The sequence below is a fragment of the Micromonospora sp. B006 genome (assembly GCF_003408515.1).
GTDB classification, from domain to species: Bacteria; Actinomycetota; Actinomycetes; order Mycobacteriales; family Micromonosporaceae; genus Micromonospora; species Micromonospora echinospora_A.
The window spans coordinates 6378515-6493857 of the sequence record NZ_CP030865.1; the positions used below are offsets into that span (position 1 = coordinate 6378515).

The 115343-nt window shown below is 73.5% G+C and carries 80 protein-coding genes (2 of these 80 running past the window's edge); 50 read left to right on the top strand and 30 right to left on the bottom strand.

Features of this window, described 5'->3' with window-relative positions; all coding sequences use genetic code 11:
* The 3 genes in view from MicB006_RS28595 to MicB006_RS28630 are tightly spaced (at most 27 nt apart) and all read right to left on the bottom strand, a layout consistent with a single transcriptional unit that may run on beyond the window.
* A protein-coding gene (locus MicB006_RS28595) for a DUF6531 domain-containing protein (RefSeq protein WP_161565973.1) crosses the window boundary here: on the bottom strand, positions 1–17639 show its 5' portion. 3727 nt of this gene lie to the left of the window's left edge; only the first 17639 of its 21366 coding nucleotides appear in the window; it begins with the start codon at positions 17637–17639; its stop codon lies beyond the left edge, outside the window.
* 27 nt (positions 17640–17666) lie between these two features.
* The gene (locus tag MicB006_RS28625; protein WP_116510283.1) at positions 17667–18551 is read right to left on the bottom strand and encodes a WXG100 family type VII secretion target; all 885 of its coding nucleotides are present in this window, start codon (positions 18549–18551) and stop codon (positions 17667–17669) included.
* On the bottom strand, positions 18548–18958 hold the full coding sequence (locus tag MicB006_RS28630) for a YbaB/EbfC family nucleoid-associated protein (RefSeq protein ID WP_073829924.1): 411 nt from the start codon (positions 18956–18958) through the stop codon (positions 18548–18550). The genes MicB006_RS28625 and MicB006_RS28630 overlap by 4 nt, the downstream gene beginning before the upstream one ends.
* Before the next feature lie 254 nt (positions 18959–19212).
* Between MicB006_RS28630 and MicB006_RS28635 the strand changes: the two genes are divergently transcribed.
* The 13 genes from MicB006_RS28635 (at position 19213) to MicB006_RS28700 (ending at position 41096) form a co-directional block, all read left to right on the top strand.
* Positions 19213–19533: a WXG100 family type VII secretion target gene (locus MicB006_RS28635; RefSeq protein WP_073829923.1), complete on the top strand. Its 321-nt coding sequence runs from the start codon at positions 19213–19215 to the stop codon at positions 19531–19533.
* A 39-nt stretch (positions 19534–19572) separates the two neighbouring features.
* On the top strand, positions 19573–19875 hold the full coding sequence (locus MicB006_RS28640) for a WXG100 family type VII secretion target (protein WP_116510285.1): 303 nt from the start codon (positions 19573–19575) through the stop codon (positions 19873–19875).
* Positions 19876–19997: 122 nt separating this feature from the next.
* Positions 19998–20846: a hypothetical protein gene (locus tag MicB006_RS28645; protein ID WP_225980552.1), complete on the top strand. Its 849-nt coding sequence runs from the start codon at positions 19998–20000 to the stop codon at positions 20844–20846.
* 42 nt (positions 20847–20888) lie between these two features.
* Entirely contained in the window at positions 20889–24149 is a 3261-nt protein-coding gene (locus MicB006_RS31900) for a hypothetical protein (protein ID WP_161565974.1), read from the top strand.
* A 2-nt stretch (positions 24150–24151) separates the two neighbouring features.
* A complete protein-coding gene (locus MicB006_RS28660; protein WP_116510291.1) occupies positions 24152–24550 on the top strand; it encodes a hypothetical protein in 399 nt (132 codons plus the stop codon).
* On the top strand, positions 24547–28506 hold the full coding sequence (eccCa, locus tag MicB006_RS28665) for a type VII secretion protein EccCa (protein ID WP_116510293.1): 3960 nt from the start codon (positions 24547–24549) through the stop codon (positions 28504–28506). Before MicB006_RS28660 ends, eccCa begins: the two co-directional genes overlap by 4 nt.
* A gap of 13 nt (positions 28507–28519) precedes the next feature.
* The gene (gene eccD / locus MicB006_RS28670) at positions 28520–29929 is read left to right on the top strand and encodes a type VII secretion integral membrane protein EccD (protein ID WP_116510295.1); all 1410 of its coding nucleotides are present in this window, start codon (positions 28520–28522) and stop codon (positions 29927–29929) included.
* 6 nt (positions 29930–29935) lie between these two features.
* Positions 29936–31291, top strand: coding sequence for a type VII secretion protein EccB (eccB, locus tag MicB006_RS28675; RefSeq protein WP_116510297.1), 1356 nt, complete (start codon positions 29936–29938; stop codon positions 31289–31291).
* A 7-nt stretch (positions 31292–31298) separates the two neighbouring features.
* Positions 31299–34424, top strand: a complete 3126-nt coding sequence (locus tag MicB006_RS28680) for a hypothetical protein (protein WP_116510298.1) — start codon at positions 31299–31301, stop codon at positions 34422–34424.
* A gap of 4 nt (positions 34425–34428) precedes the next feature.
* A complete protein-coding gene (locus MicB006_RS28685) occupies positions 34429–37710 on the top strand; it encodes a right-handed parallel beta-helix repeat-containing protein (protein WP_225980553.1) in 3282 nt (1093 codons plus the stop codon).
* A gap of 53 nt (positions 37711–37763) precedes the next feature.
* Entirely contained in the window at positions 37764–38063 is a 300-nt protein-coding gene (locus MicB006_RS28690; protein WP_370013514.1) for a YbaB/EbfC family nucleoid-associated protein, read from the top strand.
* Positions 38064–38182: 119 nt separating this feature from the next.
* Positions 38183–38818, top strand: a complete 636-nt coding sequence (locus MicB006_RS28695; protein ID WP_184685237.1) for a response regulator transcription factor — start codon at positions 38183–38185, stop codon at positions 38816–38818.
* 1 nt (position 38819) lies between these two features.
* Positions 38820–41096 (top strand): hypothetical protein, encoded by a 2277-nt coding sequence (locus tag MicB006_RS28700; RefSeq protein ID WP_116510300.1) that lies wholly within the window; start codon positions 38820–38822, stop codon positions 41094–41096.
* 115 nt (positions 41097–41211) lie between these two features.
* Here MicB006_RS28700 and MicB006_RS28705 read toward each other — a convergent pair whose 3' ends face one another.
* From MicB006_RS28705 to MicB006_RS28715, 3 genes are all read right to left on the bottom strand, one after another.
* Positions 41212–43239, bottom strand: a complete 2028-nt coding sequence (locus tag MicB006_RS28705) for a BTAD domain-containing putative transcriptional regulator (RefSeq protein WP_116510302.1) — start codon at positions 43237–43239, stop codon at positions 41212–41214.
* Positions 43236–45422, bottom strand: a complete 2187-nt coding sequence (locus MicB006_RS28710; RefSeq protein ID WP_116510304.1) for a BTAD domain-containing putative transcriptional regulator — start codon at positions 45420–45422, stop codon at positions 43236–43238. Before MicB006_RS28710 ends, MicB006_RS28705 begins: the two co-directional genes overlap by 4 nt.
* A gap of 286 nt (positions 45423–45708) precedes the next feature.
* Positions 45709–46944: a cellulose binding domain-containing protein gene (locus MicB006_RS28715; RefSeq protein WP_073829911.1), complete on the bottom strand. Its 1236-nt coding sequence runs from the start codon at positions 46942–46944 to the stop codon at positions 45709–45711.
* Positions 46945–47576: 632 nt separating this feature from the next.
* Here MicB006_RS28715 and MicB006_RS28720 point away from each other — a divergent pair.
* The gene (locus tag MicB006_RS28720; RefSeq protein WP_225980554.1) at positions 47577–53723 is read left to right on the top strand and encodes an RHS repeat-associated core domain-containing protein; all 6147 of its coding nucleotides are present in this window, start codon (positions 47577–47579) and stop codon (positions 53721–53723) included.
* 104 nt (positions 53724–53827) lie between these two features.
* Positions 53828–54160 carry a hypothetical protein gene (locus MicB006_RS28725; protein WP_124778824.1) on the top strand — a complete coding sequence of 111 codons (333 nt, stop codon included), beginning with the start codon at positions 53828–53830 and terminating at the stop codon, positions 54158–54160.
* Between the two features lie 103 nt (positions 54161–54263).
* On the opposite strand, the gene MicB006_RS28730 is transcribed toward MicB006_RS28725, so the two are convergent.
* Positions 54264–54977 carry a Clp protease N-terminal domain-containing protein gene (locus tag MicB006_RS28730; protein ID WP_116510307.1) on the bottom strand — a complete coding sequence of 238 codons (714 nt, stop codon included), beginning with the start codon at positions 54975–54977 and terminating at the stop codon, positions 54264–54266.
* Positions 54978–55202: 225 nt separating this feature from the next.
* Between MicB006_RS28730 and MicB006_RS28735 the strand changes: the two genes are divergently transcribed.
* The 7 genes from MicB006_RS28735 to MicB006_RS28765 are packed head-to-tail and all read left to right on the top strand — an operon-like array spanning position 55203 to position 61067.
* Complete coding sequence (locus MicB006_RS28735; protein WP_116510309.1) at positions 55203–55922, top strand: class II aldolase/adducin family protein; 720 nt, start codon at positions 55203–55205, stop codon at positions 55920–55922.
* On the top strand, positions 55919–56893 hold the full coding sequence (locus MicB006_RS28740) for an ABC transporter substrate-binding protein (RefSeq protein ID WP_116510311.1): 975 nt from the start codon (positions 55919–55921) through the stop codon (positions 56891–56893). The genes MicB006_RS28735 and MicB006_RS28740 overlap by 4 nt, the downstream gene beginning before the upstream one ends.
* Positions 56890–57651, top strand: a complete 762-nt coding sequence (locus MicB006_RS28745) for an ABC transporter permease (RefSeq protein ID WP_116510317.1) — start codon at positions 56890–56892, stop codon at positions 57649–57651. Before MicB006_RS28740 ends, MicB006_RS28745 begins: the two co-directional genes overlap by 4 nt.
* Positions 57648–58412, top strand: coding sequence for an ABC transporter permease (locus MicB006_RS28750; RefSeq protein ID WP_073829906.1), 765 nt, complete (start codon positions 57648–57650; stop codon positions 58410–58412). The genes MicB006_RS28745 and MicB006_RS28750 overlap by 4 nt, the downstream gene beginning before the upstream one ends.
* Positions 58409–59224, top strand: a complete 816-nt coding sequence (locus MicB006_RS28755) for an ABC transporter ATP-binding protein (RefSeq protein ID WP_116510319.1) — start codon at positions 58409–58411, stop codon at positions 59222–59224. The genes MicB006_RS28750 and MicB006_RS28755 overlap by 4 nt, the downstream gene beginning before the upstream one ends.
* Entirely contained in the window at positions 59221–60138 is a 918-nt protein-coding gene (locus MicB006_RS28760) for an MBL fold metallo-hydrolase (protein WP_116510320.1), read from the top strand. Before MicB006_RS28755 ends, MicB006_RS28760 begins: the two co-directional genes overlap by 4 nt.
* Positions 60138–61067, top strand: a complete 930-nt coding sequence (locus MicB006_RS28765; protein ID WP_116510321.1) for an amidohydrolase family protein — start codon at positions 60138–60140, stop codon at positions 61065–61067. The genes MicB006_RS28760 and MicB006_RS28765 overlap by 1 nt, the downstream gene beginning before the upstream one ends.
* 8 nt (positions 61068–61075) lie before the next feature.
* Here MicB006_RS28765 and MicB006_RS28770 read toward each other — a convergent pair whose 3' ends face one another.
* Positions 61076–61639, bottom strand: coding sequence for a DM13 domain-containing protein (locus tag MicB006_RS28770; RefSeq protein ID WP_116510323.1), 564 nt, complete (start codon positions 61637–61639; stop codon positions 61076–61078).
* A gap of 102 nt (positions 61640–61741) precedes the next feature.
* On the opposite strand from MicB006_RS28770, the gene MicB006_RS28775 reads away from it, so the two are divergent.
* On the top strand, positions 61742–62437 hold the full coding sequence (locus tag MicB006_RS28775; protein ID WP_116510324.1) for a response regulator transcription factor: 696 nt from the start codon (positions 61742–61744) through the stop codon (positions 62435–62437).
* Positions 62434–63456: a sensor histidine kinase KdpD gene (locus MicB006_RS28780; protein ID WP_073829900.1), complete on the top strand. Its 1023-nt coding sequence runs from the start codon at positions 62434–62436 to the stop codon at positions 63454–63456. The genes MicB006_RS28775 and MicB006_RS28780 overlap by 4 nt, the downstream gene beginning before the upstream one ends.
* A gap of 16 nt (positions 63457–63472) precedes the next feature.
* Here the strand turns inward: MicB006_RS28780 and abc-f are convergent, their stop codons facing one another.
* A complete protein-coding gene (gene abc-f, locus MicB006_RS28785; RefSeq protein WP_116511933.1) occupies positions 63473–65110 on the bottom strand; it encodes a ribosomal protection-like ABC-F family protein in 1638 nt (545 codons plus the stop codon).
* A gap of 431 nt (positions 65111–65541) precedes the next feature.
* Here abc-f and MicB006_RS28790 point away from each other — a divergent pair, with 431 nt between their 5' ends.
* Together MicB006_RS28790 and MicB006_RS28795 are read left to right on the top strand one after the other, a co-directional pair.
* On the top strand, positions 65542–66765 hold the full coding sequence (locus tag MicB006_RS28790) for a multidrug effflux MFS transporter (RefSeq protein WP_116510326.1): 1224 nt from the start codon (positions 65542–65544) through the stop codon (positions 66763–66765).
* 46 nt (positions 66766–66811) lie between these two features.
* Complete coding sequence (locus MicB006_RS28795) at positions 66812–67360, top strand: AAA family ATPase (protein ID WP_116510332.1); 549 nt, start codon at positions 66812–66814, stop codon at positions 67358–67360.
* Here MicB006_RS28795 and MicB006_RS28800 read toward each other — a convergent pair whose 3' ends face one another.
* Genes MicB006_RS28800 through MicB006_RS28810 form a run of 3 tightly spaced genes read right to left on the bottom strand, consistent with a single transcriptional unit; the run spans position 67361 to position 69513 of the window.
* On the bottom strand, positions 67361–68308 hold the full coding sequence (locus MicB006_RS28800; RefSeq protein WP_116510333.1) for an acyltransferase domain-containing protein: 948 nt from the start codon (positions 68306–68308) through the stop codon (positions 67361–67363).
* A 48-nt stretch (positions 68309–68356) separates the two neighbouring features.
* Positions 68357–68671, bottom strand: a complete 315-nt coding sequence (locus tag MicB006_RS28805; protein ID WP_116510334.1) for a TraR/DksA family transcriptional regulator — start codon at positions 68669–68671, stop codon at positions 68357–68359.
* 2 nt (positions 68672–68673) lie between these two features.
* Positions 68674–69513, bottom strand: coding sequence for a rod shape-determining protein (locus MicB006_RS28810; RefSeq protein WP_116510335.1), 840 nt, complete (start codon positions 69511–69513; stop codon positions 68674–68676).
* Between the two features lie 368 nt (positions 69514–69881).
* On the opposite strand from MicB006_RS28810, the gene MicB006_RS28815 reads away from it, so the two are divergent.
* Positions 69882–70112: a potassium transporter TrkA gene (locus MicB006_RS28815; protein ID WP_073829894.1), complete on the top strand. Its 231-nt coding sequence runs from the start codon at positions 69882–69884 to the stop codon at positions 70110–70112.
* A 26-nt stretch (positions 70113–70138) separates the two neighbouring features.
* Here the strand turns inward: MicB006_RS28815 and MicB006_RS28820 are convergent, their stop codons facing one another.
* Together MicB006_RS28820 and MicB006_RS28825 are read right to left on the bottom strand one after the other, a co-directional pair.
* Positions 70139–71359 carry a CdaR family transcriptional regulator gene (locus MicB006_RS28820; protein ID WP_073830067.1) on the bottom strand — a complete coding sequence of 407 codons (1221 nt, stop codon included), beginning with the start codon at positions 71357–71359 and terminating at the stop codon, positions 70139–70141.
* A gap of 118 nt (positions 71360–71477) precedes the next feature.
* Positions 71478–72461 (bottom strand): SpoIIE family protein phosphatase, encoded by a 984-nt coding sequence (locus tag MicB006_RS28825; RefSeq protein ID WP_116511935.1) that lies wholly within the window; start codon positions 72459–72461, stop codon positions 71478–71480.
* 192 nt (positions 72462–72653) lie between these two features.
* Between MicB006_RS28825 and MicB006_RS28830 the strand changes: the two genes are divergently transcribed.
* The 7 genes from MicB006_RS28830 to MicB006_RS28860 are packed head-to-tail and all read left to right on the top strand — an operon-like array spanning position 72654 to position 80399.
* The gene (locus tag MicB006_RS28830; RefSeq protein WP_116510337.1) at positions 72654–75488 is read left to right on the top strand and encodes a Na+/H+ antiporter subunit A; all 2835 of its coding nucleotides are present in this window, start codon (positions 72654–72656) and stop codon (positions 75486–75488) included.
* Positions 75485–75952 carry a Na(+)/H(+) antiporter subunit C gene (locus tag MicB006_RS28835; RefSeq protein WP_073829892.1) on the top strand — a complete coding sequence of 156 codons (468 nt, stop codon included), beginning with the start codon at positions 75485–75487 and terminating at the stop codon, positions 75950–75952. The genes MicB006_RS28830 and MicB006_RS28835 overlap by 4 nt, the downstream gene beginning before the upstream one ends.
* The gene (locus MicB006_RS28840) at positions 75949–77520 is read left to right on the top strand and encodes a Na+/H+ antiporter subunit D (protein WP_116510338.1); all 1572 of its coding nucleotides are present in this window, start codon (positions 75949–75951) and stop codon (positions 77518–77520) included. The genes MicB006_RS28835 and MicB006_RS28840 overlap by 4 nt, the downstream gene beginning before the upstream one ends.
* Positions 77517–78119, top strand: a complete 603-nt coding sequence (locus MicB006_RS28845; protein WP_073829890.1) for a Na+/H+ antiporter subunit E — start codon at positions 77517–77519, stop codon at positions 78117–78119. The genes MicB006_RS28840 and MicB006_RS28845 overlap by 4 nt, the downstream gene beginning before the upstream one ends.
* A complete protein-coding gene (locus tag MicB006_RS28850) occupies positions 78116–78379 on the top strand; it encodes a monovalent cation/H+ antiporter complex subunit F (protein WP_073829889.1) in 264 nt (87 codons plus the stop codon). Before MicB006_RS28845 ends, MicB006_RS28850 begins: the two co-directional genes overlap by 4 nt.
* Positions 78376–78774: a monovalent cation/H(+) antiporter subunit G gene (gene mnhG / locus MicB006_RS28855; protein WP_116510340.1), complete on the top strand. Its 399-nt coding sequence runs from the start codon at positions 78376–78378 to the stop codon at positions 78772–78774. Before MicB006_RS28850 ends, mnhG begins: the two co-directional genes overlap by 4 nt.
* Positions 78775–78806: 32 nt before the next feature.
* Positions 78807–80399, top strand: a complete 1593-nt coding sequence (locus MicB006_RS28860; RefSeq protein WP_116510341.1) for an amidohydrolase — start codon at positions 78807–78809, stop codon at positions 80397–80399.
* A gap of 43 nt (positions 80400–80442) precedes the next feature.
* On the opposite strand, the gene MicB006_RS28865 is transcribed toward MicB006_RS28860, so the two are convergent.
* From MicB006_RS28865 to MicB006_RS28895, 7 genes are all read right to left on the bottom strand, one after another.
* The gene (locus tag MicB006_RS28865; RefSeq protein ID WP_152037913.1) at positions 80443–82194 is read right to left on the bottom strand and encodes an exo-alpha-sialidase; all 1752 of its coding nucleotides are present in this window, start codon (positions 82192–82194) and stop codon (positions 80443–80445) included.
* Between the two features lie 127 nt (positions 82195–82321).
* Complete coding sequence (locus MicB006_RS28870) at positions 82322–82747, bottom strand: helix-turn-helix transcriptional regulator (RefSeq protein WP_225980555.1); 426 nt, start codon at positions 82745–82747, stop codon at positions 82322–82324.
* Positions 82748–82792: 45 nt separating this feature from the next.
* Positions 82793–83677 (bottom strand): IS5 family transposase, encoded by an 885-nt coding sequence (locus MicB006_RS28875; RefSeq protein WP_116507727.1) that lies wholly within the window; start codon positions 83675–83677, stop codon positions 82793–82795.
* A 44-nt stretch (positions 83678–83721) separates the two neighbouring features.
* A complete protein-coding gene (locus MicB006_RS28880) occupies positions 83722–84285 on the bottom strand; it encodes a hypothetical protein (protein WP_225980556.1) in 564 nt (187 codons plus the stop codon).
* 133 nt (positions 84286–84418) lie between these two features.
* Positions 84419–84910: a hypothetical protein gene (locus MicB006_RS28885; protein ID WP_116510344.1), complete on the bottom strand. Its 492-nt coding sequence runs from the start codon at positions 84908–84910 to the stop codon at positions 84419–84421.
* Between the two features lie 59 nt (positions 84911–84969).
* Positions 84970–85923: a hypothetical protein gene (locus MicB006_RS28890; RefSeq protein ID WP_116510346.1), complete on the bottom strand. Its 954-nt coding sequence runs from the start codon at positions 85921–85923 to the stop codon at positions 84970–84972.
* A 117-nt stretch (positions 85924–86040) separates the two neighbouring features.
* Positions 86041–86772 (bottom strand): FadR/GntR family transcriptional regulator, encoded by a 732-nt coding sequence (locus MicB006_RS28895; RefSeq protein WP_116510348.1) that lies wholly within the window; start codon positions 86770–86772, stop codon positions 86041–86043.
* 138 nt (positions 86773–86910) lie between these two features.
* Between MicB006_RS28895 and MicB006_RS28900 the strand changes: the two genes are divergently transcribed.
* The 8 genes from MicB006_RS28900 to MicB006_RS28935 all read left to right on the top strand — a co-directional run bounded on the left by MicB006_RS28900 (position 86911) and on the right by MicB006_RS28935 (position 96129).
* Positions 86911–88533, top strand: a complete 1623-nt coding sequence (locus MicB006_RS28900; RefSeq protein WP_116510350.1) for an ABC transporter substrate-binding protein — start codon at positions 86911–86913, stop codon at positions 88531–88533.
* Between the two features lie 102 nt (positions 88534–88635).
* The gene (locus MicB006_RS28905) at positions 88636–89592 is read left to right on the top strand and encodes an ABC transporter permease (RefSeq protein WP_116510352.1); all 957 of its coding nucleotides are present in this window, start codon (positions 88636–88638) and stop codon (positions 89590–89592) included.
* Complete coding sequence (locus tag MicB006_RS28910; RefSeq protein WP_116510353.1) at positions 89592–91550, top strand: dipeptide/oligopeptide/nickel ABC transporter permease/ATP-binding protein; 1959 nt, start codon at positions 89592–89594, stop codon at positions 91548–91550. Before MicB006_RS28905 ends, MicB006_RS28910 begins: the two co-directional genes overlap by 1 nt.
* Positions 91547–92614: an ABC transporter ATP-binding protein gene (locus tag MicB006_RS28915; RefSeq protein WP_116510355.1), complete on the top strand. Its 1068-nt coding sequence runs from the start codon at positions 91547–91549 to the stop codon at positions 92612–92614. Before MicB006_RS28910 ends, MicB006_RS28915 begins: the two co-directional genes overlap by 4 nt.
* Positions 92611–93549: a dihydrodipicolinate synthase family protein gene (locus tag MicB006_RS28920; RefSeq protein WP_116510356.1), complete on the top strand. Its 939-nt coding sequence runs from the start codon at positions 92611–92613 to the stop codon at positions 93547–93549. Before MicB006_RS28915 ends, MicB006_RS28920 begins: the two co-directional genes overlap by 4 nt.
* A gap of 2 nt (positions 93550–93551) precedes the next feature.
* Positions 93552–94481 carry an ROK family protein gene (locus tag MicB006_RS28925; protein WP_116510359.1) on the top strand — a complete coding sequence of 310 codons (930 nt, stop codon included), beginning with the start codon at positions 93552–93554 and terminating at the stop codon, positions 94479–94481.
* The gene (locus MicB006_RS28930) at positions 94478–95167 is read left to right on the top strand and encodes an N-acetylmannosamine-6-phosphate 2-epimerase (RefSeq protein WP_116510361.1); all 690 of its coding nucleotides are present in this window, start codon (positions 94478–94480) and stop codon (positions 95165–95167) included. The genes MicB006_RS28925 and MicB006_RS28930 overlap by 4 nt, the downstream gene beginning before the upstream one ends.
* Entirely contained in the window at positions 95158–96129 is a 972-nt protein-coding gene (locus tag MicB006_RS28935) for an acetylxylan esterase (protein WP_116510363.1), read from the top strand. The genes MicB006_RS28930 and MicB006_RS28935 overlap by 10 nt, the downstream gene beginning before the upstream one ends.
* Here the strand turns inward: MicB006_RS28935 and MicB006_RS28940 are convergent.
* Together MicB006_RS28940 and MicB006_RS28945 are read right to left on the bottom strand one after the other, a co-directional pair.
* Positions 96126–97169, bottom strand: coding sequence for a polyprenyl synthetase family protein (locus tag MicB006_RS28940; RefSeq protein WP_116510365.1), 1044 nt, complete (start codon positions 97167–97169; stop codon positions 96126–96128). The genes MicB006_RS28935 and MicB006_RS28940 overlap by 4 nt on opposite strands.
* 7 nt (positions 97170–97176) lie before the next feature.
* Complete coding sequence (locus tag MicB006_RS28945) at positions 97177–97587, bottom strand: hypothetical protein (RefSeq protein ID WP_116510367.1); 411 nt, start codon at positions 97585–97587, stop codon at positions 97177–97179.
* Positions 97588–97811: 224 nt separating this feature from the next.
* On the opposite strand from MicB006_RS28945, the gene MicB006_RS28950 reads away from it, so the two are divergent.
* The 5 genes from MicB006_RS28950 to MicB006_RS28970 all read left to right on the top strand — a co-directional run bounded on the left by MicB006_RS28950 (position 97812) and on the right by MicB006_RS28970 (position 104886).
* On the top strand, positions 97812–99374 hold the full coding sequence (locus tag MicB006_RS28950; protein WP_116510369.1) for a phenylacetate--CoA ligase family protein: 1563 nt from the start codon (positions 97812–97814) through the stop codon (positions 99372–99374).
* Between the two features lie 3 nt (positions 99375–99377).
* Positions 99378–99818 (top strand): hypothetical protein, encoded by a 441-nt coding sequence (locus MicB006_RS28955; RefSeq protein ID WP_030501956.1) that lies wholly within the window; start codon positions 99378–99380, stop codon positions 99816–99818.
* Positions 99815–100897 carry a hypothetical protein gene (locus MicB006_RS28960; RefSeq protein WP_116510371.1) on the top strand — a complete coding sequence of 361 codons (1083 nt, stop codon included), beginning with the start codon at positions 99815–99817 and terminating at the stop codon, positions 100895–100897. Before MicB006_RS28955 ends, MicB006_RS28960 begins: the two co-directional genes overlap by 4 nt.
* Before the next feature lie 2 nt (positions 100898–100899).
* On the top strand, positions 100900–101913 hold the full coding sequence (locus tag MicB006_RS28965) for a nitroreductase (RefSeq protein ID WP_116510372.1): 1014 nt from the start codon (positions 100900–100902) through the stop codon (positions 101911–101913).
* A 156-nt stretch (positions 101914–102069) separates the two neighbouring features.
* On the top strand, positions 102070–104886 hold the full coding sequence (locus tag MicB006_RS28970) for a glycoside hydrolase N-terminal domain-containing protein (protein WP_116510374.1): 2817 nt from the start codon (positions 102070–102072) through the stop codon (positions 104884–104886).
* A gap of 57 nt (positions 104887–104943) precedes the next feature.
* Here the strand turns inward: MicB006_RS28970 and MicB006_RS28975 are convergent, their stop codons facing one another.
* On the bottom strand, positions 104944–105657 hold the full coding sequence (locus MicB006_RS28975; RefSeq protein WP_116510375.1) for a hypothetical protein: 714 nt from the start codon (positions 105655–105657) through the stop codon (positions 104944–104946).
* A 73-nt stretch (positions 105658–105730) separates the two neighbouring features.
* On the opposite strand from MicB006_RS28975, the gene MicB006_RS28980 reads away from it, so the two are divergent.
* Complete coding sequence (locus MicB006_RS28980) at positions 105731–106558, top strand: PIG-L family deacetylase (RefSeq protein ID WP_116510377.1); 828 nt, start codon at positions 105731–105733, stop codon at positions 106556–106558.
* Between the two features lie 46 nt (positions 106559–106604).
* On the opposite strand, the gene MicB006_RS28985 is transcribed toward MicB006_RS28980, so the two are convergent.
* Both MicB006_RS28985 and glnA read right to left on the bottom strand, forming a co-directional pair.
* Positions 106605–107750, bottom strand: a complete 1146-nt coding sequence (locus MicB006_RS28985; RefSeq protein WP_116511937.1) for a glutamate--cysteine ligase — start codon at positions 107748–107750, stop codon at positions 106605–106607.
* A 161-nt stretch (positions 107751–107911) separates the two neighbouring features.
* Entirely contained in the window at positions 107912–109336 is a 1425-nt protein-coding gene (glnA, locus tag MicB006_RS28990; protein WP_116510379.1) for a type I glutamate--ammonia ligase, read from the bottom strand.
* A gap of 235 nt (positions 109337–109571) precedes the next feature.
* On the opposite strand from glnA, the gene MicB006_RS28995 reads away from it, so the two are divergent.
* Entirely contained in the window at positions 109572–111356 is a 1785-nt protein-coding gene (locus MicB006_RS28995) for an N-acetylglutaminylglutamine amidotransferase (protein WP_116510381.1), read from the top strand.
* A 32-nt stretch (positions 111357–111388) separates the two neighbouring features.
* Complete coding sequence (locus MicB006_RS29000) at positions 111389–111652, top strand: hypothetical protein (protein ID WP_225980557.1); 264 nt, start codon at positions 111389–111391, stop codon at positions 111650–111652.
* Positions 111653–111704: 52 nt separating this feature from the next.
* Here MicB006_RS29000 and MicB006_RS32110 read toward each other — a convergent pair whose 3' ends face one another.
* From MicB006_RS32110 to MicB006_RS29015, 4 genes are all read right to left on the bottom strand, one after another.
* A complete protein-coding gene (locus MicB006_RS32110) occupies positions 111705–111875 on the bottom strand; it encodes a hypothetical protein (RefSeq protein WP_162959107.1) in 171 nt (56 codons plus the stop codon).
* Between the two features lie 536 nt (positions 111876–112411).
* Positions 112412–113146 carry a serine/threonine protein kinase gene (locus tag MicB006_RS29005; protein WP_116510383.1) on the bottom strand — a complete coding sequence of 245 codons (735 nt, stop codon included), beginning with the start codon at positions 113144–113146 and terminating at the stop codon, positions 112412–112414.
* Between the two features lie 47 nt (positions 113147–113193).
* Entirely contained in the window at positions 113194–114198 is a 1005-nt protein-coding gene (locus tag MicB006_RS29010; protein WP_116510385.1) for a nitroreductase, read from the bottom strand.
* A gap of 107 nt (positions 114199–114305) precedes the next feature.
* Positions 114306–115343, bottom strand: the 3' portion of a protein-coding gene (locus MicB006_RS29015) for a CdaR family transcriptional regulator (protein ID WP_116510387.1). The gene runs 186 nt beyond the window's last position; 1038 of the gene's 1224 nt are visible here — the last part of the coding sequence; the start codon falls outside the window, past its right edge — the gene reads right to left on this strand; the stop codon is at positions 114306–114308.

Below are 115343 nucleotides of genomic sequence, written 5' to 3' on the forward strand. Positions count from 1 at the left end.
AGCGCCGGTTCCACGGTGGCCAGCGGGTGCGGCGTCGTCGGGGCGGGCGTGCAACTGGTCAGGCCCAGCGGGTCGGCGACGGTGAGCGGGTCGGCGACGTACGCGGTCGGGTTCGGGCCGCCGGTCAGGCCGAGCGGGTCGGGGCTGACGTACCGGCCGGTCGCCGGGTCGTAGTAGCGGAACCGGTTGTAGTGCAGGCCGGTCTCGGCGTCGACGTACTGGCCGGGGAAGGCCAGCGGCGTCGCGGTGCGGTCGGCGCCGCGTCCCCACAGGTCGCCCCGCGACCACCAGCGCAGCCCGCCGCCCGGCTCGACCAGGTGGGTCGGGGTGCCGATGGTGTCGGTGATCACCGCGCGGAGCGTGCCGTCGTCGGTCTGCGCGACCGGCACCGGCGCGTCCGGGCGGTAGTCCCACGTGGTCGTGGTGGTCACGCCGGTGGCGTCGCGGTGCGTCTGCTCCAGCATCAGGTCGCCTGACCAGGCGAAGGACACCTCCTCCAGCACCCGGTCGCCGTCGCCGAGGCGCTGCTTGGCGATGCGCCGGCCGAAGCCGTCGTAGCGGTAGCGCCAGCGGTCGCCGCCGGGCGTCACGGCCAGCACCAGCCGGTCCTCGGCGTCCCACTCGAAGCGCCACGCGCCCGCGGCGTCGACCCGGCCGGTGAGGCGGCCCTTCGCGTCGTAGGAGAACGTCGCGTCGTCGGAGCGCACCAGCATCGTGCCGGTGAACTCCCAGCGTCCGCCGCCGGCGCCAACCAGGTTGCCGGCCTCGTCGTAGTCGTACCGCTGCGGGACGTCCCCGTCGACGGCCCGGATGCGGCCGGTGTCGTCGGCGGTGAAGGACTGGTCACCGGCGAGCGAGTCGGCGATCGCGGTGACCCGGTCGGCGGCGTCGTAGCTGTAGCGGCGCTCGGCGGTGCCGGCGATGTGCTGCCCGGTGAGCCGGCCCGCCGCGTCGAAGGTCTGCCGCAGCGCGACCAGGCCGCCGATGGTCCGGCCGATCTCGCGGCCCGCGTCGTCGTGCGTGAAACCGAGCAGGTGCTCCCCGGCGGTCAGGCGCTCCGGGCGTCCGTCGGCGTCGAACGTCCACCGGCTCGACCGGCCCGACGGCGTGGTGCGCGTCGCGACCGCCCCGGAGTCGGTGTACGAGGTGTGCACCGTCCGGCCGTTGATCGTCTCGGACAGCACCCGGCCCTCGGCGTCGCGGGTGAACCGCACCTGCGCGTCCGGGCTGGTCACGGTTGCGACGTGGCCGTCGGCGTCGTACTCGACGCGGGTGACGGCGTCACCGACGCGGCGTTCGACGACCCGGCCCAGCGCGTCCCACAGGTAGTGGGTGACGGTGCCGGCGGCGTCGGTGTGCGCGATCAGCTGTCCCGCGTCGTCGTGCTCGTAGCGCTGGGTACGGCCGTCGAAGTCGGTCTGCCCGCACAGGCGGCCGGCCGCGTCGTACTCGTAGCGCCACGTCCGGCCCGCCGGGTTCGTCACGGCGGTCAGCCGCAGTTCCGTGTCGTACGTGAACTCGGTGCGGTTCCCCGCCTGATCCACCCGTGCCGTGGGCAGATCGAAGGGGCCGTACTCGAAGCTCACCGCCCTTCCTGATGCGTCGATGACGTCCACCAGATTCCCTTCACCGTCGTAGAACCACCGTTGCGTGGAGCCGTCCGGGCGGACCCGCCACGCGAGGTCCCCCTCGGCGGTCCAGCCGTACGTCGTGACCGCCCCGTCCGGGGTCCGGGTCGCCCGGACCTGTCCGAGCGCGTCGAACTCGATGCCGCTCGCGGGCGCGGGCCGGCGCGGCGGGACCCGGTGGGTCGAGCCGTCCGGCAGGGTGAGCGTGCGCGCGTCGTGGTCGAACCGGGTGACGCGCCCGAGCGGGTCGGTACGCGACAGCAGCCGGTTCGCCGTGTCCCACTCCTGCCGGGTGGTCGCGCCCAGCGGATCGACGATCGCGGTGACCTGGCGGCGTTCGTTGATCTCGTACCGGGTCACCTGGCCCAGCGAGTTCGTCACGGACGTGACGCCGTCGTCGTACCGCAGGCGGTAGCGCAGCCAGTCACCGGCGCCGCCGGCCCGGACGCAGCGGCCCGCGTCGTCGTAGTCGTAGCCGAACCACTCGCCGTTGCGGTCCTGCCAGCGCACCAGCCGGCCCGCCTCGTCGTAGCGCAGCCGCGTGGCGTGGCCGGAGGAGTTGCGTACCTCGACCAGGTGCCGCCTGTCGTCGTAGGTGAAGGTGGGCAGGTGGACCGCCTCGGCGGTGGTGTCGCCGGGTGCCCGTACGTGCGCGCCGACGACCAGGCCGCCGGCCAGGTGCGGGACCACGACCACGCCGGAGGTCGAGGTCAGCAGCTCGGGCGTGCCGTCGGCGGCGCGCTCGATGTGCCAGCCGACGTCGTCGGTGACCACGTCGCTGAGCCAGGAGTCGTCGTGCCCGGCGGCCGGGGCGAACAGCAGCCGCCGGTCCGGCCCGGTGAGCAGCCAGCCGCCGCCGGTCAGCCGGCGCAGCGGCCCGCCGGGGCCCAGGACGGGCCGGGCCTCGTCGCCCTCGGCGGGCAGCGGGTACGTGTGGACGGAGCCGTCGGCGGCCAGGAACCGCGCGTGCGTGGCGTCGGTGACGACGCGCTGGTCCAGCGTGGAGGCCCAGGCCGGGCCGAAGCAGCGGCCCCAGCGGTAGTCGGAGCGGTGGGTCCGCTCCAGGGTGAGCCCGGGGAGCCGGGCGTCCACCTCGGTGTAGATCACCCGGCCGGTGGCGACGTCGACCGGGTCGCCGACGAGCGGGGTCTGCGCGGTCGGGGTGGCGACGGCGGCGGCCGGCACGGCAGCGGGCGGGACCGGGACCGGCGGCCGGGTCACCTCGGTCTCGTGCGCGTGGTAAGCGTCCCACCAGGTCTTCTCGGCGTCCGCCACGGCCCGTTCGGCCCCGGCTACCTCCTCCGGGTCCGCGTCCGCCCGGGACGTCAGGCCGTCCAGGCGGGCCGTCGCCTCGGACAGCGTCTTCGCCGCGTCGGCGACGGCGAGCGCGGACGCGCGCAGCCCCGGGGAGAGGTCCCGGCCGGTGACGGCCCGGGCCGCCTCCTCGTCCAGCCGGACCACGTAGCCGCCCGGCACCCGGACCTCGGCGCCGCCCCGGTGCTTGCCGGCGGTGTCGCGGGAACGCGCGACGAAGCGGAACTCGACGTCGTACTCCACCGCGGCGGTGAGCTTGTCGTCCGGATCGGTGCGCCGGGTCGGCTTGCCGGTCGTGCTGACGGCGACCTTGCCCTCGTCCTTCACCTGGGCGGCCGGGTCGGTGCGGTAGAGCTGATGCTCGACGAGGGTCGCGGCGTTCACCGCGTTGAAGGCCTCCCGCTCGCCCACCCGGCTCGCGCCGCCCGGATGACCGACGCCGCCGACGACCAGCGGCCCGGCCGTCCTCAGCGCGAACGAATGGCCGCTGGTCTGCTCGAACTCGGTGTCGGCGTTCCGCTTCGCCGAGCCGCCGATCTTCACTGTGGCGTCCGCGCGCAGCAGCTTCGGGCGGGCCACCAGGCGGGCGTCGAGGTACAGGTCGCGGCCCAGCCGGGCCGGCATCGGCAGCGGGAACGCGCCGGCCAGCATGGCCGGCAGCGCCTTCATCCGGGTGACGGTCAGTGTGTCGCGCAGCGCCGCGGTGACGTCGCGGCCGGGTTCGACGCCCGACGCGACAAGCGCCTGCCGGGCCGCCTCGTGCAGGTCGGGCAGGTGGACCAGGACGTCCTCGACGGCGAAGCGGCCCGGCTCGGGCAGCGGATCGAAGCCGGTGGCGCCGCGCCACAGTTGCCGCCCCGCATCGGTGGTCTGCGCGGCGGGCACCGGAGTGACCGGCCCGGAGACGGCCTGCGGCCGGCCCTGTGTGGCCGAGTACGTGGTGACGTCGCGGACGGCCTGGATCGACACGCCGTCCTCGGGCAGCCCCTTGCCGGTGACGGTCATGGTCAGGCGGACCGCCCCGCGGTACGTCGGCACCGGCCCGGAGACGGTGAGCGTCTGCTCGTACGTGCGGCCGGTGCGTTCGGTCGCCTTGGTGGCCCGGTTGTCGAGGGCGGCGGTGCCGGTGAGGCCGGCGGCGACGGTGCCGGAGGCCGGGCCGTGCCCGGTGGTCCGGGTGGCGTCGTCCTCGACCCGTTCGGTCTCGGTGCCCTGCGCCCGCGCGGTCAGCGTCACCTGTGCCGCCGTCCGGGAGGTGGTGCGGGTGTGCGCCTCGCCGACGACCGAGCGGTCGGTGACCGACATCTCGTCGACCAGCTCGATGCCGGTGAAGCTCGGCTCGCCGACCGGCTCGGCGGTCAGCGTGACGTGGTAGGTGGAGCCCCGGAAGCGCCGCTCCACGCGGATCGGCTCGCTCCGGCCGCCGTTGAGCGCGTCCGCCAGGTGCAGGTGGGCGGCGCCGAGGAAACCGGAGCTGCCGAGCCCGCGTACCGGGTCGAAGGGGCTGCGGTCCTGGTCGGACGGCAGGATCGCCTGGGCGAGTTCCTCGCTCGACGCCCGGGCCAGGGCCCGCCGCAGGTGCGGGATGCGATCGGTGAGGTCGACGTGGGTGGTGACGCCGCCGATGCCGAACGACCGCTGCGGTCCGGGCCGGAACGCGGGTTGTTCCCTGTCGTCCGGGGTGCCGGGGTCGGCCGCGGCCTCGTCCTGCCGCTGCTGTTCCTGCCGGACGATGTCGCGTTCGCGCTGCTGGTGCTCGGCCTGCGCGGCCCGCTGGCGTTCCTGCGCCTGAAGCAGCGCCCGGGTGGCCTCGTCGTGCGTCGCGGTCAGCTCCGCGAGCTCGCGCCGGTGCCGCTCCTCCTGCGCGGCGAAGGACTGGTCGACGAGCCGCCGCTCCGCCTCGCCGACGGCGCGGCGGCGGCGTACCCGGTCGACGTAGTCGGAGGCGTCGCGGCGCTCGGTGTGCTGCCGCCGCAGCAGTTCCCCACGCTCAGCGGCCTGTGCCCGCGCCATGCGGGCGCGCTGCTCGCGCTGGTCGGCGCGTACCGTCTCGGCGTTCTCGGCGTGTCGCAGCTGCAGCCGTACGTCGGCGCTCTGGTGCCGGCGGGCCCGGTCGCGGTCCTGGAGCCGCTTCAGCTCCGTCGGCGTCATCCGCATGACCACAGCGCCCGGCAGGGTGAGCCGCCGGCCGGCGCGGCGGGCCGGGGAGGCGGGCCAGAGGCCCAGCGGAAGCAGGTTGGTGTCGTGCCGTGCCTCGGCGACCACCTCCGCCTCCACGTCGACCCGCACCAGCAGCTCGCGTTCGGGCCGGCCGCCGACGCGCAGCTTGGAGATGCCCGAGACGCTGCGCTCGCTGATCCGGCCCCAGGCGCGCCGCCACGGCGTGACGGACAGGACGACGGCGCCCGCCGGCCGGCCGGTGCTGCCGCCGTGGTCGGCGGCCGGGCCGCTCACCGTGGCGACACCGGTCGCGGAGAGGCTCAGCTCGATCGAGCGTCCGTGCGCGGTCTTGCGCGCGGTGCCGCTGGCGAAGGTCCGCTTGATCCGGGCGAACTCGTCCGCGTCGTCGAGCACCACCGGGTTCGTCGGCCGCAGCCGTACCCGCACGTCGGCGCGGGCGTCGGCGGCCCGGCGGCCGTGCCACAGGTTGCTCAGCGCCAGCGGGCGGCTGAACAGCTCGGCGTCACCGGTGAGGCGCTCCGGCGACAGCTCGTCGGCGACGACAGTGGAGATCCGGCCGTCCTCGACGGTGTAGATGTCGTCGCCGCCGGCCTCGTGGAGCGTGTCGACCACGGCTTCCTGCAGCCGGCCGGCGCCGACGAAGGACTCCACCCGGCGCCCGTCGAGGTCGTGCGGGCCGCCGGTCATCCGGCTCAGCGGGGGCGGGTACGCGATGGTCTGCTCGTCCCGTGCGGCGGGGCCGGGATCGGGAGCGGGGCGCTGCCGGGAGACCCGCGTCTCGGGGACGAGCATGCGCACGTCGAGGCGGTGGGTGCGGGGGCGCTGCTCGGACGTCGCGACGACGGTGGGCACGTCCCGGCCGTACGCGCCGACGGACAGCTGCCGGCCCGCCTGGTTGACCCGCACGCTCGACCGGGCCGTGACGGTGAGGTCGAGGGTGGCGGCGAACTCGCGCAGCCGTACGCCGGTGGGCTTGCCCTCGTCGTCGAGCGCCGGTCCGTGGCTGCTCTCGGCGGCCTGCCGGCCGGTGATCGCGCTCTCGTCGGTGGCGCTCCAGGTGACGGCGGCGCGGGGGCCGCCGAGCATCGCCGAGGCGGCCTGGCCGAGCGGGCCGAGGATGCGGGGCTCCAGGCTGATCTCGGCCGATGTGCTGCGGTCACGCCCGCTGGTCACTGTGGACCGGGCGTCCCGTTTGGCGTCGGTGCCGATCTTCTCGCGGTCGAGCAGGTCGCCGTCGGACACGTCGCGCAGGGTGCCCCGGATGGTCACCACTGTGACGTGGTCGTGGAACGTGCCGGTGCGGATCAGCGGGATCTTCAGCCCGGGCCCGACGATCCGGTCCGCCAGGTGGCGCAGCTGGTCGGGGGAGAGCTGGGTACGCAGGTCCGCGTCGCGGCTCAGCGCCGCCTGCAGTTGCGGGGTCAGCCCGTCGGCGAGCCGCGGGTCGTCGAAGTGCCGCAGCATCTCGTCCCGGGTGGCCAGGCGGAACCGGTCGTGACCGGGCACCGACCGCACCGCCTCGGCGACCGTCTCGTAGAGCCCCCGGTCGCCGAACCGGGTCAGGTGCGCGCCGCCGAACGACTCGCCCCGCTCGATGCGGGCCGGCGCGAAGTGGGTCCGGGCGGCGCCGCGCCGTCCGTGCCATTCCCGGCCGCCCGGGTCGAGGGCGGTGCCCGGCAGCCGGTCCCGGGTGGTCCACTGGAGAGCCTCGACGGAACCGGCCAGCATCCGCGGCTCGCGGCCCAGGACGCGCACCTGGACGCCGTACTCGACGCGGTACCGGATGCCGGGGGCGGTGCCCGTCACGGTCTGCTTGGCGCCGGTCCGCTCGGTGACCGTCCGGCTGACGCCGGCCTCCCGGCTGCCGCCGACCCGGGGCGCGACGACCAGGCTGAGCGGCCCAGCGTCCACGCCGGGGCCGGCGGTGGCCCAGCCGCCCCACAGCCGCTTGGCGGTGGCGCCGCCGCTGCTCTCGGCCGCGAGCGCGGACGTGTCGACGTGGGCGGTCCCGTCGACGCTCTCCACCTGCTCGATGCGGCGGGCGACCAGGCGGACCTCGACCTGCTGGCTGCGGCCCGGGAAGAAGCGCCGCCAGCCCGTGCGCGCGCCGCGCGGCAGCGAACCGGACCGGACCCAGCCGTCGTGCCGGTTCGCCGGGTCGGTGACGACCGTCGTCGGCAACGTGCCGGCGAACGCCGCGTCGCTGAGCAGCTTCTGCACGGCCGGCCGGCCGGGCGCGCCGATGCGGACCACGTCAGCCATGCCGTCCTCGGCGAGGATTGCCTCGACCTGCTCGAAAAACGTGGCGCCCGGATCGGCCGGGCGGCTGCGTACGCTCTCCACCGCGAACCGGGCCGGGACCGGTCCGTCGAGCGCCGGGTCCGCGGCGGACGTCGCGGTCGTACCGACCGGACGCAACCCGGTCGGTACGGCGAGAGCGACGGTGCCGGCGGCCTGGACCGGTCCGGTGTCGGGACGGCCGGGCCGGACGAGCCGGGCGACGAAGCGGACCGGCACGCTCACCTCGGCCATGTCGGTGACCTTGACAGTGGTGGTGGACGTGTAGGTGCCCTTGTGGGCGGTGGAGTGTTCGGTGGTGGGCGCCGTCGGCACCGAGCCGCCCACGCCGACGACGACGCCCGGCAGCGCGGTCACAGTCACCTTCGGCTCGACGTGCCGGTCACGGTTGTGCCGCAACGTGTGGGTGAGGTTCTCCCGGGTCCTGGTGGTGACCTTGCGCGGATCGTCGTGGAGCCGGTCGACTGTCAGCCGGTCCCAGTCGAGGACGGCGGTCACCACCAGTTCGGCGGGGCGGCCGCCGACGGTGACCGGGTAGGGGCGGCCCGCGCCGAGGAACTGGTCGATGTCGTCGCGGCTGTCGGCCTCCACCGCGGCGACGACGTCGGCCGGCAGGCGGGGGTCGAGGGTCCGCAGCGCCGCGCCGAGCGCCGCGTCCCGGGTGGCCCGTAGCTGCTCGGCGATGCCGAGCGTGTGGCTGTCCCGCAGGTAGGTGGGCAGGCGACGGCGTACCGCCTCGGGTGACGGCAGCGCCACCTCGCCCTCGGTGGTCAGCGCCGTGCCGATCTCCTCGGCGGCGGCCTCGCCCGGGGCCGCCTCGCCCGCTGTGGTCTCGTCGCTGCGGGTCTCGGGCGGCGAGAACGGCGCCAGGCCCGCCGGTCCGGTCTCCACCAGCAGGTCGGCCGGCGGCTCCAGGTCGGAGTCGGCGTCGTCCTGCGGCGTCGTCGCATCCGGCGCGTCGGCCGGCGCGGGCGACGGGGCCCGGGGCGGCACGCCGAGCCGCTCGGCCAGGTCGTAGACGTCGTTCAGTCGTTCCTCCGACTCGGTCAGCGAGTCGTGGGCGTCGTCCATGTGCGACAACGCGGCCGTGTGCGCGGCGTACGCGCTGGACGCCCGGGACGTCACGTCGGCGACCAGGCGGTCGGCGTGGGCGGCGGCGTCGCGCCGGTCCCGCACCGCGGTCGGCAGGTCACCGAGCGGGGCCAGCTCGGCGGTGAGCCGGTCGAGGTCGGCCCGCCGTCGCGCGGTCGCGTTCACCGCCGGGTACGCCCGCAGCAGCGCGTCCGCGAGCGCCAGGTCCCGCTGCGGGCCGGGCGGCAGGCCGAGCGCCGCGGTGGCGTCGGTAGCCGCCCGGGCGGCCTGGTCCGCCCAGTGCCGGGTCTCCGCCCGCAGGGCGGCGAGCCGGTCGTGCCGCTCCCGCAGGAACCGCAGGTCCTCGTCCGCGCGCGCCGCCGTCGTCTCGGCCCACGCGGCGTCGTCGCGCAGGTCGCGTACGGTGGCCACCTCGGCGGCCGAGGCGGCGAGCGACGCGCGTACCCCGTCGTCCCGGTCGCGGATGTGCTCCTCGGTCCGTCCGGCGATCTCGCGCAGCCGCCGCGCGTCGGCCGTGTCCCCGGCGCGGGCCGCCGCGTCGACGCCGGCCCGCGCCAGCTTCGGCGCCTCGTCGGCGCGCTGATCGAGCTGGAGCCGGCTCGCCGACAGGTCGGCCAGCCGGTTCGCCGCGTCGCGGTGCAGCCCGGCGGCGCGCCGGTGCGTGGCGTCGGCCCGGGTGGCGTCGCCGAGCGCGGGCGTGAGAGCGTCGAGCGCCGGCCCGGTCCGGGCCTCGACCTCGGTGACGTCGGACTGCGCCCAGGCGGAGAGCTGCGCGACGGACCGGGCCGTCCGGTCGGCGTCGACCTGACCGACCGGGGTGTACGCGTCGAGGACGTGGGAGAGCTCGGTGACGGTGAGCCGGCCGGGGTCGGTGGGCGACGCCTCGAACTCGACGAACCGGGTGTCCCCGGTCGGTGGGGTGAGAGCCTCGCCGTCCGGGCCGCGCCTGTCGCTCCCGGTGACGATCGCGTGTCCGGTCGGCCCGGCCCACACCACGCCGCCGGGCGCGATGATCCTCGTGCCCGGCAGCTCCCGGGCGAGCTGCGCGGCGAAGCCGTTGCTGCGGTCGGTGCCGCTGTCGCAGACGATCAGGACGATCGGGCGTCCCTGCCAGCGGTCGCGGTCCTCGCGGATCCGCGCGGCGAGCTGAGCCGGGGTGATCCGGGTGTCGCCGACCCGGATCGCGTCCGTCTCGCCGTGTCCGAACACGTGGTAGCGGTCGGGCCGGTCCGGGAAGTCCCGGGCGGTGGACCTGGTGGCGCGGTCGCCGGGCGCGGCGAACACCAGGCCGGAGTCGACGGCGCCGGCCACCGGCGGCGAGGCGGCGCCGCTTGTCGTGGCGCTCGTGGTCGCGGTGCCGGCCGGCTCGGTGGCGGTCGGCGCGAACGTGGCGAGCCCGTCGTCGCCGAACATCCCGAAGTCACCGGACTCGCTGTCGCTGCCGTCGCTGTCGCCGGTGTCACTCGCCGGGGGCGGCGGTGGCACGTACGGCGCGTAGGTGACCCGGCCCCACTCATCGATCGTGCGGACCAGCGCCAGCCGGCCCTGCGGCCTGGCGCCGCGCACCGGGTACTCCCGGACCGGGCCGCCCGCACCGTCGTGCACGGTGAGGTGCACCCGGCTGCCCCGGGCGGCGGCGAACTCGACCACGTCGTGCGCGTTGCCGGTCCGCTGCCGTTCGGCGTCGTCGATCGGGGTGCCGCGGCGCCGCGTGCCGGGGTCGGGTGCGAGGGCCGCCTTCACGAAGTGCCCGTTGTCGTACGGGCGCTGCTGCCGCATCGCGGCGGCGTCGTCCAGCACGATCGTGTCCCGGCCGGCCCGCAGGGTGTCGATCCGCAGGGTGTTCGCGTCGGCGCCCGGCAGCCCGGCGGCGATCGCGTCGTAGAGGGAGTCCGGCTGCCGGCTGAGCCCGCCACGATCGGCGATGGCGGTGGCGGCGGCGAACTCCTGCTGGATGGTCCCGGAGTCGTTGGACGTGGCGACCAGGTGCGCTGCGACGAGGCGCTGGCTGGTCGGCAGGCCCATGGTCCGGGCCGGCTTCGACGGGTCCAGGTCGGGGTCGACCGTGACCTCGCCGCTGGGCTCCGGCGCGGGACCCGCCCCGGGCGGCGGCAGCGAGACGGTGGTGACGAGCCGGTTGTGCGGCTGCGCGCCGAGCTGCTGGAGCTGCTCCGGCGTCAGCGACTCCTGCCACGTCCTCGGCGGCTCGCCCGGGGCGCGCGTCACCCCCGCGCGGCGGGGCACCACGTCGGTGGGGGCGGCGAACGGCTTGCCGGCGGCGATGCCGGGCTTGCGCAGCTCGGCCCGGTACTCCTTGAAGCCGGTGCCCTCGGTGTAGAACAGCTGCCGGTTGGCGTTCGTGGGCACGGCGTGCGACTGGGGCAGGAAGTTGCCGGCGGCGAAGTCGGCCGCCAGCCGGGACAGGTCGGTGGGCGTGGCGGCGCCCACGAAGTCCGTCATGAACCCCAGGTCGCGGTCGGGGTGCCTGTTGTTCTGCGACTCGACCTGGACGTCTGTGGTGAGGACGTCCGGGGGCAGGTCGGCCGGCGTCGCCGCGCCGTGGGCGACGGCCAGCTCGTCGCCGTACGCCTGGTGCAGGCTCTCGGCCAGCAGGAGGAACTCGGCGCCCGCGTCACCGAACCGGACCTCGGGCCGGCCGAGGACGAGCAGGCCGTCGACGAAGAGGTTCGGCTCCGGCGAGTACGGCAGCATGGGGTGGACGGTGGCCTGCCGGTCCCGGGAGCGCATGTCCTCGTCCACGGCCGTGGCGAAGTCCCGGACGAACGTGTCCTGCCCGGTTCGGGTGGCGAGCTTGCCGAGCCCGCCGTGGACGGCGGCCAGCTTCTGTCGCTCGATCCCGAGTTCCCTGCGCGCGTCCTTGTCGTCGCGCGTGGCGAGTTCGGCGATCCTCGCCTCGTGGTCGCGGGCGCGTCGTTCCAGCCGCTCCCGGGTACGCCGGACCAGGTCCGCGGCGTCGCCGACGCGGTAGCCGCCGGAGATCATCAAGGGCCGGGCCGGGGAGTCGGTCTGCGGCCCGGTCGCCTCCGGATCGAACCGGGTCGCCCGGTTGATGCGGTCGAAGACGTGGGTGCCGTCGGCGATCGTACGGGCGCCCCGGTCGAAGTCCTGGATCGAGACGTACGGGTAGCGGCGGTCCGCGCCGTCCGGACCGCCCTGCGCGAGGCCCTGGATCGCGGCCACCGTGTCGCTGTCGCGCAGCACCTGGTTGCGGGTGCGGCCGTACGGGAACTTGTCGTTCTTCGTGCCGACCGCGTAGCCGTTCACCGCCACCGGCACGTCGAGGCTCTCGGCGAGCCGGGCGGCCCGGGCGACCGCGTCCCGGAACGCCAGGTCCGGCACCTCGGCGGTGGTGTTGACGCCGAAGACGAACGCGACCCGGGTGCCCGGGGCGAGGCCTTCGGTGACGGCCCGGACCACCTCGGGGATCTGGTCGACGTCGGCGGCCGGGAGCATCGAGTTGACGACGAACCCGATCGGCGCCGCCTCGTTCTTGAGGTCGATCGTCGCCTGCCGGTAGGTGCCCGGGTTGACGTCGCGGGTGTGCCCGGTCAGCTCGTCGAACCGCGCGTTGCGGCCGCCGGCCACCCGTACCGGCTCGAACCGGGACGGCCGCGTCCGTGGCGGCAACGCGCCGCGATCGGGCGAGAGCACGTCGTGCCGCAGGCCGGCGATCTGCTCGACGCCACGGGCCAGCAGCCGCGGCTCGTTGCCGGGCTGCGGGGTGGTGGTCGCCATCAGCGAGTTGTCGTCGCGGACCAGCGCGCGCTCCAGGGCCCGGCCCGGTACCGCGTACTCGTCGCGCAGGCCCAGGAAGTGCCCGATCTCGTGCGCCAGGTCAAGGTCGGACGAATGCGTCGACCAGGCGGTCTGCGTGGCCGGCGACGGGGTGCCGTGCAGCGCGACGACGGCGTGCGCCTCGCCGGGGCGGGTCACGAACTCGACGGTGACGTTCAGTTGGTCGCGGTCTCCGATGCGGAAGCCCTGGTTGTAGATCCGGTCGACCGCCTCGGTCACCCGGGCCTCGACGTCGCCCCGGGCGGCCTCGGCCGTGGCGTCGCGCGGGTCCAGGAAGACCTTGACCGTGAAGTCCTGCACGTTCCGGTCGCCGAGGTCGAGCACCCGGTGGTCGTACGCGATCCGGTTGTCGACCGCGTCGAGGCGCAGGCGGGGCCGGCCGGCCGGCGGGAGGGCCAGGCCGGCCCGCTCGTAGGAGCGCGCGACCACGTCCGGAACCCGGGTGTCCGGACTCGGGTCGCGGACGATGACGTCGTACGCGCTGGTGTTCGCGATCCGGCGCGGCGCGGTGTCGCGCTGCTCGTGGCGCGCCCGGGTGATCTCGTCGCGGGTCTTGGGTACGTCGAGCCGGGTCGGCGGGGTCCCGGCCGTGCGCTCGGTGGTGTCCATCGGGGGCGCGCCCGGCGCGGCCTCGGCACGCTGGCGGGCCTCCGGGTCCAACGGCAGGCCGGTGACCGTGGCGAGAGCCTGGTCGACCTGGTCGGAGCCGACATGATCGAGAGCCTGCTGCCACCGGTCGAAGTACGCGCGGACGCTGCCGTCGTCGTCCCGCACGAAGCCTCGCACCGTGTCGGGGTCACCGCCGAGCCGTAGGTACTCCGACGCCGCCAACAGCCGGTCGCGGCCTGCGGTGGAGCCGGAGGCCGCGACCGACGCGGGCTCGTGCTTCCACGGCTGGGTGTCACCCGCGGACGCCGTCACCGAGAGCGTGGGCCTGCCCGCCGCGAGGGACTCCTGCCAGGTGTTGGCGCCCTCGGTGACCACGAGCGTGGCGCGGTCGCGGAGCCCGGCCATCTGCTCCGGCGAGATGCGGGGCAGCGGCGCGACGTGGACGTCGGGGTTGCTTGTCGTGAAGCTCCGGTCGGCGTCGCCGACCACCAGGACGACAGTCGGCCGCTCGGGCCGGGCGGCGGCGGCCAGCCGGCCGACCACGTCGCTGTGCTCAGGAGTGACCTCGGTCCTGCCGTAGTAGACGAGCACCACGTCGGTGTCCGGGTCGTCGACCAGATTCGCGAGAGCGTCGGCCTCGGGAACGCGGTTGGCCCTGATGACCTCGGCGGCGGTCGGCGGCGGGGTGGCCGGTGGCCGGCCACGGTAGGACGGAACACCGGTCAGGATCTCGTCCAGATTCTTGACCGTCCCGTTTGTGCTGCGGAACTGGCGGGGGAACTTGTCCCACAGGAACGGCTGGAGCGTGAGCACGTCATGGTTGCCGTTGTGGGCGGCGCGCAGCCAGCGCTCCCAGTTCTTCTGGAACCACTCCTCCTTCTTCTCCCCGGGCACCTCCGAGCCGTCGTCGTTCTTCGCGTCGACGGCCGGCAGGACGATCAGGGCAGCGCCCGGAGGTGGAGTTTCGGTGCGGACCAGGTCGATGCGCAGACCCTGGCCAACTTCCTGAGCGCTGGTCTCCGCCTCTTTCCGGAACGACGGCTGCAGCTTCCGTCGCCAGTCGGGCAGATCGCTGCCGCCGGCACCGGGCCACTGCCTCTCCTTCCAGTCCCGCTCCTTGCGTTGGTCGTCGGCGGGCGTCTGTTTCCGCCCCTCGCCCGGGTCGACGGGCTTCTGCTGCGGTCGCATGACGACGTCCATCCCGCCCCGGCGCCCGGTCCACTCGCTGTGGAACAGGTCGTACGAGCCCACCGGGCTGTCGAAGTCGGCCTGCCGGCCGAGCTGCCCGGCGTAGTACGGCGTCTTGTTGCTGGGATAGGTCAGGACCACGGTGCCCTGGTAGCCGGTCGCGGCCAGCCCGTCGAGCATGGCGACCGTCGCCGCCTGGTGGCCCAGGCCCGGGGAGCCCTGGTCGATGACGTGCACCATCTCGTACTTGTCGGTGAGCGCTCGCCCGATCGCCGTCGGCACGGGCTGCTGCCGGGGCGGCAGCGTGGCAGCGGAGAGGTCCGCCCGCTGCGGGACGCTATTCCGGATCGGCGCCCCGGCCGGCCCCGGCGGGCGACCGGGCGCGGCCGGTGGTGGTGGCGGCGGAGGGCCGGGCACCCCGGGGGGAGGCGGCGGGGCCGGCGCACGCGACGGGACCTGCGGGTTCGGGTACGGGTCCGGCGCCTGCTCGCGCGTCGCCGGCGGGATCGGAAGCTCGCGCACCGGTCCCGCGGTCAGCGCGGCGTCGTGGATCGTCGCCAGATCCACAGCCGTGAGATAGTCGACCGGCCCGGTCGAGGACGCAGCCTGCTTCGACGACGTCGGCAGGGTGTCGACCTCGAGGCCCATCACCCCCGGACGCTCGCGGGTGGTGAACAGGTGATCGACGGCCTGGTGACCCTCCTTGGCGCCGAGGTAGTGCATCACCTCGTGCACCATCACCGAGAGGCGGTCGCCGGTGTTCCACCGGTGCTGGTCGGTTCTCACCCCGGTCTCCGAGGTCACCTCGACCGGCGGGTTGCGGCGCGGATCAGCCTGCCAGTCGCGGGTCATGCCGTCGCGCCACGGCGACGTGTCGACGACCAGGTCGATGTGGAGCAGCCGGCCGTCGGGCAGCGTGTACCTGTCGTTGACCATCTCGTCGACGGTGCGCTGCACCGCGTCGGCGAAGTCCCGCAGCTCATGCGGGGACATCTGGTCGTTCTTCGAGACCAGATCCAGGTGTACGTCGAACGACCGGTAGTCGCGCCCGTCGGCGGTGAACTCCCGCGTGGTGAAGTCGATGGTCGTGATCTCGCCGCGCAGCAGGTGCGTGCCGGGGACGACGGTGTCCTTCCACGGGACGTACCGCTCGGTGCGCAGCCGTTTCGGTTCCGCGTCCGACTTCGCCCGCTGGAACTGCGGGCTCGGCGCGGCCCGGACGGGTGTTCCGGCGGCCGGGGTGACGGGTTGAGTCGTTCCCGGGTCGCCGGACCGGTCCGGGCCGGGGTGGGCACCGGCCTGCGCGAGGTCGTTCCGGGGGCCGGTGCCGTCCGCGTCCACCGGGGCGTGGGCGGTCCTCGCACCGTCCACGGGGACGGCCGGCCCGGGGGTCGGGCCGTCAGCGGTGACGACCGGGCCGGTCGGTGTGGACGCCGCAGTCGCCGGTGCCGGGGTGACCGGCGCGTCGATGCCCACTGCGGGACCGGCCGCCGGCGGCACGCCGACCGCAGCGACCTCCACCGAGACGCCGCCCGCCTGCTCCCGTGCCGGTGGCAGCACAGGCGTGGCACCGGTGCTGTCGGCTCGCCCTGCCGCGGGCGTGGCCGCCGACGGCGAGTTCGGCGAGGACGTACCGGTGGCGGGTGCGGCTGCTGCGGGCGTAGCCGGGGAGGGCGCCGAGGCGGACGGCGTGCCGATCGACGGCGCGGCCGGTGCGGGCGTGGCGGCCGACGGCGCGGCCGGGGAGGGCGTAGCGGGGGACGGCGCGGTCGTGGACGGCGCCGCCGGTCCGGCCTGGGCGCCCGGTGGTGAGCCGGAGGCGGTGGGCGGCTGCGTCGCCGACGCCAACGGCGTGGTGGTGTCGAACCCCGGCAGCCCACCACCCGACGTCGAGCCGTCCGGTCCGGCCAGGGCGCCGCCGCGCGTCGTCGTGGCGTCGGTGACCACTGTCGCGGAGGCGGCCGAGGGCGCGCCGGTGGCGATCGGCGGGCTTCCGGCCGCAGTACCCGTCGAGTCCCCGCGCGCGGACCCGTCCCCGGTGGAGACCGGGGCGTCCGTCCCGACGGCCGTGTTGCCGGCCCCGGCCATGTTGCCGCTCCCGGCGGGGTTGCCGGCGCCCTGGCTCCCGGTGCCGTCGCGACCCGCGCCTTGGCCACTAGAGACCGGGCCGTCGGCGCCGTTCTGTCCACCGGCCGTCGCGCTTCCAGCGCCGGTCTGCCCGCCGGTCGTGGAACCCCCGCCCGCCTGGACGCCCGGGCTTCCCGCGCCCTGCTGCCCGGCGCCCTGGCCCGGTGGAACCTGGCCTCCCGCGCCCTGCTGCCCCGGCCCCTGACTGCCTGGACCCTGACCGGCACTGCCCTGGCCGGCACTGCCCTGACTCCCGGAGTCCTGGCTGCCGGAGCCCGACCGGCCCGGGCCCGGGCCGCCGACGGCGCCACCCGCGGTGCCGGAGCCGTCCGAAGGCCGGCCACCGGCGCCCTGGTTCCCGGCATCGCCGTGACCTGCGGGGCCGCCCGTCCCGGTGGGGGAGCCGACGGGCGGGGGAACCGGTGGTCCGTCCACGCTCGTCGTCGGCGGCGGCGCGGACGGCGTGGTGGTGAGGCTGTTCGTCTCGATCTTCGGCGGCGCCTTGGCGCCGGCGCCGGGACCGTAGCTGTTGCCGACCACTGTGGCGTAGTGGTGCGCCATCCCGCCGATCAGCGAGGAGGACATGGTGGCCCACGGGTTGAATCCGCCGCCGCCGACCATCATGGTGAACAGGCCCTCGAACAGCGTCTCGGCGAGCGCCGACAACCCTTCCCGGGACAGGACGCTGTCGTTGATCTTCGGGAAGAACTTGCCGCCGATCATCTGCACGCCGCTGACGCCCGCGCCGATGAAGGCGCCACCGGCGAACGCGATCGCCAGGTCCTTGTAGTCCAGGGACTTGCGGTTGCCCTCGATGATCTGGGTCACCTGGGCGGCGGCGCTCTGCCAGAGTTCCTCCAGGCCCTCCTGGAACGCCTCCCAGGCCAGCCGCATCAGCATGTGCCGCAGGCGCTGCCGGAACAGGTCGATCAGGGCCTTGACGATTTCCTGACCGATCTTGATCAGCGCGGGAACCGCTGCGGCGCCGAAGCCGGAGGCCAGCGCGATGGCGATCTCGACGACCTGGGTGAAGGCCGCGATGACGATGTTGTACTGGGTGTTCTCCGAGTCCAGCGCGAAGTTGTAGGCCGAGCCGCCCAGCGCCAGCGCGATGTTGCCGCCGGCCGGCACGTTCCTGGTGATGCCGACCTGGTACTGCTGGAACGCGTCCATCGCCGGGCCGGACAGGCTCCCGGCCAGCCCGTAGCCGAGGTTGGCGGTGGCGCCCATCCCGTTGAGAATGGTGCTGCTGAGCGCGTACAACTCGTCGCCCATGGCCCGCAGGGCGGTGGGGTCGGCCTTCGGGTACTCCTCGCCGACGGCGACGAGGATGAGGTCGTACGCCCACTGCCACTGCGGGTCGTTGGGGATGTGGAAGTCGGGCATGTCCTACCGGCGGCGGGTGGTGGTGGCTCAGACGCCGGGGATGATCGGTGTCGGCGTGCCGTCCGGCGCGTAGCTCAGGTACAGCGGCTGGTAGCCGGGGACGGTGGGGTCGGCGGCCGGGTTCTCCTTGACGACGAAGAACCGGCCCTGTCCGGGATTGATCGCCCTGCCGTCCGGGGTGGTGACGGGCGTGCCGGCCAGCGGGGTGATCGAGTCGTAGAGGTTCGCGTCCACCCGGGTGCTGCCGTCCTCGAACGGGTTGAGCGCGATCAGCCGGTACCCGTCGGGCAGCGGCCGGCCGCCGACGTGCGCGGTCGCGTACTCCGGCCTGGAGAAGTAGGACGAGATGGCCGGCTGGGCGGCGGTGAGCGGGATCAGCGGCTCGGCGGGCTCCACCGGCAGCAGCGGCGTGCCCTGCTGCCGCGGAAGGAGCCTGGCCTGCTCGGCGACCGGCTCGCCGACCGCCCGGCGGCGGGACAGCAGATGAGGCCGGCGCGGCTCACCCTCCGCGGCAGGCTCCGGCCCGTCGCCGGAGACCGTCGCCCGGGTCGGGTACGCGGGGCGCCGCAGGCCGTCGAAGTCCTTGGCCAGCATCCGGCTGACGTCGGCGGCGTCCTCGTCGGCCTCGCGGTACGCCCGGCCGCTCTCCTTCAGGCCCTCGGCGGTGTAGTGCAGGGTGCCCTTGACGCCGCCGATGATCGCTTCGAGGTTGTCCATGCCCTGCAGGAACTTCTCCGAGAACTCCTTGCCCATGTCGTCGTCGCCCCAGGCGTTGGAGTACCGGGCGCGCAGCGCGGTCACCTGGGCGAGGTAGCTCTCGTAGAGCCGGACGTGCGACTCGTACGCCTTGCCGAGCCCTTCCACACCGTCCGGGTCGACCCACAGCCGGCCGCCGGGATTGTTGCTGGTCATTCGGGTCCCCGGGTCAGGAGTTCCCGCACGCTCGTCACCATGCGCGGCTCCTTCGGCAGGAACGCCTCGGCGCCGGCCTGGCCCCGGACCAGCTTGTGGGCGTCGAGACCGTCCGGGAGCATCGGCGCCAGCAGGTCGGCCGCCTGGTTCATGACCTGTTCCTTGGCGTCGGCGTAGGTGTCGAGGATGAGGCGGGTCAGGTCGGCGGTGGTGAGCCGCTTGTGGGCGCCCGAGGGGAACTGGATGTCGGTGAGCACGCCGTTCTGGCCCACTGTGACGCTCACCTCGCGCCGCGGCGACGACGCGGTGGCCGAGAGCGCGCTCATCCGGGCCTGCATCTCCGTGAGGCTGTTGCGCTGCCGCTCGTACTCCTGGAACAGGCCTTCGATGCGCTCGCTGTAGTTCAAGCCGGACCACTCCCTCGACGTCGCGCGCTCCAGTGAAGACGCGCCGGTCCGGCGGCCGGAACTCGGATCGGGGATCAGTGCATGAAAGTGCAACCACTTTTCCCGGCCTCCCGGCCGTGGCCGCCGGGCGCGGGGGCGCTGCCGTGCAATGTTGGGTGACGTTCGGACATGGCGGCGCGACGGAGTTGCGCCCGCACGGGGCGGCGGATCAACACTCTTCCCTGCCACCTTTCCCTGACACGAGGAGTCCGGCCGTGACGATGCCGACCGTCAGCACCACCGAAGCGGGTATGCAGCGGGCTGCCCAGGAGTTCTCCGACAAGGCCACCGAATTCACCGGCCAGCTGCGCGCGGTCAACGGGCAGATGGCCGTCCTGATCTCCTCCTGGACCGGCCAGGCGTCGCAGGGCTTCAACCAGGCCATGGACAACTGGGAGAACGCGTTCCAGCGGGTGATCAACGAGCTGCTGAACATGCTGGAGGTCATGGGCGTGACCACCAAGGGCTACCAGGCGGCCGAGGACGAGGCGTCGAGCGTGGCCAACTCCTTCGGCGCGGCCCTGCCGGGCATCTGAGCCGTACCCCCGAACCCCTGATCTCCCGAGAGGACTGACGTGTCCAACTACACCTTCGACTTCGTGCAGGCAGACGCCGTGCTGACCGACATGCACCGCATCAACGGCCAGATCCAGACGTCGCTGGAGGAGATGGAGCGCACGGTCGAGGCGAGCCTCGCCGAGTGGACCGGCGCCGCCCAGCAGCAGTACCACGTCTCGAAGGCGGCCTGGAACCAGGCGGCCGACTCGATGGTGGGCTACCTGGAGCAGGCCCGGCAAACGCTGCTGCGCATCTCGGACAACTACGGCACCACCGAGCAGCGCCACGCCATGATCTGGAACGACGTCCGCGGCGGTTGATCCGCCGGGCGGCTGCCGCGGACGCGGTGCGGCAGTCCCGTCGTCCGTCCCCGGCCCGGTGAGCTAGACGACCCGGGCCGTTGGGGTCTGCGCCTTCGTCCCGCCGTCGACAACCGAGTGGAGTGAGTTCCTTGGCCCGCATTGACTGGGGATACGCCAGCCCCGAAGCCATCGCCGCGATGAACGCCTACGGCATGGGCGACGCCGCCATCGGGAAGCCGGAAGGCACCACTCAGGCGGCGTACGACTCCTGGATGGCCTTCTACAACAAGCACCAGAACCGGCGTACCGGTGTCGATTTCGACAGGTGGAAGGACGAGGTCCGCGCCGAGCACCCGGAGTGGATCGAGGCCCGCGAGTGGTACGACAAGAACGTCCTCGACATCGACGGCTGGCGGAACCTCGTCAAGGAGTACAAGGCCAACATCACCGACCCGTCGAACGTGAAGCCGCCCGCGTTCACGGACAAGCCCGACTGGATCGACGAGACGAAGACGCCGACGAACTCGGGCTTCACCCCGCCGGGCATCAATCCGACGTTCAAGGGCGACACCGCCTCGACCAGTGGCGTGGCCGTGAACACCGCCGCGCTGGAGTGGTTCGCCAACGAGGTGCTGGGCCGGATCACCGGTCCCGGGAACGTCCTTCTCACCACTGTGGACCAGTTGAACGCGGTCGACCCGCGGCCCGGCGCATTCGCCCGCGCGGAGGTGCTGCGGCAGGCGGTGGTCGGGGCGACCGCCCAGGACGGCGGCGTCAAGGGCGACACGAAGGACATGCTCGTCGACATGAACACGGCCCTCCTCGCCGTGCAGCACGCCCTGCTGAAGATGGCCGCCCAGTACAAGAACCTCGAAGAGCTGAACTCGCTGACCACGGAGAAGCTCACCGAGGTCATGGGTGACTCCTTCAAGGGCCTCGACAACCTGAGCACGTACGGCCAGAAGATCATCAAGACCGACGGCAACTAGCGCGGGCGAGCGGCTCTCGCCGCTCGCGAAGAGGGACGGGGCATGGGCAACGGTCTCGGTGAGAGCAAACTCGACGGGTGGAACGACCCGGCGGAGGAGGCAGGAACCTTCCCGCCGAAGGTGATTCCCGTCGGTGACCTGTACGACTACCGGACCTGGGCGACCGAGACCCGGGGCTGGCGCAAGCTCGAGGCCGCGGTCAACGGCGGCGCCGCGGTGTTCAGCGAGGCGGGACTGCAGTACGCCGCCTCGCGCGTCAACGTCGCGTCGGTGGTCGAGGCGGCCCGGGCCTTCCAGGCGACGCAGGACCTGCTGATCTGGCTGGAACAGACCCTCCGTACCGCTGTCGCCTCCATGGTCGGCGACGAGAAGGCGTGGAAGGGACCCGCCGCCAGCGCGTTCCGCGACAAGATGAACTTCTACGCGGACCTGCTCGGCAAGCAGGCCGAGCACCTCGCCGGCGGCAAGGTTCCGGACTCCACCACCGCGGCGAACGCCATCAACTCCTCGCCGAACCTCACGTCGCTGCCGTCGCAGCTCTACGACGCCGCCAACCACCTCTCCTGGGCCCAGCAGACGATCGCCTACCTCGACGGCGCCTGGGCGACGATCGCCTCCCAGAACGGCGTCGGCAGCGGCAGCGGCCCGGTGCCGATCAGTGGCACCGAGTACGAGAAGCCGATGGCGCAGCAGATGGCCGAGGTCGTCCACACGGTCGCCGAGCAGTACCGGATCACCACCGACAAGGCGAAGACGGCCGGGGTCACCATGCCGACGACCGGCATCAGCATGCCGACGACGTCGCCGTTCCCGACGCAGAACATCACCACGATGAACCTGTCGGCGCCCCCGACGCTCACCCCGCCGGTGTTCACCACGCCCCCCATCGGCGGCATCACCACCGCGCCCTTCACCGCGCCGCCGAACATCACGGTTCCCACGATCACGCCGCCGAACCTCAGCGGCATCGGCGGCCCGGGCCCCGGCCAGGGTCCGGGGAACCTCACCCCACCGTCGTTCTCGGGCCCGGGTGAGATCGGTGGCCCCACCCCGGGCGGAGGTGGCGCCGGCGGCGGGCTGCCCGGATTCGACGCCCCGGTGTTCAACGGCCCGGGCGGCATCGGCGCGGGCGGCGGTGGTCTCGGCGGTGGCGGCGTCCCGGGCGGGTTGCCCGCGGTCGTGCCGCCGGGCATCAAGCCACCCGGCTCGGCCAACCTCGGCGGCGGCTCGGCCGGCGGCGGTTCGGTGAAGCCGCCGTCGTTCTCCGGTCCGGGCGAGGTCGGCGGTCCGAAGCTCGGGGGCGGAGTCGGCGGGGGCACCGCCGGCGGTGGGTTCACCTCGCCCGGCGTGCCGGGACTCGGCTCACCCGGCGGCGTCGGCAACGGCGCCGGCGGCAGCCCTGGCCTGCCGGAGAAACCGGACGCGAACGGGCTGCTGGGCAACGGCAAGGACTTCACTCCCGGCGCGATCAGCGGCGTGGACATCCCGGCCGCCCCCGGTGGCGCGGTGCCCGGTGGTGGCGGTTTCCAGTCGCCGATGATGCCGGGCATGCCCGGCGCCGGTGCTCCCGGCGCCGGTGGCGGTGGCGCCCCCGGTGCTCCCGAGGCGCCGGACGCCAAGGGCCTGGTGCAAGGGGACGCGGCCGACTGGCAGTCGCCCGGGTTCGACGGCGTGCAGGTTCCCGGCGCCCCGGCCGGTGTGTCGTCCGGCGGCGCCGGGCTGGGCGCGCCGATGCCGGCCATGCCCGGCATGCCGGGCCCGGCGGGAGGCGCGAACGGTTCCGGCGCGACCGAGTCGCCCGACGCCCGAGGGCTGGTCAGCGGCGACGCCGACGACTGGCGGCCCGCCGTCGACGCCGGTGTGCCGGACGGGTCCGGCGGCGCGCCGGCCGGTGGCGACGGGCTCGGCGGCGTCGACGGGCCTCAGCTTCCCCCGGGCGTCGGCATCGACTCGCCGGTGGCGACGACGCCGGCGGGCATGCCGATGATGCCCGGAGCGCCAGGCGCTCCCGGTGCGGGTACTCCCGGTGGCGGCGCGCCGGACGCGCCGGACGCCTCCGGGTTGATCGAGGCGGATCCCGGCGACTGGAGCCCGCCGGCCCCGGACACCGGAGCGCCGTACGCGCCGTCGGGCGCGGGAGCGGGCGGCACGGGACTGGAGACGCCGGTGCGGTCCGCGCCGGATGTGCCGCCGCCGGTCGCCGGTGACTCGTCCACCGGCGGGGTCGCCGTACCCGAGGCGGCGGTTCTGCCCGGTGGGACGGAGACGACGCCGGTGGGCATCGGGGCGCTGCCGCCGCTGCCCGGCCCGCCGGGCGGCCAGGCGACCGCACCGCCGGCCAGGCCCGATACGTCCGGCCCGGTCCGCCCGGACGGGGTCGACCGGACCCCGTCCGGACCCGGGGACGGCTCGCCGGACGCGGACGGCGCAGCGGCGGACTGTGGCACGGCCCCCGGCGGCTCCACGCCGGACGGCGACGTGTCCGGCCCGGCACCGGAGCCCACGCCTGTCGTCCGTCCGGACGCGGATGTCCCGGATGCCGTCGCCGAGAACCCGGCCGCGCCCGCCGGCCCTCCGGCCGTGCCGGACGTCGCGGTGGGGGAGCCGCGCGACACCGACGGCGTCGAGCCGCCCGGCGCGTCCGTACCCGAGGTGGTCGCGCCGCCGACGGCGGCGGAGCTGCCGACTGTGGTCGACCTGTCCCCGGCGGCTCCGGTGATCGTCGGCCGGCCAGCGCCGGCCGGATCGGGGCCGCTGACGGGACCGGGGAACGCGCCCAGCCCGGCGACGCCGGGCAGCCCACCCACCCCTACCACCCAGCCGGTCCCGCCGAACCCGCCCGGCCAGGCGGGGCAGCCCGGCCAGGCGGGTGCCGCGGGTCCGGACGAGGCGCGCCGGAGGACCGGCGTCGCCGTACCCGTGGTGGACGTCGAGACCGTCGTGCTCCCCGGCGCGCTCGGGCTGGCCGCCGTCGGCGTCGGTGTCGCCGGCCGGAACCCTCAGGCGGGCGGCGCCGCGACGCCGTCCACCGACCCCGACGACCCGGCCCGGGCCGGTGCGCTGCGGCGCCGCTCCGGACGCGACGGTGACCGGGAGCCCGCGGACGGCGCCGACAGCACCGTCGAGCTGCGTGAGGACGACGCCGTCTGGGGCGGCGACGGCGACACCCGCCACCGCCCCGCCGACGACCACGTCCCGCTGGTCCGGCCGGACGAGGACCCGGACGACAAGGCCGGGTGGGACGACCTCAGCGACGCCGACTGGCTGACCGGCGCGCCCGCCGACCAGGGCCCGGAAAGGTGACCATGTCCGAGACACCGGGGCCGCGGCGTGCCGTGTGGCGGCGGGTCGCGCCCGCGAAGGCGCCCCGGCCGGCCGACGGCACGTTCGACTTCTTCGGCGCCGACCTGGACAAGATGCGCCGGTGCGGCGAGCCCGGGGCCGGCGACGCGGAGTTCATGGAGGCGCTCGCCACGGCGGAGAAGGAGGAGGCCGAACGCGCCGAGGCGTTCTGGGCCGAGCAGGACCGCCGCCGCAAGGAGGAGCAGGAGCGGGCGGAGAAGGAGAAGAAGCGCCAGGCCGACGAGGACGACGACGTCAAGGTGGCCGAGCGTTACCGCAACGACCGGTACGCCGTGAAGCTGCTGCGCCAGGAGAACGCCGCCTGGGGCGGCGACGATACCGGGGTGGGGAGGCTCGGATGAGTACGGTCACCGTCAAGCGCCCGCCCCGCGCCACCGGTCCGGAGGCTCCGGAGGGCTCGATCGAGCTCCAGGAGCCGCCGCTGATGGCCGAGGAGGCCCCGCTCGACTTCCGCTCCTTCGCGATGGTCGTGCCGATGGGCCTCGGCATGGGCGCGATGCTCGCCATGTTCGGCCTCTACAACCGCGCCCCGATCATGTACGTGATGGGCGGCGCGATGGCCGGCGGCATGCTGCTCATGGGCGTCATGCAGATCGGCCGGGCGGCCTCCGAGCGCAAGCGCAAGATGCGCGGCGAGCGGCGCGACTTCCTGCGCTACATCGGGCAGCTGCGCAAGCAGGCCCGCGACGCGGCCGACCAGCAGCGCCGGCACGTCCTGTGGAACAACCCGCAGCCGGGCTGGCTCTGGTCGATCGCGATGGGCAGCCGGCTGTGGGAGCGGCGGCCCAGCCACGACGACTTCGGCCGGGTCCGCATCGGTCTCGGCCGGCAGGCCGCGATGCTCAAGTTCAACCCGCCGTCCACCAAGCCGATCGAGGATCTGGAACCGCTGTCGTCGATCTCGCTGCGGCGCTTCTCCGAGGCGTACCGGACGGTGTCGGGCATCCCGACCTCCGTCGGCCTGCCGAGCTTCACCAGCGTCGAGTTCGAGGGGGCCATCGACCCGGCCATCGACCTGGCCCGCGCCATGGTGGCGCAGCTCGCCACCTTCCACGCCCCGGACGAACTGCGGATCGCCGTGCTCGCAGCCGAGGTGCACCGGGGCCCCTGGGAGTGGGTCAAGTGGCTGCCGCACAACGCGCACCCGACGGCGTACGACGCGGCGGGCCCGGTCCGGATGTTCGCCGGCAGCCACGACGCGCTGATGGACATGCTCGGCCCCGAGATCACCGACCGGGGCGACCACGACCGGGCCGTGAAGCCGACCACGAGCGAGCCGTTCCTGGTGATCGTCGCGCACCTGGTGGACCTGCCGGACAGCTCCCGCCTGCTCGGCGCGGGCATCCGCAACGTGGTGCTGCTGGACCTGACCGGCGCGATGCCCGGCGGCCCCAAGGTGCTGCGGCTCACCGTCACCGACGACGTGGTGGAGTTCCCGGCCGGCGCGACGACCGGCACGGCCAAGCGCGACGGGCTCGACGAGACCCAGTGCGAGGCGCTCGCGCGGATCATCGCGCCGAAGCGGACCAGCGGCACCCTGGACGTCTCCGACGAGCCGCTGGACACCAGCTTCGAGCTGACCACGCTGCTCGGCATCCGCGACGCGATGACCTTCGACGTGCAGGCGCTGTGGCGCACCCGGACCCCGCAGCGCAACCGCCTCATGGTGCCGATCGGCGTCACCGAGGAGGGCGAGGTCATCGAGCTGGACCTGAAGGAGTCCGCGCAGGGCGGCATGGGACCGCACGGGCTGCTCATCGGCGCCACCGGCTCGGGCAAGTCGGAGCTGCTGCGTACCCTCGTCTGCGGCCTGGCCGCGACGCACAGCTCGGAGATCCTCAACCTGGTGCTCGTCGACTTCAAGGGCGGCGCCACGTTCCTCGGCATGGACAAGCTGCCGCACACCTCGGCGGTGATCACCAACCTGGCCGACGAGCTGCCGCTTGTCGACCGGATGCAGGACGCGCTCAACGGCGAGATGACCCGGCGGCAGGAGATGCTGCGCGCCAGCGGCTACGCCTCGCTGTTCGACTACGAGAAGGCGCGCGGCAACGGCGCGCAGCTCGTGCCGTTCCCGGTGCTGCTGATCATCGTGGACGAGTTCAGCGAGCTGCTGTCCAGCAAGAGCGAGTTCATGGACCTGTTCGTCTCCATCGGCCGCCTCGGCCGGTCGCTCGGCGTGCACCTGCTGCTCGCCTCGCAGCGCCTGGACGAGGGGCGGATCAACCGGGTCGAGGGACACCTGTCGTACCGACTGGCACTGCGCACGTTCTCCTCGATGGAGTCCCGGTCGGTCATCGGCGTGGGCGCGGCGTACGAGCTGCCGCCCGAGCCCGGCAACGGCTACCTGAAGGTCGACACCACGAACCTGGTGCGCTTCAAGGCGGCGTACGTGTCCGGCGCGTACACCGGAAGCGGCCGCCTCAGTGGCGTCGTCGACGCCGACGACGAGCTGACCGCCGACGTGGTGCCGTTCACCACCCGGCAGGTCGCCGCGCGCCACGACCCCGGCCGGGACCGCCCGGTCGAGCAGGCCGAGGAGCCCGCCGTGGACGCGGGCGGGCCGAGCCTGGTCGAGGTGCTGCTGGACCGGCTCGCCGGCTCCGGCCCGCCGGCCCGCCAGGTCTGGTTGCCGCCGTTGTCCAGCGCGCCCAGCCTGGACTCGCTGATGCCGAGCGTGCTGCCCGACCCGGTCCGCGGCATGACCATCGACGACCTGCAGGTCCAGGGCGGTCTGCGGGTGCCGGTCGGCGTGGTGGACCGGCCTGCCGAGCAGTTGCGCGAGCTGCTGGTGGTGGACCTCAACGGCGCGGACGGCCATGTCGGCATCGCCGGCGCGCCGCAGAGCGGCAAGTCGACGCTGCTGCGCAGCCTGATCCTCGCGCTGTCGCTGGCGAACACGCCCCGGGAGGTGCAGTTCTACGGCCTCGACTTCGGCGGTGGCGGTCTCGCCTCGATCTCCGGCCTGCCGCACGTCGGCTCAATCGCGACGCGGATGGAACGCGACCGCGTCGTCCGGACCGTCGAAGAGGTCCTCCAGGTCATGGAGAAGCGGGAGGCCGAGTTCGCCCGGCACGGGCTCGACTCCATGTCCAGCTACCTCGCGAAGGTCACCGAGGGAGCGATCGAGGACAGCTTCGGGCACGTCTTCCTGGTCATCGACGGCTGGTACACGATGAAGCAGGACTTCCAGGAACTGGAGCAGAAGTTCCAGGAGCTCGCCTCGCGCGGCCTGTCGTTCGGCGTGCACGTGATCGTCACCGCGACCCGCTGGTCGGAGCTGCGCACCTGGATGCGGGACCTGCTCGGCACCAAGCTGGAGCTGCGGCTCGGCGACGCGATGGAGTCCGAGCACGGCTCCCGCAAGGCGGCCACGGTGCCGAACCAGGTCGGCCGCGGCCTGACCGAGGGCGCGCTGCACTTCCTGGCCGCGCTGCCCCGGATGGACGGCAGCTCCGCGGTGGGCGACCTGGCCGAGGCGACCAAGTCGGTGGTCGAGGAGATCAGCACGTTCTGGCCCGGTCCGACCGCCCCGCCGGTACGGATGCTCCCGGCGCACCTGATGGTCGAGACGCTGCCGCCGCCCGAGTCCGAGTTCAAGGTGGTCATCGGCCAGGACGAGCAGCGTCTCGCCCCGGTCTGGCACGACTTCATGGCCACCCCGCACATGCTGGTGTTCGGCGACAGCGAGACCGGCAAGACCAACATGCTCCGGCTCGTGCTGCGGGCCATCCAGCAGCACTACCCGCCGGAGCGGGCGAAGGTCGTGCTCGGCGACTCCCGCCGCGACCTGGACACCGCGATCGGCGCCGCGTACCAGGTGGGCTTCGCGTTCACCGGCGACAAGATGTTCGAGCTGGCCGGCCAGACGTCGGTCTCGATGAACCGGCGGCTGCCGGGGGCGGACGTCTCGTCGGAGCGGATGCGCAAGCGCGACTGGTGGGAGGGGCCGGAGCTGTTCGTCATCGTGGACGACTACGACCTGATGACAAAGGGCACCGGGATGGGCTCGACGCTCGACCCGCTCCTGCCGTTGCTGGCCCAGGGCACCTTCATCGGCCTGCACGTGATCGTGGCCCGGAGCACCTCCGGCGCGATGCGGGCCATGATGGACCCGGTGATCCGGCGGATGTGGGAGCTGGGTACGCCCGCGACGCTCTTCTCCTACCCGAAGGAGGAGGGCAAGTTCCTCGGTGAGGCGAAGGCCCGCCAACTGCCGCCCGGGCGCGCCCAGCTCGTCACCCGGCGCGGCGTACGTCTGATGCAGACCGGTTTCGTGTCGGACACGGCCCGATGAGAGAGGCTCGCTGGTGAGCGCAGCGCTTGACGACCAACTGTGCCGGATCACCGTGGTCGGACCGGCCCGCCGGGCCGACCTGGCCGTGCCGGCCCGGATGCCGGTGGCGAACCTGATGCCGCTGCTCGTGCGGCACACCACCGACCTGGCCCGGGTACCGGACGGCGACGTGCCGGACGAGTCGTGGGTGCTGCAACGTCTCGGCCAGGCGCCGTTCGAGCTGTCCGGCACGCCGGAGAGCCTGGACTGGCTGGAGGGCGAGGAGCTGCACCTGCGCCCGGCCGAGGATCCGCTGCCCGAACTCGACTTCGACGATCTCGCCGAGGGTGTCGCCACCGTGGTGAACCGGCGCGCGGACCGGTGGCAGCCGGAGTACCGCCGGGTGCTGTTCCTGGTGCTCTCCCTGGTGGCGATGGGGCTGCTCGCCGCCGTACTCGTCGATCGTGGTCCGGTGCTGCCCCAGGTGATCGGCGGCGCGGTGCTCGCGGCCGGTCTGTTCACCGCCGCGATGGTCAGCGCGCGCCAGCAGACCGACGGCGCGTTCCCGCTGCTGTTCGGCGGCGGCGCGGCGTTCTTCGCGGCGGTCGCCGCGTCCAGCGCCGTGGACGGCGACCCCGACGGCGTCGCCTGGAACGCCGACGCCGCGCTGGCCTCGGCCGTCGCGATCGTCGCGGTCACCGCGATCCTGCTCGTCGCGCAGCGTACGGTCACGCCGGTCATGCCGTTCGCCCCGCTGCTGATCGTCGCGCTGACCGCCGCGATGGTGGTGCTCGTGCTGCTGTCCGGCGCCGGCTTCCAGCTCACCGCGCCGGAGGTCTCCGCCGTCGCCGTCTCGGTGATCCTCGTGCTGATCGTGATCGCGCCCCGGGCGGCGGTGAAGCTGGCCCGGCTGCGCGGACCGCAGTTGCCCAAGACCGGCGCCGACATGTCCTACGACATCGAGCCGGAGGACTCCGACCTGGTCAAGGCGCGGGCCGACGAGGCGGACACCTACCTGACCGCCTGCATGACCGCTTCCGCGCTGGTCCTGCCGGTGTTGCTGCACCACACCATGCAGGTCCCGGGCTGGTCCGGCTGGACGCTGGTGCTCGTGACATCGAGTGCAATCCTGTTGCGCTCGCGTACCTTCTTCGGTTTCTGGCAGCGGATCGCCCTGGTGGCGGCCGGTACCGTCGGCTACCTCATGGTGGCCCTGATGTTCTCCGACACGCTCGCCCCGGCCGGCCGGTACGTCCTGCTCGGCGGGCTCGTCGCCCTCCTGGTCCCGCTGGTGATGGCCGCGCTGCGGCCGTGGCCGCGGCGCATGCTGCCGTTCTGGGAGTACACCGCGGGCGGGCTGGACGTCGCCACCGGGCTGGCCGTGCTGCCGGTGCTGGCCCAGGTGCTGGGGCTCTACGCCTGGGCCCGCGGACTGTTCGGGTAGCCGACCGTGCAGACCCAGCGCGACCATGTGCACGCCCACCAGTTCATGATGGGCCGGCTGAGTTCCGCCCTGGTGCAGGGCGACCCGTCGACGGCGGAGATCCCCGGCCGGCGTGCCGTCACCGGCCTGGCCTTCGGCGTGCTCATCAGCGTGCTGGTCGTGGCCGGGTTCGCCGTCTACGGCTGGATCGTGCCCGGCGGCAGCAAGGCGTACACCAAGGCCGGCGTGATCCTGGTGGAGAAGGAGAGCGGCACCAGGTACGTCTACCTCGACGGGATGCTGCGGCCGACGCCGAACCTCACCTCGGCCATGCTGATCCAGGGCGGCGCGGCCACCGTGAAGCTGATCTCCCAGGAGTCGATCAAGGACGTGCCGCGCGGACCGTCGATCGGCATCGACGGCGCGCCGCAGTCGATCGCCACCGGCTCGATGGTCGCCGGGCCGTGGCTGGCCTGCCTGCCCGGCTCGGTCGCCGACACCCCCGGCGACCGGCTCGGCCTCAATCTCGACCCGCGCGCGGAAGCCACTGCGGTACCCGCCGACCGGTTCGTGGTGGTGCGCGGCGCCGACGGGCCGACCTACCTGGTGACCGCCGAGCGCAAGTACCGGGTCGGCGACCCGGCAGTGCTCGTCGCGCTCGGCGCCACCACGACCCGCCGGGTGCCCGCGCCGGAGAACTGGCTCGCCTTCCTGCCCGACGGGCCGGCCCTGGAGCCGGCCACGATCCCCGGCGAAGGCCAGTCCGGCCGCGTCGGCGACCGCACGTACCCGGTCGGCACGCTGTTCCGCCAGCAGCCCGACACCGGCGCGGAGCAGCTGCTGGTGCTGCGCCGCGACGGCCTGGCGCCGCTGAGCCGCACCGAGTTCCTGCTCGCCACGGCCACCACCGGCGCGAAGGCGGTCGAGCTGATCGCCGCCGACCTCGCCGCGGCGCGGATGTCGACCGACCGGTCGCTGCTGACCCGGCTGCCCGACCTGACCGGCCTGACCCCGCAGGAGCCCGCCCCGAACGCGCTGTGCCTGCGGCAGAGCGCCGTGGACGGCACGCGGTTCGCCAGCACCGCCGTCCTCGCCCCGCTGGACCGCTCCGGCGTCGGCCCCGCCGGGCAGACCTCGGTACGCACCCGGCCGGGCAGCGGTATGGCAGTGCTCCCGGCGCCGTTCGACTCGGACACGGTGCCGCCCCTGCCCACGTACATCGCGGACGACGGAAAGGCGTACCCGGTCGGCGACCAGGACTCGGCGAAGGCGCTGAAGCTCGACCGGGTCACGCACGTGCCCTTCCCGAAGGAGTTGCTCGCGTTGCTGCCGCAGGGCCCGGCGCTGAGCCTGAGGGCCATCGCGGCCGCGGAAGTGGGGTAGGTCGACCATGGCGACCCGGATCCGGGACCTGTTCGGCGGCGGCAAGGACCGCCCCGGCGGCGTCGTGCAGCACACGGTCGGCAACGCCCTCGTGGTGCACGTCGAGGACGCGATCAGCCCCGAGGCGCAGTCGCTGGCGCTGTCCATGATCGAGGACGCGGAGAACGACGTCGTCGTGCTCGACCTCGGCGACGGCATGCCGATCAGCGCGTGGGAGTCGATGGCGGGAGTGCTGCCGCGCCGCCGCCGGGGCATCCGCCTAGTCGCCTGCGGCCGGCACGGCAACTCCGCGGCGATGGCCGGCCAGTGGCTCTCCGAGCGGCTCAACCGCACCGTCATCGCCCCGGACGGCGACCTGGTACGCGGCTCGTCCGGCACGCTGTTCGTCCACTCCGCCCCGGGTAGCGGCTGGGTGCGGTTCCGGCCCGGCCGCCCGCCGGCCTGGGACGCCAAGCGCTACCCGACGCCGGCGTGGGACCGGGCCGCTGTCGACACCCGGCCGTCCAGTGCCGTCGCCGAGATCGAGCCGATCCCGGCCGGGGTCTGGATCCACAGCAACCGCGACCCGCAGGTGGTCGACCCGCAGCGGCGGCGGCTGACCGCGTACGTGCCGTGCCAGGCGGAAACCATGTCGGTGCTGCTGGGCTGCCCCGGCACACCGCCGCTGTCACTCGACGACGTGGTGCGCTTCTGGCGCGGGCTCGACGAGGAGCACCGGCAGCGGGTGCGCTTCGTGCAGTTCGGCGAGGTCCGCATGCCGGAGGGCGAGGCGTTCGGCCAGGCGATCGCCGACCTGCTCAACACCGAGGTCACCTGCTACACCGGCGTGCCGATCGGCAGCCCGCAGAAGTACGAGATCCGCACCGTGCTGCCGGACGGCGCGTTCGGCTGGGCCCCGTACGCGCTGGAACTGTCCTACTCGCCCCGGGCGCACCCCAACTCGCGGGCCCGCCGTCCCACCGTGCTGCGCCACCGCCCGCCGCTGACCGGCGCCGAGGAGCTCGCGCCCCGCGTCTACTGGTTCGCCCCGGGCGCGGTGGTCGAGGTGGTGCAGAGCGGGCTCTGGGTACGGGCCACCGCCGAGCCGAAGAACGCCGAGCAGGTCCGGGCCGCGATGCTCGACGCCCGCAGCGGCACGCTCGTCTTCGACGACACCGTCCACGCCGCCGCCGAGCGGATGCGGGAACTGGCCGCAGACCTGGCCGCACGGGTGGACGGCATGGCGGGCACGGGCCGCACGCTGATGCCGGCGTCGGTGCTCGTACCCGGCGCGAAGCCGTCCAGCCCGGCGCAGGTGGTCGTCGACCTGGAGGCCGGGACGCGCGTGGTGGGCGCTCCCGCTCCGATGCCGGCGTACGTGGATGTGGCCCCGCCCGCGCCGCTCGCCCCGGTGTCGGCGGACAGCGTGGTGGTAGCCGTTCCCGCGCCGGCCGCCGGGCACGAGGTCGCCGCGCCGGAGCTGCTCGCGAACACGCCCACGTTGCCGCCACCGCCTGTGGTGCCGCGTCCGGTCGCACCCGCGCTGCCACCTCCACCCGTGCTGCCGTTGGCGTCCGAGCTGCCGGCCCCTCCCGTGGTGCCGTTGGCGTCCGAGTTGCCGGCGCCGCCGTCGGCGACCTCCACGTCCGATCTGCCGGCGCCGCCTGTGGTGCCGTTCGCATCGAACCTGCCGTCGCCGCCCGTGGTGCCGCTCGTGTCGGAGCTGCCGTCGCCGCCGGTGGTGCCGCCGTCGGTCGAGCCGGTGCTGCCGGCCGCCCCGGCCGGGCCGGACACTCCGGGCCGGTCGGTCACCTCCGGCGGATCGGGGGAGTCGGCCGGCCAGGACGGGCGGCCCGCGCTGCCCGAGCCGCCCGCCATGGTCGAGCCCGTCACGCCGGTCGGGCCGCCCGGACCGGTCAAGCCGCCCGAGTCGGGCCCGGCCGGGCGAGCAGGGCGGCCTGAGCTGACGGAGCACACTGAGCCGGTGGTCCGTGCCGAGCCTGCGGAGCACACCGCGCGCACCGAGGGAGGGCCGACGGCGGCAAGGGGCCAGGACGCCGCGTACCCGGTCCCCGGGCCGCCCACCATGCCCGCCGGCTTCGGCGAGCCGGAGCCGCCTACCATGCCGGCCGGTTTCGGCCAGGCGCTCGCGACGCCGCCACCGGTCGCGCCCGCTGTGCCGTCGCTGACGGTCCACGCCGTCGACCCGATCCCCACCCCGACGGCTGCTCCGGCCCCCGTACCGGCTCCGGCCACTGCGGCGGAGGAGGCCGAGCCGTCGGCGGAGGCCGTGCCGGCCGACGGAGCCGAGCCGGCCGACCGGGTCGAGGACAGCGCCGAGGCCCGGGTGCAACCGGTGCCCTCCGCCGGCGCGGGCGCGCTGCTGTCGGAGAAGAAAGGGCTCGCCGACGAGCGGGCCTGGCTGCGCCGTACGCTCAGCCGCGAGTTCGACGTGATGGCCAGCTCGGTGTCGCGGATCATGTCGCAGCACCCGGGCATGCAGGGGTCCGGCGTGTCCAAGGAGGACGTGCTCGCCGACTCGGTCGCGCTTCGGCTCTACCTGACCGGCCGGGGCCCGGGCGTCGACGCCGGCCTGCGTTCCGGCCGCAAGGGACCCCACGTGCCGTTCGCGCGTTGCGTGGTCGCCGGGGTCTCCCGGATGCCGTCCTTCCGGGGAACCACCGTCTACCGGCTGTCCCCGACCGACCGGGAGTGGGAGCTCTACCGGGACCGCCGGCTGGTCACCGACTGGAGCTTCGTCAACGCGCTCACCCAGCCGTGCGCGACCGAGGACGGCGACACCGACGTGCTGATCTGGTCGATGACGGCCCGCCGGACCAGCCTGCTGGAACCGGAGGGGGACGAGCACGTCGAGGACCGGGTGCTGTTCCTGCCGGGCACGAACTTCAAGGTGCTGGACCTGCGCCGGCCCTCGGAGGGCGAGCGCGGCGCGGTCCTGCTGCGGGAGATCGGCGCCAACGAGATCGACGACACCGGCCGGGTCGACTCCAACCGGGTGTCGCTCGACGAGCTGGCGGTCACGTCGCTGCGACGCAGCCTGGACCGGTGGGCCACGGCCGAGCCCCGGGAGCGGATCGGCGCCGGGGCCCGTGGCCGCCTCCGGGTGCTGCCCGGACTGGACCGGAAGGGGTGACGCCGTGAGTCGGCAGGTTCTCGTGGTGGGAGACCGCAAGGCGGGCTCCTATCCGACCATCGGCTCGGCGCTGTCCCGGGCCGAGCCCGGCGCCACCATCAACGTCCACCCCGGCCGGTACGTCGAGAAGCTGGTGGTCGGCGACCGGGTGACGATCAGCGCGGTCCAGCCCGGCACCGTCGAGGTGCACGTGGAGGAGGGCAGCGTCCTCGTCGTCCGCGGGGAGGGTGCCCAGTTGCGCGGCATCACGCTGGGCAGCGCCGACGCCACGCTGGCCGCCGTCGACGTGTACGCGGGCGAGGTGGCGCTGGACGACTGCCGGGTCAGCGGCGCCTCCTGGGTCACGCTGCTGGCGCGTATGCAGGGCACTGTGGCCCTGCGCGGCTGCGACGTGACCAGCTCGGCCGGCGCGGGCGTGGTGGTGATGTCGGCCGGGTCCAGCACGATCGAGGACACTGTCGTCCACGACGTCGCCACGAGCAGCGTCGTGGCGGGGGAGAGCAGCGCCCTGACCCTGCGCCGCTGCCGCCTGCGGACGGCCGGCGCGAACAGCGTCTGCGTGGGCGGCGACGCCCGGCTCACCGTCGAGCAGTGCGAGATCGCCGGGGCGGGCAAGCCGGCTCTCGTGGTCGAGCAGCGGGCCTGGGCCCGCATCCGCGGCCTGACCGTCACCGGAAGCGGGAACGTCGACGTCTTCGTCCGTGGCGAGGCCGACGTGCAGATCAGCGACTCGACGTTCACCGGCGCCGCGGTGCAGTCGGCGCACATCGCCGAGGGCGCGTCGCCGTCGTTCCGGAACTGCACGTTCGGCGGGGCCGGGCACACCGCCGTGCAGGTGCTCGGCGCCGGGCGGCCGACCTTCACCGACTGCACCGTCCTGGACTCGCCGGTCGGCGTCGCGGTCAGCGGCGGCGCTCCGCGCTTCCTCGGGCTGACGGTCCGGGGCACGCGGGAGCACGTCGCCGTGCTCACCGGTGAGTCGACGGTTGTCATGCAGCGGCTGCGGGCCGAGATCACCGCGGGCGCCGGGGTCCTGGTCCAGGACGGCGCCGCGCTGGAGGGCGCCGACCTGGCCGTCGACGCCGGGGACGCGACAGCGCTCATGCTGACCGGCCCCGCGCGGGCCGTCGTGCGGGAGGCCCGCTTCATCGGTACGGGGGCCGCCTGCGTGCGGGTGGGCCCCGGCGCCGACCTGACGCTGCGCGCGGCCCTGCTGCGGGGCTCCGGCGTACTCGTCGAGGGTGCTCTCCAGTTGGGCGACAGCGAGATCGCCGACGCGGCCCGGGACGGCCTGCGGGTGACCGGCTCGGCGACAGTCACCCAGGTCCGGGTGCGCGACGCCCGGGCGGACGGTGTGGTCTTCGAGGCGGGGTCCCGCGGGTCCGTCACCGACGGCGAAGTGCTCGGCAGTGGCGCGGCCGGCATCGGCGTGGACACCGAGGAGCCGGTCGCGCTCACCCGTTGCGTGGTGCGCGACAGCGGCGGCGAGGACGTGCGCCGGGCGCCCGGCGCCACGGTGACCGCCGAGGCGCTGACCGTGGGCCGTCAGCAGGCCACGCCGCCGCCGGTCCCCGGCCCGGTGCCCGTCCCGCCGGCCGGCGACGGCGGTACGGCGGAGGAGAGCGGCGGCGACGAGCTGAGCGAGCCGTTGCGCGAGTTGAACGGGCTGATCGGTCTGCGCGGGGTGAAGCAGGAGGTCACCGCGCTGATCAACCTGATCAAGATGTCGCAGGTGCGGCTCCAGATGGGCCTGCCGATGCCGCCGATGAGCCGGCACCTGGTCTTCGCCGGTCCGCCCGGTACGGGCAAGACCACAGTGGCCCGCCTCTACGGCTCCGTGCTCAAGGAACTGGGGATCCTGTCCAAGGGCCACATGGTCGAGGCGGCGCGGGCCGACCTGGTCGGCCAGTACATCGGCTCCACGGCTATCAAGACCACCGAGCTGGTGACCAAGGCGCTCGGCGGCGTGCTGTTCATCGACGAGGCGTACACGCTGTCCAGCGGCTCGGGCGGCTCGGGCCCGGACTTCGGGCAGGAGGCCATCGACGCGCTGATGAAGATGATGGAGGACCACCGCGACGAACTGGTGGTCATCGTCGCCGGGTACTCCGAGCTGATGGAGCAGTTCCTCGCCTCCAACCCCGGTATGGCGTCCCGCTTCACGCGCACCATCGAGTTCCCGAACTACTCGGTCGAGGAGCTCGTCACCATCACCTCGAACCTGGTCAGCAAGCACTACTACGAGCTGACCGACGACGCGGTGGACGCGCTGACCGCGTACTTCACCCGGGTGCCGAGGAACGCGACGTTCGGCAACGGCCGGGTCGCCCGCAAGCTGTTCGAGGCGCTGATCAACAATCAGGCGTCCCGGCTGGCGGCCAACCCGCCGACGAAGGACAACGAGCTGAACCGGCTCACCGCCGCCGATGTCGAGCCCGAGCTGGCGCTGCTGGAGGACCTGCCGGTCGAGCCCGGTGAGCAGCCGGACGCGGCGACCGACCCCACCGGCGCCATAAACGCGGCCCGTAGTTGGAAGCGGATCTGCGGGCTGGTCGGCGGGCAGCGGGTGAAGGAGGCGGCCGGGCAGACGCTGTTGCGGCTCTGCGAGGGACGCAACCGCCGGCGTGGCCCCGGCCGTACCGGAAACGTGCTGATCGGCGGCGCGGCCGGCAGCGGCCGGAGCGAGTACGCCCGGCTCTACGCGGCCTGCCTGTCGGAGCTGGGCCTGGTGCCGGTCGGCCAGCTGGTGCGGGTGAGCACGCGCCGGGAGCTGGCGCCGCAGTGGCCCGGCCAGGCGGCCAGCCTGGTGGCCGCGGTCCTCGACGACGCGGCCGGGGGTGTGCTCCAGCTCGACTACGTCGACGACGGGTCCGGTGCGGCGCCGGAGATCGCCGAGGCGCTCGTCACGCAGATGCGCTCCCGGCTCGGCGACCCGGTGGTGGTGCTGACCGGCGAGGAGCCGGCGCTGGCGAGCCTGCGGGCCGCGGTGCCCGCGGTGAACGAGGTGTTCGGCCAGCAGTGGTCGGTGCCCGAGTTCAGCACCGACGAGCTGGCCGAGATCGTGCTGCGGCATCTGGTGCGGCGGGGCCACGAGGTCCCGGACGACGTCCGGGAGGCGTTGGCCCGGTTGGCCGGTCAGCTGCCCGAGCGCACCGTCCACGCCGCACACCAGTTCTCGCTCACCCTGACCCGCCGCACCGGCTCCCGCACGCTCGCGCTCGCCGACCTGGCCGCGCCGCCGCCCCCGGTCGGCGAGCGTCTCGGTGGCCTGGCCGCCGTCGGCTGACCCCCCGCCCGTCGCAGACAGAAAGGCCCGGCATGCAGCCCGAATCCAAGCCGATCCCACCCTCGTTCCAGGAGTTCATGGCGAACGCGCAGCGGCTCGAGGACCAGATGCGCGCCGCGCAGACGGAGCTGGAGAAGGCGATCGTCACCGGCCGTTCCCAGGACGCGACGGTCGTGGTGATGGCCAGTGGCCTGGGCAAGGTCCAGGCCGTCCGGGTCGATCCCCGGGTATACGAGCAGCGTGACGCGGCGTCACTTCAAGCGGCGATCATGGAGGCGATCCAGGCCGCCGCCGCGAATGCCGGGAAGCTCGCCACGGAGAAGATGGGTCCCGTCGAAATCAATCTTCACTGACTGAAAAAAGTCTGACCAGCGCTTACGTGCCCATCTTCACGGGTTGCCGCGTCCTGCGGCGCCACTGTGGAGATTTCCTGAAGGGGTCTCCACGAGACTGTCAGCCCCTACTGACAGTGATGGAGATGGCTGTGGAGCAAGTTGCCGTCTTTGTGCACGCGCCGGACCCGCTGACCCACACCGGGCTGACCGCCCACCTCCGGTCGCGGTCGGACGTCACGCTGCTGGACAGCGCGGACCGGACCCGCGCGCAGGTGCTGATCGTCGCGGCGGACCGCCTCACCACCGACGTGATCGCCATGCTGCGCCTCGCCGCGACCGAGATCGGCGCGCCCGTCGTGCTGGTCACCACCGACATCAGCGAGCAGGAACTGCTGACCGCTGTGGAGTGCCGGGTGGTGGCGGTCCTGCCACGGGCGGCGGTCACCGCCGAACGCCTCGCGCACAGCGTGCTGGCGGCGGCCTCCGGCGGCGGGGTGCTGCCCCCGAACCTGGTGGGCGAGCTGCTCAAGCACATCGAACGGCTCCAGCGCGACGTGCTCAACCCGAACGGGCTGAACGCCTCGGGCCTCACCGCGCGCGAGATCGACGTGCTCCGGCTGATGGCCGAGGGCTTCGACACCAACGAGATCGCCGACGAGCTGCGCTACTCCGAACGTACGGTGAAGAACGTCATCTACGGCCTCAACCACCGCCTGAAGCTGCGCAACCGCTCACACGCGGTCGCCTACGCCCTGCGCTCCGGCATGATCTGAGGTGATCACCCGCCACACCGTCGGGAACGCTCTGGTGCTGCATCCCCGGGAGCGGATCAGCCCGGAGGCCCGTACGGTCGCGCTGTCGGTGGACCCGGATCCGGACAACGACATCGTGATCCTCGACCTGCAGCACGAGCTGCCCTTCGACGTCTGGGACACGGTCGCTACCGAGTTGCGCCGGCAGCGCCTGCGCCGGGGCATCCGGCTGGTGGTCTGCGGCGCGCGCCCGGAGACCGGGGCGCTCGCCGGCCAGTGGCTCTCCGACCGGCTGGGCCGGCCGGTGATCGCGCCGTTCGGGCGGATGATCCCGGGTGCTGCCGGGCTGCTCTTCGTGCACGGCACGGACCTCGGCGGCTGGGTCTGCTACCGGCGCGGCCGGGCGCCGGCCTGGCAGTCGAAGCGCTATCCGGCGCCGGCCTGGGACGGCGCCGCCACCGACCACCTCACCATCAGCTCCACCTGCGCCGCGGAGCCGCTGCCGGGTGGCGTCTGGCTGCGGGAGAGCCGCGACGACGCCGCGATCGCCGGGCACGGCAGCCGCCTGACCTCGGCCATGGCGTGCCTGCCGCACGCGATGCCGGTCCTGGTGGGCTGTCCCGGCACGGCCCCGCTGCGGCTCGACGACGTCGCCCGGTTCTGGCGTGGGCTCGCGCCGGAGGGCCGCGAGCACGCCCGCTTCATCCAGTACGGCCCGGTCGCGCTGCCCGACGGCGAGCAGTTCGGCCAGGCGCTCGCCGACGCGCTGGGCTGCTCGGTACGAGTCTTCACCGGGGTGCCCACCGGCCGGCCGGACGCCCCGGCCATGTTCACAGTCACCGCCGACGGCGAACCCGGCTGGCAGGTGTTCGCACAGGAACTGGCGTACGGTCCCCGGGCGGCGCTCGGGGCGGCGGCGACGCCGCGCATCCTCAGCCACCGCGCGCCCCCGGAACTCGGCGAGCCGGTCGGCCCCGGCGTCTACCAGTACGCCCACGACGCGGTGGTCGAGGTGATCCCGTCCGGCCTCTGGCTGCGTGGCCCGCAGCCGTCGCGTGACGCAGACCGGATCCGCGCCGTCCCGCTGGACCCGGCACAGGCCTGGCTGGTCGTGGACGACCCGGCGCCGGCGGTGGCCGACCGCCACCGGGAACTGGCCGGTGACCTGGCCGCGCGGCTCGACCCGGCCACCCGCGGGCGTACGGCGGTGCGGCCGTCCTCGCTCGTGGCGCCGGCACGCCCGCCGGCCCCGGCGTCCGCGACGCGGCGGCACGCGCCGGATCAGGTCCCCGTGCCCCCGGTTCCCGCCCCGCCGCCTGTCGACCTCACCGTGCCCGGTCCGGTCGCCGCGCCGGTGACCGCCGAGGTGCTCCTCCCCGCCGTGGCCGGAGCCCACGTGGCCCTTCCCGCAGTGGCCGGAGCGGACGCGAACTTCCCCGCCGTGGCCGGGGCGGGCGGCCGCGCGGGCAGTGGTGACGCGACCTGGGCGAGCGCTCCGACGATGGCGCTGCCGGTGTACCGCGCCACGGCGGCCCCCGCCCGCTTCCAGCGCACTCCCGTCGACGAGGCGAGGGGCGTGCGCCCCGGTCCCGACCTGGACGAGGAGCGGGCCTGGTTCCGCCGCGCGTTCCGGCACCAGATCGCCGCGCTCGCCGCCGACGTCGCCCGCGTGCTCGCGGCGCACCCGGCCCTGCCGGACGACGCGGACGCGGTGGAGTACGCGACAGCGGTCCGCCTCTACCTCACCTCGGCGGGGGACGGCGTCGACCAGGCACTGCGGTCAGCCGAGCCGGGTGGTCACGTGCCGTTCGCCAGGTGCGTGGCCGCCGGGACGCGCCCGCTGCCCGTGCACACCGGCGTCACGTACGCCACCGCCGCCGTGGCCGCGGCGGACCTGCGCCGGATCGCGCAGCGCCGGGTGCTGACCGACTGGGGGTTCACCAACGCGCTCGCCGAACCGCCGGCCGACCTGCCGGGCGACGTCGAGGTGCTGATCTGGTCGGCCACCGGGCGGCGCACGGGCGCGCTGGAGACCGGCGACGGCGTGCCCGGCCGCGTCCTCTTCCTGCCCGGCACGGCTTTCGCGGTGCTCCACGTGCGGGAGCCGGCCGCCGGTGCTCCCGGCCGGCTGCTGCTGCGTGAGCTGGCCGCCGGCGATGCGACGGCCGACGAGCGGGCGCGGCACGACGCCCTGGCCCTCGCCGCCCTGGACCGGCACGTCACGGGCGGCGCCGGCCCGGGTACGCCGGTCCCGCCGGCCGCGGCGCGCCGCTTCGTCGGCGTGCCCGGGCTGCGCTGAGCCGCCACCCGCGCGCGCCGCTACCCGCGCCCATCGCCGGCCGGGCAGGCCGCTGTCCGGGCATGCCGCCGCCACCCGCTCGGCGCTGCGCGGGCGTGCCGGGCGGCGTTGCGCGCTACCCGCCGAGGCCGTCCAGGAGGGCCGCGAGCGTCTCCCGCTGCTCCGGCGGGCACCGGCCGCTCGCCAGGGCCCGGCGGAACAGCTCGCGGGCCGGCTCCGGCGCCTGCCGGGACACCTCGTCGCCGTGCGCGACCAGCCAGCCCACCTGCCAGTCGTCGACCTCGGGTGGCCCGGCGAGGAGGTGTTCGGCGACTCGGACGGCGGCGCTGCCGTTGTCCGCGAGCGCCTGCGCCGCGTACCGGTGCAGGGTCGGCCGCAGCGCGGCGGGGATGCTCCCGGCGAGCGCCCGCCGCAGCACCGGCTGCCGGAACGCCAGCTCGCTGCCCGCCCCCACGAGGACGGTCGCGGCAACCGCCTCCTCCAGGTCGGCCATCAGGTCGAACGGCGTCCGCCCGGTGACCGCGGCGAGGTCGGCGACGGCGAACTCGTCGCCGAGCAGGGCCGCGTACCGCAGTGCCTCCCGGGTGCCGGGGGAGAGATGGTCGAGGCTGGCCCGCACGGTGTCCACGAGTGAGCGCGGCATGCCGTCGGCCCGCGCGTCGACCTCGGCGAACCCGTCGACCACCCGGACCCCGTCCTCCGCCACCAGACCGCTCACCAGCTCCCGCGCGTACAGCGGGTTGCCCCCGGTCAACGGCGCCAGCGACCGCAGCGTGGCGCCGGGCGGGACGCCCACCGCCGTGCCGAAGATCTGCTCGATGTCCGACCGCGGCAGGGGAGCGAGCCGCATCAGGTGCCCGTCGCGTGTCGCCACGCCCCGCCGCAGCCGGGCCAGGTCGCGGCGGCTGGGCTCGGGCCGGGTCGTCGCGACGAGCAGCAGCGGCAGCCACCGGGTCAGCGCGGCCAGCCGTTCCCAGGCCAGCAGGCTCGCCTCGTCGGCCCACTGGAGGCGCTCGACGGCCAGCACCAGCGGGCCGGCGGCGGTCAGCTGACGGACGTGCGCGAGCACCCGGTCGACGGCGGAGTCCGGGTCGTCGTGCGGCGCCGCCTCCTCGCCCAGCGCCGCGCGCATCACGTGCAGCGGGATGCGGCTGCTGAGTTCCTCGGCGACGCCGTGCACGACCCGCAGGCCGAGGGCCCGCGCCTCGTGCAGCGCCGTGTCCAGCAGCGCGGACTTGCCGATGCCGGGCTCGCCCTCGATCCACACGATCGCGCTGCGTCCCGCGCGCGCCTCACCGAGCAGGCCGCGCAGCAGCGCCAGCTCGCCGTCGCGTCCGACGAGGCGGCGACGCCCCCTTACGGCCGGCCGGGCGATCACGGCGGCGGCCGGGGTCGTGGGCGGCCCCGACTCGGTGAGAATCCGGCTCTGCAGCTCACGCATCGCCGTGCCGGGCTCGACGCCCAGTTCGTCGGCCAGCACCCGGCGCGCCGCGTGGTAGACGTCGAGCGCCTCGGTGCCGCGACCGGCCCGGTGCAACGCGCGCATCAGCAACTCGTGGAACGGCTCGTGCAGCGGGTGGTCGCGGACCAGGGCGGTCAGGTCGGCGATCGGGCTCTCGTCGCATCCACCGTCGAGGATCAGCCGGGCCCGCCGTTCCGCCGCGGCGATCCGCAGCTCCGCCAGGCGGTGCCGGTCGAGCTCCGCGAACAGCGCGGCCACGTTGGCGTACGCGTCGCCGTGCCACAGCGCGAGCGCCTCGTCGAGCAGCGCCACGGCCTCGCCGGGCCGGCCCGCGGCGGCCGGCGCCTCGGCCGCCTCGCACAGCGACACGAACCGGTCGGCGTCGAGCGCGCCCGGGTCGAGGCGCAGCGTGTAACCGGCCCGGCCGGACAGCAGCCGTCCGCCGGCCCGGCCCAGGCTGCGCCGCAGGCCGGAGACGTACGTGTAGACGTTGCCCGCCGCGGCGCCGGGCGCGGAGCCGCCCCACAGCGCCCGGATCAGCTCGCCACGGGTGACCGGCCGGTTGGCGTTCGCGGCGAGCATCGCGAACAGGGCACGCCGCCGGGCCGGTCCCAGGTCGATCTCGGCTTCGCCGTTCCAGGCGCGTACCGGCCCCAGAACGTTTACCCGCAGTTGCGTCACGAGCGGCCGACGACCGCCGGCCCGGCGCTGCGGGGCGGGCTGGAGCCGGCGATCCGGCTCATCTCGGCGCGCGTCGCGGCGTCCGCGGTGTGCGCCGACACCCAGGTCGCCTCGGCCCGGGCCGGAAGGCCGCAGCGGTGCAGCACCCGGGCCAGCTGCGCGGTGAGCACCTCGCGGGACGACGCGGAGAGGCCGGGCGAGGCGACGGCGTGCCGCAGCACCGCGATGGCGGGCGCGGGAGCGGCGTCGCTCAGCTGCGCGGCGTGGGCGGTCAGCCAACCCTGCACCCAGGCGTCGACCGGCACCGGCCCGGCCAGCAGCTGGCCGGCGACCCGGCCGAGGTCGCCGCCGGCCTCGGCGATCCGCTGCGCGAACTGCCTGTGCATCAGCACCCGCAGCGCGGTCGGGATCGCGCCGCGCAGCACCCGGCGGATCACCGGGTGCCGGAACCGCAGGCGACGGCCGTCCTCGACGAGCACCCCGGCGGCGAGCGCCTCCTCCACAGCCGGAACGAGCTGCGGCGCCGACCTGCCGGTGACCGCGGCGAGGTCGGTGACCAGGTAGTTGTTTCCCAGGAACGCGATCGCCCGCAGCAGCTGCCGGGTGTCGTCGGCAAGCGGTTGCAGGTGCCGGTTGACGGCTTCGGTCAGCTCGGGCCCGGGCGTGTCGGCGGTCCGGCCGTCGCGGTCGGCGAGCACGAGCTGGCGGAGGTAGAACGGATTGCCGGCGGCGGCCGCGACGAGCGCGCGTACGGTGTCCGCACCCGGGCCGGGCGGACGGGCCCAGGAACGCGCCAGTCGGGTCGCCGTGTCGTCGTCCAGCGGCCCGAGTTCGACGAGCGCGGTGCCGTTGCGGGGCAGCACCCTGCGCAGGAGACGCACCTCGTACCCGGCGGGCACCGGGCGGCAGGCGGAGACGAGCAGCAACGGCAGCCGCTCGGTGAGGTTGTGCAGCGCGTGCCAGACGAGCAGCGACATGTCGTCGGCCCACTGGAGGTCGTCCAGGACCAGCAGCAGTGGCCGCTCGGCGCAGCGCGCCACCACGAACCGCTGGACCGTGTCGACGACAGTCATGGTCGGTGGCGCCCCGCCGGAGCAGGCGTGCAGCGAGGCGGGCAGGCCGCCGTCGTCGCCCAGCGACAGGCACTCCAGCACGATGCTCAGCGGCATCCGGTACGCCAGCTCGTCGCCGACGCCCCAGCCGACCTGGACGCCGAGCGGAGCCGCGTCGCGCAGTCCCTCGGCGAGTAGCGCCGACTTGCCGATGCCCGCCTCGCCGCTGATCCAGAGGCTGCCCCCGCGCCCGGCCGTGAGCGCGGTGACAGCCTGCCGCAGCCGGGCCAGCGCAGCCCTACGCCCCTGGAAGCCGGGATGCGGGGGCGGCGCCGGGCTGTGTCCGCGCGTCACCGTGGGATTCGTGCCGAGTATCTGTTCGTGGATCCGGCGGACGGCGGCGCCGGGCTCGGTGCCCGACTCCTCCACCAGACGGTCCCGCAGCGTGGCGTAGAGCGCGCGGGCGTCGGCGGTGCGGCCCTGCGCGGCGAGCGCCCGCATGGCCACCGCGTACAGGCTCTCCCGGCCGGGGTGGCGGTCGGCGAGCGCGAGCAGGCGGTCGACGACCTCGGCGGCGCGCCCGAGGCCCAGCAGCAACTCCGCGCGCCGCTCCACCGACGTCAGGTACAGCTCGCCGAGCCGGATCCGCTGGCTGGCCGCCCGGGGCCCGGGCACGCCCACCAGCGCCTCGTCGCCCCGCCACTGGGCGAGCGCGGCGTCGAGCGCGGCCAGCTCGCCGGCCACGTCACCGGCGGCGCGCGGCGTGCGGGCGCGTTCGCGCAGCCGCTCGAAACGGTGGACGTCGACGGTGTCCGCCGCGACGTGCAGGCGGTAACTGCCACCCTCGGACGTGAGCACGCCGCCGGAGGACCAGCGGCCGCGATCGGGTTCGAGCACCCGGCGCAGCGCGGAGACGTACGTGTAGAGGTTGCCCTGCGCGCTGGCCGGCGGCCGGTCGCCCCAGACGGCGGCGATCAGCTCGTCCTTGGACAGGCCGCGCTGCGGGGTGAGGGCCAGCGCGGTGAAGACGGCCCGGCGCTGGGCCGACCGCATCGTCAGTTCCTGCCCGGCGAACGTGACCCGGAGGGGGCCCAGCAAGCGGATGTCGAAGCCACTGCACTGTGCCGTCATGCCGTCCTCGTGGTGACCCTGTCCCGGTGACAACCATCCGGGCGGAACCCTAGCTCACCCATCCATTATGTCAACTTCGTCGGCATGGCCTGAAGCCTTGCCGCACATGGCTTTCCGGTGCGCTCACCGGTCGGTGAAGGCCCCTGCAGATCGCGCTAGCAGGGGCCTTCCGGCGGTGGGCTCGCACCGGCTGCGACGGCGGCCCGGCGACCGCTCGGTGCCCGGCGAGACGTTCCTCACCTCCCGGCGGGCGGACGCGGCCGGTCGCCGCCGTGTCAGTCGTGTCTCAGCTTCCGGCGCACGTGACGGTGGCGCCGCTGCCGTTGCCGGCGCCCTGGAATCCGAAGGTGGTGCTCTGGCCCGCGCCGACTCGCCCGTTGTAGCTCTGGTTCGCCACGGTGACGGTTCCGCTGGTTCCGCTGGGCACGCCGTTCCACAGCGAGCTGATCGATGCTCCGCCCGGCAGGGTGAGCGTCACGCGCCAGCCGGTCAGCGCCGTGTTGCCCGCGGTGACGGTGACGGTGGCGACGAACCCGCCGTTCCACTGGTCCTGGACCACGTAGGCGGCCGAACAGGACGGGCCGCCGCCGGGCGGCGGCGTGGTGGGCGGGGGAGTCGTGGGTGGCGGCGTCGTGGGCGGAGGGGTGGTGGGCGGAGGGGTGGTGGGCGGCGGGTCGCCGTCGAGCGTCAGGTTCTTCTGCTGGACCGTCCACTGGGTACGGCACAGGCCGCAGTCCGGGCCGACGAAGTTGGCTCCGGCGCTCACGTCGCCCTTCAGGCGCCATTTCAGGTAGAGCACCGCCACCCGGCCGAACTCGCCGCCGTTGGGCTGGTCGTAGGTGCCGCCGTGCCCGACGTTGAGGTTGCCCATGAACGCGGGCAGCCCGGACGGCAGCTTGCCCCAGTCGTCCATGGCGTTGGGGTAGGCGATGTCGCTGGGCCCGCCGACGAAGTAGGCGATGGGCTTGGTCAGCCTGCGCAACTGGTAGTCGTCGGCGTCGTTGAGCAGCCCGCTGCTGAAGATGCCGGTCGTGGTGACGCGCGGGTCGTTGGAGACGGCGTACGCCTCCAGGCCGCCGCAGGAGAAGCCGGCGACGGCGATCTTCGTGGTGTCGAGCCGGTTGTAGTACTTGCTGCCCGACCGGGAGTTCTCCGCCACCGCCCAGTCGATGGACTGGGTGAGCATCTGGGCGTTTGTGGAGCCGGAGCCGTTCGGCGCGCCGTTGGCGATGGCGAGGAAGCCGTGGGAGGCGATCTCGCGGAGGAAGTTGCCCTGGGACAGGCCGTTGGCCGAGCACGCGCCGTTGCCCCACACCAGGACGGGTAGGCGTTCGGACGGGAGTGTCTGGGGCCGGAAGATGGTGTGGTTGGCCAGGGTGGACGAGGTTTCGTAGTCGGCGGGGTAGGGGCCGGAGCCGCCGATCGCGGCGCCGGCGGGCGTCGCGCCGAACGCCATGATCACGGAAGCGGCCGAAACGACGGCGGCCGCCAGTCCCGCGTAGATGCTCGATCTCCTTCGCATGGGTCCTCCAGCGGCGGACGCGACGGCGCCCTTGGTGGTGACGGTGTGCGGTTACTATCACCGGCGTAACGAAAAGTGTCAATGTAAGGTCCGCTGTGTGGACGCGACTTCGCGCTGGTCGGCCGGGGGTGGCGGCCTGGGTGATGCGTGCCGCCGTCCGCTCCGCGAGGCGGGGATCTCTCGACTCGCCTCGCCTTTCCGGGCGCCTCGGCGCATATCGAGAAACGCCTAATTTTTCAAGGTCCACCCGGCTCATTTGCTGAATTGTCGGTCTTCTGGATCCCGTTCGCCCGCTCGGTGGCCGTGCCGGTGTTGCCCGCCCCTCCGCGCCGCAACAGACGAATCCGGACCGGCCGCTGCAACTCGTCGCAATCGCCTGAAGCGCTCAAATCCATTCGCGCGGTCGCCTTGCCTTCGTGCGCCCGGTGGTATAACGAAAAGTTTTCATTGACGTCAATTTCCTGTGCGCCGTACTGTTCGCCTTTCCATAGGCCGTCTAACACGGGGGAGGGCCAGTAGTGGCTCCTGCGCGCGTGCCGAAATCCGGTGCAGTCAAGGACTGCGCCAACCCGAGAAGTGCCCGATGGGGCCGCCTGACGACCTTCGCCATGGTGGCCGTATTGACCGTCACCATGAGCGATGTCCCCGCCGGACGGGCCGAGGCGGCTCCGTCGCCGAAGGCGCCAACCGAGGTGCTGGAACGACCGGACGAGATGGCTGCCCTGGTCACCGCACGGATGACGGGCCAGCAGGTCCGCGTCACCGGCATGACCACGGAGACCGCCGAGTACGTCGCCCATCCCGACGGCCATGTCGAGGCCACGGTTCACGCCGGCCCGGTGCGGATCCGGCAGAACGACACGTGGGTTCCGGTCGACCTCACACTCCAGACGGCGGCGGATGGCTCCGTGCGGCCCCGGGCACACCCCGCGGATCTGCGGATCTCCGGTGCCCGCAAGGACGGTGGTGAACTGGCCGCGGTCGGCGTCGGCGACGGCCGGTTGACCATGGGCTGGTCGGGTGCGCTGCCGGCGCCGATGCTGACCGGCAACCGCGCCACCTATCCGGAGGTGGCCGCCGGTGTCGATCTGGTGGTCGAGGCGACCCGGACCGGCTTCGCCCAGTTCCTCACGGTGAAGAACCGGGAGGCCGTGGACCGGCTGCCCGCGCTGACGTTTCCGCTGACCGGCAAGGGATTCTCCTCGTTCACCCAGGACACCTCGGGTGGACTGGTTCTCAAGGACGCCAGAGGCCGGGCGGTCGCCGCCGTACCGGCGCCGGAGATGTGGGACGCCCGGCGGACTCCCGGCACGGACGAACCGGTCCGGCGGGCGGTCGTGGCGGCCAAGTCGGAGCGGCCCGCCAGCCGCCTGGCCCGTGCGACCGGCGGTCTGGTCATGCGGCTGAACCCGGACCTGGCATGGCTGAAGGATCCGGCCACCCAGTACCCGGTGACGATCGACCCGCAGATCAACCCGCTCTACACGACGTTCGACACGTATGTGAAGGAGGGCGACAACGTCGACCGGGGCGGAGCGAACGATCTTCAGCTCGGTCTGCTCTCCGGCTCGCCCAACGTCAAGGCCCGGTCGTTCGTCCACTGGGGTGTGTCCGCCCTGAAGGGCAAGCAGATCACCTCGGCCACGGTGAACTTCTGGAACTTCTGGTCGCACACCTGCACCGCCACCTCGTGGGAGATCTGGACCACGGGTGCCGCCTCCTCGGCGACCCGGTGGGGATCCCAGCCGACCTGGGTGCAGCAGGAGGCCACATCCAACCAGACCAAGGGCGGCACGGCATGTGCCGACGGCTGGGTGAGCATCAGCGGCACGTCCTTCTTCCAGCGGGCGGCCAACGCCAACCAGTCCACCGCCTACATGGGCGTCCGCGGTACCGACGAGACCAGCCTCAACAGCTTCAAGCAGTTCCGCTCCCGTAACGCCACCGACAGCAGCCAGGTGCCGTACGCGGTGGTGAACTACAACTCGTACCCGACCGTCGGCACCCGTTCCACGGTGCCGGCCACCGCCTGCGTGACCGGCGCCTCCCGGCCGAAGGTCAACACCGCGACTCCGCAGCTGAGGTCGGTCGTCGCCGACGCCGAGGGGTCGACGGTCAAGGCCGAGTTCGAGTGGTGGACGCTGACCGGCACCACCAAGCTCGGCAGCGCGATCACCGGTACCGCCGCCTCCGGCTCGACGTTCGCCACCACCGTGCCGTCCGCCGCCCTGACCCACAACACCTCGTACAAGTGGCGGGTTCGTGGCAACGACGGGACGGTCAACGGCGCCTGGTCGGCATTCTGCGAGTTCACCGTCGACACCTCGGTCGGCAGCCCGCCGATCGTCAGCTCGACCACGTACCCGGAGAACCAGTGGGGCGGTGACGCGAACGTCGCCGGCAGCTTCACCTTCGACGCCAACGGCGTCGCCGACGCGGCGGCCTACGAGTACAGCCTCGACCTGCAGACCCTGAACAAGGTCGTCAACACCGCGACCCCGGGCGCCAGCGCGACGGTCAGTATCACCCCGTTGACGCCGGGCTGGCACAACGTGTGGGCGCGTACCCGCGACTCGGCCAACAACGTGACCGAGGTGCGCAGCTACCCGTTCAAGGTGGGCAACGGCGCGGTCACCTCGCCGAAGGTCGGCGACGTCACAGGGGCCAAGGTGGCGCTCGGCTCGACCGCCGCGCCGTCGTTCGGGGACGCCACGTACCAGTGGCGGCGTGCCGGCTCGGACGCCTGGGTCGCCATCCCCGCCGCCCACGTGACCTACGCCGCCGGCGGTGGCGCCGTCACCTGGCCCGTCGCCCTCTCCGCAGGGGTGGCACCCAAACTGAACTGGGACGTCGCCGCCACCCTTGCCTCGGTCGACCCGGCGAGCATCCCGCGGGACGGGCCGGTACAGGTGCGCGCCTACTTCAATCTGAGCAGCAACGGGGCGCCGGCCGACAACGTGAAGTTCCGGTTCGACCGGAACCTCGCCTCCGCCGACACCGCTCAGGTCGGTCCGGGTTCGGTCAACCTGGTCACCGGCAACTACCAGATCAGCCAGCAGGACGCCTCGGTGAACGATCTCTCGGTCACCCGCACCTACAACAGCCGCCAGCCGGGCGGGGTGGATCCGATGTTCGGCCCCGGCTGGGTCTCCAGCACGGCGGTCTCGACCTCCGAGGCGCCGTACACCCGGCTGACGGTGTACGGCAGCATCGTCCAGGTCGGGATGCCCGACGGTTCGACGATCGGCTTCGCCAAGGCGACGAGCGCCGGCACCACCTTCGAGCCGCAGATCGGCGCCGAGTCCTACAAGCTGACCTACAGCACGACGGGTAACGTCTACACGCTGACCGACGGCAACGGGAACGTGGTGACCTTCGGGCGGAGCTCGACCGACCCGGCCGGCGTGTTCACCCCGACCGCCTCCCGGTCGCCCGGGTCGGGGACCACCACCACGTACTCGTGGCAGAAGGTCACCGTCGGCGGGCAGGACGTCATGCGGCCGACCCGGGTGCTCGCCCCCGTGGCCGACGGCGTCACCTGTACCACCCTCGTGCGTGGCTGCCGGGCGCTGAACTTCACCTATGCCACCGGTACGACCGCCACGGGAACGGCCGACGGCGCCTGGGGCGACTACACCGGACGGGTGACGCAGGTCAGCCTCACCGCGTGGGATCCGGACCTCGCCACTCCTGCGATGCGCACGGTGACCCTCGCGCGTTACTCCTACGACAGCGCCGGGCGTCTTCGTGCCGCGTGGGACCCCCGCGTGGACTGGACCGACGGCAGTGGCGCCCACTCACTGCGCACCACGTACGCCTACGACTCGAACGGGGTCATCACCTCACTGGCGCCGCCGGCGCTGGAACCCTGGCAGTTCACCTACACGACCCTGCCGGACGACCCGGGAGCGGGCCGGCTGTCGAAGGTCACTCGTTCGGCCCTGACGGCGGGAACGGCGGTCGAGACGGTCGTCTACCGAGTGCCGGTCTCCGGCAGCGGAGCGCCGTACGACCTGTCGCCCACCCAGACCAACCGGTGGGGCCAGACCGAGCAACCCACGGATGCCACAGCGGTGTTCCCACCCACCCAACTGCCGACGGGTAACCCGGTGACCGGCACGCTACCCAGCTCCTACGAGCGCGCCTCGGTGACGTACCTCGACGCCAACGCCCGCATGGTGAACGTCGCGCAGCCGGGTGGACACCTGACCACCACCTGGTACGACGACTACGGCAACACGGTACGTCAACTCAGTGCCGGCAACCGCCGCCGTGCCCTCGACGCCTCGGCGTCCGACACCGCCACGGTGGAGGCGGCGACAGCCGCCTCGCTCTCGTCCGTCAGCGTCTACTCCGAGGACGGACAGCAACTCGTCGAGACGTTCGGACCTGAGCACGACGTGCTGCTGTCGTCGAACGTCGTCGTCCGGGGCCGGGCACACAGCCGGCACACGTACGACGAGGGCGCCCCCGCCACCGACATCCCCTTCAACCTGACCACCACCACGAGCTCCTCCGTCAGCTACGTCAACGCCGGCCAGACCGTCGACGCCGACGTGCGCACCACCACCACGCAGTACGACTGGGACATGCGGAAGGCGATCGGATCGACCGTCGACCCGGACGGTCTGGATCTGACGACATGGACCCGATACGACGCCGCGGGAAGGGTGACGTCGAGCACCATGCCGTCAGGCGGAAGCGTCGACACCACCGCGGCCACCAAGACCAGCACGTACTACACCTCGGCGGCCAACTCGACGTACCCGGAATGCGGGAACCGTGCCGAATGGGCGGGGTTGCTGTGCCGGACGGAGCACGCCGGCACGTCGCCGGCCTCGGCTGCGCTGCGGGTGACGGTCCGCACCTACGACCTGTACCAGCAGGTCCGCACCCTGGTCGAGAAGACCAAGGCGGGGGCCCAGCTCCGCACCACGACGGTGACGTACGACGCCGCGGGGCGGGTGCGGGGCACGACGGTCACGACCGCGGCGGGCCTCGGTACGACGGTGGACACGTCCCGGCTGGAGTACCACCAGCAGAGCGGTCTGCTGGCGCGTACCCAGTCGATGTCGGGGTCCACCGTCCTCGCGGAGGTGGTCCGCGGCTATGACAACCTCGGCCGGGAGACCTCCTACCAGGACAGCGACGGCAACGTGTCCACCAGGACGTACGACGTGATGTCGCGGGTGGCCGTCGCCAACGACGGCAAGGCCACTCAGACGTTCGAGTACGGCACGGCCGGCGAGGCTCGCGGCCTGGCGACGAAGCTGATCGACAGCCAGGCGGGGACGTTCACCGGTCAGTACGACCCGGACGGCGAGCTGATCAGCGAGACGTGGCCGAACGGCATCGTCGCGGAGACGGCCGGCGACGAGGCCGGTAACACCGTGGAGGTCTCCTACCGCCGCCCCGGCTGCGGGCAGGCCGACTGCACCGTCTACCGGGAGACGGCGGCGTTCAGTCCGCACAAGCAGCAGCGGAGAAGCACGTCGACGTTCTCCCAACAGCATTACGACTACGACCAGGCAAGCCGGTTGTCGACCGTCCGCGACACCGTCTCGGGCGCCTGTTCCACCCGGGTCTACCAGTTCGACAACGCCAGTAACCGGACCCAGCGGGACAACTACGCCGCCGGTGGCGGTGGAGTGTGCCAGAGCAGCACGGCACCGTCGACCCGGACCTGGGAGTACGACGACGCGGACCGGCTGATCTCCTCGGGCACGTCGTACGACCTGCTGGGTCGTACGACAGCGGTGGCAGCCGCCGACACCACCACCGGCACCGCCGCGACGGTCGGCTACTACACGAACGACATGGTGCGGCAGATCGTCGCGGGTACCACGCAGGCGGAGTACACCCTCGACGTCATGCTGACGAGGTTCCGCAGGGTCCAGACCACGTCAGGTGCGGTCGTGACGGTGCAGACGCATCACTACGCCGACGACAGCGACGCTCCGAGCTGGACTTCCGAGGGCACGTCGTACACGCGCAACCTCTCCGGTCTCGGTGATGCCGTCGGCATCTATCTCGGTGCCTCGGGCACTGTCGACTGGAAGTTGCGCAACCTGCACGGCGATTTCGTCGCCACCATCCAGGGCGCCGCGACAGGCATCTCCGCGGTGCACGAGACCGACGAGTTCGGGATGACGCGCACCGGCAGCGTGTCAGCGGGCCGCTACGGCTGGCTGGGGGCCGCCTTCCGGGACGGGGGGAACCCGGCGGGCCTCGTGCTCATGGGCGTGCGGCTGTTCAACCCGGCGACCGGGCGCTTCCTGACGGCCGACCGTGTCTACGCGGGGTCGGCGAATGCGTACGAGTACGCGAATCAGGATCCGGTCAACGAGTCGGACACCTCCGGGCTGGCCGTGTGCCGTTGCTACATCCCCGGCTGGGCCTGGACGGGATACCGTGCGTCGTACATCCGGTGGTCGAGGGTCCTGTACACGTCTCCCTGGTACGAGAGCCAGCTGAACTGGCTCGGTCGTGCGCTCATGGACGTCATCGGCGACGAGGCGTGGCTGGACTTCCACCGGATGCAGATGCAGTACCGGACCCGCGACGTGGAGCGGGTGAACTGCGTCGTGGTCAAGAGGTACGGCTGGGGCGATTTCAAGGTGTATTCCGTGCGCTTCACCTACACCGACTATCAGTATCGGGCACGGATCAAGTACCGGTACAAGTACACGAAGTGGATCACGCCGTGGTTCTACGGCTGGTGGCTGAGCTACCGGTCGAATCACTATCGCAATTACCACACTGGATACTATTGGACGTGATGATGGCCAGGAGGACGACCGCGACGGGTTCGCCGACGGTTCAGGGTGACGCTCCTGAGCCTCGACGCCCTCGCTCGCCGAGGGCCCGTGTGGCCCTGACCGGAGTGGTGCTGATTCTGGTGCTCCTCGCGTACGTGTCGCTGGAGGCCCTGATCTACGATCCGGTGTTCGGCAGCGGCCCGTTGAGCGACGTGCTGGGAGTGGTTGTTCCGTCCCTGTTCGTCGTCGCGGTCGCCCCGCTGGTCTCCTACCGTCGTCGTGACGCTGTCGCCTGGTTGTTACCGCCGCTGGGTCTGCTCCTGACCGCACGGCTGGCGTGGCGTCTGACCCTGCTGCCCTACCGGGACTGGCCGCCACGCCCGGAAGAAGCTCGCCGGTGCCGCCGGGCGCCGGTGGGTGCTGACGAGGGAACCACCCTGTACCAGCTCGAGGGGTAACGGGGAGGGCAGAGGCAGTGGCGCGGGTGCGGTCGTCGACCGCACCCGCGTCGCGTCTCGGCCGGCACCCGCGCACTCAGGATCGACGTTCCGCCCGGCGCCGTCAGGCGTCCGTCGCGTCGAGGCGCTTCTGCAGCCGGTCGAGGCGGTCGAGGACGTCGTGCATCATCACGCGCAGGACCGTCGTGTCGGCGTCGCGTCCGGGCAGCATCCGCCCGAACGCGACGCCGTGGTAGAGAGCGGAGAGCGCGGCGGGCGTGACGACAGCTGTCACCCCGGTGCGGCGCAGCGCGTCGCCCGCCTCGCCGTCGTCGCGCAACAGCCCGAGCAGCAGGTGGCTGCCGGTGGTGACGGCCGAGGCGTGCGCGGTGGCCTGCTCGGCGGCGGCCGCCAGCACCGCCAGGGCGGTCGGCGACGTGACGGGATCGGTCGGTGTCGCCGTGGCGGCGGGGGTCTCGCCCAGGGCCGCGCGGATCGTGGCGGCGGGGAAGCCCAGCAGTTCGACGGTGTTCAGCACCAGGCTCTCGCCCTCGTCGAGGAAGGCCCGCAGCAGGTGGACCGGCTCCACCGTGCCCGCGCCGGCGGCGGACGCGAGGGCGTACGCCTGGTGCAGGATCGCCGCCACGTGGTGGTTGGCGGGCGGGGTCAGGGTGAGCCCGGCGGGCAGCGCCCGGGTGGTGGGTGTCTCGTGAGTCGCGCCCACGGCGCCGTCCAGCGCCTGGGTCAGCGCGGTCTGGCAGATCCGGGAGACCGGCAGCCGGGCGTCGCGGACGCGGTCGGCGAGGGCGTCGGGCAGATAAACGTTGACCTTGGGCACCTGACCGATCCTGTCACGCGAGAGCTGAGCAGGTCACCCCTTGATCGCCTACATTTCCTAGGGTTATAGTAGGGTTATGCCCGCGCTGCTGACCACCCGACGAGCCCTCGACCAGGGCCGTACGTCCAGCGCGCTCTGTTGCCGCTGAGCCCTACCGGCTCGCTTCGCACACGTCGCCTCGTCGTGCCCCCTGGGCACGGCCGACTCCTTAAGGCCCGACACGCCATGACTCAGCACGACCCTGTCCAGAAAGCCCGCGCCGACCTGACCGCCGGCATCAACAAGCTCTTCGCCGCCTCGGCCATGTCGGCCAGCGGACACGGCAACATCAGCGTCCGGATCCCCGGCCACGACGACCGCCTGCTCGTCAACGCCGGCGAGCTGCTGCGCCCGTGGCCCGCCGACGACCTGCGGGTCGCGGCGCCCGCGCTGCGCACCGTCAACGACGACGTCGTCGTGGTCGGTCTCGACGGGACCATCCACGAGGGAACTCCCAGCCCGTCGGTGGCCGCGATCCTGAAGATGCACATCGGCGTCTACCAGGCCCGGCCCGACGTCAACGCCGTCATCCACACCCATTCGCCGTACGCCACCAGCTACGCCCTCGCCGGTGTGTCGCTGCCGGCCCGGTACGAGGCCCTGCTGGTGCACGGCCAGCCGGTCGACATCCCGGTCGCGCCGTGGGCGCCCCGCGGCACCGAGGCGGCGGTGCGGTCGATCGCCGAGACGTTCGCGGCGCACCCCCGCACGTACGCGATCCTGCTCGGCAACCACGGCCTGCTCGTCGCCGGCGACTCCGCCCGGCACGCCGCGAGCCTCGTCGTGGCGATCGAGGAGGCGGCCGTCTCCAGCATCGGCGCGGAGCCGCTCGGCGGCCCGGTGCCGTTCCCCGACCACGTCCACGAACTCGACCTGCGCCTGCGCTTTGAGGAGCCGACCGCATGACCACCCGTAGCCGCCGGATCGCCGGCGCCCTCGCCGCCGTCCTGCTCACCACGTCGCTCGCCGCCTGCGGTCAGGACGACGCGCCCGCCGCGGCGAGTGCCGACGGCCTCACCACCGTCCGGCTCGCCTCGTCGCCGCTGGGCCACCTCGCGCCCATCTACCTGGCCCAGGAGCGGGGCATCTTCGCCAAGCACGGCCTCAAGGTCGAGGTCGACACCGAGACCTCCGACCTGACCTCCGTGCCGGCCGTGCTGGCCGGCAAGGTCGACTTCGCCACCGGCGACCTCACCACGCTGATCGTGGCCCGGTCCAAGGGCCTCGACGTCAAGGCCGTGGTGCCGGCGTCCGCGTCCACCGGCAAGGAGGGTGCCGACTACGGCGCCCTGGTGGTCAAGGGCGACTCCGGCATCACCGGCGCCAAGCAGCTCGAAGGCAAGACCGTCTCGGTCAACGTCCTTACCAACATCGCCGCCGCGGCGGCCCGCGAGGCGGTCCGCGCCGACGGCGGCGACCCGGCGAAGGTCAAGCTCGTCGAGATCCCGTTCCCGCAGGCGCCCGCCGCGGTCAGCACGGGCCGGGTGGACGGCGCCTGGGTGGTCGAGCCGTTCCTGTCGGCGGCCAAGGCGCAGGGCGCGGTGCCGGTCGGCTGGGGCTTCACCGACCTGGCGCCCGACCTCACGGTCTCCGCCTGGTACGCGGCCGGCTCCTACACCTCGAAGAACGCGAAGATCGTCACCGCGTTCCGGGACGCGGTGCGGGAGGCGTACGCGTACGCCCGCGACCACGAGGACGAGGTGCGCGCGAAGATCCCCACGTTCACCGAGATCAAGCCGGAGGTGGCCGCGAAGATCACCCTGACCGGCCTGCGTGACGAGGTCAGCCGGCAGGCGGCCGAGAAGCTCGCCGGCTACGCCCAGCGCGACGGGCTCATCACCACCACACCCGACCTCGACGAACTGATCCTCAAGTGAGAAGGGGGTGGCTCGGCGCCGTGGGCCTGGCGGGCGCGGCAACGGGCTACGAGATCCTCGCCCGCCTGTTCTTCGACCCGGCGTACGTGCCGCCGCTGAGCGCCGTGGTGCCCGAGGCGCTGCGCCTGCTCACCGGGGAACGGTTCTGGACGGCGACCGGTCGTACGCTGACGGCGGTGGCGATCGGCCTGGTCATCGCGCTGGTCGCCGGCATCCTGGCCGGGTTCGCGCTCGGCTCGGTGCCGCAGGTGCGCCGGGCCACCTCCTCCACTCTCGACTTCCTGCGGCCGGTCCCGTCGATCGTGCTCATCCCGGTGCTGGTGCTCGTGCTCGACGTCCGGCAGATCACGGTGCTGCTGGTCGCCGTCTCGTGCTTCTGGATAGTCGTGTTCCAGGTGCTCTACGGCCTGCGCGACGTGGACCGGGTGGCGGTCGAGACCGCCCGCGCCTTCCGGCTCGGCCGGCTGGCCCGGATCGTGCACGTCACCTGGCCCACGGTGCTGCCGTACCTGGGCACGGCGCTGCGCCTGATCGTCTCGGTCGCGCTGGCGCTGGCCCTGACCGGCGGGCTGGTGATGGGCGCCGCCGGGCTCGGCGAGATGATCTGGAGCAGCCAGGAGTCCGGCGAGTCCACCGGCATGTACGCGCTGGTGCTGCTCACCGGCGGGCTCGGCATCGGCCTCGACCAGCTCGCCCGGCTGGCCGAGCGGCGGCTGCTGCACTGGCACGTGGCGACCCGCCGGGAGGCCGTGGCGTGAAGGCCCTCGGTTACGCGCTCGGCCTGCCCGCGGCGCTCGTGGCCGCCTGGTGGGTGGCCAGCGACGGCAGCACCAACGTGTTCCTGCCGCCGCTGCGCACGATCGTCGAGGCGTTCCGGGACGTGTGGTTCTCCGACACGTTCGTCCGCGACGTGGTGCCCAGTCTGTGGCGCCTCGCCGCCGGCTACACGATCGCGCTCGCCGCGGGCGTCGTCCTCGGCTTCGTGATCGGGCGGTGGGCGGTGCCCCGCGCGCTGACCGGCCCGCTGCTGGCGTACTTCCGGGTGCTGCCCGCCCCGGTGCTGATCCCGGTGCTGCTGGTGGCGGTCGGCATCGGAGACACGACCAAGCTGGTCGTCATCACTGTGGGCGCGGTCTGGCCGATCCTGCTCAACACCGCCGACGGTGTCCGCGCCGCCGACGAGGTCGGGCTGGAGACCGCCGCGGCGTACCGGCTGCCGCGCCGCACCCGGCACCTGCTGGTGCTGCGCGGCGCGAGCCCGCAGATCTTCGCCGGCGCCCGGCAGGCCCTCGGCCTGTCGATCATCCTGATGGTGGTCAGCGAGATGCTGATGAGCACCGACGGGCTGGGCTTCACTGTGGTGCAGTTCCAGCGCAGCTTCGCCATCCCGCAGATGTGGAGCGGGGTGCTGCTGATCGGCCTGCTCGGATTCGGGCTCGCCAAACTCTTCGAGCTCGTCGAGCGGCGCGCGTTGCGCTGGCATCGCGGCCACACCGGACAACTCACGGAGCGACCATGACCTCCCTGCTCGAGATCGCCGGGATCGGCAAGACCTACCGGGCCCGGGAACGCACCGTCGAGGTGCTGACCGCGATCGACCTGACCGTGTCCGAGGGCGAATTCGTCGCGCTCGTCGGCCCGTCCGGCTGCGGCAAGACCACCCTGCTCAAGATCGTCGCCGGGCTGCTGCCGGCCACGGCGGGACAGGTCCGGTTCGGCGGCCGTCCGGTCACCGAACCGCCGCCCGGCCTCGGCGTCGTCTTCCAGGAGTACGGCCGCAGCCTGTACGCCTGGAAGACGGTCCGGCAGAACGTCGAGCTGCCGCTGCGGCACCTGGACCTGAGCCGGGCGCGGCGGCGGGAACTCGTCGCCGACGCGCTCGACGCGGTCGGACTCGGCGCGGCCGGCGACGCGTACCCCTGGCAGCTCTCCGGCGGCATGCAGCAGCGCGTCGCGATCGCCCGTGCGGTCGCCTACCGGCCCCGGCTGCTGCTGATGGACGAGCCGTTCTCCGCCGTCGACGCGCAGACCCGCGCCGACCTGGAGGACCTGGTGGCCGCGCTGTGGAAGCGCTACGGCATGACCATCGTCTTCGTCACCCACGACATCGACGAGGCGGTCTACCTCAGTCAGCGTGTCGTGGTGCTCGGCACCGGCGTCTCCGGAGTCCAGGCCGACATCCCGGTCGACCTGCCCGCCGACCGGGAACAGATCGGCACCCGTTCCTCCGCCCGCTTCGGCGAGCTGCGCACCCGAGTGTGGACGCAGGTACGCCGTACCCCCGACGGCGAGCCGCACGCTCGCCGCACACCCGAGAGCGAGATGGTATGAGCAACGCCCGCTGGACCGACACCGGCGGCGGCGAGGGCCCGCTGTGGTCCTTCCGAGTCGGTGAGGTCGAGGTCTTCCCGATCCGCGAGGTCGACTACTTCGTGGACCCGGCCGAGTTCTTCCCGCAGATGGAGACCGAGTCGTGGACCGACGGCGCGTTCTACACCCGGGAACCGTTCACCCACGACGGCCGGATCCTGCTCAACCAGGAGGCCCACCTGCTGCGTACGCCCGACCGGCTGATCCTGGTCGACGCGGGCGGCGGCAACGGCAAGCCGCGTAACGGCGGCGTGTTCGACCGGGCGGACCGGCCGTTCCTGGAACAGTTCGCCCGCGCCGGGGTGTCGCTCGGCGACATCGACACCGTCGTCTTCACCCACCTGCACGTCGACCACGTCGGGTTCGCCACCAGCGCGGACGGCCGCGGCGGCTGGGAGCCGACCTTCCCGAACGCCCGGTACCTGGTGGTCCGGGAGGAGTTCGACTGGTGGACCGGCCCGGACGGCGCACGAGCGATGCAACGGACCGGCGACTACATCGCCGACAGCATCCTGCCGCTGCGCGACGCCGGAGTGCTCGACCTGATCGAGGCCGACCACGTGCTGTCCCCGCAGGTGCACCTGGTGCCGGCGTTCGGCCACACGCCGGGCAACGTCTACCTGGTCGTCGAGTCGGCCGGGCAGCGGGCGCTGTTCGCCGGCGACATGCTGCACCACGGCGTCCAACTGGAACGGCCGGAGTGGAGCATCCGCTACTGCGTGGTGCCGGGCGACTCCGCCGACCAGCGCCGCCGGCTGCTCGAACGGGCCGCCGACTCGGGTGACCTGCTCGTCCCGGCGCACTTCCCGTTCCCGGCGGCCGGATACGTGCGCCGGGCCGAGCGCGGCTTCACCTACACGTTCCTCGACGTCTGATGTTCATCGCCGACTTCCACACCCACCACGCCTGTCCGGACTATCCCGCGGTGCTGCCGCACAACGCCACCGGCGTGCTCGCCGCCCGCTGGGCCGACACGGCCCGGCGGGTCGCCGACCTCGACGGCCTGCTCGCCGAGTCCGGCCGGCACGGCGTGGACCTGCGCGTCCTCAGCGCCCCGCCGGCGATGGTCACACCGCACGGTGAACGGACGCGGCCGGACGACCAGCGGCGGCTCAACGACCATCTGGCCACCGTGGTCGCCGGGGATCCGGGCCGCCTCGCCGGGCTCGCCACGATCGACGCCTTCGGCGGCGACGTGGCCGCCGGGGAGGTGGTCCGGGCCGTCCGCGAGCTGGGCCTGCCGGGCATCGTCGTCGACTGCGCCGCCGCGGACGGGCGGCTGCTCGGCGACCCGGCCGCCCGTCCGACCCTGTCCGCCGCGGCCGAGCTGGGCGTGCCGGTCTTCGCGCATCCGATCAGCAGGTCCACGCTGACCGCCGAGTTCGCGGGCCTGGGCCGGCTCGGCACGTCGCTGGCCCGCGGCACGATCAACGCCGCCGCGCTGCTGTCCCTGCTCACCGGCGGCGTCCTGGCCGCGCTGCCCGGCCTGCACGTGGTCTTCCCGATGCTCGGAGTGGCCGGCCTGGCGCTGGCCGCCGCCACCGACGAGGGCGCGTTGCTCAGCGCGCCCGACCGCCGCGCCCACGTGTACGCCGACACCATGGGGTTCGCGCCGTCGGCGATCCGGTTCGCCACCGACCTGCTCGGCGCCGACCACGTGGTCGTCGGCGGGGACTGGCCGGTCGCCGAACGGGACACCACCCGGGAGCGGGTCGATGCGGCGCTGCGCGGCGCGGGCCTCGACCCGGACGAGCGCGCCCTGGTGGCCGGCGGCAACACGCTGCGCCTGCTGGGGCGCGGCTGAGACGCCGATCAGGCCGGCGCCGATCCCGTCCCCGCCGCGGCCAGCGGGGCCGCGCCGAACGACACCGCGAACCGCTTGCACCAGATGGCCACGCTGCGCAGCCCGTCCAGGTCCACCGACGCCGGGATGTCGTACGCCTGGTCGCCGATGTTGCCCTTGAGACGGCCCAGTTCCACCCAGCGGCCGTCGTCGAACACCTGCCAGCCCGCGCGGCCGGACAGCACCTTCCGGTCGGTGAGCCAGACCCGCAGGTCGGGACCGTCCGAGGTGTTCAGGCCCCGCAGCAGCAACTGGCGGCGGCCGTCGGCGAGACGGACCAGCTGCGCCCGGCCGGACGTGTCGTGCTCGTGGGTGACGAAGTCACCGGCGGCCAGGACCACGTCGGCGGGCGCCCCGCCGGTGACCTGCGCGCCGCTCGTGCCGGCCGTCGGCGGCTCCGTCACCGACGGCAGCGCCTCGCGCACCTCGCGGTCGGTCACCAGCCGCCACGGCTGGAACAGGTACAGGCTCACCCCGAGGCCGACGACGACCACGACGGCGAGCACCGACAACACCACACGTCTTCTGCCCATGTCGTGAACCGTAGGGCCGTACCCGGCCGGCGGATCTTTCCGTCCGCTTACGGCCCGATCGCGGGCCGCCGCACCGGGACGCCGGTGGGTAGCGTCAGGCCCATGGAGCGCTACGTGCTCGTCGTCGACGACGACCGGACGGTGAGCGACGTCGTCCGGCGCTATCTCGAACAGGACGGCTACCGGGTCCGGCTGTCCTTCGACGGGGCGGACGCGCTCGTCGCGGCCGGGGAACAGCCGCCCGACCTCGTGGTCCTCGACCTGATGATGCCGGGCCTCGACGGCATCGAGGTGTGCCGTCGGCTGCGTCGCCGGTTGCCGGGCCTGCCGGTCGTCATGCTCACCGCGCTCGGCGACGAGGCCGACCGGGTCGCCGGGCTGGAGGTCGGCGCGGACGACTACGTGACGAAGCCGTTCTCCCCACGGGAACTGGTGCTGCGCATCCGGTCGGTGCTGCGGCGCACGGCCCGCGACGACCGGGGACCGGCCGGGGTGCTGCGTGACGGCGACCTGACCGTCGACGCCGACCGGCGGGTCGCCGTGCGCGGCGACGACCCGCTGGCGCTGACCGTGCGGGAGTTCGACCTGCTCGCGTTCCTGCTGGCGAACCCGGGGCGCGCGTGGTCCCGGGCCGAACTGCTGGACCGGGTGTGGGGCTGGCGCTTCGGCGACCAGTCGACAGTCACCGTCCACGTCCGGCGGTTGCGGGAGAAGATCGAGGACCGTCCCGCGCAGCCGTGCCGCATCGTCACCGTGTGGGGCGTCGGCTACCGCTACGAGCCGCTGGAGTCCCGGTGAACGAGCTGCTGGTCATCGGGTTCTACGCCCTGCTGGCCGGCGCGGTCGTGGGCGCGCTCGGCGTGGGCGCGCTGCGGCTGGTGCGCCGCCGGTCGATCCTCGCGCACATCGCGGTGCTGCTCGCGGTCACGATCGCTTCGGTGACGGCGGGCGTCACCGCTGTCGCGCAGGCCATGTTCCTGTCCGCGCACGATCTGCAGGTCGTCCTCGTGACGGTCGCGGCGTCCGCGGCGGTCAGCCTGGCCGTCGGCGTGGCGTTCGCCCGCCGGCTGGCGCGGGCGGCCGTCTGGGCCGACCAGGCCCGGCAGCGGGAGCGGCAGTTGGAGGCCGGCCGTCGCGAGCTGGTCGCCTGGGTCTCCCACGACCTGCGGACGCCGCTGGCCGGTCTGCGGGCGATGGCGGAGGCGCTGGAGGACCGGGTGGTCGACGACCCGGCGACGGTGGCCGAGTACCACCACCGGATCCGGGTCGAGACCGACCGGATGACGCGCCTGGTCGACGACCTGTTCGAGCTGTCCCGGATCAACGCCGGCGCGCTGCGGCCCGCGCTGTCCCCGGTGCCGCTCGGCGACGTCGTGTCCGACGCGATCGCCGCCACCGCGCCGCTGGCCGCCGACCGGGGGGTGCGCGTGCTCGCCCCGGAGGCCGGCTGGCCCACGGTCCGGGCCGCCGAGGCCGAACTCGCCCGTGTCGTCACGAACCTGCTCGTCAACTCGGTGCGGTACACGCCGCCGGACGGCACCGTGCGTGTCGACGCCGGCCACGACGAGGGCGACGTGTGGTTCGCCGTCTCCGACACCTGCGGCGGCATCCCCGAGGCGGACCTGCCCCGGGTGTTCGACGTGGCGTTCCGGGGGACACGGGCCCGCACCCCCGCCGGCGCCGACCAGCCCGCGCCGGCCGGTGGCGGGCTGGGCCTGGCCATCGTGCGCGGCCTGGTCGAGGCGCACGGCGGGCGGGTGCACGCGCACAACGTCACCGGCGGCTGCCGGTTCGTCGTCCGCCTCCCGCCCGCCTGACCGACCGCTGCGCCGGTCAGGCGGCGTCCGGGGGACCGGTCTCCACCAGGCGCCCGTCGGCGAGCCGCAGCCAGCGCTCGACCCCGATCGCGGCGAGGAACCGCTCGTCGTGGCTGACCACGAGCAGCGCACCCCGGTACGCGTTGAGCGCGCTCTCCAACTGGGCGACGCTCACCAGGTCGAGGTTGTTCGTCGGCTCGTCGAGCAGCAGGAGCTGCGGCGCCGGTTCGGCGCCCAGGACGCAGGCCAGCGTCGCCCGCAGTCGCTCGCCGCCGGAGAGCACCCCGGCCGGCAGGTGCGCCCGCGGGCCGCGGAACAGGAAGCGGGCCAGCAGGTTCATCCGCTGCGCGTCCGGGGCCTGCGGCGCGAACGCGGCCAGGTTCTCCGCCACCGTACGGTCGGAGTCCAGCAGGTCGAGGCGCTGCGACAGGTACGCGATGCGGCCGTCGGCCCGGGTGATCCGGCCCTGCTCGGGTTCCAGGTCGCCGTTGATCAGGCGCAGCAGCGTGGACTTGCCCGCGCCGTTGCCGCCGAGCAGGGCGATCCGCTCCGGTCCCCGGATCGTCAGGTCGACGCCACCGGCGGCGAACAGCTGCCGGTCGCCGTACCGGATCTGCGCTCCTTCGGCGGCGAGCAGTGTGCGTCCGGCCGGCACCTCGGTGGCGGGCAGCTCCACCGAGATCTTCCGCTCGTTGCGCAGCGCCCGCTCGGCCTCGTCGAGCCGGGCCCGGGCGTCGTCGACCCGCCCGGAGTGCATCTCGTTCGCCTTGCCGGCGGCCACCTGCGCGTCCCGCTTCATGCCGCCGGCGACGATCCTCGGCAGCCCCGCGTTCTTCAGGTTGCGGGCGGCGTTGCCGGCCCGGCGGGCCGCCCGCTCGCGGGCCTCCTGCAACTCCCGCTTCTCCCGCTTGAGGTCCTGCTCGGCGTTGCGGACGTTCTTCTGCGCCACCTCCCGCGCGGCGCGCGCCGCCTCCTCGTACGCGGTGAAGTTCCCGCCGTGGAACCGCATCTCGCCGCGGTCCAGTTCGGCGATGCGATCCATCCGGTCCAGCAGCGCCCGGTCGTGACTGACCAGCAGCAGGCAGCCGGTCCACTGCTCCAGCACGTCGTACAGCCGATGCCGGGCGTCGAGGTCGAGGTTGTTCGTGGGCTCGTCCAGCAGCAGCACGTCGGGCTGCTTCAGCAATTGCGCCGCCAGGCCGAGCGAGACGACCTGCCCACCGCTGAGGGTGTCCAGCCGCCGGTCGAGCGCGAGGTCGCCGAGGCCGAGCCGGTCCAGCTCGGCGCGGGTGCGCTCCTCGATGTCCCAGTCGTTGCCGATGGTGGTGAAGTGCCGCTCGTCGGCGTCCCCGGCCTCGATGGCGTGCAGCGCCGCGATCAGCGGGGCGATCTCCAGCACCTGCGCCACTGTCAGGTCGCCGGACAGCGGCAGGCTCTGCGGGAGGTAGCCGGGCACGCCGTCGACGGTGACCGACCCGGCGGCGGGCCGGAGCTCACCGGCGATCAGCTTGAGCAGCGTGCTCTTGCCGGCCCCGTTCGGCGCGACCAGGCCGGTCCGGCCCGCGCCGAGGGTGAAGGAGAGGTCCTGGAAGACCGGGGTGTCGTCCGGCCAGGAGAAGGTCAGGTTCGAGCAGACGACGAAGGACTGGGACATCGGGAAGACGACCTCGGAGTGAGGGCAGGCGGAACGGAGCCACCTGGCGGAGGACATGGTCTCGGGGAACGACGCGGCGACCACGGCGTACGGCGCTGATCCGCGCGTGCCGGTGGTCTGTCGCATCTGCCGGGCTCACCCGGAGATGTCGTCGTCGCCCGCCATGTCTGGTCTCCCTGCTTCTCGGACCGTCCGAGCCTAGATCGCGCCGGTACGCCGTGCAACGACATTGGGCGGCGGCCGGTCGTGCCGGAAACCGCGTCGCAGCGGCGTGACCTGCGTTACCTCTCGCCGATGCGGGAATGTGATCACCGGAGACGCATTTGACTCAGGGTGTGAGTGCCGCACCCTCTTCCGCCCGGCCGCACGTCGACCGGGCGGAAGTTCCCCAGACGACCGATGTCACCCCGACGCCCACCCCGGGTGACCTGATGAGCCGAGGTCAGCGGGTGAGGCTCGTGCTCGTCCTCGGCTCGCTGATCGCGGTGGGCCCGCTGACCATCGACATGTACCTGCCCGCGCTGCCCGCGATCGTGGCGGACTTCGCGACCACGTCGGCGGCGGTGCAGTTGACGCTCACCGGGACGCTCGCCGGGCTCGCCGTCGGGCAGTTGCTGATCGGGCCGTTGTCGGACGCGGTCGGGCGGCGCCGTCCGCTGATCGCCGGTCTGCTGCTGCACATCGTGGCGTCGGCGCTGTGCGTGATCGCCCCGAACGTCGCCGTCCTGGGCGTGCTGCGGGTCGTGCAGGGCCTCGGCGTCGCCGCGACCGCCGTCGTCGCGATGGCTGTGGTGCGTGACCTGTTCAGCGGGTCGGCATTCGCCACCATGCTGTCCCGGCTGCTGCTGGTGATGGGCGCGGCGCCGGTCCTCGCCCCGACGCTCGGCGGCGGTGTGCTGCGGTGGACGGACTGGCGCGGCGTGTTCGTGGTCCTCGCCGTCTTCGGGGTGCTGCTCGTCGTGCTGGCCACGCTCGCCCTGCCGGAGACGCTGCCGCCCGCGCGCCGTCAGCGCGGTGGTGTCGTGGCGACAGTGATGAACTACGGCGGGCTGTTGCGCGACCGGGTCTTCGTCGGCCTGGTCCTGGTCGCCGGCCTGGCCATGGCGGCGCTGTTCGCGTACGTGGCCGGCTCGTCGTTCGTCCTGCAGGACGGGTACGGCCTCGACGAGCAGGAGTTCGGGCTGGCGTTCGGGGCGGGCGCGGTGGGCCTGATCGGCGCGACCCAGTACAACGTGCGGCTGCTGCGCCGCTACTCGTCCCAGTGGATCCTGGTGGCCTCGCTGGCGGGGGGCACGGTGGCCGGGCTGGCGCTGGTGGTGTTCGCCGCGACCGGTTTCGGCGGGCTGCCCGCCCTGCTGGTGTCGCTGTGGGTGGTGCTGGCGGCGGCGGGCCTGGCCATGCCGAACGCCCCGGCGCTGGCCCTGTCCCGCCACGGCGAGGCGGCCGGCACCGCGTCCGCTCTGCTCGGTGCGGTGCAGTTCGGCGTGGGCGCGGTGGCGGCGCCGCTGGTCGGCGTGCTCGGCACCGGCGCGGTGGCGATGGCGCTGGTGGTGGCCGGCGGGATGGTGGCCGCCCTGGCGGTGCTGCTGGTCGTCGTGCGGCCGTCCCAGCTCGCCGGCCTGGAGGCGGATCCGGCGGTAGCGGTCGCGCACTGACGGACCGCCCGGCGGCGCGGGTGCGCGCGGCGCCTAGGCTGCTGCCATGACCGCCCCGGCCCGCATCCTGGTCGAGGGGATCCACGGGTCCGGCAAGTCGACGCTTGCCGCACGGCTGGCGCAGCGCTTCGACCTGCCCTGGTATCCGGTCGACGACCTGCTGTGGGAACCGGGCTGGGTGGAGGTGCCGGTCGCCGAGCAGCGGCGGCGGATCGAGGAGATCTGCCGGCGCGACCGATGGATCCTCGACGGCGCCTACCACGGCTGGCGGGACGTGGTGCTCGGCCGCGCCGACCTGGTGATCGGGCTGGACTATCCGCGCGGGGTCTCGTTCCGGCGGCTGCTGCGGCGTACGCGGCAACGGCTGGCCAGTGGCGAGGTGATCTGCAACGGCAACCGGGAGTCGTGGGGAAGCGTGCTGTCCCTCGACTCGGTGGTGGTCTGGCACGTCACCGGGTTCGGCCGGGCGCGCCGGCGCCTGCGGGCCTGGGCGGCCGACCCGGCCGGACCGCCGGTGCTGCTGTTCACCGACCCGGCCGCCCTCGACGACTGGCTGGCGAGCGGCTCGCCGACGCCGGGCCGGCGCCGGACGTGACTACATCGGGAAGCGGCCGCGGCGCCACTGCCAGTGGCGGCCGGCCCGCAGGTGGTCGATGACGGCGCGTTGCAGCGCGGTGCGGCGGGGCAGCCGGTCCAGCGGCGTGTTCAGGCTGCGGAAGACGAAGCGCAGCACCTCGACGTCGCCGTCCAGCCCGTCCATCTGCTGGTAGGGCTCCAGCGTGAACCGCCGCTGGAACCGGACGATGTTGGAGTCCTCCGGCAGGTATTCGCTCAGCTGCGGGTCGAGCAGCCAGGAGCCGCAGGAGAAGGCGGTGTAGCTCTCGTCGGGAAAGTGGCGCGGGAAGAACGCCCGGGCCCGCTCCAGCGACGCGTCGACCGCCTCCGGGGTCAGCGGCCCCGAGTCGGGGATGTGCAGGTCGATGGTGCCGGCGTCGCCGCGCTGGTGCTGCAGGCGGCCCAGTTCGTAGATGCCGCCCCGCGCGTGCAGCGTCAGCCATGCCTGCATGACCGGCCAGCCCTCACCGTGCATCCGCCGGTCGACGGTGAGGTTGTTGCCCAGGTCGGCGAGCGTCGCCCAGGAAACCTCGTCGGGCACGCCGTGGTCGGCGTGGTACGCCCGGACGACGTCGACCAGTGCCAGGTACGCGTAGGCGTAGAGGTGCCGCCAGGCCGGTCCCCGGTCGCGGGGCAGCGACGGGCCCGGCGGCAGCCAGCCGAAGCCGCCGAGGTCGGCCCGGACCAGGGCGATCGAGCGGTCGAGCAGCCAGCGCAGCTCCGGTGTCCACAGTGGGGACTCCGGCTCCGGCCAGGCCGCCATGATCTCGGCGGCGTCGTCGGGGCGGACCGCGAGCCGCTCCAGCAGCGCGGGCGCGTCCGCCCGGGCGGGCAGCGGCGCGGACGGCCGGTCGCCGGCGAGCCGGCGCACCCGGTCGATCTCCTCGGCGGGCACGCCGAGCCGGCCGGCGACGTCGTCCACATCCATGGGGACGACGCTACCGGCCGGCGTCCGCGCCGACAGCCCCGTGCGGTGTCAGCGCCGTTGCTGGCACGGCACGCAGAAGCGGGCCGAGGGGCGGATCTCCAGGCGGGCGGTCGGGATGTCCTGGCCGCAGCGCTCGCACACGCCGTACGTGCCCTCGGACATGCGCTTGAGCGCCTGGGCGGTGTCCGCGATGCCCTGGCGCGCGGCCTCGATCAGCCGGCGCAGGGTGTCCGGGTCGTGGCCGCCGTGGTCGGGCTGCCGCGTGTGCAGCGTCAGCTCGGTGAGCTGGTCGGTGTACTCGTTGAACTGCCGGTCCAGCAGTTCCCGCAGGGTGTCGGTGCGGTCGTTCAGGGCGTGCGTCATGATCAGGCGCTCCTTTCCGGGCGGCGCTGGGTGTCGTGCGGGTGGCGCAGGGCCGAGATGGCGGCCATGCCGGCGCCGGTCAGGGCGGCGGTCCGGGGTGAGGCGGCGCGGTGGACGGCGGCGCCGAGTGTCGCGACCATGCGGGCGGTCACGTCGGGCCGGGTCGCGCCGTCGCCGATGACGATCACGCCGCGGGCCAGAGCCGTGCGGACCAGGGGCCGCAACGCCGGATCCTGGCGCAGCTCACGGACCAGTCGCGCGGCGGCGTCGGCGAGCATGCCGGCGGTCGTCGCGTGGTTCAGGTCGCGGGTACCGACCTCGGCGCGGCGGGCGGCCACGACGCGGCCGTCCTCCAGCAACGCCACCTCGGTGAGCTGCGCGCCGATGTCGGCGAGCAGCAGGGTGCCGGCGGCGGCGCCGGCGCCGATGGCGCCCGCCCGGACGCTGTCGAGGAACAGCAGCCGGGACGGCGCGAGGACGGCGGCGAGCACGCGGCGCGTCGCCTCCTGGTCGGCCGGCGCGGCCAGCACCGGCCGGCAGGCCACCACGAGCGCGCCGACCGGCACCGACGCGCGGTGGTCTCGCAGGACGCGTCGCAGCTCGGTGACACAGGCCGGGCCGTCCACGATCCGCCCGCGCCGTACGACCGGGCTGCGCAGGCCGTGACCGAGCGGGACGCTGAGTGTCCGGCCCGGCCCCAGCCAGATCCGCAGCAGGCTGCTGCCGAGGTCCACGGCGATCGGCGCCGCGTCGACGGCCAGCGGCGGGCGGGTGGTGTGGGAGCGGCCGATCAGCAGACCGGTACGCGCCGGAGAGCGGACGGTGGTGACGGGATGCGGCATACCGACCTCTTTCGGATCAGGCGCCCAACCGGGCGGTGGACGGTGCGGGGAAGGGTGTGGCCGAGGGCCGGGGCCGGACGCCGGATTCGCTCGACGGCGCCGGGGGCCAGGGCTCAGGCGCGCTGCTGGTCGCCGCTTGCGGACCGGGACGCGCCGAAGCCGGCGAACACCGGTGGTGAAGCCATCGACGTGCGGGTCATGGTCACCACCTCCTCGCTGCTCGGGTACCGCCTGGGACCTCCAGCTTCGCCCGGAAAGCCGCGCTCGGCATTGCCTGCCACCGGCCAACAAAGGGCCGAATGATTGCCGGTCACTGGACAACCGATCCGGGCACCCCCCGGAGCTATGGTTGACGTGAGGAGGTTCCCGTGATCATCGAACGCACGTTCCTCCCCGGCATCGGGGTCCGGCACACGCTGACCACCGAAGAGGGCCGCCGCATCGGAGTGATCGACTACCACACCGGCGGCCGGCGCGACGTCGTCCACGACGACCCGGACGACCCGGACCGCATGGTGACGCTCAGCCTCACCCGCGACGAGGCGTCGGCCCTGGCGAACCTGCTCGGCTTCCCGGAACTGGTCGCCGTTCCCGCCTGAGCGTCACGGCGGCGACGGCCCGGGTGTCAGGCCGGCAGCGGCTTGCGTGGCCAGTCCAGCGCCCGCGCGCCGAGGACGGCGGCGTGCAGCGTGAACCGGTCCCGCGTGTCGGCGGGGTCGTAACCGCTCAGCGCCCGGACGCGGGCCAGCCGGTAGGTGACGGTGCGGACGGACACGTGCAGCCGGCGGGCCGCCTCGGTGCCGACCTCGCCGCAGGCGAAGTACTCGTTCAGAGTGTCCAGCAGCGGCTCGGCGCCGCCGCGCGCCTGGGCCAGCGGTGTGAGCACCGCCCGGACGAGGTCGACCATGGCGGGCTGGTCGCGCAGCAGGACGCGGTAGATGAGCAGGTCGTGCGCGTCGATCACGGACGTGTCGGAGTGCAGCCGCCGCGCCGTGGTCAGCGCCTCCCGCGCCTCCTCGTAGGAGCGGGCGATGCCGTACACGCCGGGGTGCGGGCGGCCCACCGCCACCTGCCACGGCCGGCCCCGCACCAGGCGGTCCAGCTCGCCGTGCATCAGCGTGCCCAGATTCCCGGCCGGCCCGCGGCCCCGGTCGCCGGCCACCGGATCGGCCGGGGCGATCACCACGAGCAGCCCTTCCTTCGTGGCCACCAGGACGTCCCGGTCGCCCAGCCGGTCGAAGACGGCCCGTTCCAGCGCGCTGATCGCCGCCTCCGTGTCCGGCAGCCGGCGGCCGGGCGCGGCGAGCGCGACCTGGTGTACGCGGGCCAGGTCCAGCCCGAACGGCTCGGCCCGTTCCACCAGCCCGCCGAGGTCGGAGTCCCCGCGCAGCAGGTCGTCGACGAGTTCCCGGCGCAGCGACTCCTCGCGCCGGACCAGTTCCCGCCGGGCCACCGCGTAGCCCTCGGCGAGCGTGGCGACGGCGGTGTCGACCACGTGCAGCACGGCGTCGGCGGCGGCGCGGACCGCCTCGCTGTCGTCGGAGCGGTCCAGGTGCGGAAGCTGCCGCCACACCCGCCGCGCCGCGGACAGGTAGAGGCGTACCGCGCGTCCGGCGGAAACCCCCTGCTCGGCCGCGCGCCGGCCGAGGGCGCCCACCGCGTCGAGTTCGGCGCGGCGCGGACGGCGGCCGGTCACCGCCGCGTCGGTCAGCAGCCGCAGGTAGTCGCCGAGCAGTTCCACAGGCACGCCACCGGCGTCGGCGCTCGCCTCGCGGGCCACCTCGGCCAGCCACTGCTCGTCCTCGCCGCCCGCGGCCGGCGCCGGCCGGCGGACGTTGTCGGTCATCGCGGTCTCCCCGTGCCGGGCCGGCATCCGATGCCGGCCCACCGCGCCCAGCGTAGGCCGCGGGTCCGGCGCCGGCGGGCGCGACCGGCCCGCGCGGTCGGTCCGGGCGCGCCCGGTGTCATGCCCGCGACGGCGGACCCGGGTCGACCACGAGCGCCGGACCGATCCGCCGCCCACCCCGGGGACCGCGGGTCAGCCGCCGCGCCGCCCCCGCCGGGTCGTCGTCGGCCGCCACCTGATCGAGTACGCGAACCCAGCGCTCGCCGTGCGCGTCGGCGAACGCGGCGCCGACCACGGCGACCCGCCGGCCGGTGACCGGCGACGGCGTCGCGTCCCCGCCCGGTGAAGTGGACCCGGCCCGGGCGGTGGACCCGGCCGGTCGAGTGGATCCGAGCGCCGGCCCGGCCGGCACCTCGGCGAGATCGCTGCGGTCTCCGCTGACGGTGATCAGGTCGGGCGAGCCGCAGCGCACCGCCTCCACCGCGCCGGACCGGTCCACCCGCACGATCGTGGCGCGCAGGTGACCCGCCGGCGCGAGGTCGCGTACCGCCTGGTCGAGCACGCCGGCGAGGCGCTGCGGCGACGCTGCCAGCCCTGCGTGCCGGCGGAACGTCTGCTCGACCGCCCGCCGTCCGGCGGGCGTGTCCAGCGCGGCGCCGGTGACCGTGCCGATCAGGGCGAGGAGCCCGCCGCCGCGCAGCGGAACGGCGGCGCCGATCTCACCGGGCGAGCCGCAGACCGCCAGCGCCGCGCTTCCCGGCCCGGCCGGCACGGTGAAGACCGCGACGTCCGGCGGCCCGGCGGCGCGCGTCACCGACGCGGTCCGCGTCCGTCGGCGGGCCCACGCCAGCAGGGGCACCGCGGACAGGCTGACCGCGGAGGCGAGCAGCGCCTGCGGGTCGGTGCGATGACCGGGGATCACCGGTAGGAGGACCGACGCCACCACCAGCACGCCCGCCCACGCCGACACCAGCGCCGCCGCCCGGGGCCGGGCCGAGACGCCGAGCAGGCCGGGCAGCAGCACCCAGCCGATCGGGGTGCCGACCTCGGCGACACCCATCAGCACCGCGTTCCCGGTGGTGCCCGCCAGGGCGGCTCGCATCGGCAGCACGCCCACCACCCTATCGGGGGTACCCGCCGGGCGGCGACGGCGTACCGGCCGAGACCCAACCTCACTCCTTACCCTGAGCCGGGCCCGGGTGACACGACACGAGCGCGTGATTCTCTCGACATTTTGTCTCGCCGAATCGCCAGTTAGGGTTGACGTACCGGGCGTCGATCTTGAGGAGTGTGTGTGCTGGTTCTGGTGGCGGTCCATGCGCTCGCAGCCGTGATCGCCCCCGTGCTGGTACGCCTACTCGGTCGACGCGCTCTCTACCTGCTGGCCGCCGTTCCCGCCGCGGCGCTGGTCTGGGCTCTGACCCGGACCGGGCAGGTGCGCTCGGGCCGGCCGGTCGTCGAGACGGTCACCTGGGTGCCGCAGCTCGGCCTCGACCTCGCGCTGCGGATGGGCACGCTGTCCTGGCTGCTGGTGCTGCTCGTCGGTGGCGTCGGCGCCCTCGTGCTGATCTACAGCGCGCGCTACTTCCACTCCGACGACCCGAGCCTCGGCCGGTTCGCCGCGGTGTTCGTCGCGTTCGCCGGCGCGATGCTCGGCCTGGTGGTCTCCGACGACCTGCTGCTGCTGTACGTGTTCTGGGAACTGACCACCGTCTTCTCGTACCTGCTGATCGGCAGCGACCCCACCAAGCGGGCCAGCCGGCGCGCCGCGATGCAGGCGCTGCTCGTGACCACGCTGGGCGGCCTGGCGATGCTCGCCGGGTTCGTGATGCTCGGTCAGCACGCCGGCTCGTACCGGTGGTCCGAGATCGCCGGGAACCTGCCGGAGGGCGGGTACCTCACCGCCGCGCTGGTGCTCGTCCTGCTCGGCGTGACGAGCAAGTCGGCGATCTTCCCGTTCAGCTTCTGGCTGCCGCGCGCGATGGCCGCGCCCACGCCGGTCAGCGCCTACCTGCACGCCGCCGCCATGGTCAAGGCGGGCGTGTTCCTGGCCGCGCTGATGGGCCCCGCGGTCGGCCAGGCCACCGTGTGGCGCGCCATCCTGCTCGGCGGCGGCCTGATCACGCTGTTCCTCGGCGGCTGGACGGCGCTGCGGCAGGTCGACCTCAAGCTGCTGCTGGCGTACGGCACGGTCAGCCAGCTCGGCCTGCTGATGGTGATCCTCGGCGCGGGCACCCGCGACACCGCGCTGGCCGGCGCCGCGATGCTGCTGGCGCACGCCCTGTTCAAAGCCACCCTCTTCCTCGTCGTCGGCGTCGTCGACCACGTCACCGGCACCCGCGACCTGCGCGAGCTCAGCGGGCTGGGCCGCCGCGCGCCGGTGCTGGCGGCCGTCGCCGGGCTCGCGGCCGCCTCCATGGCCGGCCTGCCGCCGCTGTTCGGCTTCGTGGCCAAAGAGGCGGCGCTGGAGGCGTTCCTGCACGGCGGGCCCGTCGAGTTGCTGGTGCTCGCCGGGGTGGTGGCCGGCTCGGCGCTCACCGTCGCGTACACGTTGCGTTTCCTCTGGGGCGCGTTCGCCGCCAAGCCCGACGTGCCCGAGACCCGGCCCGAGCGGATCGAGCCGGCCTTCCTCGGCCCGGCGGCGGTGCTCGCCCTCGCCGGCCTCGTGGTCGGGATCGCCGCCCCGGCGGTGGACCGGGTCCTCGCCCCGTACGCCGACCAGTTCCCGACCGCCGACCCCGGCTACCACCTCGCGCTCTGGCACGGCCTGACGCCGGCCCTCGGCCTGTCGGCGCTGGCCGTCACCGGCGGCGTCGCGCTGTTCCTGCTGCTGCAGCGCCGCCGCCCGTACCTCGCCCGGCTGCCGTTCGACGGCGCCACCGGCTACGACAAGCTGGCGAGCGCCGTCGACCGTGCGGCGGTGGAGCTCACCGGCGCCACCCAGCGCGGATCGCTGCCGTTCTACCTCGGCGTCATCCTGCTGGTGCTGGTGATCCTGCCGGGTGGGGCGGTGCTGGCCGGCATTCCCTGGGCGCAGCGGTTCCAGCTGTGGGACACGCCGTTGCAGGCGGTCGCGGGCGCTGTCGTCGTGGTCGCCGCGCTGGTGGCCGCGCGCGCCCGCCGCCGGCTGACCGCGATGATCCTGGTCGGGGTGACCGGCTACGGCACGGCGCTGCTGTTCATCCTGCACGGCGCGCCGGACCTGGCACTCACCCAGTTCCTGGTGGAGACCGTCACGATCGTGATGTTCGTGCTGGTGCTGCGCCGCCTTCCGCGCCGGTTCTCGGCCCGCCCGATCCGCGCCACCCGGCAGTTCCGCGTCGCGCTCGGCGTGGCCGTCGGCGTGGTCACCGCCGGCATGGCGTACGTCGCGGCGGGCAGCCGCGTGGCCACGCCGATCTCGGTCGACTTCCCGGACGAGGCCGTGTCCTACGGCGGCGGCAAGAACGTGGTCAACGTGACGCTCGTCGACATCCGGGCCTGGGACACGATGGGCGAGATCGCGGTGCTGGTGGTGGCCGCCACCGGTGTGGCCAGCCTGATCTTCCGCGGCACCCGCGCCCTGGACCTGCGCAGCGGCATCCCCGGCGCCGGCCGGCAGCAGTCGTCGCGCCCGCGCTGGCTCACCGGCGGCGCGACCTCCCGGCAGCAGTCGGTGATCCTCCAGGTCGTCACCCGGCTGCTCTTCCACGCCATCCTGCTGTTCTCCATCTACCTGCTCTTCTCCGGCCACAACGCGCCGGGTGGCGGGTTCGCCGCCGGGCTGGTCGCCGGCCTCGGGCTGGCGGTGCGGTACCTGGCGGGCGGGCGTACCGAACTCAACGGCGCCGCGCCGGTGGACGCCGGTTTCGTGCTCGGCGCGGGACTGTTCGTGGCGGTCGGCACCGGCGTCGCCGCGATGCTGCTGGGCGGCGAGTTCCTGCAGAGCGCGACGCTCGACTTCCACCTGCCGCTGCTGGGCCATGTCCACTTCGTCACGTCCGTCTTCTTCGACGTGGGCGTCTACCTCATCGTGGTCGGCCTGGTGCTGGACATCCTGCGCAGCCTGGGCGCGGAGATGGACCGCCAGGAGGAGGACGACGAGCAGGAGACCGCGCCGGCCGGCGTACGGGAAGAGGAGCTGGTATGAGCCCGAACATTCCCAACCTGGTCTACATCCTGGTGATCGGCGTCCTGTTCGCCACCGGGGTCACGCTGCTGCTGGAACGCAGCCTCACCCGCGTCCTGATGGGGGTCATCCTGCTCGGCAACGGCGCCAATCTGCTGCTGCTCACCGGCGGCCGGGCCGGCGGCCCGCCGATCGTCGGCACCACCGACCAGGAGGACATGGCCGACCCGCTGCCGCAGGCGATGGTGCTGACCGCGATCGTCATCACCCTCGGCATGACCGCGTTCCTGCTCGCCCTGGCCTACCGCAGCTGGCACCTCAACGGCCACGACGAGGTGCAGGACGACGTCGAGGACCGCCGGATCATGGAACTCGCCGACCGGGACGAGGGCCCCGGCACCTCCGACGCCGACACCGCGGACGGCGGCCCCGCCGACGGCAGCCCCGAGGCGCGGGTCCTGGCTGAGGCGGAGGGCGGCCGATGACCTGGCTCGTTCCGCTGCCGGTGGTGATGCCGCTGCTCGGCGCGGCCCTCACGCTGCTGCTCGCCCGGCGGGCCCGCGCCCAGCGCTGGGTCAGCATCATCGTGCTCGCCGCCACCGTCGCCGTGGCGGCACTGCTCCTGGTCCAGTCGTCGCTGGACGGCCCGCTCGTGGTGGAGGTGGGCGGCTGGGCCGCGCCGATGGGCATCGTGCTCGTCGCCGACCAGCTCGCCGCGTTGATGCTCGTGGTCTCCGCCTCGGTGACCCTGTGCGTGCTCGTCTACTCCATCGGGCAGGGCATGGCCGACGGCAACGAGGAGACGCCGCTGTCGGTCTACCACCCGACCTATCTCGTGCTGACCGCCGGCGTGTGCAACGCCTTCCTCTCCGGCGACCTGTTCAACCTCTACGTCGGCTTCGAGATCCTGCTGGTGGCCAGCTACGTGCTGTTGACGCTCGGCAGCACCGAGACGCGGATCCGGGCCGGCACCACGTACGTCGTGGTCAGCCTGCTCTCGTCGTTGATCTTCCTGGTGGCGATCGGCCTGGTCTACTCGGCCACCGGCACGCTGAACCTGGCCCAGCTCGCCGACCGCCTGGACGCGCTGCCCGACGACATGCGCCTGGTGCTGCAGGGCATGCTGCTGCTCGCGTTCGGGATCAAGGCGGCGGTGTTCCCGCTGTCGGCGTGGCTGCCGGACAGCTACCCGACCGCGCCCGCGCCGGTGACAGCGGTCTTCGCGGGCCTGCTCACCAAGGTCGGCGTGTACGCGATCATCCGCACCGAGACGCTGCTGTTCCCCGGCGGTCGCACCGCCGACCTGCTCATGGTGATAGCGGCGCTGACCATGGTGGTCGGCATCCTGGGCGCGGTGGCCCAGTCGGACATCAAACGACTGCTGTCGTTCACGCTCGTCAGCCACATCGGCTACATGCTGTTCGGGGTCGGCCTGACGACCCCGCTCGGCCTGTCCGCGGCGATCTTCTACGTGGTGCACCACATCACCATCCAGACCACGCTGTTCCTCGCCGCCGGCCTGGTCGAACGACGCGGCGGCAGCACCGCGCTGGATCGTCTCGGCGGGCTGGCCCGGCTGTCGCCACTGCTGGCGCTGCTGTTCTTCGTACCGGCGCTCAACCTGGCCGGCATCCCACCGTTCTCCGGGTTCCTCGGCAAGCTCGGGCTCGTGCAGGCCGGGGTGGACGACGGCGGGTTCCTGGCCTGGGTGCTCGTCGGCGGTGGGCTGCTGACCAGCCTGCTCACCCTCTACGCCATCGCCCGGGTGTGGAACCTGGCGTTCTGGCGGGCGCCGCACCCGGACATGCCGGAGCCCGGTGACGCCGACCGGGCGGCCCGGACCGACGGCGCCGAGCAGCCGCACGAGGGCGCGTCGCCGGCCGGGGCCGTGCTGCCCCGGCTGATGACGGTGCCGACCGCCGCCCTGGTGGTGCTCGGTCTGGCGCTGACCGTGGTGGCCGGTCCGCTGTTCGAGATCAGCACCGATGCCGCCGACGACCTGCTGCGCCGTGCCCCGTACGTGGAGGCCGTGTTCCCGGAGGGACCGCCGTGACAAGTCAGCCGAAGGCGCCGCTGACCCCCCGCGACCGCTGGCGCAACCGCGCGATCGCCGTGACCGGCCTGGTCACCGTCTGGGTGCTGCTGTGGGGCACCTTCAGCTGGGCGAACGTGATCAGCGGACTGGTGGTCGCCGCCGTGTTGCTCGTGGTCTTCCCGCTGCCCCCGGTGACGTTCGCCGGCCGGATCCGGCCGGTGCCGCTGCTGAGATTCCTGGCCCGCTTCCTGCGCGACCTGGTGGTGGCGTCCGTCCAGATCGCCTGGCTGGCCGTCCGGTCCAAACACCCGCACTCGGCCATCATCGCGGTGCCGCTGCGGGTGAACACCGACCTCAACCTCACCCTCAACGCCGAGGCCCTGTCGCTGGTGCCGGGCAGCCTGATCCTGGAGGCCGACCGGAACACCGGCACGCTCTACGTGCACGTCATCGGCATCCGCAGCCTCGACGAGGTGGAGCGCTTCCGGCGCGACGTGCTGGAACTGGAGGGGCGCATCGTCGCCGCCGTCGGCTCGGCCGAGGAACTGGACCTGATCCGTCGATCCGCACCCACCGGCCCGTCCGGGTCGGTCGAGCTGGAAGGAGCACCGACGTGACCGTCGTCGCCGTGATCGTCACCGCGCTGCTCGTCGCGGCCGGTGGGCTCACCCTCGTCCGCATCATCCGTGGGCCGTCGATCCTCGACCGGGCCGTGGCCACCGACGTGCTGCTCGCCGTCGCGGTCGCGGCCATCGCCACCGAGGCCGCCTACAGCCGGGACGCCACCGCGCTGCCGGTGCTCGTGGTCCTCGCCCTCGTCGGGTTCGTCGGCTCGGTGAGCGTCGCCCGCTTCGCGTCCCGGAGAAACCCGAAATGACGCTCGACACGATCCTGGACACCGTCGCCGGCGTCTGCCTGATCGCGGGTGCCCTGCTCTCCCTGGCCGCCGGCATCGCGCTGATCCGTTTCCCGGACGTGCTGTCGCGGATGCACGCGGCGGCCAAGCCGCAGGTGCTCGGGCTGCTGCTGGTGCTGCTCGGCTGCGCGTTGCGGCTGCGTACCGGGGTGGACATCACCACGCTGGTCCTGGTGGGCCTGTTCCAGCTCGCCACCGCCCCGGTCGCCGCGCACATGGTCGGGCGGACCGCGTACCCGCACGACGACATCCGGCGGGACCTGCTGATCACCGACGAGCTGTCCGGTGACATCGACCGGATCCGGGCGGACCGGGCCGGTGAGCCGCAGGAGACGTCGCCGGCCCGCACGTCCTGAGACCACGCGCGAGCGCCGAGGCAGGGAGCCCCATGAGCGGCACGGTCTACGAGAACGCCCGCATCCACACGCTCGACCCGGCCCGCCCGTACGCCGAGGCGATGCTGGTCCGCGGCGAGCGGATCGTCGCCGTCGGTGACCTCGCCGAGTGCCGGGACCGGGCCGGCGGCGGCGCGCGCCGGGTCGACCTCGACGGGATGGCGGTGCTGCCCGGGCTGATCGACAGTCACATCCACGCCGCGTCCTACGTGCGCGGGCTGGACCAGGTGGACCTGCGCGGCACGGCGAGCCTCGACGAGGCGCTGGCCCGGATCGCGCGGCACGCCGCCACGCTGCCGCCGGACGCCTGGCTGCTCGGCGGCGGGGGGGACAGCAACAGGTGGACCCGGCCGGTGCAGCCGAGCCGTACCGACCTGGACCGGGTCTGCCCGGACCGCCCGGCCGCGCTGCCCAGCATCGACGGTCACACCATCTGGGTGAACAGCGCGGCGCTGGCCCGGCTCGGCATCGACGCCGCCACCCCCGACCCGCCCGGCGGGCAGATCGCGCGCGACGAGCACGGCGAGCCGACCGGCATCCTGCGCGAGGCGGCGGCCGACGCGGCGTACGCGGTGGTGCGTTCCCCGCACGCCGGTGACCTGGTCGCCCAGTTGCGCGCCCACCTGCCCCGGCTGCTCGCCGCCGGGCTGACCGGCATCCACGACCTGGACGGGCAGGACGCCCGCGCCGCCTACGAGACGCTGTACGCCCGGGGCGAGCTGCCGCTGCGGGTGCACAAGACGATCCCCGCCACGGCGCTGGACGAGGCGATCGACAGCGGCTGGGCCACCGGCGACGGGGACCGGTGGCTGAGCACCGGACCGGTGAAGATCTTCACCGACGGCGCGCTCGGCTCGCACACCTGCCTGATGACCGAGCCCTACGACGGCGAGCCCGGCTACCACGGCATCGCCGTCACCCCGGCCGAGGAATTCGAGCGGCTGGTGGCCACTGCCGCCGGGGCCGGCATCGCGGTGGCGGCGCACGCCATCGGCGACGCGGCGAACCGGATGGTGCTGCGGGCGTACGCGCGCTGGCGCGACTCGGCGGGGCCCGGCCCGGCGGCGCGGCTGCGGCACCGGATCGAGCACACCCAGCACCTGCTGCCGGACGACGTGCCGCTGCTCGCCCGCTGCGGCGTGATCGCCTCGATGCAGCCCACCCACTGCACCAGCGACATCCCGCTGACCAGCCGGATGCTCGCCGGCCGGGGCCTCGCCTCGTACGCCTGGCGCAGCCTGCTCGACGCCGGGGCCGTCGTGGCGTTCGGGTCGGACGCCCCGGTGGAGGACCCCGACCCGTTCTTCGGCATCCACGCCGCGGTGACCCGCCAGCAGCCCGACGGGACCCCGCCCGGGGGTGTCGACCCGCACGAGCGGCTCGACCTGGACGCGGCGCTGCGCTGCTTCACCGAGGCCGGCGCGTACGCCTCCTACGAGGAGCACCTGAAGGGCCGGCTGCGCCCCGGCATGCTCGCCGACTTCATCGCGCTGCCCACCGACCCGTACCGGGTGGAACCGGCGGAGCTGCGCGACCTGACGGTGGCGCTGACTGTGGTCGGCGGCGTGGTGCGCTGGCAGCGCTGACCGTGCCCCGCCCGGACGCCGCTGTCCGGGCGGGACACGGCGGTCAGGCGCCCTTCACCCAGCCGAGGCTGAACCGGGCGAAGTAGATGCCGCCGGTGTCGCCGACCTCGTACAGGTTGCCGACAGTGCCGTCGGCCAGCACCGCCATCGTCGAGTAGCCGGCGCCGCCGGGCTTGACCAGCGCCCGCGCCGGCCAGCTCGCGCCGTCGTCGGTGGACAGCCGTACGGTGAGGTCGTTGCGCGCGCTCGGGTGCGCGTTGTTGCTGAACAGCGCCGTGCGGGTCCGCACCGGCGCCCCGTTCGCGCCGACCTCGGCGGGCCGCAGGTAGGACATCTCGTCGGCGTTGCAGAGCGGGTCGGTCAGCAGCGGGCTGGCCGTCGCCGCGCCGAACGTCGCGCCCCCGTCGGTGGACGTGGCGTAGAAGCGGCTGCGGGTCGAGTTGTGCCGCATGTTCTGCACGACCGCGCCGGTGCCGCGCTCGATGGCCTTGCTCTCGTTGATGGTCCCGCCGGCGGATCCGCCGCGCCGCCACGTCGCGCCGTGGTCGTCGCTGTAGATGTTCGCGGCGTGGCTGGTGCCCGCCGAGTCCCGGTAGGCGATCGGCTGGATCAGGCGGCCGGTGCTGGTCTGGATGCCGTGGCCGGAGGAGAAGAACACCTGCCGCCAGGTCGGGTCCTTGACCGCGGGGTTCAGTTCCACCGGCGCGCTCCAGGTGGCGCCGTTGTCCCGGCTGGTGATGTAGCGCAGGTGCATGCTGTTCGGGTCGTCGGCGGTGTTCAGGCCGGAGCCGCCGGACCAGAAGCTGATGCCGGGCCGGGGGGAGTAGGTGAAGAAGCAGTAGACGACGCCGGTGGCGCGGTCCACGAGCAGGCTGGGGTCGCCGACGCCCTCGCTGGTGGTGGGCGGGGCGTGGATGACCCGCGGCTGCTCGAAGGTACGGCCGCCGTCGGTGCTGCGGATCATCACGATCTGGATGTTGTTGGTGCCGCCGCCGAGGTCGTACGAGCCGTTCACCCGGGCGTCGGCCACGGCGATGACGGTGCCGTTGTTGGTGACCGCCAGGCCGGGGATGCGGACCGAGGCGACGGTGCCGTTGTACCGGCCGCCCGTTCCGTTGAGGTCGCGGATGACTGTCTGCGTGGTCAGCAGCGTCGTGCTCGTCATCTGCGGGGCGCCGGGGGCCAGGTCGCAGGAGGTGGTGCCGCGCAGCGTGGTGTCGAAGCCGGGAGCGGTGACCCGCAGCGTGTACGGGGCGCCGGCGCCGACGGTCCAGTAGTGCAGGTAGTTGCCGCCGGCGGCGACCGTCCGGGTCCACGGCGAGCCGGTGCGTCCGGGCCACGTGACGGTGAAGTCCCGCGCGGTGGTGGTGCGGTTCTCCAGCGCGAGCTGGAGGCGACCGGTGGTGCAGTCGAAGCTGGTGAGCGCGGACATGCCGGTGCCGCAGTGGAAGAGGCCGGAGGTGGTCTCGTCCAGGCCCGTCGGGGTCGTCGTCCGCAGCGTGTACGCGGTGCCGGGCGCGAGCGTCCAGTACAGCTCGGCGCTGCTGCCGGCGCCGACCGTGCGGGTCCACGGCGAGCCGGACCGTCCGGGCCAGGTGACGGTGTAGGTCTGGGCCGCGGTGCTGCGGTTGTCCAGGAGCAGGAGCAGCCGGCTGGTGGTGCAGTCGGCGCCGACGGTGGCGCTCACGCCGGCGGGCGCGGCGTGGGCCGGGGTGGCGGGGAGCACCGTGAGCAGGCCGAGGAGGGCGGCCGCGAGGACTGTTGCTCGGCGCGATATGGCGCGGAGAGGGGACACGGGGTTCCTTCCAGGACGGGGGAGGGGGAAGACGGACAGCGATACGACGTCAGATGTCCGATGTCTGCACGCTAGGCGGATTCACCCCGGGCCGTCAAGGATCGGTTCCGGTCGACGCCTCGGGCCGTCAGCGGTCGTGCCCGGGCGTCTCGCCGAGCAGTGCCTCGCCCATCGCGGTGAGCCGGTGCAGCACGAGGTTGCCGTGCCGCTGGCTGGTGATCAGCCCGGCCTCGCGCAGGATCGTGGTGTGATGGCTGGTGGTGGCCGGCGAGATGCTGGCCCGCCGGGCCAGTTCGCCGGTGGTCGCGCCGCCCACGGCGGCGCGCAGGACGGCCACGCGGGTGTGGCCGAGCAGCGGGCCGAGCCGGCGTTGCGGGCTCCCGGTCGCCGGGTCCGGTCGCTGCCGCCGGGCCGGGTAGACGAGCGTCGGGGGCAGGTCGGGATCGGCCAGTGTGATCGGCGTGTGCCAGCAGAAGTACGAGGGGACCAACGTGATCCCGCGACCGTCGAGGTGCATGTCCCGGTCCTCCGGGTAGCCGCTCACGGACAGCACCGGCGGATCCCAGCGCGCCTCAGAGAGTGTTGGGTAACCCGGTGACTACTTCTGGTTGAGTTCGTCATCGAGACGTCGGGCTGCCTCGGTCTCGATCGGACCCTGCGGTTCGATGTCCTCGCCGGCGAGGCGGGCGGCCATCAGCCGGATCATGGCGACTTTGATCATCGCTTCGGCGTGCGCGGGCTTGCGTTCGTAGTCGCGGGCCAACCGTCTGCACCGTCCCAACCAGGCAAAGGTTCGTTCCACCACCCACCTGCGGGGTAGCACCTGGAAGCCTTTCACGTCGGCGTTGCGGGCCACGATCTGCAGGTCGACACCGGCGTGCGTGCGCGCCCAGGCCAGCAGCCCCGCATCGACACGGTTGACGTAACCGGCGTCGGCCCAGACCAGACCCAGTAGCGGGAACGTCTCGGTGATCCCCGCCAGGACCAGCTTGGCTCCGGCACGCTCCTGGATCGACGCGGAATGCACGACCGCCCGCAGGAGCAGCCCGCAGGTGTCGACCAGGACATGCCGCTTACGACCCCGCGTGCGTTTACCGGCGTCGTAGCCGATCGCCTCACCACCCTGATGGCTGTGCGCGGTCTGCGAGTCCAACACCGCCGCCGACGGCTGCGGATCACGCCCCTCAGCCACCCGCACCGCGTCTCGCAGCCGGTCATGCACCCGGTCCCAGGTTCCGTCGGCACTCCAGCACCGGAACCACCGGTAGGCCACGTCCCACGGCGCCAGATCGTGCGGCACGTGTCGCCACGCAGTACCGGTACGCAGCACGTACAGAATCGTGTCGATGACCAACCGGCGCGGATACCGCAACGGCCGACCACCCCGACGCGGATCCCGCACCGGCAACAACGGCTCGATCACCGCCCACTGCCCATCCGTCAGCGACGAGTCGTAGGCCGGTTTACAGACACAGCGACACAGACGTGATCTTCGCCGACACCGTCAGCAAAGATCACGTCCAGGTATCACAACACTCTCTCAGGGCTCAGGTCGGCGAGGATCTGCCCGGCGCCGGTGTCGAGGACCCGGGCCCCGCGCAGGGCCCGGTCGCCGGAGACGGCGGAGACGATGTCCGTCCAGTGCGGAGCGACGGCGACCCGGAAGTAGGCGCGCAGCGCGTCGCCGAGGCCGTGCAGGGCGGCGAGCCGGCCGGCAGCCAGGTCGCCCAGCCAGGCGCCGCCGAGCGGGGTCACCATCCGGCCCATCTCGGCGCGGATCCGCCAGGTCGGGGTGCCGAGCATCCGGTCGATCCCGTCGTCGAGGTCGCTGACCAGGCTGGGTGTCAGGAAGTCCGGGAAGTACCGATTGCGGGGCGCGACGGGCAGCAGTCGCTCACGTACCGCCGGGACCAGGCCGGCTCGTTGCAGATCCGCGCGCACCTGCCGGTGCCAGCGGTCGTAACCCGCGTACCCGGCGCGGGTCTGCAGGCGGTGCAGGCTACAGACGATCTCCCACAGTGGATCGGGCCGGGTCGCCAGCCGCGTGCGGCTGAGGTCCCCGGCCGTGAAGTGGATGCGTAGCGTCCCCATGACGCTCAGTGTTCCGAGGTGGCCCGCCGCGCTCAGTCTCATCCATGACATTGACGTATATCGCTGTAGCTGGATCCCGGGCAGCCGGACGGGGCGGCAGCCGTCCGGCTGCCGCCCCCTCGTGGTCGTGGTCTCAGCCGGCGCTGCAGCTCGTCCGCCACCGGTGGGAGGCGATGTTGTCGTTCGTGTTCGCCATGTAGCCGTCGCGGTTGGAGCCCCAGGTGAACCAGGCCCCGGTGAGGTCGTCCCACGCGTCACCCGCGCCGAGGCAGGCGTACGCGCCGGTGTAGTCGGGGTGGATGTAGAGGGCGACCGGGCGGCCGCTGTTCGAGTCGTTCCACGCCGAGGACGCCAGGTTGCGCATGCTGGCCCTGTTGTTGTTGTCGCAGTTGGCGTTCTCGGCCACGTTGATCGTGTCCCAGTTGGTGTCGGCGTTGTACCACCAGCACCACCGGCCAGACCAGTAGGCGTCCTGGCTGACGTACAGGTAGCCGCTGCCGGCCACCGCGCGCTGGGTGTCGGCGTGCGGGGTCGGCCGGGGCGCGGCCTGGGCGGCGGTGGCGGTGAAGGCCAGCGCGGCTGCCGCCGCGACCACTGTGGCCAGCACGGCACGTACTGCTCTCATGGGATGTCCCTCCGGTCGGGTCCTGCCGTGGCCGTCCGCCACGGACGTCGTGGGGTGGGTCAGCCGGCGGCCAGCGCGGCGCGGGCCCGCGGCAGCGCGGCGGTTTCGAGGCGCAGCCGGTCGGCCACCTCGGTGCGGAACCGCCGTTCGACGGCGCGGCGGTGCTCGGCGTCGAGCCGCCGGGCGAGCCGGCCGAGCCCGGTGCGCGTGGCGCAGGTCGCCTCGCTCACCGCCAGCCCGACCTCGCCGGCCGTGACTGAGCCGGACGCCGGTTCGGGCACCGACGCGCGGGCCGCGGCCGGGTCGGCGACGTCGTGCCCGGCGGCGCGCATGCACCGCCGCCACGCCGTCACGCCGTCGGCGTAGCGGGGGTCGGCGAGCACCCGGCCGACGCGCAGCCCGGCGAGGTTGTCGGTGATTTTGACGACGCGATACCAGCCGGGCAGGTCGAGATAGAGCCGGCGTTCCGCCTCCGAGGTGCAGCTGTGACTGCTGCGGCGCAGCACGCCGCCGGCCGGCAGCGTCGCGCGCAGGGCGTCCGGCTCGCCGGGGTCGCCGTTGACCGCGCGTACGGCGGCGGCGCCGCGCTCCGGCGGCAGCTCGCGGACGTACCGCGCGTTCGGGTCGGCTGCCATCGCCTCCTGGAGCCGGCGTTCCAGGACGCCGCCGTATCCGTGGCGGCGGGCGTAGGACACGTCGTCGAGGACGTACGGGAACTCACGCAGCTCCGGCACCGGACGCCGGGGCACCGGCCAGTAACGGAACCCGCGACGCTGCATGCAGTCGCGGATCAGCAGCTGCGTGGCGGCGTACAGCACCTCCGCGGGCGGGGCGGACGGAGGTGGGGCGGACACGGCCGGCGCGCTCGCGACAGGTGGCCCGGCCGCGCCGCGCTCGTCGGGCGGCGGTGTGGTGTCCCGGCCCGCGCCCATCGCCCCGGCGACCGTCGCCGCGAGGACGGCCGGAACCGCGACGGCGTACCACAGTGACCGCGACCGCCACGCCTTCGCCATGAGACCCACCTCGGCCGTCCGGGGCGCCCGACGCGCCCGTCACCAGACAGCTTCGGCGCGGGGCGCGCCCCGGGACAGAGGACTTCGAGCAGGCTCGAACGACAGGTCCCCGGCGGGTCAGGGCTGGGCGGCGCGGGCGATGCTCGCCCGGATGGGCGCGTAGTGCTCGGCGATGGCCGAGCGCAGCGCCGCCGCGTCCCCGGCGGTGAGGGCGGCCACGATGGCCTGGTGCCTCTGGGCGGTGATGACCCGGTCCTCCGGCTCGGTGCGCAGGGTGGGCGCGACGATGGCCTGCACCTGCCAGAACGCCTCGGTCAGCTGGACCAGCAGGTCGTTGCCGAGCGGCTCCATCAGCTTCAGGTGGAAGGCCCGGTCGACGTCGAGGAAGTCTTCGCCCTGTGCCGCCCGGCTGTGCATCTCGTCGGCGAGCGCGGACAGCTCCGACCGGTGCTCCTCGTCCAGGGCGTCGATGACCGTGGCCGCCAGTCCCTGCTCCAGCGTCTGGCGGATGTCGACGACCTGGGCCAGTACGTGGTGGTCGTCCTCGCCGCTGAGCAGGCCGCGGAACGTCAGGCTCTCCACCAGGGCGTTGAGGGACATCCGGCCGACGAACGTGCCGTGACCGTGGCGCACCTCGACGATGTCCAGCGCGGAGAGGATCTTGACGGCTTCGCGGACGCTGGAGCGGCTGGCGCCGACCGCCTCGCACAGCTCCGTCTCGGTGGGCAGGAGATTGCCCGGCTTGAGGCGGTTGCGCAGGATGTATTCCTTGATCCTGGTGGCGACCTCCTGCCGGCGAGGGCTCGGCCGCTCGGCGCCGCGTAGCGGACTGGCGTCAATGGTCGTCATCTGCCCCTTGCCCTTCGTTTCCGAATCTGACACTCTCACCCTACCGGCATCAGACGTCAGACGTCATACACCTTACACTTCACATCCCCCAGCGTGAGCGGCGACGCGAGCGCATGAAGAGCCTATGGAGGCATCTACGTGAGCACCACCGGTAAGTCGCGGAGCTGGCGCGTTCCGCGCCGCCGCGTCCGCCCCCTGGCCGTCGCCTCCCTCGGCGCGACCCTCGCCCTCGGGCTGGTGGCCTGTAGCGGCGGTCCCGCCTCGACCAACGCGGTCAGCGGTGGGAAGGCGGGCACGTCGATCGAGGCCACCCTGGCGTTCACGCTCTCCAGCGGTTTCGACCCGGGCAACGCCTCCTCGGCCGTGGCGACCGCTGTCAACCAGCACGTCTTCGAGGGTCTCGTGGACCTCGACCCGATCACGCGGGAACCCTACAACGCCCTGGCCAAGAGCGACCCGACGCCCGGCGCCGGCGGGCTCACGTACACCGTGACGCTGCGCGACGGCGCGAAGTTCTCCGACGGCACCCCCGTCACCGCCGAGGACGTCGCCTGGTCGTTCACCCGCGTGCTCAAGCCGGCGGACCCGAAGGCGCCGCCGCTGATGCAGGGGTTCGTGTCGTTCCTCGACACCGTCACCGCCAAGGACGCGGCCACCGTCGAGTTCAAGCTGAAGTACCCGTTCGCGCTGTTCAGCGAGCGGATCTCGGTCATCAAGGTGGTGCCCAAGGCCAAGACCGGTGACGCGGCGGCGGCCAAGGCGTTCGACACCGCGCCGATCGGTTCCGGCCCGTTCAAGGTGGACAGCGCGTCCAAGGAATCCGGCATCAAGCTGAGCAAGAACGAGACCTACAACGGCCCGCGTCCGGCCAAGGTCGAGACGATGACGTGGAACACCACCACCGAGGCGTCGGCCCGCGTGTCGGACCTGCAGGGCGGCCGGGTGCAGGCCATCGAGGCCGTGCCGTACCTGAACGTGGACTCGCTCAAGGACAAGTACACGATCGACGTGAAGCAGGCCTTCAACCAGGTCTTCCTCATGTTCAACAACGCCGCCGCGCCGTTCAGCGACAAGCGCGTCCGCCAGGCCCTGCACTACGCCATCGACAGGGACGCCGTCATCAAGACCGCGCTCAACGGCTACGGCAGCCCGGCGACCAGCTACCTCGACGAGGGCAACAAGGCGTACCAGAAGGCCGGCACCGTCTACGACTACAACCCGGACAAGGCCAAGGCCCTGCTCCAGGAGGCGGGCGTCACCAACCTGTCGTTCCGGCTCGACACCACCGACAACTCGGTGGTCAAGGACGTCGCCCCGCTGGTCATCGAGCAGTGGAAGAAGATCGGCGTCAACGCCACGCTCAACACCGTGCCGTCCTCGGCCATCTACGGCGACATCGTCCCCAAGGACACGTTCCGGGTGCTCATGGCCACCGGCGACCCGAGCGTCTTCGGCGTCGACACCGACCTGCTGATGCGCTGGTACTACTTCGGCGAGACCTGGCCGGGCCAGCGTTACCGCTGGAGCGACGCCAACCGCAAGACCATGAGCGACCTGCTGGACAAGGCCGCGCAGACCTCGGACGAGGCGGCCCGCAAGGCGCTGTGGAAGCAGGCCCTGGACATGGTGGCGGACGAGGCCCCGCTCTACCCGATCCTGCACACCAAGGTCGTCACCGCGTACGACCCGGCCAAGCTCGACGGCTTCTCGGGCGCGTCGACCACCGGCCTGTACTTCATGGGCACCGGCCGGACCGGCTGAGCCCACACTCGGGGCTCCGCCCCCGCCTCCGTCCCGTCCGGCCCACGTGACCCGTGCGGCCGGACGGGACGCCCCGGCGCCCCGCCACGAGAAAGAGAATCCATGCTGACCGTCCTGAACCTGGTCGCACGACGATTCCTGACGCTGATCCCCCTGGTGCTGGGCATCACGCTCTTCGTCTTCGTGATCATGCAGTTCTCCCCGATCGACCCGGCGCTCTCAGTCCTCGGCGACCAGGCCACGCCGGCGCAGGTCGAGGCGTTCCGCGCCGCGAACGGCCTCAACGACCCGTTGCCGCTGCGCTACCTGCACTTCCTCGGCGACCTCGTGCGCGGCGACCTCGGCATGACGTTCCCGCCGTCGGTCCCGGTCGCCGAGAAGATCGCCCTGGCGTTGCCGCTGACCATCCAGCTCACCGCGCTCGGCGTCGTCGGCGCGCTCGTGATCGCGCTGGCCCTCGGCATCCCGGCCGCCCTGTACCGCGACCGCTGGCCCGACCAGGTCATCCGGATCGTCTCCATGGCCGGCATCGCCACGCCGTCGTTCTGGCTGGCCCTGCTGTTCATCCAGGAGTTCTCGGTCCGCCGCCCGATCTTCCCGACCGGCGGATACGTCAACCCCGCCGACTCGGTCGGGCTCTGGCTGCAGTCCCTCGCCCTGCCCGCGCTGGCGCTCGCCGTCCCGGTCGGCTGCTCGCTGGCCCGCATCGTCCGCACGTCGATGGTCGAGGAACTCGACAAGGACTACGTCCGCACCGCCGTCGGCGCCGGGCTCCCGCCCCGCGTGGTGATCGGCCGCAACGTGCTGCGCAACGCGCTGGTCAACCCGCTCACCGCGCTCGGCCTGCGCATCGGCTACCTCATCGGCGGCACCGTCGTCATCGAGGCGATCTTCTCGCTGCCCGGCATGGGCACCCAGATCATGAGCGCGGTCCAGCAGAACGACACCGCGCTCGCCCAGGGCACCGTCCTGACCATCGCCATCGGCTTCGTCGTGGTGAACCTGGTCGTCGACATCCTCTACCTCTTCGCCAACCCCCGACTGCGCGGAGGCCACTGATGCGCCGGTCCCTCACCACCCGGCTCTCCCGCCCCGGGATGGCCTTCGCCCGCCTCGGCCTCGCGGCCCGGTTCGCGCTCGGCTTCGTCGTCCTGATCGTCCTGGTGGGCGTGCTCGCCCCGCTGCTGCTGCGGCACGACCCCACCCAGACCGGCCTCGGCCCGGCGCTCACCGGTCCGAACGGCGACTTCTGGTTCGGCCTGGACAAGCTCGGCCGGGACGTCTTCTCCCGGCTGGTGGCCGGCACCCGGCGGTCGCTGATCGTCGGCTTCGGCGCGGCCGGCATCGCGCTGGTGCTCGGCGCGATCCTCGGCGCCCTCGCCGGGAGCAGCCGCACCGCCGTCGACGAGGTCGTCATGCGCTGCCTCGACGTGGTGATGGCGTTCCCCGCGATCGTGCTCTCCGCGCTGCTGATCATCTCGTTCGGCAAGAACAGCCTGCTGGTCCTCGTCATCGCGATCGGTTTCGTGTTCACCCCGTCGGTCGCGCGCATCGTCCGCGCCAACGTGCTGTCCCAGTACGGCGAGGACTACGTGGCCGCCGAGCGCATCATCGGCGCCCGCCGACCGCACATCCTCTGGCGGCACGTCCTGCGCAACTGCGCCGCCCCGATCCTCGTCTTCGTCACCGTCATGGTGGCCGACGCGATCGTGTTCGAGGCGTCCCTGTCCTTCATCGGCGGCGGCCTCGCCCCGCAGGAGGCGGCCTCCTCGTGGGGCTCGGTCATCGCCTTCGGCAAGGAGATGGTCCAGATCGGCGGCTGGTGGGCCACGTTCTTTCCCGGCCTGCTGATCCTGCTCACCGTGCTGGCGCTCAACGTGCTCTCCGAGGGCATGTCCGACGCGTGGGCCGCCCCGGCCGCGCGCCGCGCCACGTCCACCACCAGCGGCGACGCGCTGGAGCAGGCGCAGCCCGGCACCGGCGAGGTGGTCGAGCTGCCCGGTCTCGCCGAGGCGGCGCAGCGGCTGCGTGAGCGCGCCCGCCCGCTGCCGCAGGGCAAGCCGGTCCTTCAGGTCAGCGACCTGTCCATCGGCTTCGAGGGCCGCCACCGCGGCGTCGACATCGTCGACGGGCTCACCTTCGACGTACGCCCCGGCGAGGTCGTCGGCCTGGTGGGGGAGTCCGGCTCCGGCAAGTCGCTGAGCGTCCTCGCGGTGATGGGCCTGCTGCCCCAGGGCGCCCGGGTACGCGGCGAGATCCGCTTCCAGGACACGGACCTGCTGAAGCTGAACGCCAAGGGCCGCCGCGCCCTGATGGGCCGCGAGATCGCCATGGTCTACCAGGACGCGCTGTCGGCGCTGAACCCGGCGCTGCGCGTCGGCGCCCAGCTCGCCCAGATGATCCGCCGCGGCGGCACCCGCTCGGCCGAGGAACTGATGCGGCTGGTCGGGCTGGACCCGCGGCGCACGCTGGCCGCGTACCCGCACGAGCTCTCCGGCGGGCAGCGGCAGCGCGTCGTGATCGCCATGGCGCTGTCCCGCGACCCGAAGCTGATCATCGCGGACGAGCCGACCACCGCCCTCGACGTCACCGTGCAGGCCCAGGTGATGGCGCTGCTGCTGGAGCTGCGCGAGCGGCTCGGCTTCGCCCTCATCCTGGTCAGCCACGACCTCGCCCTGGTCAGCGACGTCTGCGACCGGGTCGTGGTGATGTACGGCGGGCAGATCGTGGAGACCGGCGTGACCGCCGACGTGATGGAGGCGCCCGCCCACCACTACGCCCGTGGGCTGCTCGGCTCCGTCCTGTCCCTGGAGACCGGCGCGGAGCGGCTCACCCAGATCCGCGGCGTGGTGCCGTCACCCGCCGACTTCCCGAAGGGCTGCCGGTTCTCCGACCGCTGTCCGATGGCGACCGAGATCTGCCGGGACACCGCGCCCGCCCTGGCGGGCACGGACGGCCACGGGTACGCCTGCCACCACCCCGCCGTCACCGTCAGCGAGAAGGAGCCGGCCCGATGAGCGCCACCGCCGAGCACCGGCCGATCGCCGAGCTGAGCGACGTGCACGTGGTGCACGCCTCGCGCGGCGGCGGCATGTTCAGCCGGGAGAAGGTCTACGCGCTCACCGGCGCCGACCTGGTCATCCGGGCCGGCGAGACGGTCGGCATCGTCGGCGAGTCCGGCTGCGGCAAGTCCACCCTCGCGAAGGTGCTCGTCGGCCTGCAACGGCCGACCGCCGGCACGGTGTCCTTCGCCGGCAAGGACGTGTGGTCGATGAGCGCCGCCGAGCGGCGCGAGCACATCGGCGCCGGCGTCGGCATGATCTTCCAGGACCCGGCCACGTCGCTGAACCGCCGCATGCCGGTACGCGACATCCTGCGCGACCCGCTCGACGTGCACCGCCGGGGCACCCGGGAGCAGCGCGAGAAGCGGGTGACCGAGCTGATGGCCCTGGTCGGCCTCCCCCGCTCGGTGGCCGACGTGCTGCCCAGCCAGCTCTCCGGCGGCCAGCGCCAGCGGGTGTCCATCGCCCGTGCGCTGGCCCTGGAACCGGGGCTGGTGATCGCCGACGAGCCCACGAGCGCCCTGGACGTGTCGGTACGCGCGCAGATCCTCAACCTGCTGCTCGACCTCAAGGACCGGCTCGGACTGGCCATGGTGCTGGTGTCGCACGACATCCAGACCGTCAAGCGGGTCAGCGACCGGGTCGTCACCATGTACCTGGGCCGCATCGTCGAGCAGACGCCCGCCGACCTGCTGCCCGAGGGCGGCCGGCACCCGTACACCCGGGCGCTGTTCTCGGCCACGCCGGGCCTGCTCTCGCCGATCGAGCCCATTCCGCTGGTCGGCCCGGTCCCGTCGGCGACCCGGCCGCCGAGCGGCTGCCCGTTCCGGACCCGCTGCTGGGCCGCCACCGACGGCTGCGCCGTGGACATGCCGGCGCCGCGCCCCGCCGAGGGCACGGGCCACGAGTTCCGCTGCCACCACCCGGTGCCCGCCGGCACCGCCAACACCGAACTGGTCGCGCTCGCCACCTCGGCGACCGGCCGCACCACAACTGAGTCTGTCGAGGAGAACCTGTGACCACCCCCGCCCCGCGGTTCGCCGGAGTCGTGCCGCCGGCCGTCACCCCCCTGACCGAGGAGGGCGAGGTCGACGTCCGCTCCCTGGAACGGCTGGTCGAAAGGCTGCTCGACGCCGGCGTCGACGGCATCTTCGCGCTCGGCAGCTCCGGCGAGACGGTCTTCCTCACCGACCGGCAGCGGGACCTGGCGCTGGAGACCATCGTCAAGACCGCCGGTGGCGCCGTGCCGGTCCTCGCCGGCTGCATCGAGCCGACCACCCGCCGGGTCGTGGAACGGGCCGAGGCGTCCACCCGGCTGGGCGCGGACGGGCTGGTCGTGACCGCCCCGTTCTACGCCATCGTCGGCCCGCACGAGATCGAGCGGCACTTCCGCGCCGTCGCCGCGGCGGCCGAGCTTCCGCTGCTGGCGTACGACATCCCGGTCTGCGTGCACAGCAAGCTCTCCGTCGACCTGCTGACCCGGCTCGCCGTCGACGGCGTGCTGGCCGGCGTCAAGGACTCCAGCGGCGACGACGTCGCGTTCCGCCAGCTCGCGCTGGCCGTCGCCGAGCACGCGCCGGACCGCGACTTCAGCCTGCTCACCGGCCACGAGGTGGTGGTCGACGCGATGATGCTCGCGGGCGGCTCCGGCTCGGTGCCGGGACTGGGCAACGTGGACCCGGCCGGCTACGTGCGGCTGCACCGCGCCTGCGTGTCCGGCGACTGGACCGCCGCCCGCCGGGAGCAGGACCGCCTGACCCGGCTGTTCCGCATCGTCGACGCCGCCGACCCGGCCACCTCGGCGGGCGCCACCCGGGGCGTCGGCGCGTTCAAGACCGCCCTGGCGCTGCTCGGCGTCATCGCCGGCAACGCGGTGTCGCTGCCGCTGAGGCCGCTGGACGCCGCCGAGACGGGCCGGGTTCGTACCCAGCTGGAACTGGCCGGGCTGCTCTGACCATGCCTGAGGTGAGCACGACCGGTCTGGTCGCCGCGCTCGACATCGGCGGCACCAAGACCACCGCCGCGCTGGTCACCGCCTCCGGGGAGGTCGTCGGCCGGCGCACCGCGCCGACGCCGGGCCGCCTCGGGGCCGCCGCGGTGCTCGACACCGCGGCGGGCCTGGTCGAGAAGCTGCGGGCGGACGCGCCGGGCGTCGTACGGGCACTCGGCGTGGGCAGCGCCGGCGTCATCGACAGCGGTTCCGGCCTGGTGCTGTCCGCCACCGACGTGCTGACCGGCTGGGCCGGCACGGACCTGCGGGGCGACCTGCGCCGGCGCCTGGGCGTGCCGGTCACCGTGATCAACGATGTGCACGCCCACGCGCTGGGCGAGGCACGCCACGGCGTCGCGGCCGGACACGACACGGTGCTCTACGTCGCCGTGGGCACGGGCGTCGGCGCGTCGTTCGTCCTCGGGGACACGGTGCTCGCCGGTGCGCACAGCGCGGCCGGGCACGCCGGGCACCAGCCGTCGGCGTACGCCGGAACGCTGCCGTGCACCTGCGGCGGGCGCGGGCACCTGGAGGCGATCGCCGCCGGGCCCGCGCTCACCGCCGAGTACGTCCGGCGTACCGGCCGGCCCGTGGCCGACCTGCGGGCCGTCGCCGCGCTCGCCGCGGACGGCGACGAGACGGCCCGCGATGTCGTCCGGCTGGGCGGCGCGGCGATCGGATCCGCCGTCGGCGGCCTGGTCAACGTGCTCGACCCCGCCGCCGTGGTGGTCGGCGGTGGCGTCACCGGGCTCGGCGAGCCGTGGTGGCGCGCGCTGCGCGACGCGGTGCCCGCCGAGACGCTGCCCGCCCTGGCCGGCGTCCCGGTCCTCGCCTCCACCCTCGGCCCCGACGCGCCGCTGCTCGGCGCCGCCTCGCTCGCCTGGAAGGTCTCATGAACGCGCTCGTCGACCAGCTCCGTGACCGCCTGGTGGTCTCCTGTCAGGCGTACCCGGGTGAGCCGATGCGTGACCCGGACACCATGCGCCGGGTCGCGCTCGCCACCGCCCGGGGTGGCGCCGCGGGCATCCGCGCCCAGGGACTGGCGGACATCGCGGCCATCCGCGCCGCGGTGGACCTGCCGCTGATCGGGCTCTGGAAGGACGGCGACGACGACGTCTTCATCACCCCGACGCTGGAGCACGCGCTCGCCGTCGCCGACGCCGGGGCGCACGTCGTCGCGCTCGACGGCACGTCCCGCCCCCGGCCCGACGGCCGTACGCTCGCCGAGACGATCGCGGCCGTGCACGAGCGCACCGGCGCGCTGGTGATGGCCGACTGCTCCACGTTCGACGAGGGCGTGGCCGCCGCCGCTGCCGGCGCCGACCTGGTCGGCACCACGCTCTCCGGGTACACCGCGTACACCACCAAGGGCGACGGGCCGGACCTGGACCTGGTCGCCCGGCTCGCCGCCGCGGTCGACGTCCCGGTGGTCGCCGAGGGACGCATCCACACCCCGGAGCAGGCCGCGCAGGCGCTGCGGGCGGGCGCGTGGACGGTGGTGGTCGGCACCGCCATCACCCACCCCAGCACGATCACCGGCTGGTTCGCCGCCGCCGTACAGGAGGCCGCGTCGTGCCGCTGACCGACCTCGACCTGGCCGGCTGCATGGCGTACCGGCCGGAGCTGGACGTGCCGGCGGACCTGGACGCGTTCTGGGCGCGCACGCTCGACGGCGGCGGCGACCCGGAGGCGGCGGTCTACGAGCCGGTCGACACCGGCCTGACCCAGATCCGCACGTACGCCGCCACGATCCCCGGTTTCAGTGGCGAGCCGGTACGCGGATGGCTGCACCTGCCGGCCAATGCCGACAGGCCGCTGCCCTGCGTGGTCGAGTACCTCGGCTACGGCCGAGGCCGCGGCCTGGCGCACGAGAAGCTGTTCTGGGCGGCGGCCGGCTTCGCGCACCTGATCATGGACAGTCGTGGTCAGGGCTGGAGCGCCGCCACCGGCGGCACGCCCGACCCGCACCCCTACCCGGCCGGCACCGTGCCCGGCTTCCTCACCCGGGGCGTCGCCGACCCGGCCGACCACTACTACCGGCGGCTGATCACCGACGCGGTGCGCTTCGCCGAGGCCGCCCGGCGGCACCCGGCCGTCGACCCGGACCGGGTGGCGGTGACCGGATTCAGCCAGGGCGGCGGCCTCGCCCTCGCCGCCGGCGCGCTGTGCCCGGGCGTCGTGGCCGTCATGCCGGACGTGCCGTTCCTGTGCGACATCCGCCGGGGCGTGCGCGTCGCCGGCCCGGACAGCCCGTACGCCGAGGTCGTGGAATATCTCGCGCTGCACCGCGACCGCGCCGACCAGGTGTTCCGCACGCTGTCCTACCTGGACGCCGCCGTGCTCGCGCCGCGCGCCACCGCGCCGGCACTGTTCTCCATCGCGCTGCGGGACCAGGTCTGCCCGCCGTCGACCTGCTTCGCCGCCTACCACCGCTACGGCGGCGACAAGGACGTGCGGGTGTACGAGTTCAACGACCACGAGGGCGGCGAGGCGGCGCACCAGCGCGAACAGCTCACCTGGCTGCGCGGGATCCTGGGCGGCTAACGGGCGCGTTCCACCACGTAGTCGGTCAGCTCCAGCAGGAAACGTCCGTCCTCGGTGTCGGCAGCGGCGCCCAGCGCCCGCTCGCCCTCACGCCGGGCCGCGAGCGCGAGGTCCCGGGCGCTGCGCCGCGCCGCCTCCACGCAGTCGTACGCGAGCAGCCGCCCGTGCAGCCAGCGCACCTCGGCGTCGGTGCGCTGCGCGCGGGTCCGGCTCAGCAGCCGCACGAGCCGTTCGCGTTCCTCCGGTGTGCACCGCCGCATGAAGTCGATCAGGATCAGCGTGCGTTTGCCCTCCCACAGGTCACCGGCGATCTCCTTGCCGTACCGGGCGTAGTCGCCGGTGAGGTTCAGCGCGTCGTCCTGGATCTGGAACGCCGCGCCCAGGTACCAGCCGTAGCGGTCCAGCACGTCGACAGCGTTCTCCCGGCCGGTCGCCACGAGGACGCCGGTGCGACACGGGTAGATGCAGGTGTACCAGGACGTCTTCTTCAAGCACATCCGGTAGTAGTCGTCCGCGTCCAGATCGCACACGTTGTCGCGGATCCAGCCGATCTCGATCGCCTGCCCCTCCAGCGAGTGGCGCATCATCAGCTCGGTCTCGGTGAACAGCCGCCAGGCGATGCCGGAGCCGAGCGCCGCCCGGTTCGCGGCCAGCCGCCGCAACGCCAGCAGGTTCGTCATGTTGCCGACGTTCAGCGCCACGCCGACGCCGTACTCGGCGTGCAGCGTCTGCCCGCCGCGTCGCTGTTCGCTGGAGTCCTGGATGTCGTCGTGGATGAGGAAGGCGTTGTGGAACAGCTCCACCGTCACCGCGGCGTTGAGGCCCACCGCGTCGCCGCCGCCGAACGCCCGGCACGTCGCCAGGCACAACGCGGCGCGCAGCCCCTTGCCCCACCGGCGCGGATACTCCGCGACCAGGTCGTAGAGGTAGCGCGGGCCGCCGTCGGGCACGTCGTCGAGCAGCGCGCCGAGGGCGAGCCCGCGATAGCGCTCCAACATCCGTTCCACGTGCCCGCCGGCCACCCCGGCGGTCGGCGCCATCGCGCCGCTACCGGTCCGTCGGCCGCTTCGGGGCCGGCGACGCCAGCCGGTCCGCGAGCCCGTTGGCCACCTCGGGGGCCAGCCGCGCCAGATTGAGTACGGTGTCCAGCGCGTCGTGCGCGTCCGACGTGTACCGCCGGATCACCTCACCGCGCTGGTCGTCGGCCATCTTCAGCTGCCCGACCACGGTGTCGATGAGGGCGTGTCCGTCGGTGCGGACCCGGGCGACGAGTTCGTCGAACGCCTCCGGGTCCACGCGCCGGCTCTCGGTCAGCTTCTCCTCGAGCCGCCGGGCGCCGGCCAGCCCCGCCGCGAGTTCCTCCTCCAGCACCGTGGCCGCGTGGGTCACTGTCTCCGAGGTCTCCTCGGCCACCTTCTCGAAGCGCTCGTTGCTGCGCTCACGCTCCACGTTCTCCATGCGGCGGAGTCTCCACCCGGCTCCGCGCGGCGGGCTAGCCATGTGTCGCGATAGTGACTGACGGTAATGACCGCAGGTAGTGGTCAGGGGTGTCGGCGCGAGCGCCGGGTCAGGACCAGGCCGGCGACCAGCAGTACGCCGAGGTTCGCCTGGGTAGGGATACTCAGCGGATCACCGTCTCGTGGCTCAGGCGGCAGCGCCGGGGCGTCGACAGGATTCTTGTCATGGCCGAGACGCTGCACCGACACGCCGCTGCACGTACCGTCGACACGCCGCTGCCCGCCGAGGCCGCGCTGGCCCCCGCCGGCCGCGCGGTCGCCGCGATGGCCCGGCTCATCGCCCACCACCCCGCCGGCTGGCGGTGGCTGGCCCGGCGCCACCACCCGGTCCTGGACCGGCTCGCCGCCGCGAACGCGCGGTCTACCTGCGTGCGGGCCGCCCGCCGGGTGCCCGCCTACCAGGCGTTCCTGCGGGCCCGCCCGGGCGGCCTGCGCCGCCGGCTGCGGGACTTCCCGGAGACCGACAAGCGCGGGTACGTGATGGCGTACGACTCCTCGGCCCGGTGCCGGGACGGGCGGCTGCCGGAGCGGGGCGTGGTGGTCGACGAGTCGGCCGGCTCGTCCGGGCGGCCGTTCAACTGGCCGCGCGGCGAGCGCGAGCTGCTGGCGGTGCACCGCGACATCGCCGGGTACACCGGGCTGGCGTTCCCGATGCGCCGCCCGTTCGTCATCAACGCGTACTCGATGGGCGCCTGGGCCACCGGCACCACGACCGGCGCGGCGATGGCCCGGATCGCGACGGTGAAGAACACGGGCCCCGACCTGGGGAAGATCGTCGACACGCTGCGCGAGTTCGGCCCCGGCCACGACTACCTGGTGACCGCGTACCCGCCGTTCCTCAAGCACCTGCGGGACCGCCTCGACGCCGAGGACTTTCAGTGGTCGCGGTACCGGATCTTCGCCAGTTGCGGCGGCGAGGGGATGACCGAGGCGCTGCGCGACTACCTGGAACAGCGGTTCGTACGGGTGCGCTCGGCGTACGGGGCGTCGGACCTGACCATCGGCATCGGCGCGGAGACCCGGCTCACGGTGTGGCTGCGGCGGCGGCTGCGCACCGACGCGGGACTGCGCGCGGAACTGCTCGGCCGCGACGAGCAGCGGCTGCCGATGGTGTTCCAGTACAACCCGTTCGCCACCTACCTGGAGACCAACGAGCGGCGGGAACTGCTCTGCACTGTCACCGGCCCGCACGTGCTCCAGCCCCGGCTGCGCTACAACGTCGGTGACGAGGCGCTGCTGGTGCCGTACCGGCGGATCGTGGAACTGGCGCACGCCGACCCGGTGCGCCGCGCCGAGTTCCGTACCGCGGTGTCCGAGGAGCGGATGACGCTGCCGCTGCTGCTGTTGTTCGGCCGCAGCGACTCCACGGTGTCCTACCTGGGCGCGAACCTCTACCCGCAGGACGTGGAGTACGGCCTCTACACCGGCAACCCGCACGCCGCCGAGATCAACAGGTTCTGCCTCACGCTGCACGAGGACGCCGAGCTGGAGACCCGGCCGGTGATCCACGTCGAGCTGCGCCGTCCGCTGGACGCCGCGGCACGCGCGGCGCTCGCCGACGCCTGCCGCGACGGGGTACGTGCGCACCTGACCTCGGTGTCGCGGGACTTCGCGCAGTCCCTGGTGGAGGACCCGACCGCCGGTGACCTGCGGGTGGAGCTGCACGAGCCAGGCGGCGGCCCGTTCGCCGGCATGGAAAAGCTGAAGAACGTCTACCTGGTGAGGTGAGCGATGCGTACCCGTGACTTCTCCCGCGCCCCGGCCCAGGCCCGCGCCGGCGCCATGTTCATCGGCGGCACCCGGTACGCGAACCCGCTGGTGCTGCTGCGCCTGGCGCCGGACTGGATCCGGATGGTGCGGGACATGCGCCGGATGTCCGGCTACTGCTGGCACACCGTCTACTGGCAGTTCCCGCTGACGCTCGGCACCATCGCGTTCTTCACCGACCGGGACGCGCTGCTGCGCTTCGCCCGGACCCGGCACCACCGCAAGCTGATGATGTGGCTGACCGACGGCAACCGCAACGCCACCGCCGGGTTCATCCGGCTCTACACCGCCTCGCCGGACGGCTACTCCAACGGCGCGTGGCGGGCCGAGGACGGCGCGATGGGCCATATCGAGCAGTTCACCCCGCTGGGCGCGGAGACGACCGGGCCGGCGGTGCGCCGGTGACCGGCCACCGGTTCGAGCGCGTCACCGGCCGGCGCGGCCTGCGCGACTTCCTCACGCTCACCGACCGGCTGTACGCCGACGAGCCCCGGTACGTGCCGACGCCCCGGCAGCAGATCCGCCGCTGGTGGCGCGACGGCGTGCCGATGTACGTGCTGCGCGACGCCGCCGGCGCCGTGGTCGGGCGGACCACGCTGCACACCGACGCCGACCTCGACGCCAAGCTGGGCCGCCGGTGCCAGCTGTTCGGGTTGACCGAGTTCACCGCGGAGGCCGCCCGGCCGCTGTTCGACGCGATCGCCGCGCACGCGACGCCGGGCCGGCACCTGCTGTTCGGGCCGGTGGCGCTGCTGCCCAACCAGGCCGGCGGAGTGATCACCGCCGGGTACGCCGACCGGGGCTTCGTGGACAGCGCCTGGAACCCGCCGCACTACCCGGACGCCTACGAGGAGAACGGGTTCACCAGGCGGTTCGTCTCCGACACCTGGATCTGCCCGGTGCCGCCACCGGCCGGACCGCCGCCCGCGCTCGGCGTCCAACCGGACGGCGCGCGGCTGGAACTGCACAGGGGGGACACCCGGCGGCTCGACGCGCAGCTCGACCTGCTGCGCGGGATGCTCAACGACTCCTTCGCCCAGCTCGGCTACTACACGCCGATCTCGGCGGCGCAGCTGCGGCGGCAGACCGACGGGCTGGCGTACCTGCTGGACGAATCGCTGCTGCTCTACCTGACCCGCGACGGGAACCCGGTGGCGTTCGTGCTCTGCGTACCGGACATCAGCGACTTCCTGGTAGCTGTGCGCGGCGACCTGAACCCGGTCAACCAGCTGCGGCTGCTGGCCACCCGGCGCCGGTACCGGCGGGAGGCGGTGCTGATCGTCAAGGGCGTGGTGCCGCGGTACCAGGGGCGCGGCTACCAGCGGCTGCTGTCGGCGCACCTGCACCACAACCTGCACGACGGCGGCTACACGGCGCTGCGCAGCACGTACGTCGGGCGGGACAACCCGGCGTCGGCGGCCCAGTACCGGCGCCTCGGCGGACGCCCGCTGCACGGCTACACGTTCTACGCCAAGGAGCGGTGAGCATGGACCTCGCCGCGTTCCGCGCGCTGGAGCCGCTGTGCTGGCGGGCCCCGAGCGCGCACAACACGCAGCCGTGGCGGCTGCGCTACGAGCACTGGGCGGTCACCGTCGGCTGGGACCCGGCCGACACGCTGCCGGCGGGCGACCCGACCAGCCGGGACCTGCGGCTGTCGCTGGGCGCGTTCGTGGAGACCTGCCTGATCGTCGCCGCCGACGCGGGGCTGCGGCTGGACTGGGCCGCCGACCATGACGAGGCGGACCGGCGGGTGGGGCGGCTGCGACCTGCGCGGCAGCCGTACCGGACGCCGTTCCGCGCCGCCGACGTGCGGGACCGGCGTACCCACCGGGGCCGGTTCACCGGCGGCCCGGACGCCGAGGTGGTCGCTGCGGTGGACGCGGTCGTCCGGCGGGCCGGTGGCGCGGCCCGCGTCGTGCCGGCGGCCGGGCGGCTGCGCGCGCTGCTGCGCACGGCCGACCGGCGGGTGTACGCCGAGCCGGCGGTGGTCGCGGAGCTGCGCCGCTGGCTGCGCCTGGACCGGGCGTGCCCGCGCTACCGGAGCGACGGGCTCAGTGACAGCTGCCTCGGGCTGGGCCGGGCGGCGGCCACCGGGCTGCGGGCGGCGCTCGCGGCGTACCCGGCGTTGCGCCCCCTGGGGCTGCCGCGCCTGCTCGCCGCCGGTGACGATCCGCTCGCGCGCGGCGGCGGGGTGCTGGCGCTGATCGCGCCGCCGGACCTGGACGCGGCCGGGCAGGTCGAGTTCGGACGGGTGCTGATGCGGGCGTGGCTGACGTTGCACAGGGCCGGACTGGCAGCGCACCCGCTCAGTCAGCTCGTCGACGTGGCCGACACCCGGGACGCGCTCGGGACGCTGCTGGACGTGGCGCCGGAGCGGATCGTGCACGTGACCCGCGTGGGCCGGCCGGCCGCTCCGGCGCCACGCTCGGCCCGTCGGGTGCAGCACGGATCACCTCTGTTAGCGGTAACACCCCTTGACGCGGTGTCACTTCATCCATGAGAGTCCATGTTGGCTCACGTGTCGCCCGGTCGGGAGCCCCTGGGCGCGGAGTGGCAGGAAACGGCGTCCGGGCGCATGAGGCAGCTCTGTTAGCGATAACAGGATTGGTTCACGCGCCCGGGCCCGCCACTGATCCGCGTGGTTGGGAGAAGAACCATGTCTGAAGTGACACGACGAAACGTCATCAAGGCCACAGCGGCAGGCGCCGGCGTCGCGCTGGTGCCGGCCGCCTGGAGCGCCGCCGCCCGCGCCGGCTCGGCAGCGCCGGCGCAGGTGCTCGCCGCGAACGACCTGGCACTCTGGTACGACGAACCGGCCGGCACCGACTGGCTGCGCGCCCTGCCGATCGGCAACGGGCGGCTCGGCGCGATGGTGTTCGGCAACATGGACACCGAACGGCTCCAGCTCAACGAGGACACCGTCTGGGCCGGCGGCCCGTACGACTCGGCGAACACCCGGGGCGCGGCCAACCTGGCCGAGATCCGCCGCCGCGTCTTCGCCGACCAGTGGACCTCGGCCCAGGACCTGATCAACCAGACCATGATGGGCAGCCCCGGCGGTCAGCTCGCCTACCAGACCGTGGGCGACCTCCGGCTCTCCTTCGGATCGGCGAGCGGGGCGACGCAGTACAACCGGACGCTCGACCTCACCACCGCCACCGTCACCACCACGTACGTGCTCAACGGTGTACGGCACCAGCGGGAGGTGTTCGCCAGCGCCCCCGACCAGGTGATAGTGCTCCGGCTGACCGCCGACCGGGCGAACGCGATCACGTTCTCCGCAGCCTTCGACAGCCCGCAGCGGACCACCGTGTCCAGCCCGGACGGCGCGACAGTCGCGCTCGACGGCATCTCCGGCTCGATGGAGGGAGTAAACGGCTCGGTGCGGTTCCTCGCCCTGGCCAACGCCGCCGTCACCGGTGGCACGGTCAGCAGCTCCGGCGGCACGCTGCGGGTCTCCGGCGCGACCAGCGTGACGGTCCTGATCTCGATCGGCACCAGCTACGTCAACTACCGCACCGTCAACGGCGACTACCAGGGCATCGCCCGCAACCGGCTGAACGCCGCCAGGAGCGTGGGCGTCGACCAGCTCCGCAGCCGCCACCGCGCCGACTACCAGGCGCTGTTCGACCGGGTCACGATCGACCTGGGCCGCACCGCCGCCGCCGACCAGCCCACCGACGTACGGATCGCGCAGCACGCGAGCACCGACGACCCGCAGTTCGCCGCGCTGCTGTTCCAGTTCGGGCGGTACCTGCTGATCTCCTCGTCGCGGCCGGGCACCCAGCCGGCGAACCTCCAGGGCATCTGGAACGACTCGCTGACGCCGTCCTGGGACTCGAAGTACACGGTCAACGCCAACCTGCCGATGAACTACTGGCCGGCCGACACCACGAACCTGTCCGAGTGCTTCCTGCCGGTCTTCGACATGGTCAAGGACCTCACCGTCACCGGCGCGCGGGTCGCCCAGGCGCAGTACGGCGCCGGCGGCTGGGTCACCCACCACAACACCGACGCCTGGCGGGGCGCGTCGGTCGTGGACGGCGCGTTCTGGGGCATGTGGCAGACCGGCGGGGCCTGGCTGAGCACGCTCATCTGGGACCACTACCTGTTCACCGGCGACCTCGGATTCCTCCAGGCCAACTACCCGGCCCTCAAGGGCGCCGCCCAGTTCTTCCTCGACACCCTGGTCGCCCACCCGACGCTCGGCTACCTGGTGACGAACCCGTCGAACTCGCCGGAGCTGGCCCACCACGCGAACGCCAGCGTCTGCGCGGGGCCCACGATGGACAACCAGATCCTGCGTGACCTGTTCGACGCCGCGGCCCGGGCCAGCGAGGTGCTCGGCGTCGACACCACGTTCCGGTCCCAGGTGCGCACGGCCAAGGACCGGCTGCCGCCGAGCCGCGTCGGCTCCCGGGGCAACGTGCAGGAGTGGCTGGCCGACTGGGTGGAGACCGAGCGCACCCACCGGCACGTCTCGCACCTGTACGGGCTGCATCCCAGCAACCAGATCACCAGGCGGGGCACCCCGGCGCTGTACGAGGCCGCCCGCAAGACGCTGGAGCTGCGCGGCGACGACGGGACCGGCTGGTCCCTCGCCTGGAAGATCAATTTCTGGGCCCGGCTGGAGGACGGCGCCCGCGCCCACAAGCTCCTGCGCGACCTGGTCCGCACCGACCGGCTCGCGCCGAACATGTTCGACCTGCACCCGCCGTTCCAGATCGACGGCAACTTCGGGGCCACCTCGGGCATCGCCGAGATGCTGCTGCACAGCCACACCGGCGAGCTGCACCTGCTGCCCGCGCTACCCACCGCCTGGCCCGCCGGGCAGGTGGCGGGGCTGCGCGGCCGGGGCGGCTACACGGTGGCGCTGGCCTGGAGCAACAGCCAGGCCGACGAGATCAGCGTCCGCGCCGACCGCGACGGCACGCTGCGACTGCGGTCCCGGCTGTTCACCGGCAGCTTCACCCTCACCGACGTCACCGACGGCAGCACACCCGCCACCACCCGGCCGGAGTCCGACGTCGTCGCGCTCACCGTCCGCGCCGGCCACACCTACCGGGCGGCCCGGCCGGGCGTGACACAGTCGCCGACGGCGACGCCGACGTCCACGCCGTCACCGACCCCGACCCCGACTCCGACCCCGACCACCAGCTCGCCGGCGCCGTCCGGCGCGCGTGCCACGTACGCGATCACCGGCTCCTGGTCCGGCGGCTTCCAGGCCGAGGTCACGGTGACCGCCGGCGCCACCGCGATCCGTGGCTGGACGGTGTCCTGGACGTTCCCGAACGGTCAGGTGATCAACCAGATCTGGAGCGGCACGCACACCCAGAACGGCGCGAACGTGACGGTACGCAACGTCGACTACAACGGATCCCTGCCGGCCGGCGGCTCCACCACGTTCGGCTTCATCGGCACGGTCGGCGGCACGAACAACCCGCCGACGAATCTCACCTGCACGACCACCTGACCGCCCGGACGGCACGCCGCGCCGCCGCCACCCGGCGAGGGCGGGGCGTGCCGCCGATCAGGCCAGCAGCGTCTCGCGCAGCCGCGCGCCCAGATTGAACTCGCCGACCACCCGGGGACCGGCCGGGTCGTACACGGCGATGCGGTGGTTGCGGCGCATCATCTCCCGCACCGCCGGCGGCAGCCGGGGCGGGTCGTCCATCGTCGCGAGCACCCGCGCGCCGGTGCCCATCAGCCGCTCCACGAGCGACGCGCCGTCGGTGTCCACCCGCACCCGGCCGAACTCCCAGCCGACGGTGGTCAGGTCGAGCACCTCGAACAGCCGCGTCACGAACGGCTGCGGATCGGTCACCTTGTCCAGCCGGTCCGCCTGCCCGCCGACCGCCGCCACGGCGCCGGCCACCTGCGCGTACGGGTGCAGCCCGCTGGGCAGCGCGCCGAGCGGCCAGCGCAGCGCGGGCCCGGCCTCCTTCCACAGGGGCCGGTAGTTGCGGCGGTGCACCAGCAGCCGCCTTCCGGTACGCCGGAACACCTCCTGCGCCTGGCACTGCAGGTCGGCGTGGGCCTGATCGGCGGCCTCGCAGACGATGCCGGCGGCCACCACGAGACCGTCGTCATCGGACAGCAGCCGGGTGATCGCGTCCACCTGGTCCGGGAACCGGAGGCGGGCGTGCGCCCCGTAGGACTGCCGGACGTCCCGCAGCAGCTCCTGCTGGCGTGTGGGGTCCAGTTCGACCCGTCCGCCACCGAGCAACCGCTGGAGCCAACCCATCGCGCCTCGCTTCCGTCGCGGTCTGCGGACCGGGCAATGCTAGTTCGTCGGCCGTTGCTCGTATGGTGACGGGGTGACCGATCGATCCCTGACCCTGATGGCGGTGCACGCGCACCCTGACGACGAGGCGACGAGCACCGGCGGCGTCCTGGCCCGCTACGCGGCCGAGGGCGTCACCACTGTGCTCGTGACGTGCACCGACGGGGGGTGCGGCGACGGTCCCGGCGGGATCAAGCCGGGCGACCCCGGGCACGACCCGCAGGCCGTGGTCCAGATGCGCCGCGCCGAGCTGGCCGCCAGTTGCGAGGCGCTCAAGGTGACCCACCTGGAGACGCTCGACTACGGCGACTCCGGGATGATGGGCTGGGCGACGAACGACGCGCCCGGCGCGTTCTGGAACACGCCGGTGGCCGAGGCGGCCGGCCGGCTGGCCGAGCTGATCCGGCGCTACCGCCCGGACGTCGTGGTCACCTACGACGAGAACGGCTTCTACGGCCACCCGGACCACATCCAGGCGCACCGGGTCACGATGGCCGCTGTCGAGCAGACCGGCATCCCGTCCAAGGTCTACTGGACCACCGTGCCGCGCAGCGCGTTCCAGCAGTTCGGCACCGTCATGCGCGAGATCGGGGTGGAGTTCCCCGAGCCGGAGGCGACCGACGAGATGCCGGCGCTGGGCCTGCCGGACGACGAGATCACCACCTGGGTCGACACCAGCGGGTACGGCGGGCAGAAGTTCGCCTCGCTGGCCGCGCACGCCAGCCAGGCGGAGAACATCTTCTTCCTGCGGCTGGGGCAGGAGCGGTTCACCGAGCTGATGGGCATGGAGACGTTCGTGCGCGTGCGGGACACCACCGGCGCCCCGACACCGGAGGACGACCTGTTCGCCGGGCTGCGCTGACCGGCCGCCGGCCCGGTCCGGCGTGTCGTCGGCCGGGCCGCCCATCTCAGGCCGCAATGGTCTGCGCGGCCAGGTGCGCGAGCACCACGCGGACGTCGCCGCCGGTGTCGGCCATGACCTGACGCTGCCGGGTGGCGCCGGTGCCCTCCTGGCGCACCCGGTCCATCTGCCGCCGCACCAGGTCCAGGTCGCCGTGGCGGGTCAGCGAGGGCGTGACGATGTCGAGCATGTCGTCGACGAGGTCCCAGGCGGGCCGGGGCCGCCCGGTGCGCAGGTCGACCAGGTCACCGTCCACACCGTCGTGTGCGGCCCGCCAGTGCGCGGCGGCGACCAGGCAGGCGCGGATGCGCTGGGCGGGCACGCCGTCGCGTATGTCGCCGATCGCGGTGGCGACCAGCGCCCGGACCAGCCCGGCGATCAGGACCGTGTCGTCGACTGTGGGGCAGACGTCGCCGACGCGGATCTCCACTGTGGGGTACGACGCCGACGGCCGGGCGTACCAGTAGACCATCGCGGCGTCGAGCATGACGCCGGCGGTGATCAGGTCCCGGACCGTGGCGTCGTAGTCGGCGGCGGAGTGGAAGTGCGGCGTCGGTCCGATGCTCGGCCACCGTTCCAGCTGCATCGAGCGCCAGCTGGCGTGCCCGGTGTCCCGCCCGTCGTGCAGCGGCGAGTTGGTGGTGAGCGCCTGCACCACCGGCAGCCACGGACGCAGGTGGTTGCAGACCTGCACGGCCAGCTCCCGGTCGGGCACGCCGACGTGCACGTGGCAGCCGCAGACCGCGGGGTCGTGGGCCACCGGGCCGAACCGGCGGGACATGTCGTGGTAGCGCTGCTCGTCGGGCACGGTGCGGTGGGCCTCGCAGACCGGCGTGGCGCCGACCGCGACCAGTCGCGCCCCGGCCGCCTCGGCCGCCCGGGCGGCGGCCCGGCGCAGCGTGACCAGGTGCTCGCGGAGCTGACCGAGGTCAGGGCTGACCGGGGTCACCATCTCCACCATGCTGTGCCGGAACTCCTGCCGGCTCTGCTCGCGTGCGGTTCCGGAGAGGGCGTCGCGGACCCGGTCGGCGACCGGCATGCTCTCGCCGGTGACCGGGTCCAGCAGCAGGAACTCCTCTTCCACCCCGAGGGTCAGGACGGTGGGGATCTCCGGTGTCGGGGTGGTGGCGGTGGTGGTGGGCCGCGGCCTCACCGACGGCTCCACCGGCACGGAACGGTCGGCGTGTCGTCGTGAGGCGGAGTCATGTCTCGACGGTACGAGGCCGAGGCCTGTCCCGAGGCCGTTTCCGCCGACCACCGCCCCCGCGGGTGGCGCGGGGGCGGTGGGGTCGCTCAGCGGTCGTCGTACGTCGATCAGCAGTCGTAGTACATGGCGAACTCGTGCGGGGTCGGGCGCAGGCGCACCGGGTCGACCTCGTTGGCCCGCTTCCAGTCGACCCAGGTGGAGATCAGGTCGTCGGTGAAGACGTTTCCGTCGAGCAGGTAGTCGTGGTCGGCCTCCAACGACGCCAGCGCCTCGGACAGCGAGCCCGGGACCTGCTTGACGTCGCCCCACTCCTCCGGGGGCAGGTCGTAGAGGTCCTTGTCGATCGGCGCCGGCGGCTCGATCTTGCTCTTGATGCCGTCCAGGCCGGCCATGAGCATCGCGGAGAAGGCGAGGTAGACGTTCGCCGACGGGTCGGGGACCCGGAACTCGACGCGCTTGGCCTTGGGGTTGCTGCCGGTGACCGGGATGCGGGTGCAGGCGGAGCGGTTGCGCTGGGAGTAGACCAGGTTGACCGGGGCCTCGAAGCCCGGCACCAGGCGGCGGTAGGAGTTGATGGTCGGGTTGGTGAAGGCGAGCAGTGAGGGGGCGTGGTGCAGGAGGCCGCCGATGTACCAGCGGGCGGTGTCGGACAGGCCGGCGTAGCCGGTCTCGTCGTAGAACAGGGGTTCGCCGCCGCGCCAGAGGCTCTGGTGGGTGTGCATGCCGGAGCCGTTGTCACCGAAGAGCGGCTTGGGCATGAACGTGGCGGTCTTGCCGTGCGCCCACGCCTCGTTCTTGATCAGGTACTTGAAGAGCTGGAGCTGGTCGGCCGAGTGCAGCAACGTCGAGAACCTGTAATTGATCTCGGACTGGCCACCCGTGCCGACCTCGTGGTGTGACCGTTCCACAGTGAACCCGGCGTCGACCATCCGGCGGACCATGCTGTCGCGCAGGTCGGCGTAGTGGTCGACCGGCGGCACCGGGAAGTAGCCGCCCTTGTAGGCGGTCTTGTAGCCGCGGTTGCCGCCCTCTTCGATGCGGCCGCTGTTCCAGGCGCCTTCGATCGAGTCGATGTAGTAGAACGACTGGTGGGCGGAGGTTTCGTGGCGGATGGAGTCGAAGATGTAGAACTCCGCCTCGGCGCCGAAGTAGGCGGTGTCGGCGATGCCGCTGGCGGCGAGGTAGGCCTCGGCCTTCTTGGCGACGTTGCGGGGGTCGCGGGAGTAGGCCTCGCGGGTGAACGGGTCGTGGATGAAGAAGTTCAGCGCGAGGGTCTTCTGCGTGCGGAACGGGTCGATGAAGGCGGTGGCGACGTCCGGCAGCAGGAGCATGTCGGACTCGTGGATGGCCTGGAACCCGCGGATCGAGGAGCCGTCGAAGGCGAGGCCGTCGGTGAACACGCTGTCGTCGAACGACTCGACCGGCAGGTTGAAGTGCTGCATCACGCCGGGCAGGTCACAGAAACGTACGTCGACGAACTTCACGTCCTCGTTGGCGAGGTATCGCAGGAGTTCCTCGGAATTGGCGAACACACGTCCTCCTGGCAGGCGTCGTTGATCCTGGCCACGTCCCGTGGCCGGACCGCCCGGGGACATGGCCCGTACCGCCACCGTACGACGGCTCGCCGTGCCCGGCTCGGCAACCGCCCATCCGGGTTTCCTTCGCCACATGCCGGGTAGTCGCCGTACCCGGCGGACCGCCCGGGGGAGACGACGCGGCGGGAGGTTGGCATGGTGAGTGCTCCGCGACTGACCGGTGGGCGCTGAGATGTGCGGGATCAGCGGTGAGGCCAGGTTCGACGGGGCCACCCCCGACACCGACGCGGTGAACCGGATGACAGCGGCCATGCGCTCCCGCGGCCCGGACGGTGAGGGCGCGTGGAGCGACGGCTGGATCACTCTCGGGCACCGCCGGCTCACAGTCATCGACCTGTCCGAGGCCGGCGCGCAGCCGATGGTCCGCGACGACCTCGGGCTGGCGCTCGTGTTCAACGGCTGCGTCTACAACTACCCGCAGCTGCGCGACGAACTGCGCGCCGCGGGGCACACGTTCCACAGCACCAGCGACACCGAGGTGATCCTGGTCGCGTACGCGCAGTGGGGGGAGCGGTTCGTCGACCACCTGGTCGGCATGTTCGCCGTGGCGCTCGTGGACCGGCGTTGCCGCCGCCTCGTGCTGGCCCGCGACCGGCTCGGCATCAAACCGCTGTACCTCGCCGAGTCCCCGGGCCGGCTCCGGTTCGCCTCCACGCTGCCGGCGCTGCTGGCCGGGGGCGACGTCGACACCGGCATCGACCCGGTCGCGCTGCACCACTACCTGTCCTGGCACTCGATCGTGCCGGCGCCGCGCACGATCCTGCGCGGGATACGCAAGCTGCCCCCGGCCACCGTCCGGGTGGTGGACGCCGACGGGAACAGCAGCGAGCGCGTCTACTGGCGGCCCGAGTACCGGCGCGACCGGGCCCACGACGGCATGGACGCCGCCGACTGGCGGGCCGCCGTCGGGGACGCGCTGCGCACCGCCGTACGCCGCCGCCTGGTCGCCGACGTGCCGGTCGGGGTGCTGCTCTCCGGCGGCCTCGACTCCAGCATGATCGTCGCGTTGCTCGACGGCGCCGGCCAGCACCACCTGCAGACGTTCAGCATCGGCTTCGACAGCCGCGGGGACGAGGCCGGCGACGAGTTCCACTACTCCGGCCTGGTCGCCCGCGCGTTCGGCACCGACCACCACCGCATCCAGCTCGCCGACGACGACCTCGGCCCGGCCGTACGCGCCACCGTGGCGGCCATGACCGAACCGATGGGCAGCCACGACGTGGTGGCGTTCCACCTGCTCTCCGAGCAGGTCGCCCGGCACGTGAAGGTGGCGCAGTCGGGCCAGGGCGCCGACGAGGTGTTCGCCGGCTACGGCTACCACCACCGGCTGGCCGACGCGGCGCGGGCGAACGCCGCGGCCGAGTTCACCGCCGCGTTCTTCGACCGCGACCACGCCGAGCTGAACCGGGTGGTCGACCCCGCGTACACCTGCGAGCACGACGCCAGCGGCGAGCTGGTCGCCGCGGACCTGGCCGCGCCCGGCGCGCAGACCGCCGTGGACGCGGTGCTGCGCCTGGACACGCACCTGATGCTGCCCGACGACCCGGTCAAACGGGTCGACAGCATGAGCATGGCCTGGGGGCTGGAGGTGCGGACGCCCTTCCTCGACCAGGACCTGGTGACGCTCGCCGCGGCCTGCCCGCCCGAGCACAAGCTGGCCCAGGGCGGCAAGGGCGTCCTCAAGGAGGTGGCCCGGGAGGTGCTGCCGGCCGAGGTCATCGACCGGCCCAAGGGCTACTTCCCGGTGCCGGCGCTGCGCAACGTCGACGGGCCCGTGCGAGAGTTGGTGGTCGAGGCGCTCAGCGCGCCCGAGGCACGCCGGCGCGGGTTGTTCCGCCGGGAGTACGTCGACGAGCTGCTGGCCGAGCCGGACCGGGCGCAGGCCGCCGCCGGCAGCAACAAGCTGTGGCAACTGGGCCTGCTGGAGTTGTGGTTGCAGTCGCACGGCGTGAGCTGAGTGGCCGCCCGGCCCGGGACGGCGAGAGGAGCATGGTGAAGTTCGTCATCGAGAGCGAAGCCGACGGCACCGTGGGGTTCACCGTGGTGGGCGGCGACGGACGGGTGCTCGCCACCGGACAGCCCTGCCCGGACAAGGGCGCGGCGCTCGCCGCGGTGGGGGAGATGATGCACGCGCTGGGTGACGCCTGCATCGAGGACCGAACCGGGGCGGGCGCCGGGCCGGTCGCCGGCACCCGCACCGAGATCGGCGACGACATGTCGGACATCGGCCGCTCCGGCATCCCGCCGGTCTGAGGCTGCCTCCGTGGCTGGAACCCGCCCGGTCGGCCGGGCGGGTTCGGTGCGCTCACTGCTCGTCGTCGAGCACTTCGGTGTGGCCGTCGCGGGTGACGGTCGGCGGGAGGTGTTCGTCCGGCTGTGGCGCCTCCGCCAGCGTGTGGTGCGGGTCGCCGTCGGGCGAGAACAGCACCCGATCGGTCTTGCGGGTCTTCTCCTGCTCCTCCTCCGGCTCCGTCACCACGTTCTCCCTCCGCTCACCGGCGCCCCGGGCAGGCCACCTCGCCCCACGCTATGCGCCGGACGGGTCCCGGGAGCGGGTTTCCGCCGACGGCCCCCCGCGGTCACCGGTCCGGCCGGTCGCCGTCCCCACTGACGGCGGCCGCTGGGGTGGGGCTGACGCATTTCGGCGTGCCGATGTCAGGTACCGGTCCCCTGATCGGCCCGCCGCGTCGACCCTCGCCGTCACGGACGGTAGCGCCGGAGCTGTCCGCACGGTTCACCTCGCGGCTCCTTTGCTCTGCAGCCATCGGCGCGGCGGTGACTCACGGCTACCGCTGCGTATGCGGCTGCAGAGCAAAGGGCGGCGAAGGGGCAACAGCACCGCCGACGACCCATCGAGCATCTCGGCTGCTCACGGGCATTGTTCGCGGAAATCGCCGCAACTCGACAGAGGAAGCGCCCCTCACCCTCCGTGGCGATCTGCTGGATCGGGGTCGAGGTGACGGACAGTCACACCCCGGGCCGCAGGCGGATCGCCGAAGGGCGGCAGCAGGGTCAGGCGACCCGCCAGTCGCGCACCAGGGCGGCCACGGTGCCGTGCCGCGCCGCCGGGTCGCGCCGGGTGGCCCGGTCGACGACAGCGCGTTCCGCGGTGGTGCCGCGCCAGCCGGACGGACCGTCGAGCAGGTGGTGCAGCGTGCGGCCGAGCGCGTGGACGGTGGTGCGCTCGTCGATTGTCGCGCCCCAGGTCAGCTCCTCCGGCGACAGGTAGCGGCGGGACCCGGGCAGCCGGTCGGAGTCGAGCACGAACGCCCCCGGCCGGTACTCGTCCAGGTCGATCAGCCACATCCGGCGGGCGTCGAAGTCGTAGAGGAAGCAGCCGTCGTACAGGTCTACAGCGACGTACCCGGCCGCGCTCACCGCCACGTGCGCATCGAGGATCGCGTCCAGCGCCGCGCGTACCTCGGCGACCGGGAGCCGCTGGAAGCGGGCCAGCCCGCTCCGGTCGCTGCCGTGGACGGTGGCGTGGTTGAGCACGACGCCGTCGCGCCACGGGTACACGATCGTCGGGCCGTCGGCGCCGTCGCGTACCAGCTCGGGCCGCACGAGCGCGGAGTGCCGGACCGCCGCGTGCAGGCCCAGGGCGCGCGTGAGCGATTCGCGCGCCCGCGGTGTCCCGGCCCGCTTGACGAACCAGCGCCTGCCCGCCGACTCCACGCCGTAGGAGACGCACCCGGAGTCCTGGTCCCCGAAGACCACGAACGCGGCGGCCGGGTCCAGGTTCAGCATCGGTCGAGGTTACGACGACTAGCCGGCCGGCGAGGGCCCCGTCCGGGTCACCGCGGCGGATCCACCACCTCGATGACGTCCGCCGGCGCGCGGCGGGGCGCGGGCGGCAGCTCGGCCTCCGGACCCCAGCCGACGCGCACGATCAGGTACGGGTCGCCGATGCCGGCGAGCAGCTCACGCATCATCCGGCGCGGCCAGGTCAGCTCGACGGCGTCGCTGAGCGGCGCGCTGGCCAGCCCGTCGGCGGTGGCGGTGAGCAGCAGCGCCGACAGCGCCTCACCGCCGCGCAACCAGGCGGCCGGCTCGTCGCCCTCGCCGAACAGGATCAGGTACGCCGCGCCGCGGTCGAAGTCCGTGCCCGCGGTGAGCCCCGCCGCCCCGCCGGGCGCGTAGTCACGCAGCGGCACCCGTCGTGGGGAGGGCCGCACGGCGGTGGCGGAGGGCACACCGTCGCCGCTGGCCGGCGGCCGGTTGGTCCACCGGTTCAGCTCCTCCCGGTACGCGGGGTCGGCCAGTTCCGCCTCGGCGGCACGACCGGTGGACACGGCGAGCATCGGCATCTGGTCCGGCCGGACCACGTGCAGGTGCGCGCCCTCGGCTTCGACGGCGTCCCCGAGGCGGGCCAGCACCGCCTCCGGCACCGGCCGGTCGCCGTACGCCCGCCGGTCGGTGCGGCGGCGCGGGATCGCGTCGACCAGCCTGCCCGCCGGCACGTCCAGGTCGGCCGGGCCGGTCGTGCGCAGCCGGGCCAGCAACGACGGGTCGGCCGGATCGGGCAGCCGCTCGACCACCGCCGCCCAGCCGAACGCCGCCAGCGACACGCGCGCGTGGTGCAGGGCGGCGCCGCAGCTCAGCATCAGCAGCCGGCCGTCCGGGTCGGTGTGGGTGAGCTGCCGGTCCGGCTCGGCGCGCAGCTCCAGCGTGTCGCCGGTGATCCGCCAGCGCCAGGGCTGGGTGTTGAACACCGACGGGGCGTGCAGGGACTGCCGGGCGGCCGCCTCCAGCACGCGTACCCTCGGGTCCTGCTCGACGCGGGTCGATGCGCTGTTCATGGCGGCCCTCCCTGCTTGCTCGTCCCCTTCCGAGCCTGCCCGCCGCCCTCGCGGGCGGACAGGGCCGGAGGTCCCGGCCGCACCGGGCCGTGCGCCCCGGCGCGGCGTCAGGCGTCGTCCGGCTCCGGGGGTACGGCCAGCGCGATGGTGAGGTCGAGGACCGTGGCGGGGTCGTGCAGCCGGTCGCCGAACAGCTCGCGGAGCTTGCCCATCCGGTAGCGGACGGTCTGCGGGTGCACGAACAGGTCGGCTGCCACCTCATCGCGGCGTCCCTGGTGCAGCAGCCACGACCGCAGCGTCTCGGCCAGCCGGTGCGCGGTGGCCGGAGGCAGCGCGGCCAGCGGCGCGAGGGCCTGCGCACGCAGGTCGGCCAGCGCCTCCGGGTCCATGCTGAGCAACAGCGTGGCCAGGTGACGCTCCGTGTCCACCGGCCCGGCGTCCGCCTCGCCGAGGCCGAGCGCGAGCGCCCGGGTGGCCCGCTGGTACGACGCGGCGACACGGTGCCAGGGGCGGGCCGGGCCGAGCACCGCCCGGTGCCCGTGCAGCAGCCGGGTGAGCTGGCGACGCCGGCCGCCGTGCATGTCCGGCACCAGTAGTACGGCCAGCTCCTCGACCGGGTTCATGCCGGGCAGGTCCTCGCCGCTCTCCAGCGTGTGCGGGCTGAGCAGCGCCAGCACCGCGCGCAGGTGCCGGCGGGGCAGCAGCACCACTGTGAGCGTCTGCGGCGGCGGCCAGTCGGCTCGCTCCGCGCTGCGCCGCAGCGACTCCTCCGGCTCGCCGGCCAGCAACTGCCGGGTGAGCCGTTCCATGCTGCGGCGGCGCATCCGGCCGGCGCTGGCCAGCTCGTCGGCGTGCCCGGCCACGCTCGCGGCCGACAGCTCGTCAATGTACGCGAACATCAGCTCGGCGAACTCGGCCACCGTCGCGGCTGCCAGCCCGCTGCGTACCGTCGTGGTGGACACCTCGCGCCAGGCCACCCGGGCGCCCACCCGGTACGCGGCCAGCAGCGCGTCCATGCTCCGCCCCGAGCGGGCCTCGCCGCTGCCCAGCGCGTACGCGGCTTCCAGCGCCGGGGCCAGGGGAGTGCTCGGGTCGAACGCCTGGGTACCCTCTATGAGCTGGAGGAACGTGCCGAGCGCGATGCG

What these genes read in the sequence shown, in the direction of transcription:
- MicB006_RS28625 (WP_116510283.1), bottom strand. Translation starts at nt 18,551, where the DNA reads ATGACCAGCAACAATCCCGGCGGCCGGCTGTGGGTCGACCCGGACGGT.
- MicB006_RS31900 (WP_161565974.1), top strand. Translation starts at nt 20,889, where the DNA reads ATGGGCAACGGTCTCGGTGAGAGCAAACTCGACGGGTGGAACGACCCG.
- MicB006_RS28660 (WP_116510291.1), top strand. Translation starts at nt 24,152, where the DNA reads ATGTCCGAGACACCGGGGCCGCGGCGTGCCGTGTGGCGGCGGGTCGCG.
- eccCa (WP_116510293.1), top strand. Translation starts at nt 24,547, where the DNA reads ATGAGTACGGTCACCGTCAAGCGCCCGCCCCGCGCCACCGGTCCGGAG.
- MicB006_RS28680 (WP_116510298.1), top strand. Translation starts at nt 31,299, where the DNA reads ATGGCGACCCGGATCCGGGACCTGTTCGGCGGCGGCAAGGACCGCCCC.
- MicB006_RS28695 (WP_184685237.1), top strand. Translation starts at nt 38,183, where the DNA reads ATGGAGATGGCTGTGGAGCAAGTTGCCGTCTTTGTGCACGCGCCGGAC.
- MicB006_RS28710 (WP_116510304.1), bottom strand. Translation starts at nt 45,422, where the DNA reads ATGACGGCACAGTGCAGTGGCTTCGACATCCGCTTGCTGGGCCCCCTC.
- MicB006_RS28715 (WP_073829911.1), bottom strand. Translation starts at nt 46,944, where the DNA reads ATGCGAAGGAGATCGAGCATCTACGCGGGACTGGCGGCCGCCGTCGTT.
- MicB006_RS28720 (WP_225980554.1), top strand. Translation starts at nt 47,577, where the DNA reads ATGAGCGATGTCCCCGCCGGACGGGCCGAGGCGGCTCCGTCGCCGAAG.
- MicB006_RS28735 (WP_116510309.1), top strand. Translation starts at nt 55,203, where the DNA reads ATGACTCAGCACGACCCTGTCCAGAAAGCCCGCGCCGACCTGACCGCC.
- MicB006_RS28740 (WP_116510311.1), top strand. Translation starts at nt 55,919, where the DNA reads ATGACCACCCGTAGCCGCCGGATCGCCGGCGCCCTCGCCGCCGTCCTG.
- MicB006_RS28755 (WP_116510319.1), top strand. Translation starts at nt 58,409, where the DNA reads ATGACCTCCCTGCTCGAGATCGCCGGGATCGGCAAGACCTACCGGGCC.
- MicB006_RS28760 (WP_116510320.1), top strand. Translation starts at nt 59,221, where the DNA reads ATGAGCAACGCCCGCTGGACCGACACCGGCGGCGGCGAGGGCCCGCTG.
- MicB006_RS28765 (WP_116510321.1), top strand. Translation starts at nt 60,138, where the DNA reads ATGTTCATCGCCGACTTCCACACCCACCACGCCTGTCCGGACTATCCC.
- MicB006_RS28770 (WP_116510323.1), bottom strand. Translation starts at nt 61,639, where the DNA reads ATGGGCAGAAGACGTGTGGTGTTGTCGGTGCTCGCCGTCGTGGTCGTC.
- MicB006_RS28775 (WP_116510324.1), top strand. Translation starts at nt 61,742, where the DNA reads ATGGAGCGCTACGTGCTCGTCGTCGACGACGACCGGACGGTGAGCGAC.
- abc-f (WP_116511933.1), bottom strand. Translation starts at nt 65,110, where the DNA reads ATGTCCCAGTCCTTCGTCGTCTGCTCGAACCTGACCTTCTCCTGGCCG.
- MicB006_RS28790 (WP_116510326.1), top strand. Translation starts at nt 65,542, where the DNA reads ATGAGCCGAGGTCAGCGGGTGAGGCTCGTGCTCGTCCTCGGCTCGCTG.
- MicB006_RS28795 (WP_116510332.1), top strand. Translation starts at nt 66,812, where the DNA reads ATGACCGCCCCGGCCCGCATCCTGGTCGAGGGGATCCACGGGTCCGGC.
- MicB006_RS28800 (WP_116510333.1), bottom strand. Translation starts at nt 68,308, where the DNA reads ATGGATGTGGACGACGTCGCCGGCCGGCTCGGCGTGCCCGCCGAGGAG.
- MicB006_RS28805 (WP_116510334.1), bottom strand. Translation starts at nt 68,671, where the DNA reads ATGACGCACGCCCTGAACGACCGCACCGACACCCTGCGGGAACTGCTG.
- MicB006_RS28810 (WP_116510335.1), bottom strand. Translation starts at nt 69,513, where the DNA reads ATGCCGCATCCCGTCACCACCGTCCGCTCTCCGGCGCGTACCGGTCTG.
- MicB006_RS28820 (WP_073830067.1), bottom strand. Translation starts at nt 71,359, where the DNA reads ATGACCGACAACGTCCGCCGGCCGGCGCCGGCCGCGGGCGGCGAGGAC.
- MicB006_RS28825 (WP_116511935.1), bottom strand. Translation starts at nt 72,461, where the DNA reads ATGCGAGCCGCCCTGGCGGGCACCACCGGGAACGCGGTGCTGATGGGT.
- MicB006_RS28835 (WP_073829892.1), top strand. Translation starts at nt 75,485, where the DNA reads ATGAGCCCGAACATTCCCAACCTGGTCTACATCCTGGTGATCGGCGTC.
- MicB006_RS28840 (WP_116510338.1), top strand. Translation starts at nt 75,949, where the DNA reads ATGACCTGGCTCGTTCCGCTGCCGGTGGTGATGCCGCTGCTCGGCGCG.
- mnhG (WP_116510340.1), top strand. Translation starts at nt 78,376, where the DNA reads ATGACGCTCGACACGATCCTGGACACCGTCGCCGGCGTCTGCCTGATC.
- MicB006_RS28860 (WP_116510341.1), top strand. Translation starts at nt 78,807, where the DNA reads ATGAGCGGCACGGTCTACGAGAACGCCCGCATCCACACGCTCGACCCG.
- MicB006_RS28880 (WP_225980556.1), bottom strand. Translation starts at nt 84,285, where the DNA reads ATGGGGACGCTACGCATCCACTTCACGGCCGGGGACCTCAGCCGCACG.
- MicB006_RS28885 (WP_116510344.1), bottom strand. Translation starts at nt 84,910, where the DNA reads ATGAGAGCAGTACGTGCCGTGCTGGCCACAGTGGTCGCGGCGGCAGCC.
- MicB006_RS28890 (WP_116510346.1), bottom strand. Translation starts at nt 85,923, where the DNA reads ATGGCGAAGGCGTGGCGGTCGCGGTCACTGTGGTACGCCGTCGCGGTT.
- MicB006_RS28895 (WP_116510348.1), bottom strand. Translation starts at nt 86,772, where the DNA reads ATGACGACCATTGACGCCAGTCCGCTACGCGGCGCCGAGCGGCCGAGC.
- MicB006_RS28905 (WP_116510352.1), top strand. Translation starts at nt 88,636, where the DNA reads ATGCTGACCGTCCTGAACCTGGTCGCACGACGATTCCTGACGCTGATC.
- MicB006_RS28910 (WP_116510353.1), top strand. Translation starts at nt 89,592, where the DNA reads ATGCGCCGGTCCCTCACCACCCGGCTCTCCCGCCCCGGGATGGCCTTC.
- MicB006_RS28915 (WP_116510355.1), top strand. Translation starts at nt 91,547, where the DNA reads ATGAGCGCCACCGCCGAGCACCGGCCGATCGCCGAGCTGAGCGACGTG.
- MicB006_RS28925 (WP_116510359.1), top strand. Translation starts at nt 93,552, where the DNA reads ATGCCTGAGGTGAGCACGACCGGTCTGGTCGCCGCGCTCGACATCGGC.
- MicB006_RS28930 (WP_116510361.1), top strand. Translation starts at nt 94,478, where the DNA reads ATGAACGCGCTCGTCGACCAGCTCCGTGACCGCCTGGTGGTCTCCTGT.
- MicB006_RS28940 (WP_116510365.1), bottom strand. Translation starts at nt 97,169, where the DNA reads ATGGCGCCGACCGCCGGGGTGGCCGGCGGGCACGTGGAACGGATGTTG.
- MicB006_RS28945 (WP_116510367.1), bottom strand. Translation starts at nt 97,587, where the DNA reads ATGGAGAACGTGGAGCGTGAGCGCAGCAACGAGCGCTTCGAGAAGGTG.
- MicB006_RS28950 (WP_116510369.1), top strand. Translation starts at nt 97,812, where the DNA reads ATGGCCGAGACGCTGCACCGACACGCCGCTGCACGTACCGTCGACACG.
- MicB006_RS28955 (WP_030501956.1), top strand. Translation starts at nt 99,378, where the DNA reads ATGCGTACCCGTGACTTCTCCCGCGCCCCGGCCCAGGCCCGCGCCGGC.
- MicB006_RS28965 (WP_116510372.1), top strand. Translation starts at nt 100,900, where the DNA reads ATGGACCTCGCCGCGTTCCGCGCGCTGGAGCCGCTGTGCTGGCGGGCC.
- MicB006_RS28970 (WP_116510374.1), top strand. Translation starts at nt 102,070, where the DNA reads ATGTCTGAAGTGACACGACGAAACGTCATCAAGGCCACAGCGGCAGGC.
- MicB006_RS28975 (WP_116510375.1), bottom strand. Translation starts at nt 105,657, where the DNA reads ATGGGTTGGCTCCAGCGGTTGCTCGGTGGCGGACGGGTCGAACTGGAC.
- MicB006_RS28995 (WP_116510381.1), top strand. Translation starts at nt 109,572, where the DNA reads ATGTGCGGGATCAGCGGTGAGGCCAGGTTCGACGGGGCCACCCCCGAC.
- MicB006_RS29000 (WP_225980557.1), top strand. Translation starts at nt 111,389, where the DNA reads ATGGTGAAGTTCGTCATCGAGAGCGAAGCCGACGGCACCGTGGGGTTC.
- MicB006_RS29005 (WP_116510383.1), bottom strand. Translation starts at nt 113,146, where the DNA reads ATGCTGAACCTGGACCCGGCCGCCGCGTTCGTGGTCTTCGGGGACCAG.
- MicB006_RS29010 (WP_116510385.1), bottom strand. Translation starts at nt 114,198, where the DNA reads ATGAACAGCGCATCGACCCGCGTCGAGCAGGACCCGAGGGTACGCGTG.